This window comes from Kaistia dalseonensis (genome assembly GCF_030814715.1).
GTDB lineage: Bacteria > Pseudomonadota > Alphaproteobacteria > Rhizobiales > Kaistiaceae > Kaistia > Kaistia dalseonensis.
This window is the reverse complement of sequence record NZ_JAUSVO010000007.1, coordinates 56944-170376: the sequence shown is the minus strand read 5'-3', so window position 1 is coordinate 170376 and position 113433 is coordinate 56944. Positions and strand designations below refer to the sequence as shown.

At 65.4% G+C, this 113433-nt stretch carries 110 protein-coding genes and 1 riboswitch (2 of these 111 cut by a window edge); of the genes, 55 read left to right on the top strand and 55 right to left on the bottom strand.

Annotated features, from left to right (window positions below):
* The 3 genes in view from QO014_RS22545 to QO014_RS22535 are tightly spaced (each overlapping or abutting the next) and all read right to left on the bottom strand, a layout consistent with a single transcriptional unit that may run on beyond the window.
* A protein-coding gene (locus QO014_RS22545; protein WP_370877197.1) for a S49 family peptidase crosses the window boundary here: on the bottom strand, nt 1–453 show its 5' portion. Its footprint begins 414 nt before the window's first position; 453 of the gene's 867 nt are visible here — the first part of the coding sequence; it begins with the start codon at nt 451–453; its stop codon lies beyond the left edge, outside the window.
* A complete protein-coding gene (locus QO014_RS22540) occupies nt 450–1304 on the bottom strand; it encodes a tRNA1(Val) (adenine(37)-N6)-methyltransferase (RefSeq protein ID WP_266351012.1) in 855 nt (284 codons plus the stop codon). The genes QO014_RS22545 and QO014_RS22540 overlap by 4 nt, the downstream gene beginning before the upstream one ends.
* Nucleotides 1304–1537, bottom strand: a complete 234-nt coding sequence (locus tag QO014_RS22535) for a putative signal transducing protein (protein ID WP_266351011.1) — start codon at nt 1535–1537, stop codon at nt 1304–1306. The genes QO014_RS22540 and QO014_RS22535 overlap by 1 nt, the downstream gene beginning before the upstream one ends.
* 242 nt (nt 1538–1779) lie before the next feature.
* Here QO014_RS22535 and QO014_RS22530 point away from each other — a divergent pair, with 242 nt between their 5' ends.
* The 5 genes from QO014_RS22530 to moaB all read left to right on the top strand — a co-directional run bounded on the left by QO014_RS22530 (nt 1780) and on the right by moaB (nt 7191).
* The gene (locus QO014_RS22530; RefSeq protein WP_266351170.1) at nt 1780–2799 is read left to right on the top strand and encodes a polyprenyl synthetase family protein; all 1020 of its coding nucleotides are present in this window, start codon (nt 1780–1782) and stop codon (nt 2797–2799) included.
* Between the two features lie 119 nt (nt 2800–2918).
* Nucleotides 2919–4895, top strand: a complete 1977-nt coding sequence (locus QO014_RS22525) for a tetratricopeptide repeat protein (protein WP_266351010.1) — start codon at nt 2919–2921, stop codon at nt 4893–4895.
* Nucleotides 4892–5806, top strand: coding sequence for a 4-(cytidine 5'-diphospho)-2-C-methyl-D-erythritol kinase (locus tag QO014_RS22520; protein ID WP_266351009.1), 915 nt, complete (start codon nt 4892–4894; stop codon nt 5804–5806). The genes QO014_RS22525 and QO014_RS22520 overlap by 4 nt, the downstream gene beginning before the upstream one ends.
* Before the next feature lie 91 nt (nt 5807–5897).
* Nucleotides 5898–6575: a DUF930 domain-containing protein gene (locus tag QO014_RS22515; protein ID WP_266351008.1), complete on the top strand. Its 678-nt coding sequence runs from the start codon at nt 5898–5900 to the stop codon at nt 6573–6575.
* A 61-nt stretch (nt 6576–6636) separates the two neighbouring features.
* Complete coding sequence (gene moaB, locus QO014_RS22510; protein WP_266351007.1) at nt 6637–7191, top strand: molybdenum cofactor biosynthesis protein B; 555 nt, start codon at nt 6637–6639, stop codon at nt 7189–7191.
* Here moaB and QO014_RS22505 read toward each other — a convergent pair whose 3' ends face one another.
* Complete coding sequence (locus tag QO014_RS22505; RefSeq protein WP_266351006.1) at nt 7192–7881, bottom strand: glycosyltransferase; 690 nt, start codon at nt 7879–7881, stop codon at nt 7192–7194.
* Nucleotides 7882–7993: 112 nt separating this feature from the next.
* On the opposite strand from QO014_RS22505, the gene QO014_RS22500 reads away from it, so the two are divergent.
* From QO014_RS22500 to rnhB, 3 genes are all read left to right on the top strand, one after another.
* A complete protein-coding gene (locus tag QO014_RS22500) occupies nt 7994–9133 on the top strand; it encodes a PA0069 family radical SAM protein (RefSeq protein WP_266351005.1) in 1140 nt (379 codons plus the stop codon).
* A gap of 117 nt (nt 9134–9250) precedes the next feature.
* Nucleotides 9251–9604: a DUF1428 domain-containing protein gene (locus QO014_RS22495; RefSeq protein WP_266351004.1), complete on the top strand. Its 354-nt coding sequence runs from the start codon at nt 9251–9253 to the stop codon at nt 9602–9604.
* Between the two features lie 96 nt (nt 9605–9700).
* Nucleotides 9701–10453 (top strand): ribonuclease HII, encoded by a 753-nt coding sequence (gene rnhB / locus QO014_RS22490; protein ID WP_370877196.1) that lies wholly within the window; start codon nt 9701–9703, stop codon nt 10451–10453.
* Between the two features lie 13 nt (nt 10454–10466).
* Here the strand turns inward: rnhB and QO014_RS22485 are convergent, their stop codons facing one another.
* The 5 genes from QO014_RS22485 to QO014_RS22465 all read right to left on the bottom strand — a co-directional run bounded on the left by QO014_RS22485 (nt 10467) and on the right by QO014_RS22465 (nt 13248).
* The gene (locus QO014_RS22485; protein WP_266351003.1) at nt 10467–10952 is read right to left on the bottom strand and encodes a F0F1 ATP synthase subunit B; all 486 of its coding nucleotides are present in this window, start codon (nt 10950–10952) and stop codon (nt 10467–10469) included.
* A gap of 15 nt (nt 10953–10967) precedes the next feature.
* Nucleotides 10968–11630, bottom strand: coding sequence for a F0F1 ATP synthase subunit B (locus tag QO014_RS22480; protein WP_266351002.1), 663 nt, complete (start codon nt 11628–11630; stop codon nt 10968–10970).
* A 101-nt stretch (nt 11631–11731) separates the two neighbouring features.
* Nucleotides 11732–11959 (bottom strand): F0F1 ATP synthase subunit C, encoded by a 228-nt coding sequence (locus QO014_RS22475; protein ID WP_183398234.1) that lies wholly within the window; start codon nt 11957–11959, stop codon nt 11732–11734.
* Nucleotides 11960–12024: 65 nt separating this feature from the next.
* Nucleotides 12025–12777, bottom strand: coding sequence for a F0F1 ATP synthase subunit A (locus tag QO014_RS22470; RefSeq protein ID WP_266351001.1), 753 nt, complete (start codon nt 12775–12777; stop codon nt 12025–12027).
* 78 nt (nt 12778–12855) lie between these two features.
* Nucleotides 12856–13248 (bottom strand): AtpZ/AtpI family protein, encoded by a 393-nt coding sequence (locus QO014_RS22465; protein WP_266351000.1) that lies wholly within the window; start codon nt 13246–13248, stop codon nt 12856–12858.
* A 230-nt stretch (nt 13249–13478) separates the two neighbouring features.
* On the opposite strand from QO014_RS22465, the gene QO014_RS22460 reads away from it, so the two are divergent.
* From QO014_RS22460 to QO014_RS22435, 6 genes are all read left to right on the top strand, one after another.
* Nucleotides 13479–13985, top strand: coding sequence for a DUF721 domain-containing protein (locus QO014_RS22460; protein WP_266350999.1), 507 nt, complete (start codon nt 13479–13481; stop codon nt 13983–13985).
* A gap of 130 nt (nt 13986–14115) precedes the next feature.
* Nucleotides 14116–14751: a DsbA family protein gene (locus QO014_RS22455; RefSeq protein WP_266350998.1), complete on the top strand. Its 636-nt coding sequence runs from the start codon at nt 14116–14118 to the stop codon at nt 14749–14751.
* A gap of 66 nt (nt 14752–14817) precedes the next feature.
* Complete coding sequence (smc, locus tag QO014_RS22450) at nt 14818–18279, top strand: chromosome segregation protein SMC (protein ID WP_266350997.1); 3462 nt, start codon at nt 14818–14820, stop codon at nt 18277–18279.
* Nucleotides 18280–18424: 145 nt separating this feature from the next.
* On the top strand, nt 18425–20128 hold the full coding sequence (locus tag QO014_RS22445; protein ID WP_266350996.1) for a hypothetical protein: 1704 nt from the start codon (nt 18425–18427) through the stop codon (nt 20126–20128).
* Between the two features lie 317 nt (nt 20129–20445).
* Nucleotides 20446–20817, top strand: a complete 372-nt coding sequence (locus QO014_RS22440; protein WP_266350995.1) for a YciI family protein — start codon at nt 20446–20448, stop codon at nt 20815–20817.
* A gap of 119 nt (nt 20818–20936) precedes the next feature.
* Nucleotides 20937–21959 carry an LLM class flavin-dependent oxidoreductase gene (locus tag QO014_RS22435; RefSeq protein WP_266350994.1) on the top strand — a complete coding sequence of 341 codons (1023 nt, stop codon included), beginning with the start codon at nt 20937–20939 and terminating at the stop codon, nt 21957–21959.
* Nucleotides 21960–22074: 115 nt separating this feature from the next.
* Here the strand turns inward: QO014_RS22435 and ppk2 are convergent, their stop codons facing one another.
* Nucleotides 22075–22980, bottom strand: coding sequence for a polyphosphate kinase 2 (ppk2, locus tag QO014_RS22430; RefSeq protein WP_266350993.1), 906 nt, complete (start codon nt 22978–22980; stop codon nt 22075–22077).
* A gap of 132 nt (nt 22981–23112) precedes the next feature.
* On the bottom strand, nt 23113–23829 hold the full coding sequence (locus QO014_RS22425) for an SDR family oxidoreductase (RefSeq protein ID WP_266350992.1): 717 nt from the start codon (nt 23827–23829) through the stop codon (nt 23113–23115).
* 113 nt (nt 23830–23942) lie between these two features.
* Between QO014_RS22425 and QO014_RS22420 the strand changes: the two genes are divergently transcribed.
* Complete coding sequence (locus QO014_RS22420) at nt 23943–24881, top strand: LysR family transcriptional regulator (RefSeq protein ID WP_266350991.1); 939 nt, start codon at nt 23943–23945, stop codon at nt 24879–24881.
* Between the two features lie 18 nt (nt 24882–24899).
* Here the strand turns inward: QO014_RS22420 and QO014_RS22415 are convergent, their stop codons facing one another.
* Complete coding sequence (locus tag QO014_RS22415; RefSeq protein WP_266350990.1) at nt 24900–26375, bottom strand: pyruvate kinase; 1476 nt, start codon at nt 26373–26375, stop codon at nt 24900–24902.
* A 325-nt stretch (nt 26376–26700) separates the two neighbouring features.
* Here QO014_RS22415 and mutY point away from each other — a divergent pair, with 325 nt between their 5' ends.
* Nucleotides 26701–27777, top strand: a complete 1077-nt coding sequence (gene mutY, locus QO014_RS22410) for an A/G-specific adenine glycosylase (protein ID WP_266350989.1) — start codon at nt 26701–26703, stop codon at nt 27775–27777.
* A 34-nt stretch (nt 27778–27811) separates the two neighbouring features.
* On the opposite strand, the gene QO014_RS22405 is transcribed toward mutY, so the two are convergent.
* Nucleotides 27812–30412, bottom strand: coding sequence for an NHL repeat-containing protein (locus tag QO014_RS22405; RefSeq protein WP_266350988.1), 2601 nt, complete (start codon nt 30410–30412; stop codon nt 27812–27814).
* 289 nt (nt 30413–30701) lie between these two features.
* Here QO014_RS22405 and QO014_RS22400 point away from each other — a divergent pair, with 289 nt between their 5' ends.
* The gene (locus QO014_RS22400) at nt 30702–31316 is read left to right on the top strand and encodes an HAD family hydrolase (protein WP_266350987.1); all 615 of its coding nucleotides are present in this window, start codon (nt 30702–30704) and stop codon (nt 31314–31316) included.
* Nucleotides 31317–31411: 95 nt separating this feature from the next.
* Here the strand turns inward: QO014_RS22400 and QO014_RS22395 are convergent, their stop codons facing one another.
* Complete coding sequence (locus QO014_RS22395) at nt 31412–32458, bottom strand: glutamine synthetase beta-grasp domain-containing protein (protein ID WP_266350986.1); 1047 nt, start codon at nt 32456–32458, stop codon at nt 31412–31414.
* 509 nt (nt 32459–32967) lie between these two features.
* On the opposite strand from QO014_RS22395, the gene QO014_RS22390 reads away from it, so the two are divergent.
* Complete coding sequence (locus QO014_RS22390; protein WP_266350985.1) at nt 32968–33165, top strand: DUF2735 domain-containing protein; 198 nt, start codon at nt 32968–32970, stop codon at nt 33163–33165.
* A gap of 180 nt (nt 33166–33345) precedes the next feature.
* On the opposite strand, the gene QO014_RS22385 is transcribed toward QO014_RS22390, so the two are convergent.
* Nucleotides 33346–34470: a site-specific DNA-methyltransferase gene (locus QO014_RS22385; RefSeq protein ID WP_266350984.1), complete on the bottom strand. Its 1125-nt coding sequence runs from the start codon at nt 34468–34470 to the stop codon at nt 33346–33348.
* A gap of 205 nt (nt 34471–34675) precedes the next feature.
* On the opposite strand from QO014_RS22385, the gene QO014_RS22380 reads away from it, so the two are divergent.
* From QO014_RS22380 to QO014_RS22370, 3 genes are all read left to right on the top strand, one after another.
* Nucleotides 34676–36121 (top strand): VWA domain-containing protein, encoded by a 1446-nt coding sequence (locus QO014_RS22380; RefSeq protein WP_266350983.1) that lies wholly within the window; start codon nt 34676–34678, stop codon nt 36119–36121.
* Between the two features lie 107 nt (nt 36122–36228).
* Nucleotides 36229–36909, top strand: coding sequence for an HAD family hydrolase (locus QO014_RS22375; protein ID WP_266350982.1), 681 nt, complete (start codon nt 36229–36231; stop codon nt 36907–36909).
* A gap of 16 nt (nt 36910–36925) precedes the next feature.
* The gene (locus QO014_RS22370) at nt 36926–37351 is read left to right on the top strand and encodes a DUF1284 domain-containing protein (protein ID WP_266350981.1); all 426 of its coding nucleotides are present in this window, start codon (nt 36926–36928) and stop codon (nt 37349–37351) included.
* 205 nt (nt 37352–37556) lie between these two features.
* On the opposite strand, the gene gcvPB is transcribed toward QO014_RS22370, so the two are convergent.
* The 5 genes from gcvPB to QO014_RS22345 form a co-directional block, all read right to left on the bottom strand.
* The gene (gene gcvPB, locus QO014_RS22365; protein WP_370877195.1) at nt 37557–39128 is read right to left on the bottom strand and encodes an aminomethyl-transferring glycine dehydrogenase subunit GcvPB; all 1572 of its coding nucleotides are present in this window, start codon (nt 39126–39128) and stop codon (nt 37557–37559) included.
* The gene (gene gcvPA, locus QO014_RS22360) at nt 39128–40468 is read right to left on the bottom strand and encodes an aminomethyl-transferring glycine dehydrogenase subunit GcvPA (protein ID WP_266350980.1); all 1341 of its coding nucleotides are present in this window, start codon (nt 40466–40468) and stop codon (nt 39128–39130) included. The genes gcvPB and gcvPA overlap by 1 nt, the downstream gene beginning before the upstream one ends.
* A 187-nt stretch (nt 40469–40655) precedes the next feature.
* Nucleotides 40656–41027, bottom strand: a complete 372-nt coding sequence (gcvH, locus tag QO014_RS22355) for a glycine cleavage system protein GcvH (RefSeq protein WP_266350979.1) — start codon at nt 41025–41027, stop codon at nt 40656–40658.
* A 32-nt stretch (nt 41028–41059) separates the two neighbouring features.
* Entirely contained in the window at nt 41060–42211 is a 1152-nt protein-coding gene (gcvT, locus tag QO014_RS22350) for a glycine cleavage system aminomethyltransferase GcvT (protein WP_266350978.1), read from the bottom strand.
* A gap of 55 nt (nt 42212–42266) precedes the next feature.
* A riboswitch (glycine riboswitch) is annotated at nt 42267–42376 on the bottom strand.
* 203 nt (nt 42377–42579) lie between these two features.
* Nucleotides 42580–43218, bottom strand: a complete 639-nt coding sequence (locus tag QO014_RS22345) for a hypothetical protein (RefSeq protein WP_266350977.1) — start codon at nt 43216–43218, stop codon at nt 42580–42582.
* Between the two features lie 162 nt (nt 43219–43380).
* Between QO014_RS22345 and thrC the strand changes: the two genes are divergently transcribed.
* The 7 genes from thrC to rnhA all read left to right on the top strand — a co-directional run bounded on the left by thrC (nt 43381) and on the right by rnhA (nt 52236).
* A complete protein-coding gene (gene thrC, locus QO014_RS22340) occupies nt 43381–44793 on the top strand; it encodes a threonine synthase (protein ID WP_266350976.1) in 1413 nt (470 codons plus the stop codon).
* 25 nt (nt 44794–44818) lie between these two features.
* Nucleotides 44819–46093, top strand: a complete 1275-nt coding sequence (locus QO014_RS22335; protein WP_266350975.1) for a M16 family metallopeptidase — start codon at nt 44819–44821, stop codon at nt 46091–46093.
* 27 nt (nt 46094–46120) lie between these two features.
* Nucleotides 46121–46708 carry a GNAT family N-acetyltransferase gene (locus QO014_RS22330; RefSeq protein ID WP_266350974.1) on the top strand — a complete coding sequence of 196 codons (588 nt, stop codon included), beginning with the start codon at nt 46121–46123 and terminating at the stop codon, nt 46706–46708.
* A gap of 127 nt (nt 46709–46835) precedes the next feature.
* A complete protein-coding gene (locus QO014_RS22325) occupies nt 46836–49724 on the top strand; it encodes an EAL domain-containing protein (RefSeq protein WP_266350973.1) in 2889 nt (962 codons plus the stop codon).
* A gap of 100 nt (nt 49725–49824) precedes the next feature.
* Nucleotides 49825–50793 carry a 4-hydroxy-3-methylbut-2-enyl diphosphate reductase gene (ispH, locus tag QO014_RS22320; RefSeq protein WP_266350972.1) on the top strand — a complete coding sequence of 323 codons (969 nt, stop codon included), beginning with the start codon at nt 49825–49827 and terminating at the stop codon, nt 50791–50793.
* 10 nt (nt 50794–50803) lie between these two features.
* The gene (locus tag QO014_RS22315) at nt 50804–51769 is read left to right on the top strand and encodes a homoserine kinase (protein ID WP_266350971.1); all 966 of its coding nucleotides are present in this window, start codon (nt 50804–50806) and stop codon (nt 51767–51769) included.
* Nucleotides 51766–52236 carry a ribonuclease HI gene (rnhA, locus tag QO014_RS22310; RefSeq protein WP_266350970.1) on the top strand — a complete coding sequence of 157 codons (471 nt, stop codon included), beginning with the start codon at nt 51766–51768 and terminating at the stop codon, nt 52234–52236. The genes QO014_RS22315 and rnhA overlap by 4 nt, the downstream gene beginning before the upstream one ends.
* A 71-nt stretch (nt 52237–52307) precedes the next feature.
* On the opposite strand, the gene QO014_RS22305 is transcribed toward rnhA, so the two are convergent.
* Both QO014_RS22305 and QO014_RS22300 read right to left on the bottom strand, forming a co-directional pair.
* Entirely contained in the window at nt 52308–52793 is a 486-nt protein-coding gene (locus QO014_RS22305; RefSeq protein WP_266351167.1) for a peroxiredoxin, read from the bottom strand.
* 58 nt (nt 52794–52851) lie between these two features.
* A complete protein-coding gene (locus QO014_RS22300; protein ID WP_266350969.1) occupies nt 52852–53697 on the bottom strand; it encodes a protein-disulfide reductase DsbD domain-containing protein in 846 nt (281 codons plus the stop codon).
* A gap of 116 nt (nt 53698–53813) precedes the next feature.
* On the opposite strand from QO014_RS22300, the gene QO014_RS22295 reads away from it, so the two are divergent.
* Nucleotides 53814–54425, top strand: coding sequence for a YqgE/AlgH family protein (locus tag QO014_RS22295; protein WP_266350968.1), 612 nt, complete (start codon nt 53814–53816; stop codon nt 54423–54425).
* A gap of 21 nt (nt 54426–54446) precedes the next feature.
* On the opposite strand, the gene QO014_RS22290 is transcribed toward QO014_RS22295, so the two are convergent.
* The 9 genes from QO014_RS22290 to coxB form a co-directional block, all read right to left on the bottom strand.
* Nucleotides 54447–55574, bottom strand: coding sequence for an esterase-like activity of phytase family protein (locus QO014_RS22290; RefSeq protein ID WP_266350967.1), 1128 nt, complete (start codon nt 55572–55574; stop codon nt 54447–54449).
* Between the two features lie 86 nt (nt 55575–55660).
* Complete coding sequence (locus QO014_RS22285) at nt 55661–56422, bottom strand: SURF1 family protein (protein WP_266350966.1); 762 nt, start codon at nt 56420–56422, stop codon at nt 55661–55663.
* A gap of 4 nt (nt 56423–56426) precedes the next feature.
* The gene (locus QO014_RS22280) at nt 56427–56864 is read right to left on the bottom strand and encodes a DUF983 domain-containing protein (RefSeq protein ID WP_266351166.1); all 438 of its coding nucleotides are present in this window, start codon (nt 56862–56864) and stop codon (nt 56427–56429) included.
* Between the two features lie 98 nt (nt 56865–56962).
* Nucleotides 56963–57805 carry a cytochrome c oxidase subunit 3 gene (locus QO014_RS22275; protein WP_266350965.1) on the bottom strand — a complete coding sequence of 281 codons (843 nt, stop codon included), beginning with the start codon at nt 57803–57805 and terminating at the stop codon, nt 56963–56965.
* Nucleotides 57806–57826: 21 nt separating this feature from the next.
* The gene (locus QO014_RS22270; RefSeq protein ID WP_266350964.1) at nt 57827–58411 is read right to left on the bottom strand and encodes a cytochrome c oxidase assembly protein; all 585 of its coding nucleotides are present in this window, start codon (nt 58409–58411) and stop codon (nt 57827–57829) included.
* 7 nt (nt 58412–58418) lie between these two features.
* A complete protein-coding gene (locus QO014_RS22265) occupies nt 58419–58583 on the bottom strand; it encodes a cytochrome c oxidase system small membrane protein (RefSeq protein ID WP_503128679.1) in 165 nt (54 codons plus the stop codon).
* Nucleotides 58584–58587: 4 nt separating this feature from the next.
* Nucleotides 58588–59520, bottom strand: coding sequence for a heme o synthase (locus QO014_RS22260; RefSeq protein ID WP_266350963.1), 933 nt, complete (start codon nt 59518–59520; stop codon nt 58588–58590).
* A gap of 57 nt (nt 59521–59577) precedes the next feature.
* Nucleotides 59578–61197: a cytochrome c oxidase subunit I gene (gene ctaD / locus QO014_RS22255; RefSeq protein ID WP_266350962.1), complete on the bottom strand. Its 1620-nt coding sequence runs from the start codon at nt 61195–61197 to the stop codon at nt 59578–59580.
* A 78-nt stretch (nt 61198–61275) separates the two neighbouring features.
* Nucleotides 61276–62178 (bottom strand): cytochrome c oxidase subunit II, encoded by a 903-nt coding sequence (gene coxB / locus QO014_RS22250; RefSeq protein WP_266351165.1) that lies wholly within the window; start codon nt 62176–62178, stop codon nt 61276–61278.
* Nucleotides 62179–62564: 386 nt separating this feature from the next.
* On the opposite strand from coxB, the gene QO014_RS22245 reads away from it, so the two are divergent.
* From QO014_RS22245 to tldD, 3 genes are all read left to right on the top strand, one after another.
* Nucleotides 62565–63041: an invasion associated locus B family protein gene (locus QO014_RS22245; protein WP_266350961.1), complete on the top strand. Its 477-nt coding sequence runs from the start codon at nt 62565–62567 to the stop codon at nt 63039–63041.
* Nucleotides 63042–63065: 24 nt separating this feature from the next.
* On the top strand, nt 63066–63677 hold the full coding sequence (locus tag QO014_RS22240) for a pyridoxamine 5'-phosphate oxidase family protein (RefSeq protein WP_266350960.1): 612 nt from the start codon (nt 63066–63068) through the stop codon (nt 63675–63677).
* 119 nt (nt 63678–63796) lie between these two features.
* Nucleotides 63797–65221 (top strand): metalloprotease TldD, encoded by a 1425-nt coding sequence (gene tldD, locus QO014_RS22235; RefSeq protein ID WP_266350959.1) that lies wholly within the window; start codon nt 63797–63799, stop codon nt 65219–65221.
* Between the two features lie 45 nt (nt 65222–65266).
* Here the strand turns inward: tldD and QO014_RS22230 are convergent, their stop codons facing one another.
* Nucleotides 65267–66166: an AraC family transcriptional regulator gene (locus QO014_RS22230; protein ID WP_266350958.1), complete on the bottom strand. Its 900-nt coding sequence runs from the start codon at nt 66164–66166 to the stop codon at nt 65267–65269.
* 158 nt (nt 66167–66324) lie between these two features.
* Here QO014_RS22230 and QO014_RS22225 point away from each other — a divergent pair, with 158 nt between their 5' ends.
* Nucleotides 66325–66912 (top strand): DUF308 domain-containing protein, encoded by a 588-nt coding sequence (locus tag QO014_RS22225; protein WP_266350957.1) that lies wholly within the window; start codon nt 66325–66327, stop codon nt 66910–66912.
* Here the strand turns inward: QO014_RS22225 and pdxH are convergent.
* A complete protein-coding gene (pdxH, locus tag QO014_RS22220; protein ID WP_266350956.1) occupies nt 66903–67505 on the bottom strand; it encodes a pyridoxamine 5'-phosphate oxidase in 603 nt (200 codons plus the stop codon). The two genes, QO014_RS22225 and pdxH, sit on opposite strands and share 10 nt — an antisense overlap.
* 111 nt (nt 67506–67616) lie before the next feature.
* Here pdxH and QO014_RS22215 point away from each other — a divergent pair, with 111 nt between their 5' ends.
* The 3 genes from QO014_RS22215 (at nt 67617) to QO014_RS22205 (ending at nt 70472) form a co-directional block, all read left to right on the top strand.
* Nucleotides 67617–68069 carry an RT0821/Lpp0805 family surface protein gene (locus QO014_RS22215; RefSeq protein ID WP_266350955.1) on the top strand — a complete coding sequence of 151 codons (453 nt, stop codon included), beginning with the start codon at nt 67617–67619 and terminating at the stop codon, nt 68067–68069.
* Nucleotides 68070–68180: 111 nt separating this feature from the next.
* Nucleotides 68181–69161, top strand: coding sequence for a DnaJ C-terminal domain-containing protein (locus tag QO014_RS22210; RefSeq protein ID WP_266350954.1), 981 nt, complete (start codon nt 68181–68183; stop codon nt 69159–69161).
* 213 nt (nt 69162–69374) lie between these two features.
* Nucleotides 69375–70472 carry a choloylglycine hydrolase family protein gene (locus QO014_RS22205; protein ID WP_266350953.1) on the top strand — a complete coding sequence of 366 codons (1098 nt, stop codon included), beginning with the start codon at nt 69375–69377 and terminating at the stop codon, nt 70470–70472.
* 35 nt (nt 70473–70507) lie between these two features.
* Here QO014_RS22205 and QO014_RS22200 read toward each other — a convergent pair whose 3' ends face one another.
* Nucleotides 70508–71494 carry an L-threonylcarbamoyladenylate synthase gene (locus tag QO014_RS22200; RefSeq protein WP_266350952.1) on the bottom strand — a complete coding sequence of 329 codons (987 nt, stop codon included), beginning with the start codon at nt 71492–71494 and terminating at the stop codon, nt 70508–70510.
* Nucleotides 71495–71689: 195 nt separating this feature from the next.
* Here QO014_RS22200 and QO014_RS22195 point away from each other — a divergent pair, with 195 nt between their 5' ends.
* The 5 genes from QO014_RS22195 (at nt 71690) to QO014_RS22175 (ending at nt 75995) form a co-directional block, all read left to right on the top strand.
* Nucleotides 71690–72439 carry an enoyl-CoA hydratase-related protein gene (locus QO014_RS22195; protein ID WP_266350951.1) on the top strand — a complete coding sequence of 250 codons (750 nt, stop codon included), beginning with the start codon at nt 71690–71692 and terminating at the stop codon, nt 72437–72439.
* Between the two features lie 64 nt (nt 72440–72503).
* Nucleotides 72504–73433, top strand: coding sequence for a histone deacetylase family protein (locus tag QO014_RS22190; protein WP_266350950.1), 930 nt, complete (start codon nt 72504–72506; stop codon nt 73431–73433).
* Nucleotides 73434–73493: 60 nt separating this feature from the next.
* Complete coding sequence (locus tag QO014_RS22185; RefSeq protein WP_266350949.1) at nt 73494–73745, top strand: exodeoxyribonuclease VII small subunit; 252 nt, start codon at nt 73494–73496, stop codon at nt 73743–73745.
* 109 nt (nt 73746–73854) lie between these two features.
* Nucleotides 73855–74778, top strand: coding sequence for a pirin family protein (locus QO014_RS22180; protein ID WP_266350948.1), 924 nt, complete (start codon nt 73855–73857; stop codon nt 74776–74778).
* A 140-nt stretch (nt 74779–74918) separates the two neighbouring features.
* Nucleotides 74919–75995 (top strand): aromatic ring-hydroxylating dioxygenase subunit alpha, encoded by a 1077-nt coding sequence (locus QO014_RS22175; RefSeq protein WP_266350947.1) that lies wholly within the window; start codon nt 74919–74921, stop codon nt 75993–75995.
* A 66-nt stretch (nt 75996–76061) separates the two neighbouring features.
* Here the strand turns inward: QO014_RS22175 and QO014_RS22170 are convergent, their stop codons facing one another.
* From QO014_RS22170 to QO014_RS22160, 3 genes are all read right to left on the bottom strand, one after another.
* Nucleotides 76062–76670: an N-acetylmuramoyl-L-alanine amidase gene (locus tag QO014_RS22170; RefSeq protein WP_266350946.1), complete on the bottom strand. Its 609-nt coding sequence runs from the start codon at nt 76668–76670 to the stop codon at nt 76062–76064.
* Between the two features lie 68 nt (nt 76671–76738).
* Nucleotides 76739–78031: a chloride channel protein gene (locus QO014_RS22165; RefSeq protein WP_266350945.1), complete on the bottom strand. Its 1293-nt coding sequence runs from the start codon at nt 78029–78031 to the stop codon at nt 76739–76741.
* Nucleotides 78032–78079: 48 nt separating this feature from the next.
* Complete coding sequence (locus QO014_RS22160) at nt 78080–78370, bottom strand: Dabb family protein (protein WP_266350944.1); 291 nt, start codon at nt 78368–78370, stop codon at nt 78080–78082.
* Nucleotides 78371–78536: 166 nt separating this feature from the next.
* Here QO014_RS22160 and dxs point away from each other — a divergent pair, with 166 nt between their 5' ends.
* Nucleotides 78537–80459 carry a 1-deoxy-D-xylulose-5-phosphate synthase gene (gene dxs / locus QO014_RS22155; RefSeq protein WP_266350943.1) on the top strand — a complete coding sequence of 641 codons (1923 nt, stop codon included), beginning with the start codon at nt 78537–78539 and terminating at the stop codon, nt 80457–80459.
* 75 nt (nt 80460–80534) lie between these two features.
* Here the strand turns inward: dxs and QO014_RS22150 are convergent, their stop codons facing one another.
* Together QO014_RS22150 and QO014_RS22145 are read right to left on the bottom strand one after the other, a co-directional pair.
* A complete protein-coding gene (locus tag QO014_RS22150) occupies nt 80535–81074 on the bottom strand; it encodes an HD domain-containing protein (RefSeq protein ID WP_266350942.1) in 540 nt (179 codons plus the stop codon).
* 69 nt (nt 81075–81143) lie between these two features.
* The gene (locus QO014_RS22145; protein ID WP_266350941.1) at nt 81144–81968 is read right to left on the bottom strand and encodes an alpha/beta hydrolase; all 825 of its coding nucleotides are present in this window, start codon (nt 81966–81968) and stop codon (nt 81144–81146) included.
* Nucleotides 81969–82223: 255 nt separating this feature from the next.
* Here QO014_RS22145 and QO014_RS22140 point away from each other — a divergent pair, with 255 nt between their 5' ends.
* Nucleotides 82224–82829 carry an SCO family protein gene (locus tag QO014_RS22140; protein ID WP_266350940.1) on the top strand — a complete coding sequence of 202 codons (606 nt, stop codon included), beginning with the start codon at nt 82224–82226 and terminating at the stop codon, nt 82827–82829.
* Nucleotides 82830–82962: 133 nt separating this feature from the next.
* On the top strand, nt 82963–83637 hold the full coding sequence (locus tag QO014_RS22135; protein WP_307258998.1) for a YoaK family protein: 675 nt from the start codon (nt 82963–82965) through the stop codon (nt 83635–83637).
* A 30-nt stretch (nt 83638–83667) separates the two neighbouring features.
* Here the strand turns inward: QO014_RS22135 and QO014_RS22130 are convergent, their stop codons facing one another.
* The 9 genes from QO014_RS22130 to QO014_RS22090 form a co-directional block, all read right to left on the bottom strand.
* Entirely contained in the window at nt 83668–84438 is a 771-nt protein-coding gene (locus tag QO014_RS22130; RefSeq protein ID WP_266350938.1) for an enoyl-CoA hydratase/isomerase family protein, read from the bottom strand.
* 3 nt (nt 84439–84441) lie between these two features.
* The gene (locus QO014_RS22125) at nt 84442–85635 is read right to left on the bottom strand and encodes a CaiB/BaiF CoA transferase family protein (protein WP_266350937.1); all 1194 of its coding nucleotides are present in this window, start codon (nt 85633–85635) and stop codon (nt 84442–84444) included.
* 193 nt (nt 85636–85828) lie between these two features.
* On the bottom strand, nt 85829–86581 hold the full coding sequence (locus QO014_RS22120; protein ID WP_266350936.1) for an SDR family NAD(P)-dependent oxidoreductase: 753 nt from the start codon (nt 86579–86581) through the stop codon (nt 85829–85831).
* A gap of 16 nt (nt 86582–86597) precedes the next feature.
* Complete coding sequence (locus tag QO014_RS22115; RefSeq protein WP_266350935.1) at nt 86598–87779, bottom strand: aldose 1-epimerase family protein; 1182 nt, start codon at nt 87777–87779, stop codon at nt 86598–86600.
* Nucleotides 87780–87977: 198 nt separating this feature from the next.
* Nucleotides 87978–89780, bottom strand: a complete 1803-nt coding sequence (locus QO014_RS22110) for an adenine deaminase (protein ID WP_266350934.1) — start codon at nt 89778–89780, stop codon at nt 87978–87980.
* A gap of 209 nt (nt 89781–89989) precedes the next feature.
* Nucleotides 89990–90619 (bottom strand): glutathione S-transferase family protein, encoded by a 630-nt coding sequence (locus tag QO014_RS22105; protein WP_266350933.1) that lies wholly within the window; start codon nt 90617–90619, stop codon nt 89990–89992.
* The gene (locus QO014_RS22100; protein ID WP_266350932.1) at nt 90616–91311 is read right to left on the bottom strand and encodes a Rieske 2Fe-2S domain-containing protein; all 696 of its coding nucleotides are present in this window, start codon (nt 91309–91311) and stop codon (nt 90616–90618) included. Before QO014_RS22100 ends, QO014_RS22105 begins: the two co-directional genes overlap by 4 nt.
* 46 nt (nt 91312–91357) lie before the next feature.
* A complete protein-coding gene (locus QO014_RS22095) occupies nt 91358–91600 on the bottom strand; it encodes a hypothetical protein (protein WP_266350931.1) in 243 nt (80 codons plus the stop codon).
* The gene (locus QO014_RS22090; RefSeq protein ID WP_266350930.1) at nt 91597–92562 is read right to left on the bottom strand and encodes a helix-turn-helix domain-containing protein; all 966 of its coding nucleotides are present in this window, start codon (nt 92560–92562) and stop codon (nt 91597–91599) included. Before QO014_RS22090 ends, QO014_RS22095 begins: the two co-directional genes overlap by 4 nt.
* Before the next feature lie 264 nt (nt 92563–92826).
* Here QO014_RS22090 and add point away from each other — a divergent pair, with 264 nt between their 5' ends.
* The 8 genes from add (at nt 92827) to guaD (ending at nt 102584) form a co-directional block, all read left to right on the top strand.
* The gene (add, locus tag QO014_RS22085; RefSeq protein ID WP_266350929.1) at nt 92827–93873 is read left to right on the top strand and encodes an adenosine deaminase; all 1047 of its coding nucleotides are present in this window, start codon (nt 92827–92829) and stop codon (nt 93871–93873) included.
* A 26-nt stretch (nt 93874–93899) separates the two neighbouring features.
* Nucleotides 93900–95021 (top strand): BMP family ABC transporter substrate-binding protein, encoded by a 1122-nt coding sequence (locus tag QO014_RS22080; RefSeq protein WP_266350928.1) that lies wholly within the window; start codon nt 93900–93902, stop codon nt 95019–95021.
* A gap of 170 nt (nt 95022–95191) precedes the next feature.
* Nucleotides 95192–96763 carry an ABC transporter ATP-binding protein gene (locus QO014_RS22075; RefSeq protein WP_266350927.1) on the top strand — a complete coding sequence of 524 codons (1572 nt, stop codon included), beginning with the start codon at nt 95192–95194 and terminating at the stop codon, nt 96761–96763.
* Nucleotides 96763–97815 carry an ABC transporter permease gene (locus QO014_RS22070; RefSeq protein ID WP_266350926.1) on the top strand — a complete coding sequence of 351 codons (1053 nt, stop codon included), beginning with the start codon at nt 96763–96765 and terminating at the stop codon, nt 97813–97815. The genes QO014_RS22075 and QO014_RS22070 overlap by 1 nt, the downstream gene beginning before the upstream one ends.
* Nucleotides 97816–97825: 10 nt before the next feature.
* Nucleotides 97826–98761 carry an ABC transporter permease gene (locus QO014_RS22065; RefSeq protein ID WP_266350925.1) on the top strand — a complete coding sequence of 312 codons (936 nt, stop codon included), beginning with the start codon at nt 97826–97828 and terminating at the stop codon, nt 98759–98761.
* Nucleotides 98762–98795: 34 nt separating this feature from the next.
* Nucleotides 98796–99665 (top strand): aromatic ring-hydroxylating oxygenase subunit alpha, encoded by an 870-nt coding sequence (locus QO014_RS22060; protein ID WP_266350924.1) that lies wholly within the window; start codon nt 98796–98798, stop codon nt 99663–99665.
* An 87-nt stretch (nt 99666–99752) separates the two neighbouring features.
* A complete protein-coding gene (locus QO014_RS22055; protein ID WP_266350923.1) occupies nt 99753–101081 on the top strand; it encodes an amidohydrolase family protein in 1329 nt (442 codons plus the stop codon).
* Between the two features lie 132 nt (nt 101082–101213).
* On the top strand, nt 101214–102584 hold the full coding sequence (gene guaD, locus QO014_RS22050; RefSeq protein WP_266350922.1) for a guanine deaminase: 1371 nt from the start codon (nt 101214–101216) through the stop codon (nt 102582–102584).
* A gap of 6 nt (nt 102585–102590) precedes the next feature.
* On the opposite strand, the gene QO014_RS22045 is transcribed toward guaD, so the two are convergent.
* Both QO014_RS22045 and QO014_RS22040 read right to left on the bottom strand, forming a co-directional pair.
* On the bottom strand, nt 102591–103883 hold the full coding sequence (locus QO014_RS22045; RefSeq protein ID WP_266350921.1) for an ATP-binding protein: 1293 nt from the start codon (nt 103881–103883) through the stop codon (nt 102591–102593).
* On the bottom strand, nt 103880–104602 hold the full coding sequence (locus QO014_RS22040; protein ID WP_266350920.1) for a response regulator: 723 nt from the start codon (nt 104600–104602) through the stop codon (nt 103880–103882). Before QO014_RS22040 ends, QO014_RS22045 begins: the two co-directional genes overlap by 4 nt.
* Nucleotides 104603–104827: 225 nt before the next feature.
* On the opposite strand from QO014_RS22040, the gene QO014_RS22035 reads away from it, so the two are divergent.
* Nucleotides 104828–105619, top strand: coding sequence for a hypothetical protein (locus QO014_RS22035; protein WP_266350919.1), 792 nt, complete (start codon nt 104828–104830; stop codon nt 105617–105619).
* 78 nt (nt 105620–105697) lie between these two features.
* Here the strand turns inward: QO014_RS22035 and QO014_RS22030 are convergent, their stop codons facing one another.
* From QO014_RS22030 to QO014_RS22015, 4 genes are all read right to left on the bottom strand, one after another.
* Complete coding sequence (locus tag QO014_RS22030; RefSeq protein WP_266350918.1) at nt 105698–106204, bottom strand: DUF1993 domain-containing protein; 507 nt, start codon at nt 106202–106204, stop codon at nt 105698–105700.
* Nucleotides 106205–106321: 117 nt separating this feature from the next.
* Nucleotides 106322–106744, bottom strand: coding sequence for a potassium channel family protein (locus QO014_RS22025; RefSeq protein ID WP_266350917.1), 423 nt, complete (start codon nt 106742–106744; stop codon nt 106322–106324).
* 108 nt (nt 106745–106852) lie between these two features.
* On the bottom strand, nt 106853–107836 hold the full coding sequence (locus tag QO014_RS22020; protein ID WP_266350916.1) for a zinc-dependent alcohol dehydrogenase family protein: 984 nt from the start codon (nt 107834–107836) through the stop codon (nt 106853–106855).
* Between the two features lie 46 nt (nt 107837–107882).
* Entirely contained in the window at nt 107883–109139 is a 1257-nt protein-coding gene (locus QO014_RS22015) for an MgtC/SapB family protein (RefSeq protein ID WP_266350915.1), read from the bottom strand.
* A gap of 136 nt (nt 109140–109275) precedes the next feature.
* Here QO014_RS22015 and QO014_RS22010 point away from each other — a divergent pair, with 136 nt between their 5' ends.
* Nucleotides 109276–109968, top strand: a complete 693-nt coding sequence (locus QO014_RS22010) for a CBS domain-containing protein (protein ID WP_266350914.1) — start codon at nt 109276–109278, stop codon at nt 109966–109968.
* Nucleotides 109969–109975: 7 nt separating this feature from the next.
* On the opposite strand, the gene sthA is transcribed toward QO014_RS22010, so the two are convergent.
* The gene (sthA, locus tag QO014_RS22005; RefSeq protein WP_266350913.1) at nt 109976–111370 is read right to left on the bottom strand and encodes a Si-specific NAD(P)(+) transhydrogenase; all 1395 of its coding nucleotides are present in this window, start codon (nt 111368–111370) and stop codon (nt 109976–109978) included.
* A gap of 547 nt (nt 111371–111917) precedes the next feature.
* Between sthA and QO014_RS22000 the strand changes: the two genes are divergently transcribed.
* A protein-coding gene (locus QO014_RS22000; protein ID WP_266350912.1) for an autotransporter assembly complex protein TamA crosses the window boundary here: on the top strand, nt 111918–113433 show its 5' portion. 389 nt of this gene lie beyond the right edge of the window; the window shows 1516 of its 1905 coding nt (coding positions 1–1516); it begins with the start codon at nt 111918–111920; its stop codon lies beyond the right edge, outside the window.

The following is a 113433-nucleotide window of genomic DNA, read 5'->3' as shown; positions in this document are numbered from 1 at the left end:
GACGCGGCGCTCGATGCCCAGCTTTTCGAGCAGCTTGGGAAAGCCGAAACCGGCCGAGACGACGCCGATCGAGCCCACGATCGAGCTCTGGTCGACGATGATCTCGTCGCCCGCAAGCGCGATCATGTAGCCGCCCGATGCCGCGACATCCTCGACGGCGACGATGACTTCCTTCTTGTTCTCCTCGGCGAGCGCGCGAATGCGCTTGAAGACGAGATGCGACTGGACCGGCGAGCCGCCGGGCGAATTGATGATGATGGCGACCATGGGCGCCTTCTTGATCGAGAAGGCGCGCTTCAGCTGGCCCGAGACGGCGGCGAGCGTGATGCCCTGCCTGAGCGGCGAGATTTGCCCGATCACGCCGGAAAGGCGCACGACCGGCACGACCACGCGCGCCTTGCGGAAGCGCTCGGGCATGTAGCGCAGAATGGAATCGGGAAGGCGGATGCTCACGAGATGGGTTCTCTCTGGGATGTCGTTGTAGAGGGGGCGGCGTCGCCCCAGGCTGGATCGGACCAGGATGGATGGATGTCGCCGATCGCCGCGCCGTTGCGCAGGATCGATGCGATGCCGGGCAGGAAGGCGGACCCTTCCGCGCCATGCAGCACGAGGCCGGGCAGCAGGCGCGACGGCGCCCGGCTGCCCTTGACGCCACGGGCCAGCACGCGGAGCGCCGGTTCCTCCGGCCGCGCGTGGACCGGCAGCAGCGCCAGCCCGCCGAAGCGACCCTCGCAGGCCGCCAGCAACGCGCCGAGCCTGTCGGCCGGGAGAATCACGGCGAGCGTGCCGCGCGGCCGGACCAGCGCCGCGGCGGCGCGGAACCAGCCATCGAGACCGCTCTCATCAAGAACATGCGCGCGGGCGCGCGCGTCGTTCGGCGAGGCACGGACGCTGCCACCATCATGAAAGGGCGGGTTCATGATCGCATGGTCGAACGCGCCGGTAAGCAGGCCGCCACTGCGGCGCGCTTCATCGCGCAATATATCCGCAATGGAAACGCTGACGCGGGCTGCAAAAGCCGCATTGGCCGCGCGCGCCAGCGCGGCATCGGCGCAAGCCGCGAGGCTCGGCTCGCGCTCGGCCAGGACGACGGATGCGAGCGGCGCCCTTGCCGCGAGCGTCATGCCGGCGACGCCCGCCCCGGCACCGAGATCGACGACACGTCCCCTCGTCCCGGCTCCGAGGCCGGCCGCGAGCAGCACGGCGTCGAGCCCGGAGCGATGATGGCCCTGCGCGGGCTGCACCGCCTCGACGGCGCCGCCGAGAAACGCATCGATCGTGGTGGGTTCGGCCGTCGCCAGCATCAGGCCTTGGGCTCCGGCCGCAATTCGCCGGCAATGCCGGCATCGGTCAAGAGCTGGCGGGCGGCCGCCAGATCATCCGACGGCACCAGGATGCGGCGGGGCAGAACGCCCAGGGATCCCTCCATCACGCTCATGTTCTGATCGACCAGCATGTGCTCGATTCCGGCGTCCTTGAGCAGCGCATCGACGAAGGAGATGAGCACCATGTCGTTCGTGCGGATGAGTTCGTCCATTTTCCCTCGTCGTTTCCGGCCGCGGACGCTGCGGCCGGGCACCTCACAAACGTAGGTCGTGCGTGCCGGCGGGGCAACCTGTCGCGCGCAGCGCCTGTTTTCGAACGCTGATTTCCGATTTTGAACGACACCGCGACACCAATGCACCCGCATGGCGGGCGGCGTGCCAACCTGTCCCTTGTTCCCGTGGCATCCGCCCCCTATTGTCGCCCCGAATTGAATAGGAACCGGGAGCATTGCCCGTGGGATTGGTTGCGCCACTCGGCGAGAGCAAGAAAAAAGGTTCGGCACGGATCGAACCGCTCGTCGCGCTTGTGCTGGCGGATATGGAGCGCGTGAATGCGCTGATCCTGTCCAAGGCCGGCTCCGACGTGGCGATGATACCCGAGGTCGCCAACCACCTGATTTCCTCGGGCGGCAAGCGCCTGCGGCCGATGCTGACGCTCGCTGCCGCTCGCATGTCGGGCCATCACGATGACGGCCACGTCAAGCTCGCGGCCAGCGTCGAGTTCATGCATACGGCGACGCTGCTGCATGACGATGTGGTCGACGAGAGCGAGTTGCGACGCGGCAAGCTCGCGGCGCGCATGCTCTGGGGCAACCAGGCGAGCGTGCTCGTCGGCGATTTCCTGCTCGGCCAGGCCTTCCGCATGATGGTCGAAGTCGGCTCCTTCGATGCGCTCGACGTGCTTTCCGCTGCCGCCACCATCATCGCCGAGGGCGAGGTGATGCAGCTCTCGGCCGCCAAGAACATGGCGACGACCGAGGATGACTATCTCGCCGTCATCGGCGCCAAGACCGCAGCGCTCTTCGCCGCCGCCGCCGAAGTCGGGCCGATCATCGCCGGCCGTGGCCGCGCCGAGCGCACCGCCTTCCGTGCCTATGGCGACAATCTCGGCCTGGCCTTCCAGCTGATCGACGACGCGCTCGACTATGGCGGCTCGTCGGCCGATCTCGGCAAGCAGGTCGGCGACGATTTCCGCGAGGGCAAGATCACGCTTCCGGTCATCCTCGCCTATCGACGCGGCTCCGAGCTTGAGCGCGCGTTCTGGCAGCGTGCGCTGGAAAAGGGCGAGATCGTCGATGGCGACCTCGACCGGGCGATCGGCTATCTGCGCACACACAACGCAATCGAGGACACGATCGAGCGCGCACGCCAGTTCGGAGACCTCTCCCGCGACGCGCTCGGCATCTTCCCCGACAGCGCCTACAAGGCGGCGTTGCTGGAAGTCGTCGATTTCTGCATCGAACGCGCCTACTGACCCTGACCGGCAGCCTTGCGGCACGAAGCGCGGCGCTTGCTTGCGAGAAGGCCGCAAAAGGGCCATCCTTCTCAACCAACCTCGCCTTTGAGGTCCTCGATCGGATATCGGTGCATCGCATGCTGAAATCGCGCGCCCGCTCGCTTCGTTATGCGGCGGTCTGCCTCGCCCTCGTCTCCGCGACGGGCCTGGTCATGACGAGTCTGCCCGCCAGGGCAGAAACGACCATTTCCGACCTGTTGCCGGACGACGTCAACACGACGCTTTCGGGCAGCTATCTCGCGGCCCTGAGCGCGACGCGCGCGAACGACATCGACGCGGCGACGATCTTCTTCGAAGACGCGCTGAGCCAGGACCCGGACAATGCGCTCCTGATCGACCGGACCTTCACGCTGCTGCTCGTCTCGGGCCGCATCGACGAAGCGTTTCCGCTGGCGGAACGGCTGATCCAGGCCGCCCCCACGAATCGGATGGGCCAGATCGTCCTCGCGCTCAAGGCGCTGAAGGCGAAGGACTACAAGGAAACGGCCCAGCGCCTCGACAAGGGCGATCGTGGACCGCTCGCCAATCTCTCGGCCGGCCTGCTTTCAGCCTGGGCCGCGCAGGGACAGGGCGAGACCGACGGAGCCATCAAGATCGTCGAGACCTTGCAGGGCCCCGACTGGTACGGCGTGTTCAAGGATTTCAACGTCGCGCTCATTCTCGACGTGGCGGGACGCCATGACGAGGCGATGAAGGCGATCGAGCGCGCCTACAAGACGGACGCGTCGTCGATGCGGATCGTCGAGGCGTTCGCCCGCATGGCGGCGCGCAATGGCCGCGTCGATGATGCGAAGCGCGCCCTGCTCGATTTCAGCAAGACGAGCGCCGGACAGCCAATCATTCGTGGCCTGCTCAGCGAGATCGAATCGGGCAAGACGCCGGCACCGCTGGTCTCCACCGTGCAGCAGGGCGCCGCCGAAGTGCTCTATGGCCTCGGCTCGGCGCTCGGCACCGAGAAGGGCGGCGCCGATCTCGGCATCGTCTATCTGCGGCTCGCGCTCTATCTGGAGCCGCGCTCCGACCTGATGATCATGGCGCTCGGCGACATGACGCAGAACGACCAGCAGTTCGAGCGCTCGATCCCGATCTTCGAGAGCGTGCCGAAATCGTCGCCGCTGCGTCGCAATGCCGATCTCCAGATCGCGCTCAGCCTCGATGCCCTCGGCCGCTCGCCCGAGGCGATCAAGCGCCTGAGCAAGCTCGTCGCGGCCAATCCGCGCGATTTCGAGGCGCTGACCACGCTCGGCACGATCTATCGCAGCAACAAGCGCTTCACCGAAGCAACCGATGTCTACACGAAGGCGATCGGCGCCATCGGCAAGCAGGACCCGCGCAACTGGCTGCTGCTCTATTATCGCGGCGTTGCCGAGGAGCAGAACAAGCAGTGGCCGAAGGCCGAGGCGGATTTCCTCGCCGGGCTGGCGCTGGCCCCGAACGAGCCGCAGCTCCTCAACTATCTCGGCTATTCCTATGTCGATCGCGGCATCAATCTCGACCGCGCCATGGACATGATCAAGCAGGCCGTCGATCTGAAGCCGAATGACGGCTACATCGTCGACAGCCTCGGCTGGGCCTATTACCGCACCGGCAAATATGACGAGGCGGTCGGCCAGCTTGAGCGCGCGATTTCGCTGAAGCCGGACGATTCGACGATCAACGACCATCTCGGCGACGCGTATTGGAAGGTCGGGCGCAAGCTCGAGGCGACGTTCCAGTGGGCGCATGCCCGCGACCTCGATCCCGAGCCGGACGCCAAGGCCAGGATCCTGGAGAAGCTCGCCAAGGGCCTCGACAAGGTCGAGGAAACGCAGGTTGCAGCCGCCGCGACGACCACGGCAACCGATGCAACCGCGCCGGCCGCCAAGACTGAGGCGAAGCCCGCCACCTACACGATCGGCAAGGGCGACAGCTTCTGGTCGATCGCGGTCAAGGTCTATGGCGACGGACACCAGTTCCAGCGCCTGATCGACGCCAATCGCGACAAGATCAAGAATCCGAACAGCCTTCCGGCCGGGCTCGTCATCGACGTGCCGCCGCTCGTCAAGGCGCCGTGATTCGCGACGATCGGGAGGCGGCTGGGCAACTCGGTTCCGCCTTCGCCCCGGCCAAGCTCAATCTGGCGCTGCATGTCGTCGGCCAGCGGGCCGACGGCTATCATCTGCTCGACAGCCTCGTGGTCTTTGCCGACATCGGCGACCGGATCGAGGCTTTCGCCTGCCGTTCGGGCGACGGCCCCACGCTGGAGATCGCCGGGCCCTTCGCCGGCCAGTTGTCGGCCGATTCCGACAATCTCGTCCTCAAGGCATGGCGGGCGCTGCACGACGCGGCCGAACTGCCGGACTGTCGACTGCGCCTCACCAAGAACCTCCCGATTGCCTCGGGCATAGGTGGCGGATCGGCCGATGCCGCCGCGACGCTCCGCTTGCTCGCGGCGCTCGCCTCTGTGGCCCCTCCCCCGTCGCTGATGGCCGAAATCGCGGGGCGGCTCGGCGCCGATGTGCCGATGTGCTTGCAAGGCGTGGCTCTGCGCGCCCGTGGCATCGGGGCTGATATCGAGCCGCTCGGTGGTCTGCCGAGCCTGCCAATGGTACTGCTCAACCCCGGCGTCGCGGTTCCAACGCCAGCCGTATTCCGTCGGCTCGCGCGCCGAACCAATCCGCCGATTGCCGCGACATTGCCCGGCTTCGCCGATGTGGATGAACTGGCGGCCTGGCTCGCCACCCAAACCCGCAACGATCTGGAAATGCCCGCCATGGAGGAGGCGCCGATCATTCGGCAAGCGCTCGATGCTGTCTCCGGAACGGCACAATGCCGGCTCGCACGCATGTCCGGCTCGGGCGCGACGGTCTTCGGCATCTATCCGGATAGCGCGGCGGCCGCCAAGGCCGCGCGGGAGCTCGCGAGGGCTCATCCAGATTGGTGGGTCGTCGCGACGACCGCCAATCCGCAGCACGCCCCAGCCTGAGCCGCATGCCGGCCGCCGGGCTGCATTCGATATTCACGATCTCGTCCTATTGCGCCGGCAAGGTCGGGGCCTTCAAACCTCCGGTCCGATCGTGCAGCCCTTCCCGCGCGCCGCGCCCCAGCCAACCGATGATCCAACCGACACCGCCGATCGGCTGCGCTGGTCGATCGCGGCCGCGCTCTGCCTGCACGCGCTGCTCATTGTCGTGCTCGCCCTGCTGCCGGCCGAGCGGCCGCCGCCATCCTTGCCTGAAGGCAGCGTCGCCGTGTCGATCGTGACGCCGGGAGAGTTCGATTCGCTGGTCCCGCCACGCCTGAAGGCGACAGAGACACAGCCTCCGGCCGACAACGCTGCGCAGCCATCCGATGCGATGAAACCCGCGACGCAGCTCTATTCCGACCAGATGCTGGCCGATCCGCGCAGCCGGCAGGCCCGCGAGGCGCTGCCGCATCTGGCGCCGGACGAGCGGATCATCCAGCTCTGCAACATTGAGGCGCTGGCGCAGATCCACTCGGCCGACGCGGCGCGGTTTCAGCCCGATATCGTCGTCGCCTATGCCATGGCGGAATTGAAGCTCTCCGACCATGCCATGGAGGCCGATGGCGGCGCGTTCCGCAGCAAGCGCCAATGGTACGCCATCGGCTATCGCTGCGCCGTGACACCGGATCTGGCCAAGGTCGTCTCCTTCGCGCTCCATATCGGCAAGCCGATCCCGAGGCGTGAATGGGCCAGCCACGAGCTGACGATCGACGACGAGCCGGCCGATTGACCCCCGCCTCGCGCCGGCCGGCGAACTATGGAAGAATGACGCGCTGATTCAAGGAGTTCGCATGGCCCGGATCGACGAGACCCTTCCCTTCATCCCCGTCCGCTTCGCGGTGCTGGCCGTTTCCGACACACGCTCGATCGAGACCGACAAATCCGGCCTGACCCTCGCCGAGCGCATCGAGGGTGCGGGCCACACGCTGGTCGAGCGCGCGATCGTTCACGACGATATTGATGAGATCCGCGCGGTCGTATCGCGCTGGATCGCCGATCCCGCCATCGACGCGGTGATCACCACCGGCGGCACCGGCTTCACCGGCCGCGATGTGACGCCCGAGGCGATCGAGCCACTGTTCGAAAAGCGGATGGACGGCTTTTCCGCCGTCTTCCACCGCATCAGCTATGACAAGATCGGCACCTCGACGGTGCAATCGCGCGCCACGGCCGGCCTCGCCAATTCGACGTTCATCTTCGTCATTCCCGGTTCGACCGGCGCCTGCAAGGATGCGTGGGACGGGATCATCTCGGTCCAGTTCGACTATCGCAGCCAGCCCTGCAATTTCGTCGAGATCATGCCGCGCCTGGACGAGCACCTGAAGCGCGGCAAGCTGCGCGGCTGATCAGGCGGCGATCCGTCCGATCACGCCGGCAGGGACGCGCAGCACGAAGAGCGTGAGGCAAGCGGTATTGCGCAGGCCGCGCGCAAAGCCCGGCCGCGCTGCCGCATCGCCGCGCAGGACGGCCCGCGCGCGCAGGAAGACGAGCCGGCCGCGCCCGATGCGCCGCGCGAGTTCGACCTCGACCATTCCGGGCAATGCGCGATGGCCGCCAATCTCGCGATAGAGGCGCGCTGAGATGAGCAGCCCCTCCTCCGCATAAGGCGCCGCGAAGAGACGCGAGCGCAGGATCGCGCCGAACTCCGCCAAGCGGGCCCGAAAGCCGAAGCTCGCGCGGGCATGTCGGAAAGCAGCGGCGCGCTGCGTGCCCGCGCCGGCCATCGCGGTTCGGTCCATGAACTCCTGGACTTCGCGCTGCCAGCCGGGCTCGAGCATGACGTTCGGGGAAAGGAAGAGCAGCCATTCCGACCGCGCCACGGCCGCGCCGGCCGCCAGATCCTCGCCGAGAACGCCGGTTCCCCTGACGATACGGCAACCTGCCGCATCGGCGACCATGACCGTGCCATCCTCGGACCCGGCGTCGACAATGATCACTTCGCGTACGATGCCATCGGCCGCGGCCGGCACAAGCGCGGCGAGCGCATGGGCCAATGCCATTTCGTCGTTCATTGTTGGCAAAATCACGCTGATCATTGCGTCATTCTTAACGCCAATTTTCAGCAATCGCGAGGCGCTTCGCTCAGTTTTGAATCATCCTAGGTTAATGTTCTTGCTTTGTTCAAATTCATGATCTAGGAATATTGTCATGTCACTCGCTCGCCCCCTCGATCCGCACTTCGATCCGCTGGTCCTGCCCGCGGACAAGGCTCTTTCGGCCCCGATCGACCCGGAGCGCCGGCGCGGCCGGGGCGCGCAAACCAATGCCTCTGGCCGCTTCGAGCGATTCCAGTCGATGCCCATGGACGATGGATGGCAGACGCTGGACGAGCTGCCGGCCTTCAAGACGGAGGTGCAGCCCGAAAAGGCCAAGGCGATCATTACGCGGAACGATTCGCCGGATCTCGGCTTCGACCGCTCGATCAATCCCTATCGCGGCTGTGAGCATGGTTGCTCCTACTGCTTCGCCCGCCCGAGCCATGCCTATATGGGGCTTTCGCCCGGCCTCGATTTCGAGACCAAGCTCTTCTACAAGCCCGACGCCGCCAAACTGCTCGAGAAGGAACTTTCGCATCCCGACTACAAGCCGAAGACGATCGCGATCGGCACCAATACCGACCCCTATCAGCCGATCGAGCGCCAGCATCGGATGATGCGCGACATCCTCGAAGTGCTGGACCGGTTCAATCACCCCGTCGGCATCGTGACGAAATCGGCGCTGGTGCTGCGCGACGTCGATATTCTCGGGCGGATGGCCGAGCGGGGCCTCGCCAAGGTCGCGCTTTCCATCACCACGCTCGACCGCACCATGGCGCGCTCGATGGAGCCGCGCGCGGCGACGCCGGGCCGCCGGCTCGAAGCGATCCGCGGCCTGGCCGAGGCCGGCGTACCGGTAGGCGTGCTGACGGCACCGATCATTCCCGCGCTGAACGATGCCGAGATCGAGCGCATCCTCGATGCGGCGGCGGCCGCCGGCGCGACCGAGGCCGGCTATGTGCTGCTGCGCCTGCCGCTCGAGGTCTCCGACATCTTCAAGGAATGGCTGCTGCGGCATTATCCCGAGCGCTACCGCCATGTGATCTCGCTGCTGCGCTCGATGCGGGGCGGCAAGGATTATGATGCGACCTATGGCAAGCGGCAGAAGGGCGAAGGCCCCTATGCCTGGCAGATCGGCCGCCGCTTCGAGATCGCCACCGGCCGGCTCGGCATGAACCGGCGCCATCTGAAGCTGCGCACCGATCTCTTCTCCCCGCCCCGCCAATTGCCGGCGCAATTGAGCCTGTTCTGAGCGATTGGGAGCCGCGGCGCCGCTCCCCGGGCAGCCACAATGCAGAATCGACGCGGCCTCTGTCGGATTCCGCCTCGCTCGATCGTTCCTGTGGCGTCACCAGCGGAGGAGGATCCCATGAGCTATGTCGACGGTTTCGTAATTGCCGTGCCCAAGGCGAATGTCGAGGCCTATCGCGAGATCGCGCGCAAGGCCGGCGCGGTCTGGAAGGAATATGGCGCGCTGGCCTATGTCGAGACGCTGGCCGACGACGTGCCCTATGGCGAGCGGACGTCATTCCCGCGCGCCGTCCAGGCCACCGAAGACGAGACCGTCATTTTTTCCTGGATCGTCTATGAATCGCGCGCCAAGCGCGACGCGGTCAACGCCAAGGTCATGGCCGATCCGCGCGTCATGGCGGGCTTCGAGAACATGCCCTTCGATACCAAGCGCATGATTTTCGGCGGCTTCGAGACGATCATCGAGATGTAGTCGCCGGGTCCAGCCGGCCAATCGTGTCTCGTGTCGTTCGAGCCTTTGCCACATTCAAGCCTTGCCTCGGCCGTCGTTGATCGCGACAGTCGCGGCATGGCAAAGCGCCCGACCGAATCAACACCTGCCCTCTTCGACCTGCCGCCCGCCCCGACCGACATGATCGAGCGGCGCCTGAGGCGGCGCGGCTTTCGCGCCGTGGCGGGCGTCGACGAAGCCGGCCGTGGCCCGCTCGCCGGCCCTGTCGTCGCGGCGGCCGTGATCCTCGATCAGCGCAAGATTCCCGACGGTCTCGACGATTCGAAGAAACTGAGCATGGCCGAGCGCGAGGCACTGTTCGAGACCATCATGTCCACGGCCATCGTGTCGGTCGCCGCCGGCTCCGTGGCGCGCATCGAGCAGACCGATATCCGCAAGGCGACGCTCTGGGCGATGGCCCGCGCCGTCGGCTGCCTGCCGCATGCTCCCGATCACGCCATCATTGACGGCATCGACGTGCCGCCCGGCCTCCCCTGCCCGGGCGAAGCCTTCGTGAAGGGTGATTCCCGCTCGGTCTCGATCGCGGCGGCCTCGATCGTCGCCAAGGTGACGCGGGATCGCATGATGATGCGGGCGGCGCGCCATTTTCCCGATTACGGCTTCGAGCGGCATATGGGCTATGGCACGGCGGCGCATCTGGCGGCGCTCGGCACGCTCGGCGCCTGCGCGCTGCACCGGGCGACCTTTGCACCCGTGCGCATGGCGATTGAAAAGCAAAACGCCGCCGGGCGTGCCGGCGGCGTGGATCTGTCGATCGAGATGGGCCTGCTCTTCGCAGAGAACCTCACCGAAACTGAATTGGCCGACTGAGTCGACCAGCCGTTCAGTTCAGCCGGTTCTTGACGTCGGCGATCGAAGACGCGACCAGATCGCTGCCGGCCTGCCCCTTGAGGCGGGCGGAGAGGATCTTCTCGGCTGCCGCGATGGAAATGTCGGCCGAAAGCGCCTTCACTTCCTGGATTGCCTGGTGCTCGGCCTGGGCGATCTTGTCCTCGGCCATCTTGGTGCGCCGCGTGACATAATCTTCCATGCGCGTCTTGGCCTCGTCGGCCAGAGCAGCCGCCTCGCGCCGCGCCTGATCGACGATGGTCTGCGCCTCGACCTCGGCGTCGCGGGCCTTCTTCTTGTATTCGGCGAGAACCGCGCCGGCTTCCTCGCGAAGCCGCTTGGCCTCGTCGAGTTCCTTCGCGATTGCGCTGGCGCGCCCGTCGAGCGCCTTGCCCAGCATCTTGTGCACGCCGAGATAGCCGAGCAGCACGAAGAAGAGGATCAGGCCGACGAGCGCGTAGAATGTGGCATCATATTCCATCGAACCGCCCTCGCCTTACTTCGCCGTCACCGACGAGACGGCGGATGCCACCTCGTCCGAGCTCGGCTCCTGGCCGATCAGTGCATGGACGACAGCGCTCGCCGTTTCATGGGCGATCGCGCCCACATCGGCCAGAGCCGTCTTCTTGATCTCGCCGATCCGGGCCTCGGCGGCCTCGAGCTTGGCGCTGAGGGCGGCTTCGACATCGTGCTGCTTGGCAGCGGCCGCGGTCTTGGCCTCGTCCGTCGCCGTCTGGGCGATGGCCTGGGCGGAGGCGCGAGCCTGGGCCAGCGCCTTCTCATAGGCAGCCAGCGCATCGTCCGACTGGGCGCGAAGGCGCTGTGCCTCGTCGATATCGCCGGCGATCTTCGCGGCACGGCCGTCGACGATCGCGCCGATCCGCGGAACGATCACGCGCTTCATCAGCAGATAGAGCGCGCCGAAACAGATGACGAACCAGAAGATCTGCGACGCGAAGGTATGCGTGTCGAAGGGCGGGAACGGTCCCTTGTGCCCTTCTGGCGCGCCAACCGCGCTATGGGTTGCCGCAGGCGTTGCAGCATGCGCGTCCGCTGCTGGCGTTGCCGCTGCCGGCGCGGCCGGAGCCGGTTCAGCCGCAGGCGCTGCCGGAGCCGGCGTGGCCTCTTGCGCATTGGCAGACGTGACGAACCAAGTCATCGAAGACCCCGGATCGAGAAAAATGCGTCATGCGACGGCTGACGCCGCCGCATGGGATTCTCCTGAAGGACCGCCGCGCGAGCGGCGGGCCCGTTCGTGGATCAGACCACGAAGAGGAGCAGAAGGGCTACGAGCAGCGAGAAGATGCCCAGAGCTTCCGTCACGGCGAAGCCGAGGATGAGGCGGCCGAACTGGCCATCGGCAGCCGACGGATTACGCAGGGCGCCCGACAGGAAGTTGCCGAAAATGTTGCCGAGGCCCAGAGCTGCACCGGCCATGCCGAAGCAAGCGAGACCAGCACCGATGAACTTCGCGGCTTCCGCTTCCATTTCAATTCTCCTTCAGGGGGTAATCGTGATCGCGTTTTGGGTTGGTAACTTCTTCGATCCGTCGCTCAATGGCCCGGATGCAGGGCGTCATTGAGATACATGCAGGTCAGGATCGTGAAGACATAGGCTTGCAGGAAAGCCACGAGGAATTCGAGCGCGGTCAGCGCCACGGTCATCAGAAGCGGCACGATGGCGCCGCCGACGCCGATGGCGCCGAGACCCGCCAGGCTGACGACGAAGCCCGCAAACACCTTCAGGGTGATGTGGCCGGCCAGCATGTTGGCGAAAAGACGAACAGAGAGGCTGATCGGCCGCGAGAGGAACGAGATCACCTCGATCGCGGAGACGAGCGGCACGACCGGCCCGGGCACGCCATGCGGCACGAACAGGCCGAGGAAGCCGAGGCCGTGACGGTAGAAGCCATAGCCCACCACCGTCAGCATCACCGTCATGGCGAGCGCGAAGGTGATGATGATCTGGGCCGTCGCCGTCAGGAAATAGGGGAACATCCCGAAGATGTTGGCGGTCAGGATGAACATGAAGAGCGAGAAGACGAGCGGGAAGAAGCGCATGCCTTCCTTGCCGGCGCTCGATTTCAGCGTCGAGGCGACAAACTCATAGGCCATCTCGGCAACCGACTGCACGCGGCCGGGAACGAGGCTCTTCTTGGCCGTCGCAAAATAGAGGAAGCCGGTCACGATCGCGACATTGGCGATCATCGAGACCGCGGAGTTCGTGAAATGGAACTCCAGGCCACCAAACTGGCCGAGCGGGAAATATTCGTGGATCTGAAACTGATGGATCGGATCGTTCGCCACCGAGCCCGCCTCTTCCGCCTGTGTCCCGCCACGGCCCATGCCGCAACGCTTAACTACGACCAGTCAATATTGACTTGCCTATTCACGCCCGGTCTTGCGCAGCTTCTGCCGCGCTTCGGGCTGAGCAACCTTGCCGACTGCGCGCAAGACGTTCAAGACGCCCGCGACGAAACCCAGCAACAAAAGCACGATCAGCCCCCAGGGGGACGTTCCGAGCCATTTGTCGACGAGCCAGCCGAGGCCGGCGCCGACAAGCACGCCCGAGGCGAACTCGCTCGCCACGCGGACCGCGAGGCCCATGCCCTGCATACCTGCAGAAGACGGCTCCCCGGCCTGCGCCTGCTGCTTCGCATCGGCCTGGGCCTTGTCCAGCCTGGAACCGAGCGCACGCAGCCTTTCGGACAACGCAGCTTCGTCTTCGGCTAATCTTCCGTGCTTCTTCCCGTCGCCCTGCGAACCCATGTCGCTCATCGCGTCACCCTCGCCAAGCGTCGGGAAAACCCCAAGAAGCTTTCGCTTTCCCCCGAAACCGCGCGCACAATAGTTTCGCCTCCCTGCCATGTCAAGGCGACATAGCTACAGTATAACTAATTGAATTTCCTTAACTTTATTCTCGCCGAGACAGGCCGTTGCGGAGCGGGCGGCGAATCCCCCGCGCCGCGCTCTTCCTCTTGTGACGGCTCCCGTGCGAGAAGACAGGCATGAGTGAAGCCTCCGACCGGAAATCCAATCGCGGCCCGAACCTCATCGGCGCCTATATCAATGCCGTGATCGAGCCCGTCTGCGCCAAGCGCGGCTTCGCGACCGCGGACCTGATCGCGGCCTGGGCCGATATTGTCGGCCCACGCTATGCCGAGGCGACGCAGCCGGAGAAGCTCGCCTGGCCGCGACGCGATCACGCCAACGCCGCCAAGGGCGCCACGCTGGTCATCCGCGTCGATGCCGGCATGGCAATCTATCTCCAGCACGAGACGGCGCTGATCCTGGAGCGCGTCAACGGCTTTCTCGGCTTCGGCGCCGTGGCGAAGCTCAAGATCGTGCAGGGCCCGGTCGCGGCACCGAAGCCGCGCCAGCCGGCGCCCCGCCCGATCTCGCGCGCGGCCGAGGCCGCCATCAATCATGCGACGGCGACGGTGGAGAGCGACGGCCTGCGCGCCGCGCTCGAGCGGCTCGGGCGCGGTGTTTACGCAGAGGTCGAGCGATCGTGATCCCGGCTCATTGCGAAAACGCCGCATTTCCTCTGGTAACATCAGCGTAAAGCGTGCCAATCGTTCCCCTCGACATGGGCATGGCGAGGATGCCTGCCCGGCGCAGTTCGACCGAAGGAGATCAGGGATCGTGCAGTTCAATCGCAGACAGTTTCTGGGCCGGGCCGGGGCCACATCTCTGGCCGTCGGCGCGCTCACCATGCTGCCGCGCGGCGCCTCGGCTGAGACCAAGGTCGACATGGCGGAGCTGCTCAAGCCCGGTCCGCTCGGCGACCAGATCCTCGGCAAGGACGACGCGCCGAACGTGATCGTCGAATATGCCTCGCTGACCTGCACGCATTGCAAGCACTTCCACGACACGACCTGGAAGCCGCTCAAGGAGCAATATATCGACACGGGCAAGGTGAAGTTCATCCTGCGCGATTTCCCGCTCGATCCGCTCGCGACGGCTGGCTTCATGCTCGCCCATGCCGCGCCGAACAACTCCTTCTATCCGATGGTCGACCTGCTGTTCGACACGCAGGAAAAATGGGCCTTCGTCGATGATCCGGTCACGGCGCTGCTCGGAATCGCCAAGCAGGTCGGTTTTACACAGGAGACTTTCGAGCTGACCTTGAAAAACCAGGCGCTGCTCGATGGAGTGAACGCCGTCAAGGATCGCGGCGCGAAGGAATTCGGCGTCGACGCGACGCCCACATTCTTCATCAACGGGGTCAAGGCACCGGGTGCGCTCTCGCTCGAGGAAGTGCAGAAGCTGCTGGTCTAGCGGCATAACCTTCTCGCGATCGCTTTCGCGCATGCCTCGCCATGCGCCGACCAGCGGGGCCGCCGCATGAAGTTCACGCGGCTCCGCGTTCACGGCTTCAAGTCCTTCGTCGAGGGCACCGATTTCCTGATCGAGCCGGGCCTGACCGGCGTGGTCGGCCCGAATGGCTGCGGAAAATCGAACCTCGTCGAGGCGCTGCGCTGGGTCATGGGCGAGAGCTCATACAAGAACATGCGCGCGTCCGGCATGGACGACGTCATCTTCTCCGGCAGCGGCAACAGGCCGGCGCGCAACACGGCCGAGGTCACGCTCGTCGTCGACAATGCCGAGCGCAAGGCGCCCGCCGCCTTCAACGATGCCGATATCCTCGAGGTCACGCGCCGGATCGAGCGCGAGGCCGGCTCGGTCTACAAGATCAACGGCAAGGATGTCCGCGCGCGCGACGTGCAGTTGCTCTTTGCCGATGCCTCCACCGGCGCCCGCTCGCCGGCCATGGTCGGACAGGGCCGCATCGGCGAGCTGATCGCCGCCAAGCCGCAGGCCCGCCGCGCCGTGCTCGAAGAGGCGGCCGGCATTTCCGGCCTCTATTCGCGCCGCAACGAGGCCGAGATGCGGCTGAAGGCGGCCGAGACCAATCTCGAACGGCTCGAGGACGTGCTCACCGAGATCGAGAGCCAGCTCGAGGCGCTGAGGCGGCAGGCGCGGCAGGCGAACCGCTACCGCAACCTTTCCGGCGATATCCGCAAGGCCGAGGCGACCGTCTTCTATCTCCGCCTGCTCGCGGCCGGCGCGCAGGTGCTCGATTCGCAGAAGGCGCTGGAGGCGGCCGGGCAGGCCGTCGTCGCGCGGAGTGACGCGCAGAGCGGTGCGGCGCGCGACCAGGCTGTCGCCGCGAGCGGCCTGCCGGCGCTGCGCGAGGCCGAGGCCGCCGCCGCCGCCGCGCTGCAGCGGATCACGCTCGCCCGCGACGCGCTCGACGCCGATGAACGGCGCATGAAGGAGCGCATCGCCGATCTCGACCGCCGCCTCGCCCAGCTCGTGCTCGATATAGAGCGCGAACAGCACATGGTGCGCGAGAATGCCGAGATATTGGGCCGGCTCGACGCGGAGGAGGCAAGCCTGCGCGACGAGGAGGCGAAGGCCGGCGCGCTGCAGGAAACCGCCAATGAAAAGCGCGCCCGAGCCGAGGCGAAACTCGCTGAATCGGAAAAGTCACTCGCCGAGGCGACCGCCGCCCATGCCGCGATCGCCGCGCGCCGGACCGAGTTGGAGCGGGCCAATCGCGAGGCGGTCGACCGGCTCAATCGCGCGCGCAACCAGCTCGCCGATGTCGACCGCGAACTGACAGCGCTACTGCGCCAGATCGCCGAATTGCCCGGCGTCGCCCCGGCGCAGGAGGCGGTCTCGGCCGGCGAGGCTTCCGTTCAGGCGGCGGACGCCCGCGCCATTGCCGCCGAACGCGCCTCGACCGAGGCCCGCGAGGCGGAGGCCGCCGCCCGCGCGCCGCTCGCCGAGGCGGAGCGCACGCTATCGGGCATCGAGACCGAGGCACGCACGCTCGCCAAGATCCTCGGCTCCGGTGCGCCCGCCGGCAAGCGCCCGCCCCTGCTCGATGCGCTCTCGGTCGCCAAGGGGTTCGAGGCCGCGCTCGCGGCCGCCTTCGGCGACGATCTCGATGCTTCCGACGACAGCGCCGCCGCCGCCCATTGGCGCGCGGTCGCCGCTCTCGGCGACGACCCGGCTTTGCCCGAGGGCGCGGAGCCGCTGGCCGCCAAGGTGACGGCGCCGGATGTGCTTGCCCGCGCGCTGGCGCAGACCGGCATTGTCGGCCGCGCCGATGGCCCGCGCCTCCAGCCGCGCCTCAAGACCGGCCAGCGCCTCGTCTCGCGCCAGGGCGATCTCTGGCGCTGGGATGGCTATGTCGCCACCGCCGATGCGCCGACCGCCGCCGCGCTCCGCCTCGCCAACCGCAACCGCCTCGCCGAATTGCAGGACGAGATGACCGGCGCGCGCGCCCGCGTTTCCGATTGCCGCGCGGCGCTCGAAACGGCCGCGACCCGCACGCGCGCGGCGCAGGAGCAGGAGCGCGCCGCCCGCGACGCCGCCCGCGCGGCGCAGCGCGGGCTCGACGAGGCGCGCGCCCGCTTGGCCAGCGCAGAGCGCGAAGCCGGCCGGCTGACGGCCCGGCGCGGCGCGGTCGAGGAGCAGCGCGGCCGCGTCGTGCTCTCCGTCGACGAGGCGGAGGCGCAGCGCGGGGCGGCCGAAAGCGCGCTGGCCGGCGCCGCCGACCCGCTCGCCGCGCAACAGCAGGTGATGCTTCTCCGCGCGACCGTGGCGGAGGAGCGCGGCGCGCTCTCCGAGGCCCGCGCAAGCGCCGACGCGCTGACGCGCGAAACCGAACTGCGCCGCCGCCGGCTCGCCGCGATCGGCGAGGAGCGCAAGAACTGGCAGAGCCGCGCGGCGAACGCCGACAGCCAGATCGCGACGCTTTCGAGCCGCAAGGCGGAGATCGACGCCGAGCGCGCGGCCCTTTCCGATGCGCCGGCCGAGATCGAGGCGAAGCGCCGCGCGCTCGTCGCCGAGATCGGCAAGGCCGAGGCCGGACGGCGCGAGGCGGCCGAACGGCTCGCCACCGCCGAACGCGCGCTCGCCGCCGCTGACAAGGCCGCGCAGGATGCGCTCGGCGCGCTCTCGGAGGCGCGCGAGCAGCGCGGCCGCGCCGAGGAGAGGCTGAACGCCGCGCAGGAGCGCAAGCGCGAAATCGAGGCGCGCATCATCGAACTGCTCGATTGCGCGCCGCATGAGGTGGTGAAGCTCGCCGAGCTCGATCCCGCCGCCCCCCTCCCCGATCTCGGCCAGCTCGAAACCCGGCTCGAACGGCTGCGCCAGGAGCGCGAGAAGCTCGGCGGCGTAAACTTGCGCGCCGAGGACGAGGCCGTCGAGATCACCACGCGGCGCGACGCGCTGATCAAGGATCGTGACGACCTGATCGAGGCGATCCGCCGCCTGCGCCAGGGCATTGCCAGCCTCAATCGCGAAGGGCGCGAAAGGCTGCTCGCCGCCTTCGATGTCGTGAATGCGCATTTCCAGCGCCTGTTCACCCATCTCTTCGGCGGCGGCACGGCCGAGCTTCAATTGACCGAATCCGACGATCCGCTGGAAGCCGGCCTCGAAATCCTCGCCCGCCCGCCCGGCAAGAAGCCGCAGACCATGACGCTGCTCTCCGGCGGCGAGCAGGCGCTGACCGCCATGGCGCTGATCTTCGCCGTGTTCCTGACCAACCCGGCGCCGATCTGCGTCCTCGACGAGGTCGACGCGCCGCTCGACGACCACAATGTCGAGCGCTTCTGCAACCTGCTCGACGAAATGGCCCGCGCGACCGACACACGCTTCGTCACCATCACCCACAACCCGATCACCATGGCCCGCATGAACCGCCTGTTCGGCGTGACCATGGCGGAGCGGGGGGTGAGCCAGTTGGTGTCGGTGGATCTGGAGACGGCGGAAAGGTTTTTGGAGGCGGTTTAGGGGCTGCTGCTTGTGCCTCAGCGGACGTTTGCCTGCTGACGCACGCGTACATGCCAGCGTAATCGCGCTGTTTCGTTGTATTGTTCCGACAAACCTACCTGAACTGATTAGGTTATTGAGTTATTGGTATCTGGGTGGATTCACAATGACAAGCTACGAGCATGGCAAGATAGCCAAAACCATCTTGGAGATCGATACCCCTCCCGAAGACTCGACGGCGTTCGGTCATTGGATAAGAGCCGAGGCACACCTCGATCTTCTTGAAAGAAACGCCAAATCGTCCGAGCGCATCATATACGCCTCGGGCCCCTATACATTCATTCATTCGATCGCCGTACCATTCGATGCACTTGCCGCTGATACTCCTGAGAGCCTGCTGGGATGGAACGACAATCCGTTCACCAGCATCGCCAGCTATGTTTCTGGCGGCGGCCGCGAGACTTTGCGGGTAGAACGTGGCGACCGAGCGAGGGGCTCGCCCGCCCTCAACGCCGGAACCGATCTCCTTTTTGTTCGCGAATTCGAGGGGTGGTCCGGCCCAGATCGCGTCTATGCGGAATTGAACCAAGAGTACGCACATCTCGCCGACATTCATTGGCGCTCCGAGCGCAATGCCTACTGTCGTTATGATCGGAACGGGGACTTAGTTGATATCGTCTCGGTGACGATACCCAAGCCGGTGAATGGCGTGGCCCTTGTTTCATTTTCCTGGCCTGAGCTTGAGGAATACCTCTCAATCGCGCGTATGGCGCTTGTTCGCATGTTCGACTTCACGCTGCTTCGTTATGGTCAATTTTCTGGCTGGGATGAAGGCCCAGACGACGTCGTTCGACGGTCCGACGACCTTATCTATCGTCAAAAGATATCAGGCAATTCCGCTTACACCCGAGGTGTGCAGATCATTCGTCCGCGCGACGCACGGAAGGTAGGCGGCGAAATCTCCGGCCGATGGAGCGGGGGGGTCAAACACGAACATGTTACGTTCACCGTTCAGGACTGGCGTCATGAATGTCAGATCGCCGATATTTCCACTGACCCCGCTTCTACAACCAACTACTTTGAAGCTGAGAACAACGATCTACCCTACGAGATGTCGCCAGCGTTCTTTCGGCCGGAAGTGCTATCAAAATACAAAACAGACCGGGAAAAATACACGGTTGGCGACAGGGATATTTCATGCCGTGCCGCTTGGACGCTCCGCGCCTACGACGTCAACGAGGCGGGCCAAGTATTTGCTTACCTAGTGTACTTGAGGGCTCTCCCGTACGAAGAGCAACTTCACTGGAAATCCTTCAACCAACCGCCAAGGGCAGGCATCTCGGAGCGGGCCTTCATCAACGATTTCAAAGGCGAGTTCGTCCATTTCCAGCATCCCAGAAGCGAGATTCTGTCGATCCTTCAGCGATGGCGGGCCCTCGAAATCAGTTGGTGGAAGCTACGAGATGAAGGATTGTTGAATCGCGCAAACCCTCCGATTTCGTCGAGCAAGGACGAGTGGGCCGACGCTATCATGGACTTGACGCAGTTGGTGGTTGAAGGCTTCGAGACTAAGGCTCTACGTGCGATTTTGAAGAAACTCGGCGTCCCGTATACTGACGAGAAGACGATCGCACTCCTTGAGAAGATCGTCTCAGCGAAGAACCCCGTCGGCGGACCCGTGCAGCTAGAGGGCCTTCGCACTGCACAGCATATTCGTTCGAAGGTGAAGGGCCACGCAGGCAGCACCGAAGGGCTGTCACTCGCGCGAAACGCCCTTGCAGGCTACGGCACATACGCCGATCACTTTAAGCATCTTTGCTCGCTCATCGCGTCAGATCTTGAACAAATAGAGGTCACACTGGGACGATGAATCCAAAGCGCAACAACATCCCGCTCGGAGCCACCCCGCCAGCACCCCCGCCGTTCCAGCGGATGCTCCCACCAAATACGAGAGGTGAGCCGGACGGACAAGCGTCCGCACCCGGGTTCTCAGTGCGCTAAGGAAACAGCATAAGGCGGTCATCATTGGCACTTCTTGACCCGGCCTCACGCTTAGGGCAGGCCGCTTGGGCTCCCTTCCGCTCGAAGTGCTCCCAGAAAAATCCCCCACCAATGTCCGAACCCACCCCCCTCATTCGTCGTTCCAATACCCGGCCCAATCTGCCGGCCCAACCACGGAGCGAAACAATGCGGGTCATGGTGTTGGTGAAGGCGACCGAGGAGAGCGAGCGGGTGGGGTATGTCGCCACGCCCGAGACCTTGGCGATGATGGAGGCGATGGGGCGGTTCAATGAGGCGTTGAAGGCGGCGGGCATCTGGCGCGCCGCCGACGGGCTGAAGCCGTCTTCTGAGGGCAAGCGCGTGCAGTTCGACGGGCCCTCGCGCACGGTCGTCGACGGGCCGTTCGCGCATCCCCGCGAACTGGTCGCGGGGTTCTGGCTCTGGGAGGTGCGCGACATGGACGAGGCGGTGAACTGGGCGAAGCGCTGTCCCAACCCGATGGCGGGGCCGAGCGAGATCGAGATCCGCCCGCTTTATGAACTGGCCGATCTGGCCTGAGGCCGCAGGCCGGCGGCGCGGTCGCCACCTGGAGGCGGCGGCCGTTGCTCTTTCCCTGCACGCACCGTCAACCATCGGCGCACCTTTCCCCGCGCGCCGAAGGCCCTTATCTTTGAGCCATGAAAAACATCGGCTTTCTCTCCTTCGGGCATTGGTCCCCCTCCCCGCAATCGGGCACGCGCTCGGCGGCGGATACGCTTCTGCAATCCATCGATCTCGCCGTCGCGGCCGAGGAACTGGGCGCGGACGGCGCCTATTTCCGCGTGCACCATTTCGCGCGCCAGCTCGCCTCGCCCTTCCCGCTGCTCGCGGCGGTCGGCGCGAAGACGAGCCGCATCGAGATCGGCACGGCCGTGATCGACATGCGCTATGAAAACCCGCTCTACATGGCGGAGGATTCCGGCTCGGCCGATCTGATCGCCGGCGGGCGCCTGCAGCTCGGCATCAGCCGCGGCTCGCCCGAGCAGGTGATCGAGGGCTGGCGCTATTTCGGCTATGGGCCGGCCGAGGGCGAGACCGACGCCGACATGGCGCGGCGCCACACCAGCGTCTATCTCGAAATCCTGCGCGGCAAGGGCTTTGCCGAGCCGAACCCGCGGCCGATGTTCCCCAATCCGCCCGGCCTGCTCCGCGTCGAGCCGCATTCGCCGGGCCTGCGCGATCGCATCTGGTGGGGTGCGGCGACGGACGCCACCGCCGTTTGGGCGGCGCAGCAGGGCATGAATCTGCAGAGCTCGACGCTCAAATTCGACGAGAGCGGCAAGCCCTTCTCCGTGCAACAGGCCGAGCAGATCCGCGCCTATCGGGCGGCCTGGAAGGAAGCGGGCCATGAGCGCACGCCGCGCGTTTCCGTCAGCCGCTCGATCTTCGCGCTGATGGATGATCGCGACCGCGCCTATTTCGGCGGCAATGGCGAGAGCAAGGACCAGTTCGGCTATATCGAGCAGGATGTGCGCGCCGTCTTCGGGCGCAGCTATGCGGCCGAGCCGGATAAGCTGATCGAGCAATTGAAGACTGACGAGGCGATCGCCGAGGCCGATACGCTGCTCTTGACCGTGCCGAACCAGCTCGGCGTCGATTACAACGCCCACGTCATCGAGGCGATCCTGAAGCACGTGGCGCCCGGGCTCGGCTGGCGCTGAGGCGCGGCGGCCCGGCTGGGCTTCGCGCTCCCCTGAACCCGCCCCCTTTGAGGGACGGGTTCGAGGAGGAACGCGCGTGGGATCAGCCAATGATCGCGGCTCGGCGGGCCGAGCCTCAGAAGATCTCCGGCACGTAGAGCTCCGCCGGGACGGGCGTGCGGACATAATCATCATGCCGCACGCGGCTCGGCAGCTCGATCTCCGGCTTCGGCACGTCGCCATAGGGGATCTGGGCCAGCAGATGGGCGATGCAGTTCAGCCGCGCCTTCTTCTTGTCCACCGCCTGCACCACCCACCAGGGCGCGTCGGCCGTGTGGGTGCGGGCCAGCATCTCTTCCTTGGCCTTGGTGTAATCCTCCCAATGGACACGGCTCTCCATGTCCATCGGCGAGAGCTTCCACTGCTTCAGCGGATCATGGATGCGCATCTTGAAGCGGAATTCCTGCTCTTCATCGGTGATGGAGAACCAGTACTTGATCAGGATGATGCCGGAGCGCACGAGCATGCGCTCGAATTCGGGCACCGAACGGAAAAACTCGTCGAGTTCCTCCTTGGTGCAGAAGCCCATCACGCGCTCGACGCCGGCGCGATTGTACCAGCTGCGATCGAACAGGACCATTTCGCCGCCGGTCGGCAGATGGGGCACGTAGCGCTGGAAATACCACTGGCTGCGCTCGCGCTCGGTCGGCGCCGGCAGGGCGACGGTGCGGCAGACGCGGGGATTGAGCCGCTGGGTGACGCGCTTGATCGCGCCGCCCTTGCCGGCGGAATCGCGGCCCTCGAAGATCACGACCACCTTGAGCTTCTGATACTGCACCCAATCCTGCAGGCGGACGAGCTCGTGCTGGAGGCGGAACAGCTCGCGGAAATAGATCTTCCGGTCGAGGCTCGGCTCCGTCATGCCCTCGGCGACCAGCTCGTCGAGCCGGTCTTCTTCCAGCTGCATTTCCAGCTCTTCGTCGAAGCTGTCGGCAATTTCAGCCTTGATCCGGCTAAGCTGATCCTGGTCGGTCTCGGACATCGGCGTCATCCCCTGTGGCGGCTTCGACAGGAGGAGCAGGGTTTCGCTACAAGGATGTGACAGTACGCGCTTCGCATGCCGTTAGCCGGCTTCAGCCGATCCATGCGATGGGGCGCGGCCGCCCTCCCCGCCTCACCGCAGCGCGTAGCCACCATCGGGATAGAGCGTCGAGCCCGTCATGTAGCTGTTCTGCATCAGGAACAGCACGGTGTCGGCCACCTCGTCCTCCGTGCCCGGCCGGCCGAGCGCAGCGAGCTGGCTATAGAGCGCGAAGGCCGGCTCGCGGACCGAATCCGGCCGGCTGCGCCAGAGATCGCCATCGATCGTGCCGGGCGAGACGGTGTTGACGCGGATCGGCGCGAGCTCCAGCGCGAGCGCGCGGCCGAGCCCTTCGATCGCGCTGTTGGCGGCGGCATAGGCGGCTGCGCCCTTGATCGGCCGCGCGCCGGCAGCCCCCGCCATCAGAACGATCGAGCCATCGGGCGCGAAACGTGGCAGCGCCGCTTTGATCGCGTGATACTGACCCCAGAACTTGGTGCGGAACGGGCTCTCCGCATCCGCGTCGGAAAGCGTGTCGATCGGTCCGACCTTATAGGTCGCGGCCGGGACGAAGAGATGGTCGACCCTCTCGATCACCTCGAAGAATGCCGCGATCGATGCCTTCTGCTCGATATCGACGGTTTGCGCGCGCGCCCTCGGCCCGAGACGTGCCACGGCATCCAGCAGCCTGGCCTCGGAACGGCCACCGAGCACGACATGGCCGCCAGCGGCAATGATTCGCGTCGCCACGCGAAAGCCGAAGCCCGAGCCACCGCCGATGATCGCGACTGTTCTGTTCTCGAATGACATGGGATGGGCCTTCTCTCGTCGAGGATGGCGCCGATCCTAATCGGTCGTGAGTGGATCGTATCGCGCGATCTCGGCGCTTTACACGGGACTGAGTTTCTCCAATCATCGACGCCATGATCAATCGAGAGCGGTTCGAGGGCATCGCCGCCTTCGTCGAGACGGCCGAGGCCGGCAGCTTCACGCGGGCGGCGGCGCGGCTCGGCCTGACGCGTTCGGCCGTCGGCAAGAGCATTGCGCGGCTGGAAGCGCGGCTCGCCGTTCGCCTGTTCAACCGGACCACGCGCAGCCTGAGCCTGACGGATGAAGGCGCGCGCTTTCGCGAAAGCTGCCTGCGCATCCTCGCGGAGCTCGATGCCGCCGAGGATTCGCTCGCAGCGCGACGCGCCGAGCCGGCGGGGCTGGTCCGGATCGACCTGCCGGTCCTGTTCGGCCGACAATGGGTCGTGCCCCTGCTGCTCGAATTGTCGGCGCAACATCCTGGCCTCGAATTCGACGTGAATTTCTCGAACCGCGTCGCCGATCTGACGGCGGAAGGCATCGATCTCGGCGTTCGGATCGGCGCGCTCGATGATGCGGCCGGGCTGATCGCGCGGCGGCTCGGCACGCAGACCACCATCCTCTGTGCCGCCCGGACCTATCTCGACCGGCATGGCCGACCCGGGGGAATCGAGGATCTGGCCGGCCATGCCTTCATCCTGGAGCGGGCGCGCGGCGGGTCCGCCCCCTGGCGGCTGACCGATACGAGCGGAAAGGCACGGAATGTCACGGTTCGCGGGCGTCTCGCCTTCGACCGGAGCGATGCGATCGCTGATGCGGTGCTCGCCGGGCACGGCATCGGCCGATTGCCCGGATGGCTCGTCGCCACCGCCTTGCGCGCGGGTACGATCGAAACTGTCCTGCCGGGTTTTTCCAGCGACGAGATGCCGATCCACGCGCTCTGGCCGGCGCCGCGAGCCTTACCGCTCAAGGTCCGCGTCGTCGTCGACGCGCTGGTCGCGCGCTTCCAGCCCGTGGCGCCCTGGGATGACCCGGGCATGCATCACGGACCATGATCGGCCCGATCGTGCGTGCTACCAGCTCGTCAGCCGGCGCAGGCGCGGCGCCTTCTTGTATTGGTTTTCGCTCATGCGCGAGAGCAGCGTGTCGAGTTCGGTGATGGCGGCGAAGAGGTTCGGCCCCTTGTTCAGCATCACGCATTCGGCCCGCGCGCTCATGGCGGCATCGGTCATCTCGCCACGGAGCGGGACACCCTTCTTGATCAGATGCTCGAGCACCTGCGTCGCCCAGATCACGGGGACCTGCGCCGCCTCGCCGATCCAGAGCAGTTCCTCCTGCATCTCGGCAAGACGGCTGAAACCGATTTCGACGGCGAGATCGCCACGCGCGATCATGATCGCGGTCGGCTGGCGTCCGGCCGCGCGGGCGAGAATATCCGGCAGGTTGCCGAGGGCCCGCGTCGTCTCGATCTTGAGAATGAGGGAGAGTTTGCGCCAGTCGGGACGGATGCGCTCCAGCGCGCGGTGCAGCGCGGCGACATCCTCTTCCGACTGGACAAAGGAGAACTCGATGCCGTCGGCATGTTCCGCGATGAAGGCGAGATCGACGATGTCTTTCTCGGTCAAGGCCGGGATCGAGAAATGCGTGTCGGGGAAATTGACGCCCTTCTCTTCCTTGAGCTTGTAGCCATCCTCGTCCGGCGAGGTCGTGACACGAACCGTCACGCCCCAGGGCGACACGCTTTCGACGACCGTCGCGAGCTTGCCATCGTCGACGAAGATGCGCTCGCCGGGCTTGGCCGCCATCAGCGCCTGCGGCAGCGTGCATTCCACGGCGATCAGCCCCTCATCGGCCTTGTCGAGCTGGCCGGGAATGGCGATCGCGAACAGATCGTCCACGCCCACGCGGCGGTGGCCGTCCACGGGCCTGATCAGGCCGGTGCGGATCTTGGGGCCGGCGAGATCCATCAGGATCTTGATCGGACGCCCCGTCGCAGCACTCGCTTCCCTGGCATAGCCGATCATCCGGCCCCAGGCTGCGGCGTCGTCATGGGCGCAGTTGATGCGCACGGCCTCGACGCCCATGCGCGCCAGACGGCGCATGAATTCCGGCCCCTCGGCCGCTTCCGGCGGACAGGTGATCAGGAGATGAACGGCGCGGGTCTGCGAGACAGGGCCGAGAATTTCCGTCGTCCGCTCAGCGAGCCTGTGCTCACCATCGAAGAACTCGGCTTCGGACGGCAGCGGGCGGCGCGGCGCGGCGTCGGTGAAGGCGTCGAGTGCCGCCAGCACCGCATTGAGGGTCGGCTGCACGCGGCTCTCCAGGCGCCCGAGAGAGGAGAGGCCATGCGCCATCAACCGGCGCTGCAAGGGCCGGATGTCGCGGCGGCGGAGGGCCAGATAGTCCGCGAGATTGGCGGCGCTCGCCTTGAATTCGGGGCGCTCGATCCATGGTGCCCAGGCCGCCGCAATGGTCTCGCCTTCGGCGCGCACCGTGGCGGCCAGCGTCTCTACATCCGCTTTGAGCTCGATCAGATTGTGCTCAGTCATGCCCGCCTCACGCTTGATGCCCCTGACACATAGGCCAGCCGCGTTGCATCTGAATGACGCTGGCCCCCGACGCCATGCGCTGGATCAATTGGAGGGCGCCAGCGGATCGACGATCACGGCCGTCGCGACGAAGGCTTGTCGGCGGGCCGGTCTTCCAACGCTGCACGGTGTTGATTGGGAAAGACCGGGCTGGCCAAATCGTGACAATGCGGTCTTTTGACGATCATGCCCGTGATCCATTCACAGCCCGACTTCGCGCTGCCATATCTCGCTTCTCGCCCGAGCGATTCCGTTCATTCGGCCAGCGACCTTCGGAGCCCGATCATTGTCACCCTCTGCTGATTTGTTGCTCGACTGGTATGATCGCCACGCGCGGCGACTGCCATGGCGTGTCGGGCCGGCCGAGCGGCGGGCGGGCATCCGGCCCGATCCCTATCGCGTCTGGTTGTCCGAGGTCATGCTGCAGCAGACCACGGTCACGGCGGTGAAGCCCTATTTCGAGGCCTTCCTGTCTCTCTGGCCTACCGTCGCCGATCTCGCGGCGGCGCCGGTCGAGGATGTCATGAAGGCCTGGGCCGGACTGGGCTATTATTCGCGCGCGCGCAATCTGAAGGCCTGCGCCGATGCGGTGATGCGCGATCATGGCGGGCGCTTTCCGGGTAGCGCCGCTGCGCTGCGCGATCTGCCCGGCATTGGCGACTATACGGCCGCAGCCATCGCCGCCATCGCCTATGACGAGCCGGCAGCCGTGGTCGACGGCAATGTCGAGCGTGTGCTGGCGCGCGTCTTCAAGGTCGAGACACCCCTGCCGGCGGCCAAGAAGGAGATACGCGTCCTTCAGGCAAGGCTTACACCGGCGAAACGCGCGGGCGACTATGCGCAGGCCATGATGGATCTCGGCGCGACGATCTGCACGCCGAAGCGACCGGCCTGTTCGCTCTGCCCCTGGGATCAATCCTGCGCAGCCCACGCCTCAGGTGTCGAGGAAGCCTATCCCCGTCGCGGTGAAAAGGCCGATCGGCCCGAGCGCGGCGGCGCGGCCTTTGTGGCGATCCGCGCGGATGGCGCCATCTTGATGCAGCGCCGGCCCGAGCGCGGCTTGCTCGGCGGCATGACCGAGGTGCCGGGCACAGCATGGTCGCCCGGCTTCGATCGCGACCGCATCCTCGCCGATGCGCCTTTCCAGGCCGATTGGCGCCGCGTCACCGATCCCGTGATCCACGTCTTCACCCATTTTCGCCTGACGCTCGACATCTGGCTGGCGGATCTGCCGGCCGCCCATCCGGCGCCCGCGGGAAGCTGGTGGGCGGCGCCGGACGACGTGCCGCATGAGGCATTGCCGAGCGTGATGAAGAAGGCGATCGAGGCTGCCCGGCCCGGCGCGACACGCAAGCGAAAATGACGGCCGGTTGCCCGGCCGCCATTTCGTCTACGCCCTATTGCTGGTCCTGCTGCGGAGCCTCGCGCATCTGCGGCATGATCTTCATGGGATTCGGCACCTGCAACTGGATGTTCGGCCGAACCGGCTGATCGTTCTGCTCCTCCTGGATGCGGATCGGTACACAGCGTCCGTTCTGCATCACGAAGCCCTTGCGGCACGCCTGCGGCTCGGGCTTCGGCCTCACCTGGACCTCGACGCACTGTCCGCGCACGAGCCGTTCGCCTTCCCGGCATTGCGGCCGAACGGGGCGATCCGGCTGGTCAATGGCAACAGGAACGCAACGCCCGTTTACCAGCCGTTCGCCCTGATCGCAGCGCGGGCGCACGGGCCGATCAGGCTGCTCAATGACGATGGGAACGCAGCGCCCTCCCCGCTCGACGAAACCGGGCTTGCAGTCGATCACGACCGGCGGGCGGCAGCGGCCCTTGGTCATGTTCATGCCCTCGGGGCAGACGCAGCGGCCCTTATTGTCGCGGATCAGCGGCGGATTGCAGGCGCGCGGCGGCGGAACGCAGCGACCGTTCTGCATCGTCTGGTTCGACGGACAGACACAACGGCCATTGTCATCCCGGATCAGCGGACGCCGGCATTGCTGCGGCGGCGGTACGCAGCGACCATTCTGCATCGCCATGTTGGACGGGCAGACACAGCGCCCCCGATTATCCTGCACAAAGGGACGATCGCAATGCCGGGGCGGCGGAATGCAGCGGCCGGCACGATCGCGAATGAAGGATTCCGGGCAAGACGGCGGCAAGCAGCGACCATCGCGGGTCTGGACCATGTCCGGCGGGCACGGGCGTGGCGGGACGCAGCGGCCGCGGAGGTAGATTTCGTTGCGCGGGCAGCCACAATAGCCGTCCGGCGTCCGCACCATGTCGCGCGGACAAGCCCAGGGCACGCAGCGACCGTTGACGAAGGTCTCGTATCGGTCGCAGAGGCGCGGCGGCGGAACGCAGGCGCCACGCTCACGGATCATGTTCGGTGGGCAACCGACCGCCACGCAGTAGCCGTCGCGGAAACGCGTTCCGGACGGGCAGCGCGGGGGCAGCAGGCACGCCCCATTGATCAACATCGTGCCGACGGGGCAAGCGACGACCGGCGGCGGCATCATGACGGGCGGCGGAGGCGGCGTTTCGGTGCGGAGGCCAGGCCCACACGGGACCGTCGCCAGCGCGCCCATATGGCCGGAGAAGGCGGGATCGCCGGGGCGGTCGTCATAGTCGACGAACCAGCTCTGCATGGGTGGGGTATTGGCCGGAACGACAAGGCGAATCGCGTTGCCCTGCAGGCCGTCGATCGGATCGATCCCAGGCCCGTCGCCGAGCAGGCGCTCGCCGGTCGACCAGACCGTTGCAGCGCAGGCATCCGGCCGAAGCCGGCCCTGATTGTCGTAGCCATAGCCGAGAGCAACACCACCATCGGCATTATGGAGGTCCGGCGTCAGGCCGATCGCGTATTGATCGGGCTCCGGCACCCAAAGACCCGGATTTGCATCGGGACGGGTTTTCGGACGGAAGCGCAGGACGCGACTGTCGCCGCCCTCGGTCAGGCTCTTGAAATCATAGGCGCCTGTAGGCGGCGCGCGCTCGGCCGCGTAGAGCAGCCCCTGGCCGTCAAAGGCGATCGACGCGATCTCGATGCCGGATCGCAGCGTCGGCACCTCGACTTCGAGGCGCGGGTCACCTGCAAAGGCGCCATCGGCTCCGATCCCGATCGACCAGATCTCCGGCCCGGCGGCGACCGCGTAATAGAGGCGCTCTTGATGGACAGCGAGCCCGAAGATCAGCCGTTCGGGATCGGCATAGCCCCATGATGCAGGCTGCTCGGTGTCGAAGGCCGGGTCCTCGATATTGATCGCGATCGGCGACAGCGGAACGGGCGGCAGACCGGCGGCGGCCCGACCTTCCGTACCATGGTCGAAGGTGCCGCGGTCGGTCCCATCGAGGCTGAAGCGATGGATCAGGCCGCTCGCCCGGTCCGCGGCGAAGAGCTGGCGGCTCCTCCCGTCGAAGGCGAGTCCGCCCAGCGCCGAGACAGAGGCGTCGCTTATATTGGCGAAGAGCGAAATCCGCCCCGTCGTCCCGTCGACGCGCCAGATCGAGCCTGGCCCGCCGCCCTGCTCCACGGGCCCGAACAAGCCGGGAAGGAAGCGGGCACCGACAGCGCCGACATGCTCGCGCTTGATCGCGCCACCGGCATCGACCGTGCCGATTGCCAGCCCGTAAGCCGAACTCGCGGCGAGATAGATCGTCGGGGCGGGCGCGTCGTCGAGCGCGACGCCGAAGACCTGGCCCACCTCGGCGGCGGTCGCGGTGAAGGTCTTCGGAGCGTTCGAAAGCGTGCCGAACGCACCCAGCGCGGAGAGATCGACGATGCGCGCCGATGGCCCGTCCGGCGCGATGGCGAGATAATCGAGCGGGTCAGCTCCCTCCGGCGCCGGACCTTGGAGAAAGCCGGAAAAGCCCGTCACCACCGCCGAACGCGATCCGACAATGGCTTGTTGCGCCGAGGCCCCGCCTGCCGCGACCAGCAGGCCGAAAATCGAGGCCAGGGCGAGACGCGCCGACCACCACCACCGAAATCGTGACAGAAGCATCCCTCGCGGCGTCTCGTCCGCGACGATTTGAGCCTGCATCATCATCCCTCCCGGATCGTCGTCCAGGGCGAGGGTCGCGGCCACTTGTCCAAAGGGGCCGCTCACCAAGGCACGAGGCGACCATTCTACCCATCGCGGCCGGACGATCCGGTTCGAGGGTCGGGAGACTATGGGCCTGACGCGCGGCCCCATCAGTGACTGTCATCACAAATTGAAAGAACCGTGCAAGTGCATGCGAGAGCCGATAAAACGGCCCTTCATCCTCCCTGAAAAACCAAGGAAACACGCCATGGCCGAAATCCGGCACATCGTCTTCGATATCGGCAACGTGCTGATCCGCTGGCAGCCGGAACTGCTCTACACGCGTCTCATCCCCGACGAGGCGGCCCGCAAAGCCTTCCTCGCCAACGTGCTGACGCATGAATGGAACCTGGAGCAGGACCGCGGCCGCAGCTGGGAAGAGGCAGAGGCCGAGGCGATCGCGGCCCATCCCGAGCACGAGACACTGATCCGAGCCTGGCGCAAGGATTGGCACGACATGATCCCCGGGCCGATCGACGAGACCGTCATCGTGCTCGATCAGCTGATCGAGAACGGCCATGATGTAACCGCTCTCACCAATTTCGCCGAAGACACCTTTGCCGAAGCGGTGGCGCGATTCCCCTATCTCGATACGTTCCGGGGTGTGACCGTGTCTGCCCGCATCAAGCTCGTGAAGCCGGATATCGCGATCTACGATCATCACGCCCGGTCGTTCGATCTCGACCCGGCGGCAACGCTGTTCTTCGATGACATGCCGGTCAATATCGAGGCTGCGCGCAAGGCCGGCTGGAACGCGGAGCAATTCGTCGACGCCGAAACGATGCGCGCGGATCTCGCGCGCTATGGCGTGAAGCTCGGCTAGTCAGCATCGGCTGACGTGCGACCGGCAGGATGATCTGCCAACGAAAACGGCGCGGACCTTGCGGTCCGCGCCGTAATCATTTCAACCGAACTGGATCAGGCGACGGCCTTGGCCGTCTCCTCGCCGCTCAGCGGCACTTCCGAGATCGTCTTCAGGATCTGCGAAGCGATCTGGTAGGGGTCGCCTTGCGAATTCGGGCGGCGATCCTCGAGATAGCCCTTGTAGTCGTTCTTGATGAACGAGTGCGGGACGCGGATCGAGGCACCACGGTCAGCCACGCCGTAGCTGAACTTGTTCCACGGTGCGGTCTCGTGCTTGCCGGTCAGGCGCTTGTCGTTGTCCGGGCCATAGACGGCGATATGGTCGAGCAGGTTCTTGTCGAACGCCGCCATCAGGGCCTCGAAATACGCCTTGCCGCCGACTTCGCGCATGTACTTGGTCGAGAAATTGGCGTGCATGCCCGAGCCGTTCCAGTCCGTGTCGCCGAGCGGCTTGCAGTGGAACTCGATGTCGATGCCATACTTCTCGGTCAGGCGCTGCAGCAGGTAGCGGGCCATCCAGATCTCGTCGGCCGCCTTCTTGGAGCCCTTGCCGAAAATCTGGAATTCCCACTGGCCCTTCGCGACTTCCGCGTTGATGCCTTCATGGTTGATGCCGGCCTCGAGGCAAAGCTCAAGGTGCTTCTCGACGATCTCGCGGGCGACGTCGCCAACGTTGGAATAGCCGACGCCGGTGTAGTACGGACCCTGCGGCGCGGGATAGCCCGACGACGGGAAGCCGAGCGGACGGCCATCCTTGTAGAAGAAATACTCCTGCTCGAAGCCGAACCAGGTGCCCTCGTCGTCGAGGATCGTCGCGCGCTTGTTGGACGGGTGCGGCGTGACGCCATCGGGCATCATGACTTCGCACATGACGAGCGCGCCGTTGATGCGGGCAGGGTCGGGATAGACGGCGACCGGCTTCAGGACGCAATCCGAGCTACGGCCCTCGGCCTGCATGGTCGAGCTTCCGTCGAAGCCCCAGAGCGGCAGCTGGTCGAGCGTCGGAAATTCGGCAAATTCCTTGATCTGCGTCTTGCCACGCAGATTGGGGACGGGCGTGTATCCGTCGAGCCAAATGTACTCGAGCTTATACTTGGTCATAGAAGGTCTCTCATGGGCTGATGACGCAAGGCGTGAGAAGGTCCTGGGTCTGTTAATGCCGCCAACGGCTGACGTCCAACAAGCACGTAGCATGCCAATCCGGACGACCGGTCGGCGCCGACGCGGGCCTGAGATGCGGGATGCCGTGCCGGCGCCAAGCACGCCACGAGATGCGCCGTGAGCGTTTGGCGAGCGCGGTTCGAGGCGGATATCGTGGAAATCCCGCTGCCGCCTCACCAATATCGGCTTATGCCAGGTGCTCGGTGGCGCGACCGAGGCGCCTCATTTTTTGGCAAGAGCGCGATGACGCCACGCGGGCGTGCAGAAATCGTCGCAGGCACCAAATTGCCCGCTCTGGTCGTGTCAGACGCGGCCACAAAAGCGCGTCTGCACATAGTATAGTCAATTGCTGCTTTTTTAGTAGGCGACTCGTTCAAAGCGTGCGCTTCACATGCTATATGATTGTTCCACCTGACGCGTTTCTGCGCGTCAAAACACGGAGCAAAACCATGAACACGAACCACCAGAGGGAGTCGGCCAAGATCTACGAATTTCCTCGCGTTCGCACGATCGGCGGCCGCCGCTCGGCGGACACCCGGCTGGCCGCGAACCTCGATCTCGAGCTGCCCTACGCGTCCTATGCCGACTTCGGAAGCTGGTATCACGAAGAAGCCGTCCAGCAGGACGCCAAGCCCGTCAAGAGCTGAAGCTCTCAGGCATCCAACGCTGCTGCTGATCCGCGCTGCGGGTTATGCGACCTGACGACCATCCGTCCCTCAAGGCGACGGGTGTGCCACAAGCAGGATCCGGCCACGATCAGCGACATTGATCGCCGTGCAGCCGGATCGATGGCGGCGCCTCGTTAAGCGCACGCTTTGTGATGAGGGCTAGCCGCCGGCAGCCGCCAGTTCGTCACGAACAATCTTCCTCAGATCATCGATCGACGTCAGCTTGCCATTGTGATGGACGTGCCAGAACGTCCAGCCATTGCAGGCATCGAAGCCCTGCACCAGCGCACCGACGCGGTGAATCGATCCGACGAGATTGCCGGCCTCGAGCGAGGCGTCGGCCCGCACGCGCGCCTGATGGCGGCCGCGGGCATCGGTCAGGACGGCGCCGGGAACGATCAGCCCCATCTCCAGCAAGGTGCCGAAGGGAATGCGCGGTTCGGCACGCTTGCCCTTCAGGAGTTCGAGCGCGGCCGCTGGCGCGGTCTCGACCGCGGCGATCCGTGCGGTCGCAGCATCGATATAGGCCTGCTCCCGCTCGACGCCGACGAAATGACGGCCGAGCCGCTTGGCGACGGCACCGGTCGTGCCGGACCCGAAGAAGGGATCGAGGATCACGTCGCCTGGCTTCGACGAAGCGAGCATGACGCGGGCGAGCAGCGCCTCCGGCTTCTGCGTCGGATGGATCTTGTGCCCGTCGCCATCCTTCAGCCTTTCGCCGCCTGTGCAGATCGGCAGCAGCCAGTCGGACCGCATCTGGACGTCGTCGTTGAACGCCTTCATCGCCTCGTAATTGAAGGTGTAGCGGGAGTTCTGGTTACGCGAAGCCCAGATCATGGTCTCGTGCGCATTGGTGAAGCGCTTGCCACGAAAATTCGGCATCGGGTTCGTCTTGCGCCAGACGATGTCGTTCAGGAGCCAGAAGCCGAGATCCTGCAGCATCGTGCCGACGCGGAAGATGTTGTGATAGGAGCCGATCACCCAGAGGGCGCCATCGGGCTTGAGCACACGGCGCACCGCCAGCAGCCAGGCCCGCGTGAAGGCGTCATAGGCCTCGAAGCTCGCAAACTTGTCCCATGCATCGTCGACCGCATCGACGACCGACTGATCCGGACGGGTGAGCCCACCTTCGAGCTGCAGATTATAGGGCGGATCGGCGAAGACGAGATCAACGGACGCCGAAGGAAGCCGCTCCAGCGCAGCAACACAGTCGCCCTTGATGATCGTGTCGAGCCAGATCGCCCGCTCGTCGAGCGCGACCTTATCCCGTGCGACTGACTTCATTCCCCGAACTCCCCAACGCGATACGCTTTCATCGCTATGGTTAGCGAACAGGGTGAAGACCGCGTTAGGAAGCATGGTTAATCAAACCTTGCCGCCCAACACGGCTTGTAGGCAGAGGTCTCCAAAGACATCGTTTCGCCGAATCTCTTCCGCTATTGTCCGATTCGAAATGGCCCGCGGCCGGGCCCCGTCCCTTGAGGCCCGTATGATCTCCCGTCTGCTTACGCCCGTTCTCGCCGCCTTCATCGGCCTCGCCATCGCCGCGCCCGCCATGGCCGATGACGCGATGCTGGTTCTCGACGCTTCCGCCTCGATGGGCGGCAAGCTCGGACGCGATCGCAAGATCGACCTCGTGTCCGATGCGGTGCTGGCGGCTGTCGCTGATTTCCCGACTGAAGCGCGGATCGGCCTGCTCGCCTTCGGCAACAAGAGCAAGACAAGCTGTTCAGATGCGGAAGTCCTGGTCAGGCCCCAGCAGAACGGCAATGACCTCGTCGCCGCAGCCGCCGCTTCGCTGCAGCCACGCGGCAAGGCGCCGCTCGCCGTCGCTCTCGAACGGGCCGCCAACGCGCTCGACTATCAGAAGGAGCGCGCAACGATCGTGCTCTTCGTCGACAAGGTGGAGGCCTGCGACGCCGATCCGTGCGTTTTGGCGCAGTCGCTGAAGAGCCGGGCGCGCGACCTCACGATCGAGGTGATGGGCCTCGGTCTCGATGACAGCGAGATTCCCGCTGTCGCCTGCATCGCCGAGAAGACCGGCGGCAAATTCGTCAACGTCAAGGACAGTACCGACCTCGCCGGCGGTCTCGCCGCGGCATTGGCGAGCGCCAAGGCGCCACCGCCCAACCTGCCATCCGCATCGATCGATGCCCCCGCGACCGTCACGCAGTCGACCGTGTTCGAGGTTGGCTATGATGGCCCGAAGTCGAAGGGTGACCGGATCCAGATCGTCTGGCCCGGCCTGCCGGCCGGATCGGAGATCCGTAGCGTGCTGGTCGCCAAGGACGGCAAGCACCGCCAGCTCATTTCGCCGTCCGAAGCGGGAACCTATGAGATCCGCTATTATCATCCCGAACTGAACGCCGTGCTGTCCTCGCGCACCCTGGAGGTGACGACGAAGCCGGTGAGCGTCATGGCCCCCGACCATATCGCGGCCGGCGCGCCGCTCTCCGTCAGTTGGTCGGGTCCGGCGGCGCCTTTCGACGAATTGCAGATCGTTCCTGTCGATGGCCTCGGAACGACCAAGATCGCGTCTGCAACCGTGAACAAGAGCGGCCAGCCGATCCTGTTCGATGCGCCGATCCAGGCCGGCACTTACGAAATCCGCTATCATCAGGCGGCCGACGACCAGATCGGCGCCAGCGCACGCATCACCGTCGATCCGCCATCCGCCACACTCAGGGCGCCCGCGACGGCAACCGCCGGAAGCCGCATCGCGGTCGAATGGACTGGCCCCGCCGCCCGGTTCGACGACATTGCCGTGGCGAAGGCCGGCTCGGCGCCGGCGGATTGGCTCACCAATGCGCGCGTTCGTCCTGATCGCGGCCAGGTCAGTATCGCCGTCCCGCAGCAGCCCGGCCAATATGAGCTGCGCTATATCGCAGGTGATGGCGCCGCGATCTTTGCCGCCATACCGCTGACGGTCCAGTGACACCGGCAGGCGGCCCCGAATGCGGAGCTGCCTTGCATGATCCAGCCAAGACAGGCCCGGATCGATCTGCTAGATAGCGCCAAAATCAACACGACCGGACCTTTCCAATGCTCGTCATCTTCGACTGCGACGGTGTGCTCGTCGATTCCGAAATTCTGGCTTCGCGCGTCGACAGCGAGCGTCTCTCCGCGATCGGCTACGACATTTCGATCGAAGAGATGTCGCATCGCTTCGCCGGGCTGACCTGGGATCGGATCGCCAAGCTGATCGAAGCCGATATGGGCCGCTCGCTGCCGGAGAACTTTCACACCGAGACCGACAAGGAACTCGACCGCCGCCTCGGCACCGAGCTCAACATCATTCCCGGTGTCCAGGAGATGCTCGACCGGCTCGACTATCCGCGCTGCATCTGCTCGAACTCTTCCCCCGAGCGGCTCAGGATCTCCCTGACGCATACGAAGCTCTATGACCGGTTTCGCCCCTATGTCTTCTCGGCGGTGGCCGTGCGCGACAAGCGGCCGAAGCCGGCACCCGACGTGTTCCTGCACGGTGCGGCAGAATTCGACGTCGATCCGCGCCAATGCGTCGTGATCGAGGATTCGACGCATGGCATTCACGGCGCCAAGGCGGCCGGCATGCGCGTTGTCGGCTTCACCGGCGGCTCCCACTCCTGGCCCGGCCATGCCGACGCGCTGACCGCCGCCGGCGCGGAAACGGTCATCAACCGCATGTCTGACCTTCCCGCCGTGATCGAGGCGCTCGCAGCCTGGGACGGGGTCGACATCTGACGCGGGGACTGCGCTCGTGACGGTCCGTCTTCGCGCGCATCACCTGCTCTGCATGCTGACTTATGTCGGCAAGGGCTACACCGCCGATTTCTGCACCAATTATGACGCCATCGCCCTTCGCCTCGGCGCAGGCGAGGACATCGTCATGGTCGATGGGCCGGACGATATCTGCCAGCCGGTCGTCGACGCCGCCGATACGCATTGCCACAATGAGAGCGTGATCGAACGGGATGCGGCAGCGGCGACCGTAATATCCCGCCTGCTGCATCAAACGCTATCGGCCGGGGCAAGCCTCTCGCTTGACATTGCACTACTCAAGCGGATGCGCGACGCCTTCGCAGCCGGCACGACGCGGACAGGATGCGGCGGCTGCCAATGGATCACGCTCTGCGACAGGATCGCGGATGGTGGCTTCGAGGGCGTGCGGCTGACGGCGAAATGACCATCATGGTTATCAGCCTGGAACGCGACAACCCTACCCACACCCATTTCCGTCATCCCGGGCGAAGCGAAGCTGAGACCCGGGATCCATGCAGCCGTGACGTGAATAGCTCGCAAAGTTGTGCTGAATGGATCCCCGCTTTCGCGGGGATGACGGATGTGAAACGGAGACGCCGAACCTGAAAAGCGGCCGAACGCGCGCTCCCCTACTCCGCCGCTTCCGACCAGGGCTCCGGCTTCTCCCATTTGAGCTTCGGCGAACGCGCGGCCCGCGTCTCGTCCAGCCTCCGGCGCGGCGCATAGAGCGGAGCCTGATGGAAGCGCTCGACGTCGCCCGACTTCGCCTTCATCACGAGATCGCGCAGCGTCGCCACGAAGAGGTCGAGCGAGGCCTTCGATTCCGATTCCGTCGGCTCGATCAGCATCGCGCCGTGGACGACGAGCGGGAAATACATCGTCATCGGATGATAGCCCTCGTCGATCATCGCCTTGGCGAAATCGAGCGTCGTCACGCCCGTCCCATCGAGGAACGTATCGTCGAACAGCACCTCATGCATGCAGGTGCGGTCGCCCGAGGGCTGGCTCATCAGGTCGCGCAGGCCGGCACGGACATAGTTCGCATTCAGCACGGCGTCTTCCGAGGCCTGCTGGAGCCCGTCGGCGCCATGCGACAGCATGTAGGAGAGCGCGCGGACGAACATGCCCATCTGGCCGTGGAAAGCGACCATGCGGCCGAACGGTGTCTCGCCGGCCTGAAGCTCGCTTTCATTCTCGACCAGCACGGGACCATCGGCCTCGACACGGATGAAAGGCAGCGGTGCAAAGGCCGAAAGCCGCTCGGAGAACACCACCGGACCGGCGCCGGGTCCACCGCCGCCATGCGGGGTCGAGAAGGTCTTGTGCAGGTTGATATGCATCGCGTCGACGCCGAGCTCGCCGACCTTGGCCTTGCCGACGATCGCGTTGAAATTGGCGCCATCGCAGTAGAAGAAAGCGCCGGCCGCATGCACGGCTGCCGCGATCTCGACCACGTCGCGCTCGAACAGGCCGCACGTATTCGGATTGGTCAGCATGATCGCCGCGACTTCGGGCGAGAGCAGAGCCTTGACCGCCTCGGGATCGACCGTGCCATCGGGGCGCGCGGGAACGGTGACAACCTTGAAGCCGATCGCCGCCGCCGTCGCCGGATTAGTGCCATGCGCCGATTCCGGCACCAGCACGATGTTGCGGTTCTCGCCCTTGGCGCGGACGGCGGCCTTGATCGCCATCATGCCGCAGAGCTCGCCATGCGCACCGGCCTTGGGCGAGAGCGCCACCGAGGTCATGCCAGTCATTTCGAGCAGCCAGCGGCCAAGCTCGGCCATCAGCTCGACGGCGCCCTGCACGGTCGAAAGCGGCTGCAGCGGATGAATGTCGCCGAGGCCGGGCAAGCGCGCCATCTTCTCGTTGATGCGCGGATTGTGCTTCATCGTGCAGGAGCCGAGCGGATAGAGCCCGCTGTCGATCGAATAGTTCTTCTGGCTCAAGCGCACATAATGGCGCATCGCCTCCGGCTCGGAGAGGCCCGGCAGATCGATCGAGCTCTTGCGCGCATGCTTGCCGAGGCGCTCGGTGAACGGCGCCGGATCGTCGAAATCGACGCCGGTCACATCGTTCCGCCCGATCTCGAACAGCAGCGCCTCCTCGATCTGAAGCGCGCGGTTACCCGTGAAGGTCTCGGGAGCCGAGGTCTCGGGCGTGGTGGGCGCCGTCGGGCGGCCTTGGGTGTTCATGGCCATCACAGCACCTCCCTCAGCGCCGCGACCAGGGCGGCGCGGTCTTCATCCGTGTTCACTTCGGTCGAGGCGACGATGAGCAGATTGGCGAGTTCCGGCTTGCCCGGTTCGAGCCGGGAGACAGGAACACCGGCGAGAACGCCCTTGGCCGCCAGTCCCTCGACGATCGCCGCCGCATCGCCCGGTAGGCGCAGCGTGAACTCGTTGAAGAACGAGTCATTCAACAGGCTTACGCCCGGAAGCTCGGAGAGTGAATCAGCCAGCCTCACGGCATTCGCATGGTTGATGCGCGCCAGCCGGACCAGGCCAGCCTCGCCCAGGAGCGTCATATGAATGGTGAAGGCGAGCGCGCAGAGGCCTGAATTGGTGCAGATGTTCGACGTCGCCTTGTCGCGACGGATGTGCTGCTCGCGGGTCGAGAGGGTCAGCACGAAGCCACGGCGGCCCTCGGCGTCGACGGTCTCGCCACAGAGGCGGCCCGGCATCTGGCGGACATATTTCTGGCGGGTCGCAAACAGGCCGACATAGGGGCCGCCGAAGGTCAGCGGATTGCCGATCGACTGGCCTTCGCCGACGACGATGTCGGCCCCTTGCGCGCCGGGCGATTCGACGAGGCCGAGCGAGACGATTTCCGTGACAACGGCCACGAGCAGCGCACCGACCTCATGCGCCTTGGCGGCGATCGGCGCCAGGTCGATGAGATGGCCATAGACGGACGGGCTCTGCACAACGACACAGGATGTGTCCTTGTCGATGGTGGCGAGGATGTCTTCCGTCGAGGTCGGATCGGCCGGCAGTGCGGCGACGACATCGCCCGCCATGTCCGAGAGCGATTCCACCACAGCGCGATAATGGGGATGCAGGCCGCCGGAGAGGATCGCCTTCTTCCGCTTGGTGACGCGATGCGCCATCAGCACGGCCTCGGCCGTCGCGGTCGAGCCGTCATACATGGAGGCGTTGGCGACATCCATGCCCGTCAGATGCGCCACCTGCGTCTGGAACTCGAACAGGACCTGCAGCGTGCCCTGGGTGATTTCCGGCTGATAGGGCGTGTAGGAGGTCAGGAATTCCGAACGCTGGATCAGATGATCGACCGTGGCGGGCACATGATGCTTGTAGGCCCCGGCGCCGACGAAGAACGGCACCGATGAGGCGGGCATGTTCCTGGCCGCAAGCCGCCCCAGCGTCCGCTCGACGGAAATCTCGCTCGCAGCCTTGGGCAGGTCGAGACCATGGACACGAAGGTCGGCCGGAATGTCGGTGAAGAGATCATCGACCGAGGCAACGCCGATGCTCGCCAGCATCGCCTGCCTGTCAGTATCGGAATGGGGGAGGAAGCGCATTGATTGGTCCTTGGTCCGGTGTCGGCGTTCCAACCGGTTCGTCATGGCCGGGTTTGTCCCGGCCGTCCGCGCCCTGCTTCAAGCGCCCGGCCTGTGCGGCCAAGCGCGAGAAAGACGAAGATTGCCCGAGACAAGCCCCGGGCATGACGCTCTCGAGTTGGTTGGAGCGCGAGATGGGTCAGCCCGCCTACAGCGCCTCGACGAACGCCTTGTAAGCCGCTTCGTCGAACAGCTCGGCAAGTTCGCCGCTGTCGCTGAGCACGATCTTGAAGAACCAGCCGTCGCTCTCGGGCGCCTCGTTGATCTTGGCCGGCTCGTCGGTCAGCGCCGCGTTCACCTCCTGCACCACGCCGGAAACCGGCGAGAAGACGTCGCTCGCCGCCTTGACGGATTCGACGACGGCCGCTTCGCCGCCCTTGGTCAGCGTCGCGCCCACCTCGGGCAGCTCGCAATAGACGACGTCGCCGAGCTGCGACTGCGCGTAGTCGGTTATGCCGACGGTCGCGAGATCGCCGTCGATGCGGATCCACTCATGATCCTTGGTGAAATAGGTGGTCATGTCAGGTTTTTCCCGAAGGCAATGGTTGAGGGTCAGGATGCAGATTTGCGGAAATAGCGGTGCGGCACGAACGGCAGGGGCTGAACCGTCGCAGCTAGATCCTTGCCGCGGACGACGAGCGTAACGGCGGTTCCAGGGAGAGCCGAATCGGCGGCCACATAGCCCATGGCTATCGGACCACCCACAGTCGGGCCGAAGCCGCCGGAGGTGATGATGCCAATCGTCACGCCGGCGGCATCGCGGATCGCGGTGCCCTCGCGGGCCGGCGCCTTGCCGTCAGGGCGAATGCCGACGCGAAGACGCGGGGCACCATCGGCGAATTCGGCCAGGATGCGATCGGCACCGGGGAAGCCGCCCTCGGTCCGGCGGCGCTTCGCGACGGCAAAGCCCAGATCGGCTTCGGCCGGCGTCGTCGCCTCGTCAATGTCATGGCCATAAAGGCAGAGGCCTGCTTCCAGACGGAGCGAATCGCGGGCGCCGAGACCGATCGGCGCGACCTCGGGCTCGGCGAGCAGCGCGCGCACCAATGCCTCGGCATGATCCGCCTTCACGGAAATCTCGTAGCCATCCTCGCCCGTATAGCCGGAGCGGCTGATCGCGCAGTCGATCGCGTCGAACGCGGCATTCGTCGCCGTCATGAAGCCCATGCCGGCGGCCATCGGGCAATGCCGCGCCATGACCGCCGCCGCCTCCGGCCCCTGCAGCGCGACCAGCGCGCGATCATCGGCGATTTCGAGACGCACGCCTGCGGGCAGGTTCGCCGCAATGTGAGCATAGTCGATCGTCTTGCGACCGGCATTGACGACCAGATAGAGCGTGCCGTCCTCGGCGGGATCGAGCGGGCGCGTCACCATCAGGTCGTCGATGATGCCGCCTTCCGGCGTGGTCAGCAGCGTGTAGCGGACGCGGCCGAGCCCGAGCGATTGGAAATCGCCCGGCGTCAATGCCTCGAGCGCCCGCGCGGTCGTGGCGTGATCGGGGCCGATGAGAAAGGCCTGCCCCATATGCGAGACATCGAAGAGGCCGGCATGCTCGCGGGTCCAGTTGTGCTCGGCCAGGATGCCTGTGGGATACTGGACCGGCATGGAATAGCCCGCAAAGGGCACCATGCGCGCACCAAGCTCGCGATGCAGCGCCGCAAGCGGCGTCTCGAGCAGAATTTCCGAATCGGGGGCGTCAGCCATGCACCGGTTCCTCGTCAGGGGTTACAAAGCACGGCGAGGCCGAAACCGGCCTTTCCGCGCCCCCTCTGTCCGAGAACCTGAGAGATTTCCCATGCCTGTCTCAACGACACGCATGGCTGCTCCTTCGGTGAGCCCACTGAAGGGCTGCTTTCCAGAGCGTCGCCGACCGTCCGGTCCATGAGCCTGAGAGTTTCCGGGGCGGTTGCTCCTTCGGCGCCGTCGAGGCTCATCACCTCGCCGATCTCTCCCGGCGGTCGTTCAGCCTGCGGTTTGAAGCCGCCGACTCGATCGGATCGCGACGATGATCCGATCTGAAATCACTGTAAGGACGGCATCGGCCGAGTCAATCGCCCGGACGATGCGGCGCTTTAGCCCTTCTTGCTGTCGTCGAAGCCGATATAGATGCGGAAATCGGTATTGCCGGGCGAAACCGGCACCTCGATCCCGTCATCGACCTTGATGAAATCGCCACTGAAATCAGGCGCCTGCAGGTTGACCGCAACCTTGTTCAGCTCCGACTTCAACACCTTGTCGGTGCCCTGCATCACGACCACGCGCAGCGGCAGGTTGATCGTGCCGGCCTTGGCCGCCGGGCCGCCGACAACGCGGCCCTGCACGCCGACCTTGACGATGACGCCATTGGTGCCCTGCCGGCATTCGCGCGCCGTATTGACGATCGACGCCTGGTAGATGACCGCCGGCTGCGTGCCGGTTGCCTGATCCGTCCGTTGCGGCGCCTGATGCACGACCAGAGCCTCGGTGCCGGGACGGATCATCAGGGGCGGACAGTCGACGTCGGCAACCTTGCCGAAATTCTGCGCGTTCAGGATGATGGAACCGTCCTTGGTGGTCTGGAGCCCATCTGGCGCGGTGACGGTTGCCGCGGGAGACGTGTTTTCACCGCCCATGCCCATGCAGGCAGAAAGCAGCGCGGACAAGCCCGCGACGGACACAAAAATCGTAAGGCGGCGGAGCTGAGCCACGCCACGGGCAGTCGAACGAAGCATCCCGATAATCCTCGACGCTGGAGCGCGTTCTCTATAACAGTCCATTCGATCTTTGGCGACTTAGTGGCCGAGCACCCTGCTTGCCCACCGAAGCGCGCGAAGATAGGGTATGATTTAGATGGCTTGCCACAGGAAAGCCGTCATGTGGAGGGCGTCTCTTCCGTGAAATATGTGAGCACGCGCGGCCTAGCTCCTGCGCTCGGCTTCTCCGATGTTCTCCTGGCCGGACTGGCGCGCGACGGCGGTCTCTACGTGCCGGAGACATGGCCATCCTTTTCGCCGACCGATCTATCCGCATTGGCTGGCAAGCCCTATGACGAGATTGCCTTTACGGTGATCCGCCCCTTCGTGGACGGCGAGATCGCGGATGCCGATCTCGCCCGGATGTGTTCGGAGGCTTATGCCACCTTCCGGCATCCGGCCGTGGCGCCGCTCGTGCAGACCGGTCCGAACGCCTTCATCCTCGAACTCTTCCACGGCCCGACGCTCGCGTTCAAGGATGTCGCGATGCAGTTGCTCGCGCGGCTGATGGACCATGTGCTGTCGAAGCATGGCCGGCGCGCGACGATTGTCGGTGCCACGTCGGGCGATACGGGCGGCGCGGCGATCGAAGCCTTTCGCGGCCGCGCTTCGACCGATGTCTTCATTCTCTTCCCCAAGGGCCGCGTCTCGCCGGTGCAGCAGCGGCAGATGACGACCGCTGCCGACGCAAACGTCCATGCCGTGGCCGTCGAAGGCACATTCGACGACTGCCAGGCGATCGTGAAGGGACTTTTCAACGATCATCGGTTCCGCGACCGGGTGGCGCTTTCCGGCGTCAACTCGATCAATTGGGCGCGGATCGTCGCACAGGTCGTCTATTACGTGAGCGCGGCGCTTTCGCTCGGCGCTCCGGCGCGCAAGATTTCGTTCACGGTGCCGACCGGCAATTTCGGCGATGTGTTCGCCGGCTATGTCGCCAAGAAGATCGGCCTGCCGATCGACAAGCTGATCATCGCCACCAACACCAACGACATCCTGGCGCGCGCACTCGAAAGCGGCCGCTATGAGACGACAGGCGTCGTCCCGACGCAGTCGCCGTCGATGGACATCCAAGTCTCCTCGAACTTCGAGCGGCTGCTCTTCGACGCGACCGGACGGGATGGTGAGGCGATCCGCCGCCTGATGGACGGGCTCGGCCAATCCGGTGCGTTCACGATTCCGGCGGCAGCCCTCGGCGCAATCCGGGAGGAATTTGCGGCCGGCCGGACCAGCGAGGCGGAGACGGCCGAGACCATGCGGCAGATGCTGGCAGAGGCCGGCTATCTGGCCGATCCGCATACGGCCGTAGCGCTGTCCGTTGCGGCGCGCCAAGGCGACTCGGCGACGCCGATGGTGACGCTTTCGACGGCGCACCCCGCGAAATTCCCGGCCGCCGTCGAGGCGGCAACTGGTGTTCGGCCCGCCCTGCCCGTCTGGCTCGGCGATCTCATGGCGAAGGAGGAGCGTTTTTCGGTCCTCCCCAATGATATCGGCGCCATCGCCCGCTTCGTCGAAGCGCGCGCCCGTGCCGTCGGTGAAAGGGTGGAGACATGATGGTCCATTGCGCGGTTGCACGGGCATGACAGTTCAGGTGACGACGCTACCGTCGGGCCTTACGGTCGCGACCCACGAGATGGCTCATCTCGAGAGCGCCGCGCTCGGTATCTGGGTCGGTGCAGGCTCACGGCTTGAACAGCCCGAGGAGCACGGCATCTCGCATCTGCTCGAGCATATGGCGTTCAAGGGGACCGCCCGACGCTCGGCGACCGACATTGCCGAGGAGATCGAGGCCGTCGGTGGTGAAGTCAATGCCGCGACCAGCGTCGAGACGACGTCCTATTATGCGCGAATCCTCAAGAATGACGCGGAACTCGCCGTCGATATTCTGGGCGATATCCTGTGCAATTCGGCCTTCGATGCCGAGGAGCTGGCGCGCGAGCAGCATGTGATCGTGCAGGAAATCGGCGCCTCACTCGACACGCCCGAAGATCGCGTCTTCGACTTCTTCGTCGAGAGCGCCTTCCCGGAACAGGCCCTCGGCCGCACCATCCTCGGCACGGCAGAGACCGTGCGCCGGACGAGTTCGGCGAACCTCTCCTCCTATCTGGATCGCCATTATCACGGGCCGTCGATGGTCTTGTCGGCCGCTGGCGCCGTCGACCATCAGGCGATCGTGCGCTATGCCGAGGAGCATTTCGCGAGCCTGCCCTCCAGCCCACTGCCGGAGCCCGCCAAGGCGCTCTATCGCGGCGGCGACATGCGCGAAAAGCGCAAGCTGATGGAGGCGCAGATTCTGCTGGGCTTCGAGGGGCTCCCCTACGCCTCCGAGGACTTCCATGCCGTGCAGATCCTCGCCTCGCTGCTCGGCGGCGGCATGTCATCGCGTCTCTTCCAGGAAGTGCGGGAAAAGCGCGGGCTCTGCTACTCGATCTATGCCTTCCACTGGAGCTTCGCCGATACCGGCATTTTCGGCATCCATGCGGCGACCGGCGCGGATGACATCGACAAGCTGATGCCGGTTCTGCTCGGGGAGCTCGAGCGGTCCAGCCAGGACCTCACCGAGGCCGAGCTCGGGCGCGCCCGGGCGCAGATGCGGGCCAGCCTGCTCATGAGTCTCGAAAGCCCCGCCGCACGCGCGGGCCAACTCGCGCGGCAGATGCTCTTGTTTGGCCGGCCGATTCCGGTCGACGAACTCGTCGCCCGCATCGACGACGTCAGTGTCGAGCGCGTCCGCAACCTCGCCCAAACCCTGTTCACGGGAAGCGCACCGACCGTCGCGGCCATCGGGCCGATCGACAAGCTGGCCAGCCGAGACCGCATCGCCGCGCGGCTCGGATCTCCGGTCGAGGCCTGACGATTGGATACGGGGCTGGGCGCGACGATGGAATTCCTGAGATCGGTCGTGCCCTTCCACCCGGCACCGATCATTGCCGGCGAAAAGGTCATCCTGCGCGCGCCGACCATGGCCGACTATCCGGCCTGGTCCAGCCTGCGCGAGGAGAGCCGGAATTTCCTGATGCCCTGGGAGCCGATCTGGCCGTCCGATGACCTGACGCGCCCCGCTTACAGGCGTCGTCTCCGGCGCTATCAGCGTGAAATGCACGAGGCGACGGGCTATCCCTTCCTCGTCTTCAAGGCTGAGGGGCTGACGCTGGTCGGCGGCTTGACGCTCTCCCACATCGTGCGCGGCGTCACGCAATCCTGCTCGCTCGGCTATTGGATGGGCGCGCCTTATGCCGGCCAGGGCCTGATGGGCGCGGCCGTCAAAGCGATCATGCCGTTCGTGTTCGAGACGTTGCGGCTGCACCGACTGGAAGCGGCCTGCCTGCCGCACAACGCCGCTTCCATCCGCCTTCTCGAAAAAGCCGGATTTACACGCGAGGGCTATGCTCGTCGTTATCTCTGCATCGAGGGACGCTGGCAGGATCACCTGCTCTTCGCCATCGTCAGCGACGATCCACGGCCCTGAAGCGAGATATACGATTTCCACGGCCCGCCAATTGCCGCGCGGGCGATCACACTCATTACCGGGGCGAAAAACCCTTGGACTGGCATGCCGTTGAATAGTAACTCTCAACGGCCTGTAGGAGGTTTGTTTGTCGCTTAACCGTATCGTCGCAGCGATCGGTATCGTGCTTTTTGCGCTCGCGGGATCCGCATCTCGTGTCGAAGCGCTGGACGCACTGACCGTGCCGCTCGACGGCAAGACCCTCGATCTGACCAACGCTGTCGACTTCGCGTCGCGCGACCCCTCCGATCGTGTCCAGGTTTCGACCGCGCCCGGCGCGGACGGCATTGTGCGCCGAATCGAAGTGCGCGCGAACGGAGCCGGTGGAACCTCCTACTGGGCCTATTTCGCGCTCACCAATAATGGCGACGAACAGATCGATCGTCTGCTGGTCGCGCCGCATTTCCGATTGGCCAATTCCGGCCTGCTCATTCCCGATCTAGGTGCTTCGCGCATCGCCACGGTGACCCCGAGCCAGGGGTTCGCGCCGGAGCGACAGCAGAGCCAGGAAGCCGACGTCTTCCGCATAACGCTCGACCCCGGCGCCATCGTGACCTTCGTGATCGAGCTCAGGACGCCGGTCCTGCCGCAGCTCTATCTCTGGGATCCCGACAACTACAAGGACGCGATCAACAGCTACACGCTGTATCACGGCATCGTCCTCGGCATTTCCGGCCTGCTGGCGCTGTTCCTCACCATCGTCTTCGTGGTGAAGGGCACGGCCATGTTCCCGGCGACAGCCGGTCTCGCCTGGTCGGTGCTGATCTATCTCGCGATCGATTTCGGCTTCTGGAACAAGGTGATCCAGATCGCGCCCGGCGACGACAAGATGTGGCGCGCCTTTGCGGAGGTGCTGCTTTCGGCGGCGCTGCTGATCTTCACCTACACCTATCTCAATCTGAACCGATGGCATGTGCGCTACAGCCACGCCACCATCGCCTGGCTCGTCGGCCTCGTGATCCTGCTCGGCGTCGCGGTGTTCGAGCCCGGCATCGCGGCGGGCGTCGCACGGCTTTCCTTCGGCCTGACCGTCACGCTCGGCTTCCTCGTCATCATCTATCTTTCGCTGCATCATTATGATCGCGCGATCATGCTGATCCCGACCTGGATTCTCCTGATCGTCTGGATCGCCGGCGCCTATCTGACCGTCACCGGCACGCTCGCGAATGACGTGATCCAGCCGGCGCTGAACGGCGGCCTGGTGCTGATCGTGCTGCTGATCGGGTTCACGGTGATGCAGCATGCGTTCGCCGGCGGAACCATCGCGCAAGGCGCCATCGGCGAGACGGAGCGGCGCGCCCTGGCGCTGACCGGCGCGGGCGACATCGTCTGGGACTGGGATGTCGCGCGCGACCGCATCTTCACCAGCGCCGAGGCCGAGGAGTTGCTGGGCCTCAAGCACGGCACGCTGGAAGGACCCGCGCGCGACTGGCTCGATGTGCTCCACCCCTCCGACCGCGACCGGTTCAAAGCCACCCTCGACGCCGTCATCGAACAGCGCCGTGGCCGCATCTCGCAGGATTTCCGCCTGCGCTCTGAAGATGGCCATTATCGCTGGTTCCATCTGCGCGCCCGGCCGGTGCTCGGCTCGGATGGTGAGGTTCTGCGCTGCGTCGGCACGCTGCTCGACGTCACCGAAGAGCGGACCTCGGAAGAGCGGCTGTTGCACGACGCCGTGCACGACAATCTGACGGGACTGCCCAATCGCGAGCTCTTCGTCGATCGCCTCGCCATGGCGATGACGCGGACGCAAACGGAAGGCGCGCCGCGCCCGTCCGTCTTCCTGCTCGACATAGATCGCTTCAAGCAGGTCAATGACGGTTTCGGCCTTTCAGTCGGCGATTCGATGCTGCTGACCGTTGCGCGCCGCCTCGCACGCCTGCTCAAGCCCCAGGACACGCTCGCCCGGCTCGCCGGCGACCAATTCGCCTTCCTTCTGATTTCGGAGAACGAGCCCGAACGGATCGCGGCCTTCGCCGATTCGGTCCGCCGGACGCTGCGCGCGCCGATCTCGTTCGGCGACAAGGAAATCTTCCTGACCGCCTCGATCGGCATCGCCATGTATGATGCCAAGCAGTCCGAAGCGATCGAGATGGTCAAGGATGCCGAGATCGGCATGTATTACGCCAAGCGCCTCGGCGGCGACCGCATCGAAGCCTTCCGGCCGGCGCTGCGCCAGCATGGGGCCGACACGCTGACGCTGGAAGCGGATCTTCGCCGCGCCATCGGCCGCGACGAAATCAAGGTTCTGTACCAGCCGGTAGTGCGCCTCGAAGACCGCACGATTTCGGGCTTCGAGGCTCAGGTGCGTTGGGATCACCCGAAGCATGGCCGCATTCCGTCGGCGGAGTTCATCCCGCTGGCCGAACGCAGCGGGCTGATCATTCCGCTCGGCCTCTTCGTGCTCGACCGGGCGGCGAAGCAGCTTTCCGACTGGCAGGAACAGCTCGGCCGCGACGTGCCGCTCTTCGTCTCGATCAATATTTCGAGCCGGCAATTGCTCCGTCACGACCTGATCAACGATGTGAAATCGGTGCTCTCGCGCTCGCCGCTGCAACGCGGCTCGCTGAAGCTGGAGCTCTCCGAAAGCCTCGTCATGGAGAACCCCGAATATGCCGCGCAAGTGCTGGCGCGCGTCCGGGAACTCGGCGCCGGCCTGTCGCTCGATGATTTCGGAACGGGCTATTCCTCGCTCTCCTACCTGCAGCGCTTCCCCTTCGACACGCTGAAGATCGACCAGAGCTTCGTGCGCGGCCCGGCGGCCAAGCAGAAGCGCGTCATCCTGCGTGCCATGATCGGCCTTGCCCACGAACTGCACATGGACGTGGTCGCCGAGGGCGCGGAGACGGAGGACGACGCGCTCGATCTCTACGATCATGGCTGCGAATTTGCGCAGGGCTTGCTGTTCGGCCAGCCGATGACGGCCGTCGATGCCGGCAAGCTGCTCTTCCGCGAGGAAGAGGCGCTGATCGCGTAGAGCGTCAGCCGGATTTGGCGGGGGTGTTCCGGGCGCCCCGCTTGACAGCGCCCTGCCCCGTCCCTCTATTCCCGGGCAGGCGATATTGATCGAAGCGACCATGACAGAAGCGACGAAGCCTCCGCTGGATATCCTGCTCTGCGCGCCGCGCGGCTTCTGCGCCGGTGTCGATCGTGCGATCCAGATCGTCGAGCTGGCGCTGAAGAAATTTGGCGCGCCGGTCTATGTCCGGCACGAAATCGTCCATAACCGCTATGTCGTCGACGGTCTCAGGGACAAGGGCGCGGTCTTCGTCGAGGAATTGACCGAGATCCCCGATGACGGACAGCCCGTCGTCTTCTCGGCCCATGGCGTCCCCAAATCCGTGCCGGAAAATGCGCGTTCCCGGCAGATGTTCTTTCTCGACGCCACCTGCCCGCTCGTCTCCAAGGTCCACAAGGAAGCGCAGATCCATTTCAAGCGCGAGCGCGAGATCGTGCTGATCGGCCATGCCGGCCATCCCGAGGTGATCGGCACGATGGGGCAGTTGCCCGAGGGCAGCGTCACGCTGCTGGAGACGGTCGAGGATGCGCTGGCCTTTACGCCGAAGGATCCGGAGCGGCTCGCCTTCATCACGCAGACAACACTTTCGATCGACGATACGGCGGCGATCGTGCGCGTCCTGACCGAGCGCTTTCCCTCGATCACGGCGCCGCACAAAGAAGATATCTGCTACGCGACGACCAATCGACAGGAAGCCGTGAAGCGGATCGCCGGCCAGGTCGACGCCATGATCGTCGTGGGCGCGCCGAACTCGTCCAATTCGCAGCGTCTGCGCGAAGTGGCCGAGCGCGAGGGATGCCCGGTCTCGATCCTGATTCAGCGCGCCTCGGATATAGACTGGTCGCGGCTTGACGGCATCCGCAGCGTCGGCGTGACGGCAGGCGCGTCCGCGCCGGAAATCCTCGTCGAGGAAGTGATCGACGCCTTCGCGGCGCGCTATGCCGTCAAGGTCGAGCTCGTCCAGAATGCGGAAGAGACCATAGCCTTCAATCTGCCGCGCGAATTGCGCCTTTCCGCAGCCGAGTAGCACCCGATCCATGGCCGTCTATACCGAGATCGCAGACGACGAACTCGACCGCTTCATCGCGGGTTACGACATCGGCGCAATTCTCTCCGTCAAGGGCATTGCCGAAGGCGTCGAGAACTCGAACTTCCTCATCGTGACCGAGGCCGGCCCACACATATTGACGCTCTATGAGAAGCGGGTCGATCCGAACGACCTCCCCTTCTTCATCGGCCTCATGGACCATCTCGCCGCCCGGGGACTGACCTGTCCGCAGCCTGTGCGCAACAGAGCGGGCGAGGCTCTCGGCCGGCTGGCAGGTCGTCCCGCCGCAATCGTGACCTTTCTGCAGGGCATGTGGATCAGGCGGCCGCGCGTCGAGCATTGCGCCGCCGTCGGCGAGGCCTTAGCGCGGTTTCACATTGCCGGCGAGGGTTTCGCGCTGACACGCCGCAATGCTCTTTCCGTCGATAGCTGGCGACCGCTCTTCGATCGATCCGCCGGTCGCGCCGACACGGTGCTGCCGGGGCTCGCGATCGATATTGCGAGAGAACTCGACCAGTTGGAGGCCGCCTGGCCGACGGATCTGCCCAAGGGCGTGATCCATGCGGATCTTTTTCCCGACAATGTCTTCTTCCTGCGCGACAGGCTTTCGGGACTGATCGACTTCTATTTCGCCTGCAACGATTTCCTCGCCTATGACGCGGCAATCTGCCTGAACGCATGGTGCTTCGAACCGGACGGGTCGCTGAACGTGACCAAGGCCAAGGCCCTGCTCGGCGCCTACGCCAAGGTGCGCCCCTTCACGGACGACGAGCTCCGCCTGTTGCCGATCCTGGCGCGCGGCTCGGCGCTGCGCTTCCTGCTCACCCGCCTCTATGACTGGCTGAACGTGCCGCCGGGAGCGCTGGTGGCGCCGAAGGATCCGCTCGAATATCTGAAGAAGCTGCGCTTTCACCGCACGGTGCAGGATGTCGGCGCATATGGATTGAACATTTGACCGAAGAAAACAGCGTGACGATCTGGACCGACGGGGCCTGTTCCGGCAATCCCGGCCCCGGCGGCTGGGGCGCGATCCTGATCTATGGCGAAAAGCGGATGGAACTGAAGGGCGGCGCGCCCGACACCACCAACAACCGCATGGAGCTCACCGCAGCGATCGAAGCGCTCGATGCGCTCAAGCGCCCGTGCACGGTCGATATCCACACCGATTCCCAATATGTGAAGGGCGGGATCACCGGCTGGATCCATGGCTGGAAGAAGAACGGCTGGAAGACGGCCGACAAGAAGCCGGTGAAGAATATCGACCTCTGGCAGCGCCTGGACGAAGCGCTGAAGCGCCACAAGGTGAACTGGCACTGGGTCAAGGGCCATGCCGGCAACGAGGCCAATGAGCGCGCCGACGAACTAGCCCGCGAGGGCATGGCGCCGTTCAAGCCGAAGAAGCGGACCGTCGCAGCAAGCTGATCGCACAGTCCTTCGCAACGAATGGCCAGCCAGGTAACCGGCCGACCATTCGTGCCATATCCGCTCGTCTATCAGAGCATTTCGAGCGCGGCGGCCGCGCCGGAAACCGTGACGCCGCCCGGCGCGTCCTCGATATTGAGGGCCGAGACGACGCCGTCATCGACGATCATCGAATAGCGCTTCGAGCGGAGGCCGAGCCCACCCGCCGTCAGGTCGATATCGAGTCCGATCGCCTTGGTGAAAAGGCCCGATCCGTCCGCCAGGAAGAGGATCTTGTCCTCGCCGCCCGAGGCCTTGGCCCAAGCGCCCATCACATGATGATCGTTCACCGAAACCACGGCGATCGTGTCGACGCCCTTGGCCTTGATCGCGGCAGCCTGCTCGATATAGCCCGGCAAATGGTTCTTGTGGCAGGTCGGCGTGAAAGCTCCCGGCACGGCGAAGAGCACCACCTTCTTGCCAGCAAAGACATCCGCCGTTGTCTTTTCCACGGCCCCGTCCGCCGTCATCACGCGGAACTTGGCCTCGGGCAGGCGATCGCCGACCGAAATCGTCATCATGTCACTCCGTCAATCTGTGCTGAGCGTGTTGGGAAGGGTCTGGTGAGAAGGAAGACTAGGGCGAAGCTACTGCGCCGTCGAGCTTGAAGGCGCGCGTTGTAGCGGCGCCACCTTCCGTCAAGGTGAGTGCGATCTGAGCGTCGTCAATCGGAGTGGTCGCGCTCTTGCGATCGACCGTAAAGCGGTAAGTCGTCCTGCCATCCTGGCTGCCTGTCGCCTTGGGCGGCGCGGGATACCAATCCGGCGGCGTCTCGACGAACAGTACCCCTTCGGCGCCGCTGCCGGTTGTGGCGACCACCTCGAATTCGGGCAACGCATCGGTGCCGCCGACCCGCTTCAACGCGTCGATCTCGAACGAACCCGGGCGCCCGGGCCCCGGCACAGCGGCGCGCGCCGCGGCGATCAGGTCCGCCGCTTCCGCGTCTTTCTCGCCTGATGGAACGTCGATGTTCGCGACCATCGAAACCGGCACGCACACCTCTTCACAGACGCCGAGATCGGCCTTGAGCACGAGGTTCAGTGCCTCGGCGGGATTGGCGCCTCGAAAGCGAACGGGCAGCACGACGCGGTTGTGATAGACATTGGTTGCGGCAAAGCCGTCATCGTCGCGCTCGGGAGCCGGGAAATCGACGGCCGGATCGGGCGCGTTGACCGAGCCGGCAAAATCAAGGCGCGGCGGGATGCCGGCATCGCCGGGCGAGCGCCAATAGGTCTTCCAGCCCGGATCGAGCACGATCTCGATCGCGGCATCGACCGTGCCATCAGGCGCGGGAGCCGAAGCGATCAGGCGCATGCGGGCATGATCGCCGTCAACCCAGTCGCCGATCGCGGCGGAGGCCAGCGGCGCACCTAACAGAAGCAGTGCGAAGGAAAGCGGAAGGCAGGATGAATGATGCAGCATGGGCGGCACGCTAGCCGCGTCGACGCGCAATCACCAGAGTTGCCGGCCCGGAGATGATCATTTGTTCGTGTCTGCACGGCCTTTCCTTTTCGTGGCGCCGTGCTACGCTTTTAACCATGAGCGAACGCAGACATGGCAAGACTGCCGACAGCAGCTATCTCGACGGGCAGTTCCTGATTGCCATGCCGAGCATGGAAGACGATCGCTTTGCCCGCTCCGTGGTCTATGTCTGCGCGCATTCCGACGAAGGCGCGATGGGCATCGTGATCAACCAGCGTGTCCCGCAGATCGACTTCGCCGATCTCCTGGTTCAGCTCGACATCATCCCGGAGGGGATCGAGATACGCCTGCCGGATGCCGCCAGTCGCATGATCGTTCAACGTGGCGGTCCCGTCGAAACCGGGCGTGGCTTCGTGCTCCACACGGCCGATTATTTTGTCGAGAACTCGACGCTGCCAATCGACGAGAACATCTCGCTGACCGCGACAATCGAGATCCTGAAGGCGATTGCGCTGGGTTCGGGTCCTGAAAGCGCCATGCTGGCGCTGGGCTATGCCGGCTGGGCGCCGGGCCAGCTCGAAAACGAGATCCAGGCCAATGGCTGGCTCCATTGCGATGCGCGGTCGGATCTGATCTTCGATTCCGATCTCGAAACCAAATATGTCCGTGCGCTGGCGCTGCTCGGCGTCGATCCGGCCATGCTGTCGGGAGAAGCCGGCCACGCTTGAGGCGGCCGGCTCCTCGCATCGCTACTCCTTGCCGGGCTCGGCTTCGAAGGCCAGAAACTGCGTGATCTGGCTGTCATTGAAATTGTTGTCCGAGACGAAGACGAGACTGCGATTGCCGTCGGGGAGCGTCGGGCCGAAGCTCATCCCCTCCAGATTGTCGACGTGGCCGAGTTCCGGCAGCTTGGAGAAATCGAGCACGAGGCGCTTCTTCATCGGCTGGTACGCGGCGCCCGCGAGCGCGTTGATACCCGATACATCGGTGGCGCCGGTCGTATCGGCTTCATAGAGGCGGATATACATCTTCCAGACGCCATCAGCGCCTTCGACCCCCGAACGCTCGAGCACGAGCAGCCGGTGGTCGTCCAGCGCCAGGATTTCGCTGACGCCATTGTCGCCGTTCTTGCCCGCGGGCTTGGCCTGGATCGGATCGACCGGATAGGCATATTCGGCAAGCATCTCGCCGGCCCGCCCGATATGAATGATGCGCGCCATCGTACCGGCCTCGACCGTCGCGATCGGGCCATCCTGGTAGAGGGCCGACTCCATGCCGACCCAGACCGACTTGGCATCCGGCGCGAAGCTCAAGCCTTCGAATGTGAGGTTGTGGCGGGCGCCGAGTTCCTGGTCCTTATGGACCTGGAACAGATCGGGCATCGGTACGCTCGCAACGGCCCGCCCCTCCGGCGTCACGATGTTCAGGAAGGGCGAAAGGCCGAGCTTGCGATCGCCCTCGCTGGTCCACCAGATATTGCCGGTTTCCGGATCGACCCGAAGCGCCTCCGGGTCTGGAACGACCCCGCCCGCCTTGGCATTCGGATAGGCCGTTCCGTCGCCCTGGCGGAAGGTTACGGCCTTCTTGAGGTCGATGGCAGTGAAAGCGTTGGAGCCATAGGTCAGTGCACCGACATAGAAGCGCGCGGGCGCCTTATCGGACTTGTCGTCGCTGATGATCGACCAGAGACCAGTCTTGGCATCGTAGTCGATGCCCGAGAGGCCGCCGACGAGCGTGCCGTCGACGGTGGCATCATTCGGCACCGTCACCGCTCCGATGAAGCGGAGCGCGCCGACATCCGTCGAATCGGCGGCCAGGGCAAGGCCCGGCGCAAGCGCCAGGGCGGCGACGCAGGCCAGATGGGTCAGTTTGATCATGATGGGAGCCTCCGATCGGTCCAAGGTGGCCGGATCAGACAATGGAGCCGTTACAGCGCTATGACGAAGCCGGCGCGCAGACCGATCTAGCGCCGACCGCGCAGAACACCGCGCGCATAGGCGATGAACACGGCGACCAAGGCGAAGGCGAGGCCGAACCAGGTCACCACATATTGCAGGTGATTGTTCGGGAAGATGATGGTCGTCTCGCCACCCTGCGGCAGGCCGCCAATATTGGGTGTCGCGTCCGCGTCAATCGAATAGGGCGCGACTTCGGCCGCCGGGAGGCCGGACGCGCGGGCGAACAAGGACGGCTCGCGCGCAAACCATTGATCGTCCCTGCTGATGCCATCGCCGAACCAGTGCGACGGCCTCTCGGGGCGCCGGAGCAGCCCCGTCACCGTAACATGCCCTTCGATCTGGCCTGCCAGACGCTTGGCCGGCAGGCGGTTCGCATCCGGCACGAAGCCGCGATTGACATAGACGATCCAGCCAGCATCGGTCCTAAACGGGGTGAATACCCACCACCCGACTCCGCCGACGGGCCCGCGCGGCTCCGACAGCGAACCGTAGAGATAGGCTTCCCTGTCGTTCAGGAAGCTTCCGGAGACGGAAACGGGCGTGTAGTCGAACGCCGCAAGATCGAGCTTCGGCCAGTCTGACGGACCGGGTGCTGCGACCGGAGCATCGTGGATGCGGCCGTTCACCTGCGCGATCAGCGCTTCCTTCCAGTGCAGGCGACGCCATTGCCATGCACCAAGCGAACAGAGAAGCGCGAAAACGATGATCGCCGCAATCGTCGGGGCGATCAGGCGCGATGCCGGAGAGCACACGCTGGGTGCCGGCATGGCCTCAGTTCCCCTCCAGGCGTCCCTGCTCAGCCTTGGTGCGATACTGGATTCCGACCATCAGCCCCTTGAGCGGCCGCAACATGCCCAGTGACAATCCCAGAATGAGCGGCAGCCAGAGGATGATGTGGACCCAGAATGGCGGCTGGAAGGTGAACTCCACATAGAGCGCCAGAAAGGCGACGATGAAGCCCACGATCAGGATGATGAAGACGGCCGGGCCGTCCCCCGAATCGATGAAAGCGAAATCGAGCCCGCAATTCTGGCAGCGCGGCTGCAGATCGAGAAAGCCCTTGAAAAGCCGACCCTGGCCGCAGCGCGGACAAAGCCCGCGCATACCGGTCGTGAGCGGAGACAGCGGCGGATAATGCGCCTTGTCACGATAGGCTGGCGCTGGTGTCGTTTCACCAGAGGCCGCGGTCTCGCTCGGGTCGGTCGTCATCACTCAGCCTTCCGGAAAGCTGTGACGGGCGTACCGGAGCACAGATCAGTTCACATGCGAGCCGACCCCGCATCAGCGGGGCCGGTCAGTTGACCGCCTCAGGCGGCGTGGATCGGCGCGCCCCATCCACCCCAAACATAGATGGCGAAGAACAGGAAGATCCAGACCACGTCGACGAAATGCCAGTACCAGGCCGCCGCCTCGAAGCCGAAATGCTCCTTCGGGGTGAACTGGCCAGCCAGAGCGCGCAGCAGGCAGACGATCAGGAAGATCGTGCCGATGATGACGTGGAAGCCGTGAAAGCCGGTCGCCATGAAGAAAGTGGCGCCGTAAATGTTGCCGCCGAACGAGAACGCCGCATGGGTGTACTCGACCGCCTGGACGCAGGAGAAGATCACGCCCAGCACGACGGTGCAGATCAGGCCCCATTTCAGGCCTTCCCGGTCATTGTGCAGCAGCGCATGGTGCGCCCAGGTGACCGTGGTGCCCGATGTGAGCAGGATCAGCGTGTTGAGAAGCGGCAGGTGCCAGGGATCGAAGACTTCGATGCCCTTCGGCGGCCAGTGACCGCCGGTGAAGTCGTAACGCGCCACATTCTGCGCTTCGCCCGCGAAGAGGCTCGCGTCGAAGAAGGCCCAGAACCAGGCGACGAAGAACATCACCTCGGAGGCGATGAAGAGGATCATGCCGTAGCGCAGGTGCAACTGCACCACGCGGGTGTGATAGCCCTCCTGGCCCTCCTTGATCACGTCGGTCCACCACGCTGCCATGGTGTAGAGGACGATCAGAAGGCCGGGCGCAAGCCAGAGCAAGGAAGCGCCGTGCATATAGGAAATGCCGCCGATCGCCATGGCGAAGGCACCGAACGAGGCGATGAACGGCCACGGACTCGGATTGACGAGGTGGTAGTCGTGGTGCTTGGCGGCGTGGGCTTCAGCCATCGAGATGCTCCCCGGTCCTTCTTAAAGCGGTTTTTGCGAGTTGGGCGACGTGTTGGCGGCGACGGGCGCCGAACTGGCCGTGGCACTCGGAAAGAACGTGTAGGACAGCGTTATGGTGTCCGTGAAACGATTGTCTGGATCATTGGCCATGGCCGGATCGACGAAGAACGTCACCGGCATCTCAACGCGTTCACCCGGCTTGAGCGTCTGCTCCGTGAAGCAGAAGCAGGCGATCTTGTTGAAGAACTGACCCGCCGATCCCGGCGTCACATTGAACGTCGCCTGTCCCGTCGCCACGCGGTTGGTACGGTTTTCAGCGACGAAGTTGACCTTCCGGATCTCGCCCAGACGGATCGTCACCTGACGCTCCTCGGGCCGGAACGCCCAGCCGATGCCATTGGCAACATTTGCGTCGAAGCGCACGACGACGGTGCGGTCGATCGCCTGGGCGGGCGGCGCCTCGGCCCTGCGCGTGGTACCGCCATAGCCGGTGACCTGGCAGAACATCTGGTAGAGGGGCACCGCCGCGAAGGCGGCGCCGAGCATCGCCGCGCCGAAGACGGCACAGGCTGCTGCGGTGACACCAAGCGTGCGCTTCGCGCTCATCCGGTCCTCACAAGGGTCGGTTGGCGATGACGCCGGGGCCCATCTTGACGATGGTCACGACGTAGAACAGGACGACGAGTGCGCCCAGAGCCAGCCCGATGGCGATCGAACGCGCACGCCGGCGACGCTTCTGGACTTCCGTCAGTCGGATGCCGTCTTCAGCCATGCTCATCTCCCTACACGGCCCAGCCGATGAGGCTGATGCAGCGCTCGACGAGAAGCATGGCAAACAGCAGGAACAGATAAAGGATCGAGAATGCGAACAGGCGCTTGGCCGGAAGCATGGCCTGGTCGCTATCCTTCATCCGGTAGACGCGGATCGCCAGGATAACGAAGGCGAGACCCAGGACCGACGCGGCCACGCCATAGGCGAAGGATGCAAAGCCGAGGATCGTCGGCAGCACGCCGATCGGCGCCAGGATCAGCGAATAAAGCAGGATCTGGCGGCGCGTTTCGGCGAGGCCCGAGACAACCGGCAGCATCGGGATGCCGGCGCGGCGATAATCGTCCGACTTGAACATCGCCAGCGCCCAGAAATGCGGCGGCGTCCACATGAAGATCATCAGGAAAAGGACGATGCTCTCGAAAGAGACCGAACCAGTCACCGACGCCCAGCCGACGACCGGCGGGAACGCGCCAGCCGCGCCGCCAATGACGATGTTCTGCGGCGTCCAGCGCTTCAGCCACATCGAATAGATCACGACATAGAAGAAGATCGTGAAGGCGAGCAGCAGGCCGGCAACGAGATTGACGAAAAGCGCGAGGAGCGTGACCGAAAAAGCCGCGAGCGTCAGCCCGAACGCGAGCGCCTCACCCTTCGTGACACGTCCCGACGGGATCGGGCGGCCGCTGGTGCGCTTCATGATCGCGTCGATATCGGCGTCGTACCACATGTTGAGCGCGCCCGACGCCCCTGCGCCGACCGCAATGCAGAGCAGCGCCGTGAAGCCGAGCACCGGATGAATGCCGCCCGGCGCCATCATCATCCCGACGAGAGCCGTGAACACGACGAGCGACATCACGCGCGGCTTCAGCAGCGCGATATAGTCGGACGGGCTGGCCAGATTGCCAGCCTCCGCATCGACACGGTCGAGATGAATATCAGACATTCAGCCTACCAGTTGTGAAGAGGGCCGGGTCGTCCCGGCCCCGTTCTCGTTGATTGCTCAGTGCTTGGTGTCGCCGATGCGCGGCAGCACTTCCCACTGATGGAAGGGCGGCGGCGACGAGAGCTGCCATTCGAGCGTCGTGGCGCCCTCACCCCAGGGATTATTCGGTGCCGGGACCTTCTTCAGGAAGGCGTCGATGACGCCATAGAGGAAGATCAGCACGCCGAGAGCGGAGATGTAGGAGCCGATCGACGAGACGAAGTTCCAGCCCCAGAGCGCATCCGGATAGTCCGCATAGCGGCGCGGCATGCCGTCCATGCCGAGGAAGTGCTGCGGGAAGAAGACCAGGTTCACGCCGATGAACATGACCCAGAAGTGCAGCTTGCCGATCGAGTCATTGTACATGTAGCCGAACATCTTCGGGAACCAGTAGTACCAGCCTGCGAAGATGGCGAACACGGCGCCGAGCGACAGCACGTAATGGAAGTGCGCGACGACGAAGTAGGTGTCCTGGTAGGAGCGGTCGAGGCCGGCATTGGCGAGCATGACGCCCGTGACGCCGCCGACCGTGAACAGGAAGATGAAGCCGATGGCCCAGAGCATCGGCGTCTTGAACTCGATCGAGCCGCCCCACATCGTGGCGATCCACGAGAAGATCTTCACGCCGGTCGGGACCGCGATCACCATGGTCGCCGCCACGAAATAGGCCTGGGTCTCGAAGGAGAGGCCGGTCGTGTACATGTGGTGCGCCCACACGATGAAGCCGACGACGCCGATCGCGACCATGGCGTAGGCCATGCCGATATAGCCGAAGATCGGCTTCTTCGAGAAGGTCGAGACGATGTGGCTGATGATGCCGAAGCCGGGCAGGATCAGGATGTAGACTTCCGGATGACCGAAGAACCAGAACAGGTGCTGGAACAGGATCGGATCGCCGCCGCCATCGGGCTTGAAGAAGGTGGTGCCGAAATTGCGGTCGGTCAGCAGCATGGTGATCGCACCGGCGAGAACCGGCAGCGACAGCAGCAGCAGGAAGGCCGTGACGAGCACCGACCAGGCGAAGAGCGGCATCTTGTGCAGCGTCATGCCCGGAGCGCGCATGTTGAAGATCGTGGTGATGAAGTTGATCGCGCCGAGGATAGACGACGCGCCCGAAATATGCAGCGCCAGGATCGCGAAATCGACGGCCGGACCCGGCTGGCCCTCAGGACCCGAACCCGAGAAGGGCGGATACATCGTCCAGCCGCCGCCGACACCGTGCTGGCCCGCCGCGCTCGGCATGAACAGCGAGATGACGAGCAGCAGGATCGAGGGCGGCAGCAGCCAGAACGAGATGTTGTTCATGCGCGGGAACGCCATGTCCGGCGCACCGATCATGATCGGGACGAACCAGTTGCCGAAGCCGCCGATCATCGCCGGCATGACCATGAAGAAGATCATGATCAGACCATGCGCGGTCGTGAACGTGTTAAAGACGTAGGGATTGCCGAAGATCTGCAGGCCAGGCTGCTGCAATTCCATGCGGATGGCGATTGAAAGCGCACCGCCGATGATGCCCGATATGATCGCGAAGATCAGGTACATCGTGCCGATGTCTTTGTGATTGGTCGAATAGACCCATCGACGCCAACCAGTCGGATGGTGGTCGTGCGCGGCGTGAGCAGCCTCTGCAGCCATGATCGGCTCCCTTCCCTATCGTAACGGCGTCACGATGCGCGCATCGGAGCCGGTCAATTCACGCTTGTCGAGCCGGGATTACCGGCTCGCGACGTCCACGGTCGTTGCCGCAGCGGCCGTCTTGGCCGCGTCCTCGTCGATGGCGGCCGCGAGCGTCTTGTAGGCACCCGGCAGATCGGTCTTCGCTGCCGTGACCCAGGCCTGGAACTGCTCGGGCTTCACGACGCGGATAGCGATCGGCATGAAGGCGTGGCTGATGCCGCAAAGCTCGGAGCACTGGCCGTAATACACGCCCTCGCGCTCGGCCTGGAACCAGGTCTCGTTCAAGCGGCCGGGGATCGCGTCGATCTTGATGCCGAAGGCCGGCAGCGCGAAGGAGTGGATCACGTCGGCGCCGATGACCTGCATGCGCACCACCGTGCCGACCGGGACGATCATCTCGTTGTCGACCGCCAGCAGGCGCGGCTGCTTGGCCGGATCGGTCCGCTCGCTGTCCTGCAGCATCGTCGAATCGAAGGCGACGCCGCCATTATCGGGATATTCGTAGTTCCAGTACCACTGCAGGCCGGTCGCCTTGACGGTCAGGACCTTGGCCGGATCGTAGTCCTTCAGGATGCGGCCCGGATCTTCCTGGGCGAAAAGCAGCGAGAAGGAGGGAACCGAGATCGCGATCAGGATCATGATCGGCGCGACCGTCCAGATCACCTCGATCAGCGTGTTGTGCGAGGTCTTGGACGGCACCGGGTTCGCCTTCGCATTGAAGCGAACCATGACATAGATCAAGAGCGCCAGCACAACGAGGACTACAGCTACCATCGCAATGACGATGCCGATGTTGAACCGGTTGATCATTTCCATGATCGGTGAAGCCGGCTCCTGCAGCCACATAGCCCAAGGCGTGGGCTGCGCAGCGCTGGCCGTGCCGGTCAGGCCAGCCAACATGGCTCCGCCAAGCGCCAGCCCCGATACGAGACGCGTCATAGCCTTCGTCACGTCCTCACTCCCCTTCCATCGTTCGCGGCACGAGCCTGTCACCATGAAACCGGCGCCTCAGCCTCCGTTGCGCCATTTTCCGCAACAGTATAGGCGGAAGAGGTTCCACTTCCACGCGGTGATTTCGGTCGCGGCCGAATATCGCCGAGTGAAACCACATGGCCCTTTGCCTCGCAACGGCGGATCGTGAGAAATGATGCGGCAAATCGCGCTCGATTGCGCCCGGGCCGCCGGTTTCCGCGATCCGTGGATTGCGGATCATGGGTATAGGATACGGTCGGCCGAGGCCGAGAAACCGAGGAGATGATCAGGTGAAGGCTCAATTGTTGTTCCATCGTGTCGCCGGCCCTGTCCGGCGATTCGCATGGGTAGCCATGGCCCTCTTCGCGCTTCTTCTGCCCGCCGCCGGACCGGCGGCGGCACAGGGTGTCTCGAAGGGCATGCATGGAGACTGGGAGACGCGCTGCGACAAGCCGCCGGGCGCCCAGGAAGAAATCTGCTCCATGATGCAGTTCGTCACCGCCGAGGACCGCGACAATGTCGGGCTTTCGGTGATCGTTCTGAAGACGGCGGACAAGAAATCCAAGGTGATGCGCGTGCTGGCGCCGCTCGGCGTGCTGCTTCCCTCGGGCCTCGGCCTCAAGATCGACCAGAACGAAATGGGCCGCGCCGGCTTCGTGCGCTGCCTGCCGGATGGCTGCCTCGCCGAGGTCATCCTCGACGACGACCTGCTCGGCAAGCTCAGGAACGGCAAGACCGCGACCTTCGTGATCTTCCAAACGCCTGAAGAGGGTATCGGCATCCCGATCTCGCTGAACGGCTTCGGGCCGGGCTTCGACGCCCTGCCCTGATCGAGCGAACGGAGAACGAGCAGCATGGCCCGCATCGAATCGATCCAGTCCCTGCGGGCCATCTATGGCGAGCCAATGGGCCGCTCGGTTGCCAAGCAACTCGACCATATCGACAAGCATTGCCGTCGATTCATTGAGCTTTCGCCGTTCCTGATCATTGCGACACAGGGCGTCGATGGCTATGGCGACGCGACGCCGCGCGGCGACCATCCGGGATTCGTGACGGTCTCCAATGATACGACGCTGATCATCCCCGATCGTCCGGGCAACCGCCGCCTCGATTCGCTCTCCAACATCGTCGAGCGGCCTGGCATCGGCCTGATCTTCCTGATTCCGGGCGTCGACGAGACGCTGCGCGTCAACGGCACCGCCATCATCGACGACGACCTCGCCTTGCGCGCGGCGCATAGGGCGGATGGCAAGGTGCCGGCGACGGTCCTCGTCGTCACCGTCAAGGAAGCCTATCTGCAATGCGCCAAGGCGCTGATGCGCTCGAAACTCTGGGCGGATGAAAGCCGGATCGATCGCGCAGCGCTTCCGACCATGGGCGAGATGCTCAAGGACCACACGCGCTCGAACGAGCCGCCGGAATCGCAGGACGCGATGGTCGAGCGCTACGCCCGGCAGCTCTATTGAGCCGGATCCGGAAGCGGGCGCGCTCTCGCCGATCATGATTTGCCGCCTGCCGGGGGTGCGAAACGGATTGCGCTTCCTTATCTTTCCTGTTGCGTTTCATTACCCCGGAGTTGCCTTTCATGGCCGAAGATCAACATTCCGTTCTCGCGCGCGCCGGCCTCGACCGTGACGAGGCTGAAGTCGTCGTCGCCGAGGCGCTGGCCGGTGCCGATGACGGCGAGCTCTATCTCGAATATGCGCAGTCGGAAGGCCTGGTCTTCGACAATGGCCGCCTCTCCGGCGCCAGCTACGATACGCGCCAGGGCTTCGGTCTCCGCGCCGTCTCGGGCGAGGCGGTCGGCTATGCGCATGCGGGCGAAATCTCGCTCGATGCGATCCGCCGCGCCGGCGAGGCCGTAGCCTCCGTGAAGGGCGGCCGCTCGGGCACGCTCGCGGCACCGCCGGCCGGCACCAACCGCGTGCTCTATACGGACGAAAACCCGCTCGGCAGTCCCTCCTTCGCCGAGAAGGTGACCCTGCTCGAGCAGATCGATGCCTATGCCCGCGCCAGGGACCCGCGCGTTCGACAGGTCAGCGCCTCGCTCGCCGGCTCGTGGCAGATCGTCGAGATCCTGCGCCCGGATGGCGTCTATCGCCGCGATATCCGCCCGATGGTCCGCGTCAGCGTCTCGATCGTCGTCGGCGATGGCGATCGGCAGGAGCAGGGTTCGTTCGGCATGGGCGGGCGCGAGGGCTTCGGCCAGTTCGTCGCCACGGATCGCTGGCACTATGCCGTGGACGAAGCGCTGCGCCAGGCGCTGGTGAACCTCGATGCCGTCCCCGCACCGGCCGGAACCTTCGATGTCGTGCTCGGCCCCGGCTGGCCCGGCGTCATGCTGCATGAAGCGGTCGGCCACGGCCTCGAGGGCGACTTCAACCGTCGCGGCGAGAGCGCCTTTGCCGGGCTGATGGGCCAGCAGGTTGCGGCCAAGGGCGTGACGGTCGTCGATGACGGCTCGATCATGGACCGCCGCGGCTCGCTCTCCTTCGACGACGAAGGCACGCCGACGCAATCGACCACGCTGATCGAGGACGGCATCCTCGTCGGCTACATGCAGGATCGGCAGAACGCGCGGCTGATGGGCATGAAGCCGACCGGCAATGGCCGGCGCCAGTCCTATGCCCATGTGCCGATGCCGCGCATGACCAACACGATCATGAAATCCGGCCATCACCAGCCGGACGAGATCATCGCCTCGGTCAAGGACGGCCTCTACATGGTCTCCTTCGGCGGCGGGCAGGTCGACATCACCTCGGGCAAGTTCGTCTTTTCCTGCACCGAAGGCTACCGGATCGAAAACGGCAAGATCGGCGCCCCGGTCAAGGGCGCGATGCTGATCGGCAACGGGCCCGAAGCGATGCGCCGCGTCTCGATGGTCGGCAACGACATGGCGCTCGACCTCGGCATCGGCACCTGCGGCAAGAGCGGCCAGGGCGTGCCGGTCGGCGTCGGCCAGCCGACGCTCCGGATCGACCAGATCACGGTCGGCGGCACGGCGACCTGAGCCGCCGGGGACGGCCTGCATGCAGAGCCCTTTGCGTGCAGGCCCCTATCCGGGTCCGGCACCGCCATGCAGCGCATATTCGACACGCGGCGCGTGGCCGAAGAGTTCCTTATAGGCGCGGCTGAAGGCCGCTTCGGAGACATAGCCGACGCGCAGGCCGATCTCGCCCACACGCGCATCGCGCCTCGACAGCATGTCGCGCGCCAGGCCCAGCCGCCATTCGTTCTGATAGCGCAGCGGGGAACGCCCGACGAGCGCGGTAAACCGCTCGCAGAAGCTCGAGCGGGACATGCCGGCGATGGTGGCCAGAACGGGAATGCTCCATCGCTGCATCGGCTTCTCATGGATCGCCTTCAAGGCGCGGGCGATGCGTGCATCGGAGAGCCCTCCCAACCACCCAGAGGAATGACCCTGCTGCACCCAGCTGCGTAGCGTGCGGATGACGACGAGGTCGATCAGCCGCGAAATCATCAGAGCCGCGCCCGGCTGAGCGTCGATCGTCTCGATCAGGAGGAAATGCGAGATCCCGTCGGTCCATCCGTCAGTTTCGGCGCGCCGGATATGGATGAGCGGAGGCAATGCCATGACCATGCCGCGAAGGCTCTCGGGATCGAACCAGAAGCGGCAGACGACGACCGTGGCCGGCTGATCGGCCGCCGAAACCCGAAACGCGCCGCAGCCCCGCGGAAACAGCAGCAGATCGCCGGTCGCGATCGTGACCGGCGGCTGGTCGTGGCCCTCCAGATACAGCGTGCCGGCCGTGACGACGGCGATATTTGCCTCGTCGGACGCGACATCCAGCGCATCCCCCGCCGCAACCTCCTGCGCCACGACGTGATCGCCGGTCAAACGTATCTGCGCCAGCACGTGGGACAGGAGGTCTCCGGACACGGCGCCTCGCGGCTCTTCCGGATGAATGATCAAGTTTTCCAGCGAATCCATCATGGCTGATCGGAGCCTTCAAGCGGTAAACAGTCGGCGAGGAAGCACGTAACTACCTGTTAATACGTAACTTCCTCAAGACAAAAAGCAATTGACCCGATCGCTCGGCGCGCCTCGGCAATTTACCGATCTTCCGCGCCCCTGGCCAAAAGGACATTCTGATGAACCGGCAGACTTCTCTGAAACCCACGGCTCTCGCCGCATCCCACTGGCTGAGGTCGTATTATTTCACCCGCGCGGGCGTCTCCATTGCATGGGTGGCGGCGGCGTTCACCGTCGGACGAACGATGCCACCGATCGCGGCGGCGCTGCTGGTCGCCTATCCGGCCTGGGATGCGGTCGCCAATCTGGTCGACGCGCGGCGCAGCGGCGGTTTGAAGGCCAATGCGAGCCAGGCGCTCAACGTCGCGATCAGCGGGCTCACCGCCGTCGCCGTTGCGGTCACCCTTGGGCAAAGCCTCAACGCGGTGCTCGCCGTCTTCGGCGTCTGGGCCATTCTCTCCGGCCTGTTCCAGCTGGCCACCGGCGTGCGGCGCTGGAGAGACGGTGGACAATGGGCGATGGTCCTGAGCGGCGCGCAGTCGGCGCTTGCCGGCGGCTTCTTCATCAAGCGCGCAACGGATGCCGGCATTCCGGGCACTGCGGATATCGCGCCCTATGCCGCGTTCGGAGCGTTCTACTTTCTCGTCTCGGCAGTTTGGCTGACGGTGAAGCTGGCGCGAAACCCAAATCCAAGCGCTCAGGGATAAAGGCGCTCGCGCTCCCACGAGCCCTGCCCCGGCTCGGCACGCCGGAAGACGACGCGGTCGTGCAGGCGGAAGGCGCCGTCCTTCCAGAACTCGATCTGGATCGGCCGGATGCGGAAGCCTGACCAGTGGGGCGGGCGGGGCACGTCACCGAGCGGATAGCGGGCGGCGACCACGGCCACCGCCTTCTCGAGGGCGAAGCGCGATTCGAGCGGGCGCGATTGCTGGGAAGCCCAGGCGCCGAGGCGGCTATGGCGCGGCCGGCTCGCGAAATAGGCATCGGCCTCCTGCGCGGTGACGAGTTCGACCGGACCGCGTATGCGAACCTGGCGGCGCAGGCTCTTCCAGTGGAACAGCACGGCGGCTTTTCGGCTCGCCAGGATCTCACGGCCCTTGGCGCTCTCATAATTGGTGTAGAAGACGAAGCCGTGCTCGTCGAAATCCTTCAGCAGCACCATGCGCACGTCGGGGAGCCCATCCTCGTCGACGGTGGCCAGTGCCATGGCGTTCGGATCGTTCGGTTCGGACTTCTCCGCCTCGAGCAGCCAGGCAGCCATCAAGCCGAACGGATCGGCAGATTCAGTGAAGTCACTCATCGTTAATCATCTTTTCCGATGCTGTCCCGAGGCTTCTGCCCAGGGACCACTCATGCCGCGACCGGACAGACATATATCGAGCGCGCGGCCCATGGCCAGACGGGGCATCGTATGATTCGGGTGCCGGCCGTCATCTTCTGCACGGCGATGCTCGCCGGATGCGGACTGACGCCCTCCGGCGCCGATCTCGACATGACCACGACCGGCTCGATCGCGCCTGCGGCCGCGCCGGAAAAGCCCTCCATGCCACCGACCCAGCCGAACGTCGTCGAGGCGGTGGCACCATCCGACTGGGAGCGCATTCGCCTCGTCGCGTCGACCAGCCTGGTCGGCCTCCCCAATGGCGGCGTGATCGACTGGACCAACCCCGATACCGGCTCCAACGGGACCATCTCTCCCCTGCTCGCGGCGCGGAACGAGCCCGACGGCCGCAATTGCCGTGCGTTCGCACTTACTGTCAGCGACATTCGTGGTATCAGGCGCTATCGCGGTGATGCCTGTCGCGCGACGGACGGCATGTGGCAGCTCTTCGACGTGACGCCGGAGGACAGCGCGCTGCTCTGAAACGCAGATTGAGTGTTCCGCATCTCTGGATTCTATTCCTAGGCGTACCTATTTGAGGATGAGTTCCGGGCTTTCGAGCCGGAATGAATCCTGCCCTTCGAGGGGGTTTTTATGCGCGATCCATATGAAGTGCTCGGCGTCAGTCGGACGGCGAGCGAGGCTGAGATCAAGAAGGCGTTTCGCCGTCTCGCCAAGAAACTGCATCCCGACAGCAACCAGAACGATCCGAAAGCTCAGGACAAGTTTGCCGAGCTGAACTCGGCTCATGAAATCATCGGCGACAAGGACAAGCGGGCGCAGTTCGACCGCGGCGAAATCGACGCCGAAGGCAAGCCGCGCTTTCAGGGCGGCGGCTTCGAGGGCTTCCAGGGCTTCGACCCGCGGACGGCCGGCGCGGGCGGCGGGCGCACATTCCGCTGGTCGTCCGGCGGCGGTGGCGCCGGCACGGACGACATATTGAACGATATTCTCGGCGGCTTTGCCGGCGGCCAATCCGGATTCAGCGGGTTTGGCGGCATGGGCGGAGGCCGGCAGGGCGGGGCCAGGCCACGCAGCCGCGGCGAGGATCTTTCGGCGACCGTCGCCGTGACGCTGGAGCAGATCTTCCGGCAGGAGAAGGTGCGCGTAGACCTGCCGACCGAGAAGACGGTGGAAATCGCCGTCCCGGCCGGCACGCGGTCGGGCCGTGTCATCCGCCTGCGCGGCCAGGGCTGGCCGAGCCCGGATGGCGGGCCTGCAGGCGACGCGCTGGTCACGATCGAGTTCGTTCCGCACCCGCTCTTCAAGGTCGAAGGCGACACGCTGCGGCTCGAGCTGCCGGTCACGCTCGACGAAGCCGTGCTCGGCGCGCGTGTCCGCGTTCCCACGCTCACCAGCGCCGTCACCATGACCATTCCCGCCGGTTCGAGCGGCGGCCGCGTCATGCGCCTCAAAGGCAAGGGCCTGCCGACGACGGTGGGCGGCCATGGCGACCTGCTCGTCGCGCTCAGGATCGTGCTGCCGGAAACGATCGATCCAGAACTCGAGACGCTGATGCGGCGTTGGCAGGAAGAGAAGCGCTATCAGGCGCGGGGACCCGAATTCGAGGTCTAGGGGATTTGAGCGAACATCCGTTCGCTCGAGATCGCCGCGCTCTTCGTTCCGATCGCCCTCTTCCCGCGAACCGCGACCCTGGCCGCCCGAGATGGTCTGGCGGCCAGCCTGACGCTGCTCTGGTTCTCCCGATGCGAGGCGGCTAATGATGGGCGTCGCGGAATGCTCGGTCCGCGTCATGCCCATAACGCCGGGCCTTGAGGGGAAACCACCATGCTGCGCGCGCTTCTGGCAACTGTCTCGATCATTGCGACCGTCAACGCATCCTATGCCTGCACGGCGGTCGATATCGTCGCGGCCGACAAGACCGTGATCGCGGGAAGGACCATGGAATGGGCCTTCGACATGCAGTGGACGCTGGTCAGCCAGCCGAAGGGCACCGAGATCGCCCTCAGCGCGCCGGCTGAACTGAAGCTGCCGACGATCACCGTCCCGACCAAATATGCGGTTGTCGGCGTCAGCGCCGCGATCATTCCCGGCGGCGCCCTGCTCGAGGGCCAGAACGCGGCGGGCCTCGGCATGAGCGGCAATTTCCTGCCGGGCTTCACCCAGTACCAGGCCGTTTCCAAGACGGACAAGAGCTATGTCTCGATCCTCGACTTCGGATCATGGGCGCTTGGAAATCACGCCAGCGTCGCCGACCTGCGCGCGGCGCTGCCGACGATCAAGGTCTGGTCGGACGATTCGCTCCCGAGCGGCCCGACGCCGCCGACCATCCATTTCGTCTTCACCGACCGGAGCGGCGACGGCATGGTCGTCGAATATGTCGGCGGCGAGCTGCAGATCCACGACAATGTCGCCCATGTCCTCACCAATGCGCCGACCTATGACTGGCACCTGCTCAACACGCGCAACTATCTGAACCTCACCACCATCGGCGTATCGAGCCGCGAGATCAGCACGGCCAATGTCACCGCGCTCGGCCAGGGCGGCGGCCTGATGGGCCTGCCGGGCGATTTCACGCCGCCATCGCGTTTCATCCGCGCCGCTTTCATGCGCCACAACATCACCCCGCCGGCCAATGCCGACGAGGCGGTGCAGGCGATCGGCCATATCCTGAACACGGTCGATATCCCGCTCGGCATCGCGCAGAGCACGGACGGCAAGGAAATCGTTTCCGACTATACGCAGTGGGTCGCGATCAAGGACCTGACGCACAACACGCTGAAGATCGCCGACTACGCCCACCGCACCACCTTCGTGACGCTCGATCTCAACACGATCTTCGCGCAGGAGAAGCCGAGCGCAGTGCTGGTCGAGAAGCTGCCCTATCCGGCGGCGGTAGACGGAACGTCGGCCTTGAAGAACTGATCGGCGCGCGGCAGGGCGGCCCGCGCCCTGCCCTCTCAGGTTCTGGGCGCAGCGGCGCGGCTCAGGCGATCGACGATCGCCTCGCCGAGCCCGACCGCCGGGATCGGCGCGACGGCGATGGTCGCGGCCTTGCCGTCGAGCTCGCGCAATGCCGAGAACAGCCTGGTCGCAGCCTCGACCAGGTCGCCGCGCGGGCTGAGGTTGACGATCGCCGCCGCCTGCTCCGCGCCCGCCGGCAGAGCCGGGCCGAAGGCGATCAGCGCTTCGCCCGGCAGGACCGCCATGGCATTGAGCCGAACGGCCGCATCCGGCGCATAATGAGAGGCGAGCTGGCCCGGTGCGACGGGGGCTTCCGGGTCGTCCAGCGCCGCGAAAGCGACGGGTTTGCCCACGACCCGCTCGATATCGGCCCGTGCGACGCCGCCTGCCCGTAACAGCACGACATCATCATCCGTGACCGCGAGGATCGTCGATTCGACCCCGACCGGGCTGGCGCCGGCGTCGAGCACGATGCCGACGGCGGCGCCGAGATCGTCGGCGACATGGGCGGCCGTGGTTGCGCTGACATGGCCGGAGCGATTGGCGCTCGGCGCCGCGAGCGCGCCGCCAAAGGCCCGCAGCAGCGCCTGCGCCGCCGGATGGGCCGGGATTCGGATGGCGAGCGTATCGAGGCCCGCCGTCACGAGATCGGAAACCGGCGCGTCCGCCCGCTTCGGCAGAACGAGCGTCAGGGGGCCGGGCCAGAATGCCATGGCGAGCCTGCGCGCCAGGGGCCCGAAATGGACCAGCCGCTCGGCGCTTTCAATATCGGCCACATGGGCGATCAGCGGATTGAAGCGCGGGCGTCCCTTGGCTGCATAGATGCGGGCGACCGCTTCGCTCCGTGCCGCGTCGGCCGCCAGTCCATAGACCGTCTCGGTCGGCATGCCGACGAGCCCGCCGGCGCGCAATATGGCCACGGCCTCGGACAGGGCGGCCGGATCGTTGGCCGGTCGGATGATCGCTTCGTCACGCTTCGTCAAGCGCGCCTCCTGATGCCTCCCGCAGGGAAAGCGCCAAAAGCGCCGGCAATCCCGCCACGTCAAGTCCGTCTGTGCGATGCTTTTTCAATTGGCCTTGAATTATCATTAACTTTGGACCAGCCTGCCGTCCCGTCAGGGTGGGGCATCGGAAGCAGAAAAAGGTCTGAGGATGCAGAGTCGGACGCGGGCGCCGTGATGAGCGCCCCGATCAATGTCGAAAGTCGCTCCGGCATCACGGTCATCCGCTTGGATCGCCCCGAAAGCGAAAATGCCCTGACGATCGAGATGCTGGCGGCGCTGGCGGATGCGCTCGTGCTGGGCGAGCGCGACGGCCGCGTGAAGGCCTTTGTGCTCGCGGGATCGCCGGGTTGTTTCTCGACGGGGAACGACCTGCGCGAACTGCTGAACTTCGCCGATAATGGCCGCATGGACGAAGGCATCGTGCGCTGCCTGAAGACGATTGCGACCGTCGAGAAGCCGATGATCGCGGCCGTGGACGGCATGGCGCTCGGCATTGGCGCGACGCTTCTGTTCCATTGCGATTATGTCGTCGCCAGCGAATGGTCGGTGTTCGAGGCGAACTTCAACGAGCTCGGCATGGTGCCCGACGCCGCGTCGACCCTGCTCGCCCCCCGCATCATGGGCCATCAGCGCGCCTTCGAATTCCTGGTGCTCGGCGAACGTTTCGATGCGGAGCGCGCCTATGAGGCCGGGCTGGTCAATCGCATCGCGCCCGCCGAAGAGGTCGAGGATATCGCGTTTGCCATCGCCAGGACGCTGGCCAGCCGTCCCATGGAGGCCGTTGGCCTCACAAGGCGGCTGATGCGCGGGGAACGCCGCGACGTGCTGACCCGGATCGACCAGGAGGCGGCGGCCAATGCCGATCGCCTGCGCTCCCCCCTCGCCCGCGACACGGTCGTGGCCTATATGCGCAAATCTCGCTGAGGAGGCCGCGCTCTGCTAATCAGGAGCGGACGGCGCTGTCCCCGGCGGGAAGCGAGGAGAACGCATGACCACGCTTCTGATCCATCATCCCGTCTTTGCCCAGCATCTGGTGCCCTTCGGCCATCCCGAGAGGCGGGAGCGGATCAAGGCGGTCGAGGCCGTGCTCGGTGAAAGCCGTTTCGACGGCCTGCTGCGCGAAGAAGCGCGCATGGCCGATGTCGAGATGATCCTGCTCTGCCATACCCAGGCGCATCTCGACGCCATGCGGCATGCGAGCCCGTCCGAAGGCCTCGGGCGGCTCGATCCCGATACCGTCATGTCGCCGAAGACGCTCGAGGCGGCGCTGGTCGCCGTCGGCGGCGCCTGCCAGGCGGTGGACGCCGTGCTCACGGGTGCCGCCCGCAATGCGTTTTGCGCGATGCGCCCGCCGGGCCACCACGCCGAGCCGGAGCGCGCCATGGGCTTCTGCTTCTTCAACCAGGCGGCGATCGCCGCGCGCCACGCACAGACGGTCCATGGCCTCTCCCGGGTCGCGATCGTCGATTGGGACGTCCATCACGGCAATGGCACGCAGGCGATTTTCTGGGATGATCCCTCCGTCCTCTATGCCTCGACCCACCAGATGCCGCTCTATCCCGGCACGGGGGCCGCATCGGAGACGGGCGCGGGCAACATCGTCAACGCGCCGCTGCCGCCCGGTGCCGATGGCGCGGCCTTCCGCGATGCCTTCGAGACGCGCATCCTGCCGGCGCTCGATCGCTTCGCGCCGGAACTCCTGATCATTTCGGCCGGGTTCGACGCGCATGAGCGCGATCCGCTCGGCGGGCTGGACCTTGTCGAGGCGGATTTCGCCTGGGCGACCGATGTGCTGATGGAGCGGGCCGAGCGCGATTTCGCCGGCCGGATCGTCAGCGTGCTCGAGGGCGGCTATGATCTCAAGGCGCTCGCCGCATCGACAGCCATCCACGTCGCCAGGCTGATGCAGGCCGGCTGAGCGCTTGCATCGCGCGGCGCGATCGCCGAAAAGGGGCGCCGGAAAATCGGAGAACGAACCATGTCCGACGCAGCCGCCGCGATTGCCGCCCTTTCGTTCGAAAAGGCGCTGGCCGAGCTTGAGACGATCGTCGGCCATCTCGAGCGCGGCGATGTTCCGCTCGAGGAATCGATCAAGATCTACGAGCGGGGCGAAGCGCTGAAGAAGCACTGCGAAGCGCTGCTGCGCCAGGCCGAGGCCAAGGTCGAGAAGATCCGCACCGGCGCGAACGGCCAGGCCACCGGCACCGAGCCGCTCGACGTCGAAGGCTGAAGCGCCCGTTGAACAGAGCGTCGCCAGGAGCGGCACTTTCCGAGAGGGGCCCTGCAGGTTCATATCGTGCGTCGATGACCGTGAGGATCTGGACGCGAGAGGACCTGCCATGACCAACCCCGCCGACAAGGACCCGATCTACGGCGACGCCGCATCGAGCGACGCTATCGAGCTCGTGGTGGTGCCGCGCACCGCCGATATTGGCGGCTTTGCCGTCCGCCGCGCATTGCCGACCGCGAAGCGCCGCATGGTCGGCCCGTTCGTGTTCATGGACCAGATGGGTCCGGACGAAATCCCCTTCGGCGAGGGGCTGGACGTGCGGCCGCATCCGCATATCGGCCTCGCCACGGTCACCTATCTCTTCGATGGCGAGATCATCCATCGCGATTCGACCGGCGTCGAGGCGACGATCCGACCGGGCGACGTCAACTGGATGACCGCCGGTCGCGGCATCGCCCATTCAGAACGTTCGAGCGCCGCCTTCCGCACGCGCTCCAACCACCGGACAGTGGCGGGTCTGCAGACCTGGGTCGCGCTGCCGAGGACGCATGAGGAGGTCGCGCCCTCCTTCCACCATCACGACGGCGCCGCGCTGCCGGAAATTGCGGGCGACGGGGCCACGGTCCGGCTCATCCTGGGCTCGGCCTATGGCGAGACATCGCCGGTCTCGACCTTCACCGACACGATCTATGCCGACGTCGTGCTGGCGGCCGGCGGCCGCTTTCCCGTCGACGCCGATCACGAGGAGCGCGCGCTCTATATCTTCGAAGGCGAGGTCGAGATCGCCGGCGACGTCTTCGAGGCCGGACGGCTGCTCGTGCTCCGCCCCGGCGATCCCCACACGGTCACGGCGCGCAAGCCCACCCGCCTGATGCTCGTCGGCGGCGCGCCGATGGACGGCCCGCGGCATATCTGGTGGAACTTCGTCGCCTCGTCGAAAGAGCGCATCGAAGAGGCCAAGGCCGACTGGAAGGCCGGCAGGTTCGGCAAGGTGTTCGGCGACGAGAATGAGTTCATGCCCCTGCCGGACTGAGGCGCTGCCCGAAAGTTGGCGTGGCTGACACTATTTGATGCTGTTCAGGCCGGCCTTTCCGCGCCAAGACTCGTGCATGCGCGAATTGGCGGGTCCGGTCTCGATCGATCCGCTGACGCCACCACCGTCGAGGATGTTCCATGCTCACCACCCGCCAGCCCGTCCTGCGCCGCTTCTGGTATGCGACCATGCGGCTTTCCGATCTTGCCGATGGGCCGAAGCCGTTCACGCTGCTCGGCGAGAAGATCGTGCTCTTCCTCGATTCGAAGGGCGAGCCTGCGGCGCTGATGGATCGCTGCTGCCACCGCACGGCCAAGCTCTCCAAGGGCTGGTGCAAGGGTGACCTGATCGTCTGCGGCTATCATGGCTGGGCCTATGACCGCACCGGCGCGCTGATCGAGGTGCCGCAATTCTCGCCCGAGCAGATCGTTCCGCGCATCGGCGTGCACGCGTTCCACTGCGTCGCCCGCTATGGCTATGCCTGGGTGTGCCTCGGCGAGCCGCTCTCGCCGATCCCGACCATTCCCGAAGACGAAAATCCCGGCTATCGGCGCATCCAGCAATTCCACGACGTCTGGAACACGGCACCGATCCGGCTGATGGAAAACTCGTTCGACAACGCGCATTTCTCCTTCGTCCACAAGGGCACGTTCGGCCAGCTCTCGCAGCCCGTGCCGGAGAAATACGAGATCAACGAGACGGATTACGGCTTCGAGGCCGAGACGATCGTCGAGATCAACAATCCACCGGCCGCCTATCGCATCACCGGCACCGACGAGCCCACGACCAAGCGCCACATGCGCAACAAATGGTTCATGCCGTTCTGCCGCCGGCTCGACATCGAGTATCCGTCGGGCCTGCGCCACATCATCTTCAACTGCGCGACGCCGGTGGATGACGGCACGATCAAGCTCGCGCAGATCCTCTATCGCAACGACAGCGAGGAGGATTGCCCGACCGACGCGCTGATCGCCTGGGATGCAGCGATCCTCGACGAGGACCGCGACATATTGGAAGCGACCGATTTCGACGCCACGATCGACATGAAGCGCAAGGTCGAGGCGCACATGCCCTCGGACCGGCCCGGCATGATCATGCGCCGCCGGATCCTCGAGCTCCTGCGCGCCCATGGCGAGGAGGAAGTCTCGGAGGCGAAACCCGCCGTCGCCGTACCCGATATGCCGGCCTTCATGATGAACAGCGAACTCGGCCGCTGATCGCGGCTCGCACATTCTCACGCGGACGATATCGCCGTGCGCGTGAGAATGCGGCCGCAACACGGCTCAGTGGCGGCCGAGGATCTTGCTCGCGACGCTCTGTAGCGGAAAGGCCGGCCCCGGATCGGTCTTCCGCGTCGGCGCGATATCCTCGTGGCCCAGCACGTCGGCGAAGGCGTAGCGCGCATTGAGGGCGATGCCGATCGCCGCGACGGCTTCAATCTGCTCGGTCGTGTAGGTGTGCCAGCCGGCGTCGCTCGCCTCGTTCTTGTGACGCGCGACGAGCACTTCCGCGGCCGGTACCGTGCGCCGGGTCCAATCCTGCCAGACGCCGCCCTCGGTGCGGACGAGCTTGCCGCGATTGACGATCTCGATGCCGATCGAGAAGGCGTTCAACCCATCGATCCCCTGCCATGTACTCTTGCCGGCGTGCCAGGCGATCCGGTTGAAGGGGACCATCTGGGTGGTTTCCCCGTCACGCCCGACGACGAGATGGGCAGACGCCTTCGCCTCGGGATTGGCGAACCAGTTGATCGCGCCATCCGCCGTCGCCCCTGCCGTGTAGTGGATGATGAGATAGACCGGCTTCACCGTGCCGCCCTGATTGGGCGTCGCGACGAAAAGAACCGCCTTGCCGTCCAGCACCAGTCGATGGCTGTCGATTGTATAGCCCATGCCTTCCCCCCCTGGTTGAAAGAGGGAGAATGACACGTTCACAGGTTGTTACAATTAGATTCTGCAATCTATAGATTGCGCCCCAGAAAGCTCTTGGCGAGCCCGTGATAGAGCGACTCGCGCGATATCAGCCGCGCCACGACATAGCCGAGCAGCGTCGTGCACATGACCGGCACCACGTCCTTCGTGTCGGCCGTCATCTCCAGGATGATCACGAAGGCGGTGATCGGCGCCTGCACGACGCCGGCGAAATAGCCGGCCATGCCGAGCAGCGCGGCCGGCGCCACGGCAGTGCCGAACAGGCCCGCAATCAGGCTGCCGAACCCGGTGCCGACCGCGAGCGAGGGCGCGAAGATGCCGCCCGGAATGCCCGAAACCGATGAGACGAGCGTCGCGACCAGCTTGGCCGGCCCAAAATACCAGGGCGTCGGCGTGCCCTGCATGGCCTGCTGCGCCAGATCATAGCCCGTGCCGAAGGTGACGCCGCCCGTGGCGAGGCCGATCAGGGCGACGGCGAGGCCGCAAAGGCCGGCAATGGCGAGGCCGCGCCAGAGCGGCACCGGGGCGATCCACGACCGGGCGCGGCGCACGCCGGCGAGCATGAGGTTTGAGAACAGCGCCCCGAACGCCCCACCCGCAACGCCGCAGACGATGACCATCAACCAGCCTTCCGGGCCGACGATGTTGCCGCTCGCCGTGCCGAAATAGCTGTAATTGCCGACAAGGGCGAGCGAGACCAGACCGGCGATGATGACCGCCGTCATCACGAGACCGCTGGTCCGCGTTTCGAAGGAGCGGGCCATTTCCTCGATCGCGAAGACGATGCCGGCGAGCGGCGTGTTGAACGCGGCCGATATGCCGGCGGCCGATCCGGCCAGGATCAGCGCCCGGGAACGGCCGAGACCACCGATCCGCCCGGCGGTGAGCATGATCGCGGCGCCGACCTGAACGGTCGGCCCCTCGCGGCCGATCGACGCGCCGCAGGCGAGGCCGAGCACGGTCAGCACGATCTTGCCGATGGCGACACGGATCGACAGCAATGCGTTCTGCCGTTCCGGATCGTCGATTTCCATGGCGGCGATCGCCTGCTGGATGCCGCTTCCCTGCGAATTGGGAAAGACCGTCCGTGCGAGATGAGCGGAGAGCATGAAGCCGAATGGCGTCAGCACCAGCGGCACCCACCAGCCGAATGACAGCGCATAGTCGAAGACACCACGGCTCCTGTCGGCCGCGAGCGCGAAAAGCACGCTGACGACGCCGATGGCGACGGCGCCGCCCCAGAACACCAGCCGTCGCCGCCAGAGCTGCCGCGACAACCAGAGCCGCCGCGGAATGAGCTTCAGATGCCGTCGCGGTCGCACGCCGAACTCCTTGCAAGAAAAGCCTGAAGGCAGGCGAGACCGGACGCGTCAGAGCGGCGCGTAATCGATCTCGAGGAAGGCCTGGACCTCCGGCACCCATCGGTCGCGCACGAAGGCGACATGGTCGGGATGAACGTTATAGGCGTCATAGGCCGCCTGATCGGCGAATTCCATCGAGAAGCCGAAATCGAACTCGTTTTTGTCGCTGAGCTGGCGCAGTTGTTCAAAGGCCTGGACGCCCGGTATGGCGGCGAGGATGCGCGCATCGGCCAGGAATTTCGCCTCCGCGGCGGAGCCCTTGGGATGGGCGAGACGGAAGACGACGGTGTGGCGGATCATGAATCGGTTCCTGAAGGTTGGCTGGAGATGGGGAACACAATAGGCGGCGTAGGGTGTGGCGCAAATTGTGCGGTGCGGGACGATTGTGAACGACATCACGCCGCCAACGTTGCCTCCATTGCGCCCCTCGTGTAACGCTGCACCTTTGAAAGCTCGCAGTATTCGTATGACAATCGCCTCGAAGACACCCCTGCTCGACACAGTTCATACGCCGTCCGATCTCCGAATGCTTCCGGAGACGGATCTCGTGCAACTGGCGGCGGAGCTCCGGGCCGAAACGATCGACGCGGTTTCCGTGACGGGCGGTCATCTCGGCGCCGGTCTCGGTGTGGTCGAGCTGACCGTGGCGCTGCATTACGTCTTCGATACGCCGCGCGACCGGATCATCTGGGATGTCGGCCATCAGGCCTATCCGCACAAGATCCTGACCGGCCGGCGCGATCGCATCCGCACGCTGCGGCAGGCGGGCGGGCTTTCCGGCTTCACCAAGCGGGCCGAGAGCGAATATGACCCGTTCGGCGCCGCCCATTCCTCGACCTCGATCTCCGCCGGCCTCGGCATGGCGGTGGCGCGCGATCTCTCGAATGGCGACAATGCCGTGGTCTGCGTCATCGGCGACGGCGCCATGTCGGCCGGCATGGCCTATGAGGCGATGAACAATGCCGGCGCGCTGCGCTCGCGCCTGATCGTGATCCTGAACGACAACGACATGTCGATCGCGCCGCCGGTCGGCGCCATGTCGGCCTATCTCGCCCGCCTCGTCTCCGGCCGCACCTATCGCTCGATCCGCGAGGTGGCGAAGCAGGTGGCGGGCAAATTGCCGCGCTTCTTCCAGGACAAGGCCAAGCGCACCGAGGAATATGCGCGCGGGTTCTTCACCGGCGGCACGCTGTTCGAGGAGTTGAGCTTCTACTATGTCGGCCCGATCGACGGCCACAATCTCGACCATCTGCTGCCGATCCTGCGCAATCTGCGCGACGCGCCGGAAGGCCCGATCCTGCTGCATGTCGTGACGCAGAAGGGCAAGGGCTATGGCCCGGCCGAGGCAGCACCCGACAAATATCACGGCGTCAACCGCTTCGACGTCATCACCGGCAAGCAGGCCAAGGCGACGCCGAACGCGCCGAGCTATACGCGCGTCTTCGCCGAGACGCTGATCAAGGAAGCGGCCGAGGACGACAAGATCGTAGCGGTCACAGCCGCCATGCCCTCCGGCACCGGGCTCGATCTCTTCGGCGAGGCGTTCCCCAAGCGCACCTTCGATGTCGGCATCGCCGAGCAGCACGCCGTCACCTTCGCCGCCGGCCTCGCATCCGAGGGCTACAAGCCCTTCTGCGCGATCTACTCGACCTTCCTGCAGCGTGGCTATGACCAGATCGTGCACGACGTCGCGATCCAGAAACTGCCCGTGCGCTTCGCCATCGACCGCGCCGGCTTCGTCGGCGCCGACGGCCCGACCCATGCCGGCTCGTTCGATACCGGCTTCCTGACGGCGCTGCCCGGCATGATCGTCATGGCGCCCTCCGACGAGGCCGAACTCGTCCATATGATAGCGACCTCGATCGCCATCGACGATGCACCCTCCTCCTTCCGCTATCCGCGCGGCGAGGGCATCGGCATCGACCTGCCGGAGCGGGGCAGCGTGCTGCCGATCGGCCGCGGCCGCATCGTGCGCGAGGGTTCGAAGATCGCGATCCTCTCCTTCGGCACGCGGCTCGCCGATGCGCTGAAGGCGGCCGAAGAACTGGAGACCTACGGCCTTTCCACGACGGTCGCCGATGCGCGCTTCGCCAAGCCGCTCGATACCGCGCTGATCCTCGATCTCGCCCGCCATCATGAGGTCGTCATCACGATCGAGGAAGGCGCGGTCGGCGGTTTCGGCACGCAGGTGCTCGCCTTCCTCGCCGGCGCCGGCGCCTTCGATCGCGGCCTCAAGATCCGCTCACTCGTCATGCCCGACAGCTTCGTCGACCAGGACAAGCCGGAGGCTATGCTGGCCGGCGGCGGCCTCGATGCGCGCGGCATCGTGGCGACCGTCTTCGAGACGTTGGGCCGCAACAGCGAGGCGGCCGCAATGCGGCGGGCCTGATAAGTCTCTTTGATTGATGATCGCGCCGCCCCGCCGCGAACCAACCGCCACTGTAGTTGAAAAATTCCTGCCGGTTCAGAGCCTGATCACGGGCAGCGGATTGAGCGGATACCGCGCGAGATGGCGGATTTCCAGGCGCACGAGCAAAGCGTGGAAGCCGGCATCCGGCCAGAGGGCGTAGAACTCGCGGATGAAGCGGCGCCTGTCGCCGGTCGCCGTTACGCCCCAGGTCACATCAGCCCAATCCGCGCGGCGGAACGGCTCGACCAGCCAGTCCGGGCGCCGGCGATAGGGCGTGATCTTGTGGTGCTCCAGGATCATCGCGCTGATTTCAGGCACCCAGGCAGACCGTCCCGTCGTTTCGAGAAACGTGGTCGCGAGCGTCACCGACGGCGCCAGGTAATCGAAGGTGTGCGCCGTCCAGATGCCCATATCGTGCAGGGCGGCGGCGATCGCGATCTTCTCGATCGCCTCGGCATCGTCATCGGCGCCTGCCGCCGCGACGCAGAGGTTCAGCACGCGATAGGCGTGGTTGCGATAGGCGACGAAATCGCCGGCGAGCGCCTCGCTATATCCGCCCAGCAATTCGTCCAGCAGCGCGACGCCGGTCAGCAACTCCGCTCCCCCTTGGTCGTTGTGACGATGGCGGCGGGTCCGGCCCGCCGCCCCGGTTGCCGCGAGCCTTCAGCCCAGACGCTCCTCCAGCCAGGCGGCGATATCCGCCATGACGATCTCCTTGCCCACATCATTCAGGAGATCGTGGTAGTGCCCCTCATAGAGCTCGAGCGTCTTGTCGCTGGAGCCAGCCGTGTCGAAGAAGAGCTGGCTGCCACTCGGCTTGGTCGCCTTGTCGGCCGTGCCGTGCAGGATCAGCACCGGCAGCGTGATCAGCGGAAACTCGACCTTCAGCCGTTCGTCGGCGCGCACCATTTCGGCGACCGTCTTGGTCGGCTGCGTCTCGTGCGCGATCAGCGGATCGGCGTCCATCGAGGCCACGACCGCCGGATCGCGCGAGAAATCGGCATTGTTGAGTTTCAGCACATGGGCATGCGGGGCGACATAGCTGAGCCCCTTCAACACGGCGAGCGCGAAATCGGGTGCCGGAACCTGATGGGCGAAGCTCTCGCAGATCAGGCCGGCAAGCTCCGCCTGGTGCTCGAGCGTGTAGATGCAGGCCACGACACCGCCCGCGCTGTGGCCGAGCATATAGACGGGCCGGCCGGGCTGCTCCGCCTTGACGATCGCCATGAGACCCTCGACATCGCTGACATAGTCCGCAAAGCTCTCGACATAGAAGCGCTCGCCGTCCGACTTGCCGCGGCCGCGCAGATCGACCGAATAGACGGCAAGGCCCAGCGCCGTCAGCTGCTCTGCAACCCAGAGGTATTGGCCGCTATGCGAATTGAAGCCGGGCACGATGACTACGACCGCGCGCGGCGACGTGCTCGGCTGCCATGCACGATAGGCTATGTTGAGGCCGCCGGCCCCCTGGAACAGACCTTCGATCATCTCATTCCCCTCCTGACGCCCCGGATCGACGGCCCCTTGGCCCGCCGGCCAGCGCACATGACGGCCTGGCCCAACCATACTCCGCATCCTGCGTGAAACTGCAACGACAGCGTGCAGAAATCGCCCGCCGAGGCGGCTTTTCATCATCGGGCTGCCGCGCTATCTCATAGGCATGACGCAAACGATCAGATCCGGCCGTCCCCTTCCGTCCCTGGAAGAGAACATGGCGGCCGCGCCTTGACGGAACGGCCCCCCTTGAAACCCTCATCCCGCCCGCTCCGCATCCTGCGCTACAGCCTCTGGGCCGTGGTCGCGCTGCTGGTCGCGGTAATCGCCATCTTCGCCTTCGACCGCCAGCAGGCCGACCGGATCACGTCGAGCGCCATAGGCGGCCCCTTCACGCTCGTCGACCAGACCGGCGCCACCGTCACCGAAGCGGCCCTGAAGGGCCATCCCTCGGCGATGTTCTTCGGCTACACCTTCTGCCCCGATGTCTGCCCGACGACGCTTTACGAGGCGACGCAATGGCTGAAGGCCCTCGGCCCCGATGGCGACCGGCTCAAGGTCTATTTCGTCACCGTGGATCCCGAGCGTGATACGCGCGAACAGATGGCCGCCTATCTCGGCGCCTTCGATCCCCGCATTGTCGGGCTGACCGGCACCCGACCGCAGATCGATGCGATGCTGAAGGAATTCCGTGTCTATTCGAAAAAGGTTGGCGACGGTCCCGATTATGCCATGGACCATACGGCTGCCGTCTATCTGCTCGACGCCAACGGGCAGATGGTTGGCACAGCCGACTATCAGGAAAAGCAGGAAACCGTCATGGCGAAGCTGAAGCGGCTCCTCGGCGGCGCCTGAAGCGGTCCGGAGGGCGCCCGCGCTTTGCCGGACACGGCGCCTGACGAGGCCGGGCGCGGCAGGACCCGACGGGCAGGATCCGGAACACGACAGGCACGATATGGCGCGGCGATTTGAACTTCCGATCTCGCTTTTGCTGAGCTTCAATGGCGGCTTTGTCGACACGGCCGGTTTTCTCGGCCTGCAGGGTCTGTTCACCGCCCATGTAACCGGGAATTTCGTGACGCTCGGCGCCTCGCTGGTGCTGGGAACCGGCGGCGCACTGACCAAGCTGCTGGCGCTGCCGGTGTTCATCATCACTGTGGCGCTCGCCCGCCTCGCCGGCAACCAGCTTACCGATCGCGGCAAGGCCGCGCTGCCGAAGCTGCTCTTCGCGAAGGTGATCCTGCTGTTCCTGTTCTTCCTGCTCGCCGTCACGCTCGGCCCCTTCGCCCATGGCGATGCGCCCGGCGCTATGCTGACGGGTCTCGTCGGCGTCTCGGCCATGGCGATCCAGAACGCGGCGCAGCGCGTTCATCTGGGCACTGAGCCGCCGTCGACGCTGATGACCGGCACGACGACGCAGATCGCCATTGACGGCATGGACCTCCTCACCGGCCGCCAGACCATGGCCACCGAGAAGGCGCGGGCGCGGTTCCGCCTGCTGCTGCGCACGCTCGCCGGCTTCGCCATCGGCTCGCTCACAGCGGCCGGCGCCTATCATCTGGCCGGCCTCTGGTGCCTCCTGATCGCCGTGCTCGTCGCGCTCTACGTCGCCCTCATCCGCGCCAACGACCCTCCGCCCGCCCCCGAGACAAAGCCGGCCTGAGGCACGGCGACGCGCAGGCGAGAGCGCCGCTCACCGCCGCCTGAATACGGGCGGGCGTTTTTCCCTAAAGGCGGCGCGGCCCTCTTTCGCGTCTTCCGTCGCAAAGCAGATGGTCTGCAGGTCGCGCTCATATTCGATGGCCTTGTCGAGAGGCATCGAGAACGCCGCTTGAAGGTTGAGCTTGGCCGTTTCGGCGGCGATCGGGGCGCGGCTCGCGATCGTTGCGGCGATCGCGCGGGCGCGCGGCAGAAGATCGGCCGACGGCACCACCTCGGAGACGAGGCCCCAACCCTCTGCGGTCGAAGCGGAAACCGGATCGCCTGTCATGATCATCAGCGCGGCGTTCGATGCGCCGATCGAATGGGCGAGGAAAGAGGCCATGCCGCCGCCGCCGATCCAGCCGAGCTTGATCTCCGGTGCGGCGAACTGCGCATTCTCCGAGGCGATGCGGATATCGCAGCTCATCGCCGTTTCGAGCCCGCCGCCAAAGGCATAGCCGTTCACCGCCGCGATGGTCGGCTTCAGGAGCTTGCGGATCGCATCGCAATAATCGTCGCGATTGCGGAACTGCCAGGGCGTCTCGTAGCTGTCGAGTTCCTTGATGTCGGAGCCGGCGCAGAAGGCGCGTTCGCCCGCACCGGTGACGATCACGACGCGGATCTCGTCGCTGTCATTGCAGGTCTTCACCGCCGCGACGATCGCCGCCGCCATGTCCGGTGTGACGGCGTTCAGCTTCTGCGGCCGGTTCAGCGTGATCGTCGCGACCGCGCCATCGATCTCGAACAGGACATCATCGGTCATCGCTCAATCCTCCGACTGCGCCACGGCGCCGGCCGCGATCAGCGCATCGATCTTCGCCGCATCATAGCCCGCCTCCGCCAGCACGGTCCGGCTGTGCTCGCCGGCGAGCGGCGCGCCGCGCTCGACCACGGAGGGCGTCCTGGAGAAGCGGATCGGGAAACCCGGCGTCTTCACATGGCCCTCGGTCGGGTGGTCATATTCGACGAAGGTGCCGTTATGCTTGATCTGCTCGTCCTCGACGAGATCGGCATAACCATAGACCGGGCCACACCAGATATCAGCGGCGCGCAGCAGCGCCAGCCATTCGGCCGAGGTCCTGGTCTTCAGCTTCTCGCGCGTCTTCGCGAAGATCTCGTCGCGCTTGGTCCAGCTGTCGACCTCGTCATCCATGGTGAGGAAGCTCTCCTCGCCGATCACCGCGCCGAGCGTCGCGAGCTTCGGGAAGGAGACGATGATGAAGCCGTCCGAGGTCGCAAAGGCGCCGTAGGGCGCGCGGATATAGACATGGGCATGCGGCTCGGCCGAACGGGTCTGCGGCTTGCCGGCGACAGTGAAGACGGAAAGCTCCTGCATCTGGATCGTGGTGATCGCGTCCAGCATGTTGACTTGAACGAGTTGGCCCTCGCCGGTCCGCTCGCGATGGAGAAGCGCCGCGAGCGCGCCCTCGAAGGCCGTGTAGGCGGTGATCGCGTCGACCAGATATTGCCCGGCGGCATTGGGCGGCTCGCCTTCGCGGCCGGCCGACAGCATCGCGCCCGACATGCCCTGAAGCACCAGATCCTGGCCCGGGCGGTCGCGATAGGGACCATCCTCGCCATAGCCCGAGATCGAGACATAGACGAGGCGCGGATTGATCTTCGACAGGCTCTCATAATCGACGCCGAGCCGCTTGGCGACGCCGGGGCGATAGTTCTGCAGGAAGACATCGGCCGTCTTCACGAGCTCGAGCAGGACCTCCTTGCCCTCGGGATTCTTGAGGTCGATCGCCAGCGAACGCTTGTTGCGGTTCAGCGACAGGAACGAGACGTTGACCTTGTTGCCACGCGCGCCCCCGGCCGCGACATGGCGCTGCCACTCGCCGGTCACCGGCTCGACCTTGACCACATCGGCGCCGAGATCGCCGAGGCGCTGCGCCGCAAACGGCCCCGCCATGGCGATCGAACAATCGAGCACCCGGTAGCCGGAGAGAATACCCATGGTTTCGTCCTCAATAGAACCGCATCGTTCGTCGGAACAGGATCGCTCGTCGTTCCCGCAGCATCCGCATCCCTGCCGCCTCCGTCATCCCCGCGAAAGCGGGGATCCATTCAGCCGAGGCCTTTCTCGGCTGAATGGATCCCGGGTCTTCGCTTCACTTCGCCCGGGATGACGGCGGAGCAGCGACCAAATGTCAGGTCATCCACCAGCCGCCATCGACATTGAGCGTCTGCCCGGTGATGAAACCGGCCTCGTCGGAGGCGAAGAACATCAGCGCATTGGCGATATCGGCCGCGCTGCCGCGGCGCTTCACGGCCTGGCGGTCGAGCACGAAGCGCGTATAGCCCTCAGGATCGGGATGGATCTTCTCGGCGTCGGTCGGGAAGGCGCCGGGCGCGATCGCATTGACCGTCACGCCATAGGCGCCGAACTCGCGCGCCCAGGCCCGCGTCAGGCCGATCAGCGCCCCCTTCGACTGAATATAGGGCGAGAGATTGGCCCAGCCGCCGGAGAGCGTCACGCTGGCGATGTTGATGATCCGCCCAAAGCCACGGGCGCGCATGCCGGGCAGCGCAGCCTGGACGCAGACGATACCCGCATCGACATTGACCCGCTGCACCGCCTGGTGCTCCTCGATCGTGTAATCCTCGAACGGCTTCGAGGGATAGATCGCGGCATTGTTGATGACGATGTCGAAGCCGCCCGTCTCGGCGGCGAGCGCATCGAGGCTCGCCCGCAGGCCCGCAAGGTCGGAGAGGTCGAGCGCCTTGACGGTGAGCCCGTCATGGCCGGCGGCGGCCGCCGCCTCGTTCAGCGCCGCCACCTTGACCGGATCGTAGTCGATCGCGACTACTCTGGCGCCGGCATCGAGGAAGGCGAGCGTAGCGGGCAGGCCGAGCCCGCCGGCGGCACCGGTATAGAGGATGGTTCTGTTGGCGATGGTCATGCCGGCATCCCGCCTCTCAGCGCCCGACGATGGGAACATGCCGGCCCGACGGCGCGGGATATTCGTCGGCCGGCTGGCGCGCGAGGCCGGCAATGCGCGTCTCCAGCGCATCGAGCGCCGCCTTGCCGTCATGGATGCGGAACACGGCGTCGTAGCGCCGCTCCTCGCCATGCTTCAGGCGGATCAACTCGCCCTTGTCGCGGGCATAGGCGTGGCCCAGCACATGGTTGGTCGCGGGCTCGAGGCCGATCGCATATTGGCCGGCCTGCAGGTTCTGCCATTCGAACTGGCAGGGGAACTGCTCCTTGCGGGTCTCGACCTCGAAGGCGAGGCCGAGGCGATCATTGACCAGCGCCACCGGCACGCGCCCTTCCGCATCGGCCGTCATCTCATGCTGCCAGACCTGTTCGTGGAAGCCGAATTGCGGCGCCGGCAGCGTGCGATAGCCGACGCCCTGCTTCTGATAATCCGCGCCGGCAGCATGCGCAGCCCAGACGACATCGGCGACCGGCGCCACATAGCGCGCGCCCTCCTCCAGAAGCGGCGCGCCGACATTGATGTGATAGCAGTACATATGCGGCGTCTCGTAGAAGCCGTGGTTCACGACCCGGTCCGAGAGGCTGATTTCGTTGCTGCCGACCTTCGCCTCGATGCGGCGGATCAGGTGGAGATCCTCGCCGAAGACGGTCGATTGCTGGACGATGCCCTCCGCCCAGAGCGTGCACGCATCCCCATCCCATGTCTCGCCATAGCCGGTGAGGCGCGCCGGAATATTGGCGATGCGGCCATGGATCGAATGGCTGACGGTCTTGCGCGGTGCATAGACGTAATGGTCGGCCGGCTCCTCATCCATGAACAGGATGTGATCGAGCCCGCAGGTGACGAGCAGGCCGGAGAAGGAACGCAGCCAGCCGAGACCGCCTTCGCCCTCATATTCGCTCAGGAACGCATTCTTGAAGCCGGCGGGCGAATGCCAGCCAATGGCGTTGCCCTTGTAGTCGAGCTCGGCAATGTCCATCGCGCGATCGACCAGGACGGTGAAGCGCAGGCCCGTGCCGGTGCGGAATTCCAGCATGCGGATACCGCGCTCGACGCCGTCGCCGAGCGTGACGAGCCGAACGCCGGCAAATTGCGACAGCATTCCGGTATGCGCGGCGACATCCCGGCGCGAATAGGTTCGGCCGAACAGCGAGACCATGGGCAATCCTCCTCCTGGTCGCTTCGAGTGTGGCGACCTCGGTATAGATGATTGGTTCCGATTGATTCTGATGTCAATCGGGAGGCGATATTTGATGGTTTTTGATGTGATTGCAGACATGCAGCTATGAACCCGCCCGTTTGGGCGGGTTCAGCCGACCGTGTGCAGCGCCAGGTCTGCGGCGGGGGCGCCCTCGGTCTATGCCGGCTCGAACAGCGGCTCGATCGTCATTTCGGGGACCAGGACGAGGCCCTTGTCGGTGATACGGATCTCGGGGATCACCGAAAGCGGGATCAGGTTGAAGCCCATATAGGGGATCGTGCAGCCGGCCTTTTCCCACTCGATCTTGAGCAGCTTCGTCTCCTCCGCGACTTCCGTCACGCGCTTGTCGGAGAGGAGGCCCGCGATCGGCAGCGGCACGCTCGCCAGCACCTTGCCATCCGCCACGACGCAGACGCCGCCCTGCGTCGCCGCCACCGTGTCGAGGGCGAGTTGCATGTCCGGCTCGTTCGTGCCGGCGACGATGATGTTGTGGCTGTCATGGCCGACGCTCGACGCGACCGCGCCGCGCAGCAGGCTGAAATTCGACAGGACGCCATGGGCGACATTGCCGTCCGACTTGCCGTGGCGCTCGACGACGGTCACGAAGCAGAGGCCGTGGCGCTCGAACAGCGTGCCCCAGTCATTGGCCGCCTCGATCGCGATGCGCTCGTGGCCGAGCACGATGCCCGGCAATTCGGTGCGGATCGCGTGCAGCGTGCCCGGCACGGTCGGCAGGGGCGGCGTCAGAGCCAGGTTCTTCGGCAGGTGGACCGTGTGATAGGCAGCATCGGGATAGCGGTAGCGGTTCGACAGCGTCTCATCGAGCAGTGGCGTGATCTTGCCGCCGTCGACGACGAGTTCGCCGCCATACCAGGTCGATTGCGGATCGAGATCATCGCCCATCAGCACCAGATCGGCGCGCCGGCCACCGCCCATGCCGCCGATCTCGCCCTCATGGCCGAAGCGTGTCGCGCCATGCAGCGAGCCCATCGCCCAGGCCTGTTCCGGGGTCATGCCGGCCTTCACCGCCTCGCGCACCACCCAGTCGAGGCCGAACAGCATCAGATCGTCGGCGTCGCGATCATCCGTGCAGACGGCGACGCGCTTGTGCGAGGAACCGAGCTCGGTGATCGTCTTGATCGCGAGCGGCAGCGAATGCCACGGCGTCGTCGGCGGGCCGCCGCGCAGGAACAGCCAGATGCCGGCCTCCAGCATGTCATCGGCGATCTCGCGGTCGATTGCCTCATGCGTGTCGCTGACGCCGCTCGCGGCATAGGCGGCGACGAACTCGCGGCCATAGACATGGCCCGAGACCGGGCGTCCGCGCGAGAGCGCCGCTGCGAGGATCGCATGGCTGCGCTCGTCGCCCATCGCGACCTGCACGAAATCCATCTTCTCGCCGAGCGCGACCGCTTCCGGCCATTTGTCGAACAGGGCCGCGATCTTGTCCGGCGTCAGGTCGCCACCGGCCGTCTCCAGCGCGGCGGAGGTGGCGGGAACGGTCGAGGGAACGGTCAGGAAGATCGAGAGCGGCGCCTCGCGCGCATCCTCCAGCATCGCCTCGACGCCGGCGACATCCATGACATTGCCGATCTCGTGGCTGTCGCAGAAGATCGTCGTGGTGCCGTTCAAGAGTGCCGCTTCTGCATAGGCGCAGGCCGTGACCATCGAGGATTCGATGTGGATATGCGGATCGACCAGGCCCGGCGCGATGATGCCGCCCTTGGCGTCATAGATCGTCCTGGCCCCGCCCTTATGCGTCCCCGACGGCTTCACCGCCGCAATGCGCCCGCCCGCGACCCAGACCTCCCGCTCCGGCAGGATGCGCTCGGAATAGGTCGAGAGCACGCGCGCGCCCTTGATGACGAGATCGGGCGCCGCACGGCCGGAGGCGACGTCGGCGAGGCGGCGCGTCATGGTGGAAAGCGGCGCGACGGAGAAGCGGGTGAGCTTGGTCATGGGATCCTCGATTGCGGATGATTTGGATCAGACAATATTGCCCTATCCAGCCGTCATGGCCGCGCTTGTTGCGGCCATCCACGTCTTATCTGCAGCAGCTAGGCGTGGATGCCCGGGACAAGCCCGGGCATGGCGGACGCGCGAGTAGGTCTGCCGGAAACACCAGACGCTGCCGATACGGCGTTGCCGACCCCCATGATTGACGATCCTCAATGATAGTCCGGAATGCCCGGCATGGTGATGAACCCCGGGATCGTCCGCACGCGCCGCATCCAGCGGCGAAGCGCCGGATATTCGTCATGGTCGATGCCGAAATCACGCGAAAGCGCGATGGCGGGGAAGAGCGCGATCTCGGCCAGCGTCGGATGATCGCCGACGAACCAGGACGCGCCGCCGAGTTCCCGCTTCGTCATGTGATCATCCATCACGCGGAAGGCGGCGCGCGACGCACGGCCGACCTCGACCGCATCGGCCGGGACTTCCAGCATGTGGTGCAGCCGCGCGAGATTGGCGGCGGCAAGATCGCGGCTCGCAAAGGCGAGCCAGATCATCACCTTGCCGAAGGCCGCGGGATCATCCGGCAGCCAGCTTTTGGCGGGATCATAGGCTTTGGCGAGATAGGCGATGATCGCCTCGGCCTCATAGAGCACCGTCTCGCCATCGACCAGGATCGGCAGCGTGCCGAGCGGGTTCAGCTTCAGATAGCTGGGCGAGCGCTGCTCCTGGCCGGGATGAACATTCACCGCTACCTTCTGATAGGCGATCGACAGCACGGACAGCAGCAGGCGAACCTTGTAGCTCTCCGAATCGAGCTCGTAATCGTGCAGGACGATACTCATGACGCGAACCTCTCCGCCAGCAGCGCATCGCCGGACGAGATCGGGCGGACCGTCTCCAGCACCGCGCGCAATTCCTCGGCCCAGACCGCGATCTTGGCCGGTGCGATGTCGCCGCTCGTGATCACGATATGCAGCGCCGTCCGGTCATCGGTGAAGGGCTGCAGCGCGACCAGCAATTCGGCGCCCTCGACATTGGTGGCGAACAGGCTGTCCGACAGAATCTCGAACGGTCCGGCGCCGCCATTCTCGATGATGAAGCCGACAGTCGCCGGATCGCGTTCGAGATAGAGGCTGCGCACGGGCGTCGCGGCACCATCCTCGGGCGCTGGCACGGGCGCCTCGGCGACCATCTCCGAATAGACCCAGATCAGCCCTTTCGCCTCGACCGAGGGATAGCGCGCGACCTTGATCGTATCGGGCACGTCGAGCTTGGGGTGGGCAGGGATGTAGCGGCACTGCCCGGCCTCGTCGAACTGCCAGCCATGATAGAGGCAGGCGATGTGATTGCCGCGCACGAAGCCGAAGGAAAGCCGCATGCCGCGATGCGGGCAGCGATCCTCCCAGGCGTGGCTGGCGCCGTCCTTGTCGCGCCAGATCACCAGTTCCTTGTCGAAAAGCCGCGTCCCGGCCGAGGTGCCCGGTTCCAGGCCTCCGGCGATGGCGACAGCATACCAGCCGGCCGAAAAACTCATGGCCGCGCCTCCTCTTTGCTTGCGTGTGGTGTCGAATGGGTCGGGATCACCTGAGCTGTGCCTCCCGATAGATGTCGAGCACGAGGCAATCGATCGGCCCCAGGCTGCAGGCCATCTCGAACATGTCGATCAGGTCCTCGTCGCCGCCGACTTCGACCTCGATCCGCTCGGGCCCGATCGTGCCGAAACTGGCTTCGAGCGACAGCCGCGCCGCGCGATGGCGCATGAATTCCGCAAAGCTCTCCGGCACGAAACGGCCGAGAAAGACCATCGTCGTGGTGTCTCTCATGACAGGCGGGCATCCACATGGAAGCCGAGCTGCTGGCGGCGATATTCGCGCGGCGCGATGCCGAAGCGCGTCTTGAAGGCGCGGCGGAAATGCGCGTCGCTGTTGAAACCGGAGCGCATGCCGATCTCGTTGACGGTCAGCGCCCGAAGCTCGGCGCTTTCGAGGCTCTTGCGGCTTTGGTCGAGCCGGCGCTCGCGAATCCAGTCGGTCACGCTCTGGCCATCGCCCTGAAAGAGGTGATGCAGATAGCGGACGGAGATGTTGTTGGCGTGGGCGATGCGATCGGGATTGAGCCCGCTATCGGCGAGTTCGGCATCGATGAACGCCTTGACCATGTTGAGCCGGCGCCGCTTCACCACCGAATTGCGATTGTCCTGCATCTCCGAGAGCAGCGCGCCGAGGGCGCCGACGCTCGCCACCATGCCCTCGGCAAAGGCCTCCTTGGCCCGCTCCGACGAGATCATGTGGATCTCCGGCACGGCGCGGGCGCTGCCGAGCAGGGTTGCGAGGATGCGGTCGCTGGCCTCGATCCGGATCGCGCAGATATCCTCGAGGCAGGAAACATAGAGGCCGACGCGGCTCGACGGCACCTGGACGAGGACGACGGCGCCCTCCTCCTGCTGCACATATTCGAGCGGGCTCGTCGTCATGTGGAAGGCGGCCTGCCCCGGCTCCAGCGTCACGCTGCGGCCGAACTGGGAGAAGCTGCAGCGCCCTTCGAGCGGGATGGTCAGCACCAGGCGCTGGCGTTGCGCCTTGTGGATTTCCTGCGGCGACTGCACGGCGACATAGCGCGGCGCGCGAAAGAGGCGCAGCCCGATATGGCCGAGATCCCAATGGTTGAGGCTGGCGCGAAAGCCGGCGCCATCGCTCGGGCGGACCGTCATCGGGCTGCAGGTCTGCCACATGACGCGCTCCCACTCGACATGGTCGAGCAGTCTTCTGGCGCTGGGTGAAAGCATCTCTTCGCGACTCCGGACCGGGTGCCGAACGGCATCGCCTAACATTCAGGCATGTCTATCGCCTGAGCAAGGCGACATCAATGCACAGGCTGCCGATCTGGTGCCGCGAACCGCTCACGGAGCGCAAGACGAACGGCGATTGCGCGCAACGCGTGCCTGCCCGTTTGCAGAAACCGCTCCGGCCGCCGCTTGATCGCGCCGCCGGCATCCGACGCCGATTTGCGCTGGCCTAAACATTGCTTCGAAACGTCCGAGGAGCCCACGGTGGATATCGAGACCTTCGCGCGAAAAATACCCAAGATCGAGCTGCATCTTCATCTCGAAGGCGCGGTTCGCCCCGGCACATTCGTCGACCTCGCACGCCGCAACGGCGTCGCGCTGCCGGCCTTCGACGACGTCACCGAACTCTACAACTATGACAATCTTCCGGATTTCCTGAAGATCTACGACCTGGTCAGCCGGTCGATCGTCACGGCCGACGACTTCCACCGCATCACCTATGAAATGCTGGAAAGCTGCGCGGAAAGCGGCGCGCGCCACGTCGAGTTCTTCTTTTCCGCCCATGCGCACCAGGCTCATGGCGTCACCTACCCGACCATGCTCTCCGGCATCCTGGCCGCGATGCACGATATTGAGGCAGATAAGGACCTGTCTTCGCGCCTCATCCCGGCCCATAGCCGCGAACTGGGCTTGAAGCGCGGCCTCGATTTCCTCGACATGGTACTGGAGCACCGAACTGATGAAATCATAGGCATCGGCCTCGACTATAATGAGGCGCCATTTCCGCCCGCGCCGTTCCAGGTGCTCTTCGAGCGCGCCGCGGAGGCGGGGCTGCACCGCACCGCTCACGCCGGTGAAGGTGGCCCGGCCGAGAATGTGCGTGATTCCCTCGCCATCCTCGGAGTAGAGCGCATCGATCACGGCTATCACATCGTTGACGATCCCGAGCTCGTCGCGGCCTGCCGGGAACAGGGCACGTTCTTCACCTGCTGCCCGAGCACGACGACGGGCACGACCATCTGGCGCGACCTTTCGGCGCCCGATCACGCGATCCGGCAGATGATCGATGCCGGGCTGAACGTCACGATCAATTCCGACGATCCGCCGATGTTCCTGACCGACCTCGCCAATGAATTCGTGCTCTGCGCGACGCGGATGAAGCTCGATGCAGACCAATTGAAGACCTGCGCGCTCAATTCCATCGATGCCTCATGGCTCGACGACGGCGTGAAGCGCGACTGGAAACGGAGCTGGACCACGGAGATCGACGGGATGATCGCCGAGCTTGAGCCGGCCCCATCCGCGCACTGACCAGAAACAACGACAGAGGAACAAGAATGATCGACTTCAAGAATATGGACCGGCGCCGCTTCATGGGCCTGGCCGGCATGACGGCCGCCGCCTCGATGATGCCGCGCATGATCGGCTCGGCCCGCGCCGCGGCCCCGCTTGCTGCCGTCAAGGAAGAAGACGCCGTGATCGGCTTCGGCCATGTCGGCCCGATCTCGGACGAAGGCTGGACCTATAGCCACCATCAGGGCCTGCTCGCGGTCAAGGAAGCCTTCCCGAAGGCCAAATATCTCGAAGTCGAGAACATTCCGTTCTCCGCCGACGTGACGCGCATCTATCGCCAGATGGTGTCCGACGGCGCCAACATGATCTTCTCGACCTCGAACTACGGCGATTTGCTGTACGAGGTCTCCGACCGCACCCCCGATGTCGGCTGGTTCGAATGCGACGGCCGCCGCCCGGCCGACAATCTCTCGGGCTATTACATCCAGCATTGGTATCCGACCTATGTCGTCGGTGTCGCCGCTGGCCTGCTCTCCAAGACCGGCAAGCTCGGCTACGTCGCCTCCTTCCCGGTCCCCTCGGTCTTCTCCGGCACCAACGCCTTCCTGATGGGCGCGCGCACGGTCAACCCGAATGCGACGCTGCAGGCGGTCGTGATCAACAGCTGGTTCGATCCGCAGGGCGCCAAGCAGGCCGGCACCGCGCTGATCGACAATGGCGCCGACTTCCTCTTCGGCATCATGGACGAGGCAGCCTATCTGCAGGTCGCCGAGGAGCGCGGCGTCTGGGCGGCGATGTGGAACACGGATATCCGCCGCTACGGCCCGAAGTCCTATGTGTCGTCGATCGTGCTCGACTGGCGCGAATTCTATGTCGAGCAGGTCAAGAAGCGCCTGGCCGGCGAGTGGACGGGCGGCGAGGAGATCCTGCTGCCGATGGGCAAGGGCATTGACCGCGACGCCTGGGGCGAGCGCGTGCCGGCCGATGTCGCCGCCAAGGCCGATGCCGTCCGCGACAAGATCATGAAGGAGGGCTGGAGCCCGTTCGAAGGCGAGATCAAGGATTCGGAAGGCACCGTCCGCGTGCCGGCCGGCCACCGCATGACCGAGGACGAGCTCTACAACTGGGACTGGTCGATCGAGGGCGTGTCGGGCCTGAAGGTCTGACGCATTTCTAACCCTCCCCTTGAGGGAGGGTCAAAACTGCGCAGCAGTTTTGGGGAGGGGGAGCCTGTGCTGCAGGACGCTATGGCCTTGCCGAAGCTGTCCCCTCCCGAAATCGCTTCGCAATTTCGACCTCCCCTCCAGGGGAGGTCAAAGATCCGAGACACCCGCCCATGACCGACCAAGCCGCTCCACCCACTACCGACCGCCCTGTCATCGCCCTGCGGGGCATCGGCAAGGTGTTTCCCGGCGTCATCGCCAATGCCGATGTCGATTTCGACCTTCGTGCCGGCGAGATTCATGCGCTGCTCGGCGAAAACGGCGCCGGCAAGTCGACGCTGATGAACATATTGACCGGGATCTATCGGCCGGATTCCGGCCAGATCCTGATGGATGGCGCGGCGAAGACCTTCGCTTCGCCGGTCGAGGCGATCGCCGCCGGCATCGGCATGGTGCATCAGCACTTCAAGCTGGTGCGCGCCTTCAGCGTGGCGGAAAACGTCCATCTCGGCTGGAAGGACACGCCCCGCCTCGCCTCCAAATCCGTGCTCGAAGCCCGCACGCGCGCACTTGCGGAGCGCTATGGCCTCGCAGTGCGCCCCGAGGCGCGGATCGACGAGCTTTCCGCCGGCGAGCAGCAGCGGGTCGAGATCCTGCGCGTCTTAGCGCGGCAGGCGCGCGTGCTCATCCTCGACGAGCCCACCGCCGTGCTGACGCCGGCCGAAGCGCGCACGCTCTTCACGGCGCTCCGTGCCTTCAAGGCGGCGGGCAATTCCGTGATCTTCATCAGCCACAAGCTGGATGAAGTGCTCGAAATCTCCGACCGCGTCACCGTGCTGCGCGGCGGCCGCAAGGTCGTGACCGAGCCGACAGCCAACTGCACGACGACGAAACTCGCGCAACTGATGGTTGGCCGCGAAATGGTGCTGGGCGGCCTGCGCGAGGCGATGAAGCCGCGCACGGAGCCCGGCCGCGTCGTGCTGGCGCTGCAGAAGGTTTCGGCGACCGACGATCGCGGTCGCGCCGGTCTGATCGATGCCGACCTGCCGGTGCGTGCCGGCGAAATCCTCGGCATTGCCGGCGTCGCGGGCAATGGCCAGCGCGAGCTTTCCGAGATCCTGACCGGCATCCGCAAGCCGACCTCCGGCAAGGTGCTGATCGAGGGCGTGCCGGTCGACAACCCCTCGCCCGACATCTTCATCGAGGTGGGCGTCGGTCATATTCCGGAAGACCGCATCAAGAGCGGTATCGCGCCGGCCCTGTCGATCAGCGACAATGCCGTGCTGCGCGCCTATGCCGAGCCGCCGATCGCGCAAGGGGTGCTGTTCAAGCCCGGCGCCGCCGACAAGCTTGCGCAGCAGATCGCCGATGACGCCGAAGTCACGATCCCGTCGCTCAGCACTCCGATGCGCAATCTCTCGGGCGGCAATCAGCAGCGCCTCGTCGCCCGGCGCGAAATGCGCATCGCCAAGCTCGCCATCATCGCCGCCTATCCGAGCCGCGGGCTCGATGTCGGCGCCATCTCGACGCTGCTTCATTATCTGATCGACCTGCGCAATTCGGGCGTCGCGGTCGTCCTGATCTCCGAGGAACTCTCCGAATTGTTCGATGTCACCGATCGCATCGCCGTCATGTTCAAGGGCCGGGTCATGGGTCTATATGAGACCAAGGACGCCGACCTTGAGACGATCGGCCTCCTGATGGGCGGCCAGACCAAGGCCACCAGCGCGAGCGAGGCCGCCTGATGGCGATCCGTTTCGTCAGGACTCCCATCGTATCGAGCCAGCGCGCGCTGACGGCGCGCATCATCGGCTTCGTGCTGGCGCTCGCGATCGGCGCGATCGTGCTCGGCATCGCCGGCTTCGATCCGCTGCATCTGGGCACGCAGATCATCGTGAAGAGCCTCGGCTCGCGCTTCGGCCTCGAGGATCTGGGCCTGCTCTATACGCCGCTGCTCCTGACCGGCCTCGCGGTCACGGTCATGGCCAAGATGGGCCTCTGGAACATCGGCGCCGACGGGCAGTTCTATCTCGGCGCCTTCGTGACGACGGCGATCGGCCTGTTCATCAAGGGCCCCGAGCCCTTCATGCTGATCCTCTGCTTCTTCGCGGGTGCTGCCGGCGGCGCGCTCTGGATCCTGGTGCCGACGCTCGCCCGCGCCTATGCCAAGGTCGACGAGATCATCACGACGTTGCTGCTCAACTTCGTCGCGCTGCTTCTCGTCTATTATGTAGCGACCGGACCCTGGCGCGACCGCGTCTCCGGCACCACCGCCTCGACCGGCCGCGTGCCCTACAAGATGCCGGAATTCTTCGGCTCGCTGCATTGGGGCTTCGTCATCGCGCTCGTGGCGCCGATCCTGTTTGGCCTCGCACTGCGCTACACCAGATGGGGCTATGAGGTCCGTCTCTCCGGCTCGAACCCCGACGCGGCGCACTATGCCGGCATTCCCGTCCGTCGCCGCATGATCTCGATCATGCTGCTTTCCGGCGCGATCGCGGGCGTCGCCGGCATGCTGGAAGTCGCCGGCACCGTGCACCGCCTGCAGGGCGGCATCTCCAACAATTACGGCTATCTCGGCGTCATGGTCGCCGTGCTGGCGCGTGGCTCGCCCATCGGCGTCATCGCCGGCGCCTTCCTGATGGCGCTGATCCTCAATGCCGGCATCATCCTGCAGACGCAGGGGCTGACGACCAGCGCCGTGCTGGCGCTGACGGGCCTGATGATGCTGTTCACGGCGGTTGCCGACCAGTTCGCGCATTACCGCATCGTCCGCACCCAAGCGGCAACGAGCTAGGAGGCCAGTCATGGATATCATCACCGGCATCCTGACCACCGCGGTTCTCGCGGGCGGCGTGCTGGCGCTGGCAGCGCTCGGAGAAGTGCTGGCCGAGCGCGTGGGCGTTTTCAATCTCGGCGTCGAGGGGCTGATGGCGCTCGGCGGCGTCTCCGCGATCATCGCGGTGACGATCGTGCCGAACCCATTCTTCGGTTTCGCGGCCGCGCTCGTGGTCGGGCTCGTCTTCGGCGCGCTCTTCGCGCTCGCCACCGTCACCTTCCGCGCCAACCAGGTGCTTTGCGGCCTCGCGCTCACCATGCTCGGCTCCGGCCTCGCGGTGACGGTCGGCAAGCCCTATTCGGGCATGCCCGCCAAGGCGCAGTTCGACAAGGTGATCGTGCCCTATCTCTCTGACCTGCCTATTCTCGGCCGGGCGCTCTTCTCACAAAACATCCTCGTCTACCTGATCTATCTGATCATCCCGGCGATCATGGCCTTCGTGCTCTTCCGTACGCGCCACGGCATGAATGTGCGCGCGGTCGGCGAGAACCCGGCCGCCGCCGATTCCGCCGGCATTCCGGTGACGCTGATCCGCTTCGTCTATGTCACGATCGGCGCCGCACTCGGCGCCGGCGCCGGCGCCTATCTGACGCTCGCCTTCGTGCCGTCCTGGTCGGACGGCGTGGTGGCGGGGCGCGGCTGGATCGCGGTCGCACTCGTCATATTCGCCGGCTATCGCCCGTTCGGCGCCGTGTTCGGCGCCCTGCTCTTCGGCGTCATCACCGCGCTCGGCTTCGTCGGCCAGGCGCGCAACTGGCCGATCGCGCCGCCCTTCCTGTCCATGCTGCCCTATCTCGGCACGATCGCGGCCATGATCCTGCCGGTCTTCGTCTGGAAGCGGCTGCGCCTCGGCTTCGTCGCCCCGGCCGGACTCGGCATTCCCTATTTCCGCGATGAGCGCTAAGAGCCTGAGCCAAGCAAATATGAGGAGAGACCCCATGGCCCGTCCCGCTGAAAAGGCGTCCCTCGACCAGTGGTATGTGATCGACGCCGAGGCCGATATTCCGGCCGAACCGCGTCCGAACCGGCTGCTCGGCCGCGACCTGATCGTGGCCCGCGACGCCGACGGCACCGTCATCGTCCGCGAAAAGCGCGACGATGGCGCGCTCGGAGAGCCGCTGCCGACCATTGTGCGCTGGGGCTATATCTGGACGACGCTGGGCAAGCCCGAGCGCGGCCTGTTCGAACTGCCCGAGGCCGACGAGCCCGACCGCCGCCATGTCGTCTGCGGCGCCGTCGCGGTGAACGCATCGGGGCTGCGCATTATCGAGAACTTCCTCGACATGGCGCATTTCCCTTTCGTCCACACGGATATTCTCGGCGCCGAGCCGAACACCGAGGTGCATCACTACACGACCGAGATCCGGCGCGATGTCGACGAGGTCTGGGCGACGAATTGCGAATTCTTCCAGCCGCAGGCGGCGCTCTCCGCCGAGGGCGGGATCATGACGCAGTACATGTACCGCGTGATGGCGCCCTTCCAGACGCTGCTCTACAAGACCTGTCCGGCCGCCGCTAATCGCTGGGACGTGATCTGCCTGTTCGTCCAGCCGCTCGACCATGACCGCTGCCGCGCCCATCCGGTAATGTTCATCATCGACGATGAAAGCACGCTGACCAGCATGGTGCATTTCCAGCAGCTCATCTTCCTGCAGGACCGCATCATCCTGGAAAACCAGCGCCCCCGCCTGCTGCCGCTGGAACCGCGCGCCGAAATCCCGACCCGCGCCGACATCTCCTCGGTCGCCTATCGCCGCTGGCTCAAGGAAAAGGGCGTGACGTTCGGCACGGCGGAACGCGCCGCCTGAGCCACGCTCCCCTTCCGCCGTCGCGCCGGTCAGCCGGATGATGGCGGCTGCCTGCCAAACCCGCATGCTCCCGAGGCCGAACGCTCCATGACCATCGATATCGCCATCATCAACGGCACCGTGCTTCCGATGGGCGGCGGCAAGCCGATCGAGAACGGTGTCGTCACCATCACCGGCGGCACCATCGCCGCCGTCGGCCCGGCCGATCAGGTCGATATCAGCGGCGCGCGCAAGGTCGTCGATGCCTCGCTGTCCGCCGTCATGCCGGGCTTCTGCGACAGCCACACCCACGTCGCCTCCAACATGCTGCTGCGCGGGCTGCTGGAGGACGTGAAGCTGTTCGAATGGCTCTCGACCATGTGGCAGCTGAAGCGCAACTTCGATCCGGAGACGCTCTATTGGGCGAGCCTGACCGGCCTCGTCGAAATGGTGAAATCCGGCATCACCACCTTCAACGAGCACTTCGACGCCTATGCCGTCGAGCCCGAGATCGAGGCGCTGAAGAAGATCCCACTGCGGGCGACGCTCGGCTATGGCTTCGCCGATCGCGGCCTCTATGCGCCGATCACCGACTGGTCCTGGAAGACGCTGAACAATTTCGGCGATCTCGTCGCCAAGCATCACAAGACCCGCGACGGCCTGCTGCAGATCGGCCTGTCACCACATGCGCCCTATTCCTGCGGCGAGGAGATGTACCGGCTGACGCGCGAAGTGGCTGACGCCTACAGCGTGCCGATCCACACCCATCTCGCCGAGGGTACGCAGGAAATGGCCTATATGGCCGAAAACTACGGCACCTCGCCGGTGCGCTGGCTGGAATCGCTGGGCTTCCTGAAGGGCGACATCACGGCGGCGCATTGCACGCAGTTGGACCAGGAGGACATGCGGATCCTGGCGGCGCATGACGTCAAGATCGGCCATTGCCCCTGCTGCAATGCCAAGCTCAACTCCGGCACCATGCCGCTCAAATGCGTGCTGGAGCACGGCATCACGGTTGGCCTCGCCACCGACGGCCCGGCCAGCCACAACACGCTCGACATGTTCCAGGAGATGAAATTCGCCGGGCTGATCCACAAGGACAAGACCAACGACGTCGAGTTCCTGAAGACAGCGGAGATCCTGGAGCTCGCGACCGCGCAGGGCGCCAAGGCTATGAACCGGCCGGAGACCGGCCAGCTGGTGCCGGGCATGGCGGCCGATGTCATCGTGGTCGATCTCGACAAGGCGCACAGCCTGCCCGTCTATGACACAGCGGCCGCCCTCGTCTATTCGAGCAGAGCGGATGACGTCACCCACACGATCGTCAACGGCAAGATGCTGATGGAAAACCGCATCGTCGCCGGCATAGACGAGGTGGAAATCCGCCGCGAGTTCCGCACGCGCGCTCATGCGCTGCGGCAGCGCAGCCTCGGCTGAGACCAGGGGTCTTTCAACGTGTCAAGGAACCGCTGAAAGGCTATCGGGTCTTGTCAGGTCTCGTTTTTCCTGCGCGAACCGGTATCTACTTCGCTCGACAACGTCCTTCAGACGCACGACAGGATTCAACCCTTGACTGACCTTCGCGGCAAGACGATCGCCGGCACCTTCTTCCATGCGCCGCATCCAGGCTCGATCGAGATCCTGGCGGATGCGCTGATCACGCTGGATGCGCGGGGCGACATTGCCGATGTCTCGCGCTGGCCCGATGCCGGCCATGCCGAGAAGCGCAAGGCGGCCGAGGATGCGGGGACGCTGGTCACCATGCCGGCCGGCACCTACGTCCTGCCCGGCTTCGTCGATCTCCATATTCATGCGCCGCAATATCCCCAGCTCGGCAAGGCGCTGAACGTGCCGCTCGAGGTGTGGCTGCACCGCTATACCTTCCCGCTCGAAGCGCGCTATGCCGACATCGCCTTCGCGCGGCACCATTACGACATGCTGGTCGGCGACCTGATCGCCAACGGCACCACGACGGCGCTCTATTTCGCGACCGTCCACCAGGAGGCGACCCGCCTCCTCGTCGATATCTGCATCGAGAAGGGACAGCGCGCCTTGGTCGGCAAGGTCGCGATGGACGATCCCGAGCAATGCCCGGACTATTATCGCGACGCCTCGTCCGAGGCCGGCATCGCCGATACCCGCGCCTTGATCGACTATGTCGCGGCCCATCCCGAAAACCACGGCCTCGTCCATCCCGTGATCACGCCGCGCTTCGTGCCCTCCTGCACCGATCCGCTGCTCGAAGGGCTCGGCGCGCTGGCGCAGGAATGCGGCTGCCATGTGCAGACCCATTGCTCGGAGAGCGATTGGGCGCATGGCTATGTGCTGTCGCGCTTCGGCAAGACGGATACGGAGACGCTGGACGGCTTCGGCCTGCTGACGCGGCGGACCGTGCTGGCGCATTCGAACTTCCTGACCGAAGACGACATGGACCGTGTCGCGGCGCGCGGCGCCGGCGTTGCACATTGCCCGCTTTCGAACGCCTATTTCGCCAATTCCGTCTTTCCGCTCCGCGCGGCGCTCGCCAAGGGTGTCCGCGTCGGGCTCGGAACGGACATATCCGGCGGACCGAGCGCCTCGATGATCGAGGCGCAGCGCATGGCGATCGCCGCCTCGCGCATGCTGGAAACCGGGGTCGATCCCGACATCGCGCAGGAAAAGCGCGGCCGGCCGGGATCACGCATCGATTTCGACCTTGCGTTCCATCTTGCGACCGCCGCGGGCGGCGATGCGCTCGACCTGCCCGTCGGCCAGTTCAAGCCGGGCTATCATTTTGACGCCATACTGGTCGATCCGAGCGCGCCCGGTTCGACGCTGCGCGTCTCCGAGGAACTCGATACCGACGAGGACGTGTTGCAGAAGATCGTCTATACGGCCTCGCGCGCCAATCTCACGCAGGTCTGGATCGCGGGACGCAGCGTGTCGGGCGGAACCGCCTGAGCCTCCTCAGGCGGTGGCGGGAACCGCGAGCGGCAACCAGATTTCCTGGATCAGGCCGCCCTCCTTCGCGTTGCGGACGCTGATGCGGCCGCCGCTGCGCTCCACGATCTCCTTGGTGATGGCGAGGCCGAGGCCGGCGCCGGGCACGGACTGGCGCCGGGCGGGATCGACACGGAAGAACGGCTCGAACACGCGCTCCAGCAGCGCTTCGGGAATGCCGGGACCGGAATCGGAAATCGCGATCACCGCGAAATCGTCCTCGACGCGCACGGCCGCCACGCCGCCGCCGCCATGGGTCGCGGAATTGATCAGCACGTTGCGCAGCGCGCGGGTCAGCGCCAGCGGCGAGACGCGAACACAGGCCGGAACCGTCGATCCGAGGCGGACGGCATAGCGCTGCGCGCTGAGTTCATCGATCAGCGACGGCAGCAGACCGTCGAGATTGACATCCTGCAGCTCCGTCGCCTCGACCTCCTCGCGCACGAGGCGAATGGCGCTGTCGGCGATCCGGTCGAGTTCTTCCAGATCCTTGAGCCAGAGCGCACGCTCCTCTTCATCCTCCAGGAATTCCGCCCGCAGTCGCATGCGGGTCATCGGCGTGCGCAAGTCGTGCCCGGCGGCGGCAACGAGGCGCATACGGCTTTCCATCGCCGTCTTGAGGCGGGCCGAAAGCCGATTGAGCGCCATGGCGGTGGCCTTGATCTCGCCGGACCCGGTCTCGGGCAAGGGCGGCAGCACGCCATCCGGCCCAATCGAGGCAATGGCAGCCTCCAGCAGTTGCAGCGGGCGGATCAGCCGATTGGCGATCACCACGGCGATGACGCCCGTGCCGAAGATGATGGCCATCATCCAGCCGAACAGCACGCCCCAGCCGTTCTTCGGCGGTGGCTGGCTGCCCGAGAGCGGCATCACGATCCAGCCATGGCCGGGGATCGGCAGGGATACATTGGGCGGGGCGCCGCGATGGAGCGCCTGGGTGATGATGACATCGCGTTCATTGCCCGTGCCCGCGAGAATGGTGCGCATGGCCTCGGTCAGCCGAACGTCCTCGAGCCCGCCCGCCGGCTGCGGCACCAGCATGATGCCGTCATTGTTGTCGTCATTCGGCCCGTCGTCGAAATTCTTGGGGTTGTTCTCGACGAGGCGGGCGACCAGGTTGATGCGAAGCGCGGCATCGCTGAGGATGCGCTCGGGTCCCGGCCGGCCGATCACGCCGATGGCGACGACGGTCGCGAGCCCGACCACCGCGACGATGGCGCCGACGATCAGCAGGGCCACGCGGATGCGGAGTGACTTCACTCGGTCGCCCCCGCCGTGTCGACGCGCACGGCGAGCTGATAGCCGCCATTGCGGACCGTCTTGAAGATCTGGAAATTGCCGCCGTCACCCAGCTTGCGCCGGAGGCGGCTCATCAGCACGTCGATCGAGCGATCGAGCGGATCGAATTCGCGGCCCTGAGTCAGGTCGAGCAACTGGTCGCGCGAGAGCACGCGGCCGGGCCGGTCGAGAAAGACATGCAGCAGGTCGAATTCGGCGCCGGTCAGCACGATCGCCTTGCCGTCCGGCCCGATGACGCTGCGCGTCTCCGGCGTCGCGACGAAGCCCGCAAAGCGATAGGCGGCGACCTGCGAGGGCTCGGCCAGATCGGTGATGCGCCTGAGCACGGCGCGGATACGGGCCACCAGCTCGCGCGGATTGAACGGCTTGCCGAGATAGTCATCGGCGCCGATCTCGAGCCCGATGATCCGGTCGACCTCCTCCTTGAGCGCGGTGAGCAGGATCACGGGGATATGCGGCCGCCGATCGCGCAACTGGCGACAGATGTCGAGGCCGGAGCCGTCGGGCAGCATGACATCGAGCACGATCAGGTCGATCTGCTGCGTCATCAGCTTCTCCTCGAGTTCGCGGCGATCGGCCGCCAGGGCAACCCGCAGGCCCTGCGCGTCGAGGTAGCGTCCGAGAAGCTTGCGGATTTCGGGATCGTCATCGACGACCAGTATATGGGGCGTTGTCTGCATCTATTCCGAGCCATGAGCCGGTGTGGCCGGCCTCCTCAGCGGGAGCAATAGCCGCTTTGTCCGCAGCCCCGACCGGATTTTGGTAACGCAAGATCGCTCAGGCGGCCCCAGCAACCTTTCGAAACAAGAATCTTCTCCCCCATAATGCTCGGCAATGCAAAGACGAAGGCACGAAACGACGGCTCTGTAGCTTGGCCCTGCATTCAACAAATCAGGGAGCTTTTGATGAAACGCAGTTGGAAGGCATCCGTGGCCGCGCTCGGTCTCGTCACGGCGACGAGTATCGCTGCCCTGACGGCGTCGGCGGCCGATTCCACAGGATGCGCCCATGGCCGGCCCGCGCTGCCCGCGCCCACGGTCATCGCCCAGGCCGACCAGGGCCCGGCGCCGGGACGTCCCGGCCGCTCCGAATGGCCGCGCATGGAGCGTCCCCGCCCCGCACCGGGCATGATGCTGGCCCGCCAGCTCGCCGCTGCGGAAACGCTGGTCGGCATCCGGTCGGAACAACTCGACGCGTGGCGCGACTATACGGACGCGCTGCTCGCCCTGCTCCAGCCGCCGCCTCCGCCGGAAAACCCGGCGCCCGGTGCCGAGGCAAAGGCGTTCGCGCGCGAGCGGCAGCTCATCAACGCCGTCAACGACCGCGCGGCAAAGGCCGCGACGCTCGGCAAGGCGATCGAGGCATTGCAGGCCAAGCTCTCGCCCGACCAGCTCGCCCGCCTCGCCACGGTCGATCTGAGAATGGGTCCGCCGCATGGTCGCGGGCCGGGTTTCGGTCCGGGCCGGCCGGGACCCGGTGGCCCCGGCTTCGATCGGCCCGGGCCGGATGGTCCGGAATGGCGCGGCCCGGGACCCGACGGTGCGTTTGCAGCGCCGGACGGTGACGATCAGCCGGCCGATGACGATCAGGGCGTGTTCGAGCCCGGCGGCCCAGGCCATGAGCCGGCCGGCGGACCGCCTGCCCCCCAAATTCCTGATGAAGGCGTTCAGCCCGGTTCCGCCCCACGGCCCGGTTGATCTCGTCAGGAATCGAGCGGCCCCGTCTCATCGAGACGGGGCCGCTTCCCTATTCAGGCCGCTTCTGGCGGGTGCGCTTCAGCGTGGGCCGAGATAATCGGCCTTGCCGATCGGTACGCCCTTCTGACGCAGAATCGCGTAGGCGGTCGTGACGTGGAAGAAGAAGTTCGGCAGCGCATGCTGCAACAGATAGGTCTTGCCTTCGAAGGTGTGGGAGGTCGTGCGCGAGCCCATGACCACCGGTCGCGTCTCGCTGCCTTCGAAGGCTTCGGCGGGCACCGAATTCAGGAACTCGACCGTCCTGGCGATGCGCGCCTTCAGATCGGCGAAGGTGGCCTCGTTATCCTCCATCGCCGGCGCCGCAATGCCGGAAAGGCGCGACGCGCAGCCCTTGGCGGTGTCGCTGGCGCGCTGGATCTGCGCCGCGAGCGGATGCATGTCGTCGATCAGCCGCGTCTGGACCAGCTCCGCCGGATCGATCCCCTGCTCTTCGGCAAAGGCGAGCCCCTTGTCGAGGATCGCGGAGAGATTGCCGAAGGCCCGGATGAACACGGGCACGGACGCCTCATACATGGTGAGCGGCATGGAGAGTTCCTCTTGGAAGGGACGATTGTGAAGCTACCCGGCGCGTGGCGTCCGGCAAGTTGAAGGCGCTGCGGAACTAGGTGCGCCGGCGCCCGCTTTCAAGCAGACGAGATGACGTCACTTGGTGGCATAGGTGTCGGGCAAGGCGATGCGCAGGACCTGCATGATCACGGCGGTCGACCAGCCAAAGAGCAGGATGCCGCTTGCCGCCGTCATGGGGCCGAGCAACTGCCAGGCGGGAACTGGCAGGATATCGCCATACCCGAGTGTCGTATAATTCACGAAGGCGAAATAGAGATCGCTCTTTCCCGCCGGCGTTACGCCGACGACGGCATAGGTCACCGACCAGATGAAGATCTCGACGAAATGGGCCATCATCAGCACGGCGACGACGCCGACCATGATATAGACGCGGCCACGGAAATGGCGGATCCGCTCGGCCTGCCAATGCGCGACATGGTGAACCAGAACCGTCCAAACGGAGTGGACGGCGATGGTCAGGAGGATGATCGCCGTTCCGATCGCGATCTGAGCCAACATGCCGGCGCCGCCCCTCAATGCGTGAACGCCGCATCCCGCACGGGGTCGGCGCAGTCGCCATAGAGGCCGGAGGCGCCGACGGTCAAGGGGGCTTCGATGGCCCGGTGTCTAGGGCAGTAGCACGGCCGCGCCTTCGAGGCGGCCGGAGCGCAGGTCGGCAAGCGCCTCATTGGCTCGTTCGAGCGGATAAGGCGTCGTCTGCGTCACGATCTTCGTCCGCCCGGCCAGCGCCATGAAGTCGAGCCCGTCCTGCCGCGTCAGATTGGCGACCGACATGATCTGCCGCTCCTCCCACAGGATCTCATAGGGAAAGGCCGGAATGTCGCTCATATGGATGCCTGCGCAGACGACACGGCCGCCCTTGCGCAGCACACGCAACGCCGCCGGCACCAGCGCGCCGACCGGCGCGAAGATGATCGCCGCATCGAGCAGTTCCGGCGGCACCTCGGTGGAGCCGCCGGCCCAGACTGCGCCGAAGCGGCGGGCGAATTCCTGCGCCTCGACATCGCCGGGCGAGGTGAAGGCGTAGATCTCCCGGCCTTCCGCGACCGCCACCTGCGCGATGATGTGGGCTGCGGCGCCAAAGCCGTAGAGGCCGAGGCGCCTGCCGGGGCCGGCCATCCGGAACGAGCGATAGCCGATCAGGCCGGCGCAGAGCAGCGGCGCCGCCTCGACGTCTGAATATTGCCCGGGCAGGTGGAAGCAGTAGTCCGCCTCGGCCCGTGCGAACTCAGCATAACCGCCATCGATGTCGTAGCCAGTGAAGCCCGGCGTATCGCAGAGGTTTTCCCTGCCCTCGCGGCAATAGGCGCAGTGGCCGCAGACATGGCCGAGCCAGGGAATGCCGACACGCTCGCCTATGGCGAAGCCACTGACACCGGCGCCGATCGTCTCGACACGCCCCACCACCTCGTGACCCGGAACGAGCGGCAGCTTCGGATGTTTCAGATCGCCGTCGACGACGTGCAGATCGGTGCGGCAGACGCCGCAGGCGAGCACGCGCACCACGATCTGCCCCGGACCTGCGACCGGCTTTGCGATCTCACTCAGAACGAGCGGCGCCTGCTGATGCTCGAGAATCATGGCTTTCATGGCCGCTTTACCCCGGATGTTCGCTGGAAGATCATGGCATGGCCCATCACGATGTCACCCACAGCACAAGACCGGCCAAGGCAAGCGCGCCGATCGTGCCCGATGCGACGCGCAGGCTGAAGGCAGGCGGGCCGAAGACCCCGGCATAGGCTGTCCGCGCCAGCGCGTTGACGCCCAGCGCGAGCAGGACGCCGGTCGTCGCGACCGCCATCGCGATCGAGCCACCGGCGAGCCGCGCCATGTTCAGCACCGCTATGTCGACGTCGGCAAGGCTCACCGTCGCGGTCGTCAGATAGAGCCCGCCGGTGCCGAAGCGGCCGGCAAGCAGCGCCGTGACGGCGGATACAAGCGCAAAGGACGCGGCGAAGAGGAGCAGCGGGCCGAGATCGAACGGGTTGCGTGTCGCCGGCGGCGTTCCCTGGTCGCTGCCTGCATCGGTCCGCGCGATCAGCAGGAACGCGCCGAGCCCGAGCGCGAGCGCCAATGTGCCGGCCGCCGGCAGCACCGCCAGCGCCAGCGCGGGCTTGACGATGGTCAGGATCACCAGCGTGCGCATCGCGGAGATCATGCCGGCCATCAGGGCGGCGCCGGCGAGGCGCGCCACCGCAGCTTCCTGCTGCGCCCGCCGGGCGAGCACCAGCGTCACCGCCGTGGAGGATACGATCGCGCCGGCCGCGACGCTGACGAGGAGCCCCTTGGTCTCGCCCAGAATTCGCGTTGCGACGTGGCCGAAGAACGACACGCTCGCGGTCAGCACCATGAAGAGCCAGATCTCGTAGGGATTGATGGCGCCGAGCGGGTCGATCGCCCGGTTGGGCAGGATCGGCAGCACGATGACGCTCATGCCGAGCAGGAGCAGCGCCGAGCGCAGCTCCGGCCAGGTGATCCGCGTCAGCATCGCATGGAGCACGGTGCGGCTTGCGAGCAGGCCGGCGGTCGCCACGCCGGCTGCCGCCGCGATACGGGGATCGAACAGGACGGCCATGGCGCCGAGCACGAAGACCAGCAGCGCCGCGATCACGCCGGTGACGCTGAACGTGCCGTCGTTCATGTCCTCGCGATATTTGAAAGCGGCGAAGATGACGGCGTAAAGCGCGAAGATGGTGGCGAGCAGCGCCATGCTGTCGACTGTCCGGGCCAGCAAGGCCGCGGCGGCGCCGAGAAAGGCGGAAAGACCATAGGTGCGGATGCCCGCCGTCCGGCTGCCGGAGGGCGCGTCGCGCTCCTGCCATCCGCGCTCCAGCCCGACGATCAGGCCGATCGCCAATGCGGTCGCGAGCCGGAAGAGAAGTTCAATATCCATCGCCGCGCCGATCAAGATCCGGGCATCATCCATAGATGATCATACCGGCCGACCCTTGACCCAAATCAAGGAGCTATCCCGACGATACGCTACGACAAGATCAGACGGAACAATCTGCGATCCCGGAGGAAGCACGATGCAAGCGCGCGACATCATGAGCCATCCGCTCATCACGGTAAGCCCGACGACCAGTGTTCTCGAGATCGCCGAACTGCTGCTGCAAAAGAAGATCAGCGCCGTCGCGGTGGTCGACGACAAGGGGCGGCTGGTCGGCATCGTCAGCGAAGCAAACCTGATGCCCCGCGCCGAGCCGATCGACGACAAGCCGGATCCGTGGTGGCTGCGCTGGTTCGTCTCCAAGGAGCAGCTCGCCGACGATTATGCGCGCCGCCACGGCCAGACCGCCGCCGACATCATGACGCGCTATGTCGTGCGCATCCGCCCGGAAGCGACCGTGCCCGAGATCGTCGCGCAACTGACAGGCTGGGGCATCAAGCGCGCGATCGTCTGCGAAGGCGAAAAGCCAGTCGGCATCGTAAGCCGCGCCGACATACTGCGCGCGCTCGTCGCCAGCGAATCCGGCCGCAAGGCGAACGAAACCGACCGCGAAATCCGCGCCCGCCTCGTCGAGGAGCTCAAGGACCAGCCATGGTTCTCGATCGGCGAGTACAATGTCGTCGTGATCGAGGGCGTGGTGCATTACTGGGGACCGGTCGGGTCGGAAGCCGAGCGCAACGCGCTCAAGATCGCGGCCATGAACGTGCCCGGCGTGGTCTCGGTCGAGGACCACACCCACGCCAAGGAGCCCTTCGAAGCGCTGGTCGACTGAGCGGGCCTCAGTTCCTGACCATTCGATTCCAGGCGTCGAGGCCGGCGATCTTGTAGGCCTCGGCGAGGGTCGGATAGTTGAACGTGTTCTCGATGAAATAATCGATCGTACCCTTCAGATTGAGCACGGCCTGGCCGATATGGATCAGCTCCGTCGCGCCTTCGCCCACGATGTGCACGCCCAGCAGGCGGCGTGTACGGGTCGAAAAGATCATTTTCATCATGCCGTTATTGAGGCCCATGATGTGGCCGCGCGACGTCTCGCGGAAGCGGGCAATACCGCATTCATAGGGGATCTCGCGTTTGCGGACCTCTTCCTCCGTCATGCCCACGGTCGAAATCTCCGGCACGGAATAGATGCCATAGGGAAAGAATTCCGGCGGCGGCGGCGGCGCGAGGCCGAAGGCGTGGCAGGCGGCGACGCGGCCCTGCTCCATCGATGTCGAGGCGAGGCTCGGAAAGCCGATCACGTCGCCGGCGGCGTAGATGTGCGGGACCGAGGTCTGCAACGTGTTCGGCTCGACGACGATGCGGCCGCGATGGTCTGTGGCGAGCCCGACCGCCTCCAGATTGAGCCGGTCGGTAGCGCCGACGCGGCCGGCGGCGAAGAGCAGCATCTCGCTGGAAACGACGCGACCGTCGGCGAGCTTGGTGATCGCACGGCCACCTTCGCCGAGTTCGATCGAATTGACCGCGGCGCCCAGGCGAAGCGCGACGTTGCGATCGCGCAGTTCATGCACGAATTCCTCGATCAGTTCCTTGTCGATGAAATCGAGGAAGCTGTTGCGCGGCTCGATCAGCGTGACCGCCACGTCGAGCGCCGAGAAGATCGTGGCATATTCAACGCCGATGACGCCCGCGCCGATGACGGTCAGGCTGCGCGGAAGGTGCGGCAGCTCGATGATCTCGTCGCTGTCGAACACGGATGTTCCGTTGAAGGGCACGTAATCGGGCCTGAACGGCCGCGTGCCGCAGGCGATCAGCACATGGGCGGCGCGATAGACCCGCTTCTCGTCCTTGTCGGAGGTGACTTCGATCTCGTGCGGCCCGACGAACCGCGCCTCGCCGATCGCGGTCTTGACCGCGTTGCGGCTGAACTGGTGCTCCAGCACCTCGACCTCGTGATCGAGCGTCTTGTGCAGACGGGCGAGCAGGTCGGACGCCTGGATGTCCTGCTTGACGCGATAGGAGCGGCCATAAAAGCCGCGCTCGCGCCAGCCCGAGAGGTTGAGTACCGTCTCGCGCAGCGTCTTGGACGGAATGGTGCCGGTGTGCACCGAGACGCCGCCGACCCGCCTGCCCTTCTCGACCACCAGCACGGACTTGCCGAGCTTGGCCGACTGCACCGCCGCGCGGCGCCCGGAAGGCCCGCTGCCAATGACGATCATGTCGAAGTCGGTCATGGCGTCGGATCTCCAGAATGTCGCATGAGGTTCAGCCGGCGGGACGGTTCGGGGCGATCATCGGCGCGAATGTGGTCGGGTCTGATGACAAGACGGTGAAAGACCTTTTCACCCGCTGGAGGATGCATGTTGAGTGCCAGCGCAGACCGCGCGCGAATGTGCCGCCGCCTCACAAATCCGGAAGACAATTGCCGCGAAATGAGGCAGTCCAGCGCCTGTGATCGCAGCGCGGAGGGCATCTCGATTCGCCCCGGATCGATCCGAGATCGACGCCGTTGAGCGTTGAGGCGCGTGGGACGAGGCGACAAGGATTGCGACGGACCGACAAATCAAAGGCCCGGCGGAGCATGAATTCCGGCGCTACGGGAGTTGAAATTACCGTCGGACAGTTGCTGCAAACGCAATTTTAACCGCAAGGTCACACGAAACTGTCTTGTATGGTGAAGGCAAGTCTAATTTCGTCGGTGCATGTGTGAGCGTTCGGTTGAAAGAAGCGGCGACGAGACCTTGCGGCAGGAAGCGTCGTGCGGGGCTGCGGCGAAGCGCGGTGCTGGCGCTGATGCTCGCCACGGCTGGTCCGACTCTGGCCTTCGCCGATGATGGCGGCTTCTTCCAGAGTATTCGCAATCTCTTCGGCGGCTCCAAGCAGGAGCCTGTCCTCGACGCTGTTCCCTACAAGGTGACGATCAACGTCGCCGATGCGCCGCGCTCGGTGCGCCGCTCGGTCATCGCCGCGTCCAACCTGCAATCGCTCCGCCGCTCGCCGCCCTCCGGCGCTGCCGGCCTGTTGCGGCGCGCCCGCTCCGATATCGACCAGATCACCGCCGCTCTCTATGCGGCCGGCTATTATGGTGGATCGATCGTCATCACGGTCGCCGGCCGCGCGGTCGAATCGCCCGACGCACTCGCCACGATCGAGGCGGCCCGTGTCGCAGGCCCGGTCCTGGTGCAGGTCGATGTCGCGCCCGGCCCGCTGTTCCATTTCGGCGACGTGAAGATCCTCTATGCCGATAGCGGCAAGCCGGTCGCCATGGCGCCGACGCTGAAGAGCCTCGGCCTGATCACAGGCGACCCCGCGCTCTCCAACACGATCGTCGCGGCCGAGAGCCGCATCACGGATTTCTATCGCGACCAGGGCCACGCCTTCGCGAAGATCGAGGACAAGGACGTGACAGCCGATCACGCGACCAACACGGTCGACGTGATCTATTACGTGCAGATCGGGCCGGCGGTCGAATTCGGGCCGGTCACGGTCTCCGGCACGGACAAGCTGCGGCGTTCCTTCGTCGAGGAACGCGTTCGGATCATACCGGGCGAGATGTTCTCGCCGAAACGGCTCGCCGATACCCGCCGCTCGCTGCTCAAATATGAAGCCATATCGGGCGTGCGCATCGTCGAGGGGGAGAAGGTCGATGCCAGCGGCCGCCTGCCGATCGCGATCGACGTCACCGAGCGCAAGCCGCGCTATGTCGGCTTTGGTGCGAAATACGATACGACGGACGGCGCGTCGATCAACGGCTTCTGGGGCCATCGCAACCTGTTCGGCGGCGCCGAGACGCTGCGTCTCGACGCCCAGGTCTCCTGGGCGACCACGCTCCCGAACTTCATGCCCGATGCCGATCCGTTCGGCTATCGCTTCAGCGCGACCTTCGGCAAGCCGGGCATCCTGACCCCGATCGATGATCTCGTTGCGCAGGCCTCCGTCTTCCGCGAGATCACCAGCGCCTATATCCGCGAGGCGGCGACCTTCCAGGCGGGCATCAAGCGCAATTTCAACGAACAGCTCTGGGGCCAGATCGGCCTCGACCTCGAAGCCTCCAAGGTCTGGAGCAGCACGGGCGAGGATGATTATCCGATCATCGGCGTTCCGATCGAGGTCAATTACGACACGACCGACAATGTCTTCGATCCCTCCAAGGGCATCCGCGCCAATGGCGTGTTCGAGCCCTTCGCGGAGCTCGGCCAGGCCGGCGCGGGCGCCATGATGTTCAAGGGCTCGCTCTCGGCCTATCGCGCCTTCGACGAGGACAAGCGCTATATCTTCGCCGCACGCGTCCAGGCCG

Coding starts and splice junctions, on each gene's coding strand:
- QO014_RS22540 (WP_266351012.1), bottom strand. CDS start 1,304: ATGCTGGCGACGGCCGAACCCACCACGATCGATGCGTTTCTCGGCGGC.
- QO014_RS22535 (WP_266351011.1), bottom strand. CDS start 1,537: ATGGACGAACTCATCCGCACGAACGACATGGTGCTCATCTCCTTCGTC.
- QO014_RS22525 (WP_266351010.1), top strand. CDS start 2,919: ATGCTGAAATCGCGCGCCCGCTCGCTTCGTTATGCGGCGGTCTGCCTC.
- moaB (WP_266351007.1), top strand. CDS start 6,637: ATGGCCCGGATCGACGAGACCCTTCCCTTCATCCCCGTCCGCTTCGCG.
- QO014_RS22505 (WP_266351006.1), bottom strand. CDS start 7,881: ATGATCAGCGTGATTTTGCCAACAATGAACGACGAAATGGCATTGGCC.
- QO014_RS22500 (WP_266351005.1), top strand. CDS start 7,994: ATGTCACTCGCTCGCCCCCTCGATCCGCACTTCGATCCGCTGGTCCTG.
- QO014_RS22495 (WP_266351004.1), top strand. CDS start 9,251: ATGAGCTATGTCGACGGTTTCGTAATTGCCGTGCCCAAGGCGAATGTC.
- rnhB (WP_370877196.1), top strand. CDS start 9,701: ATGGCAAAGCGCCCGACCGAATCAACACCTGCCCTCTTCGACCTGCCG.
- QO014_RS22485 (WP_266351003.1), bottom strand. CDS start 10,952: ATGGAATATGATGCCACATTCTACGCGCTCGTCGGCCTGATCCTCTTC.
- QO014_RS22480 (WP_266351002.1), bottom strand. CDS start 11,630: ATGACTTGGTTCGTCACGTCTGCCAATGCGCAAGAGGCCACGCCGGCT.
- QO014_RS22475 (WP_183398234.1), bottom strand. CDS start 11,959: ATGGAAGCGGAAGCCGCGAAGTTCATCGGTGCTGGTCTCGCTTGCTTC.
- QO014_RS22465 (WP_266351000.1), bottom strand. CDS start 13,248: ATGAGCGACATGGGTTCGCAGGGCGACGGGAAGAAGCACGGAAGATTA.
- QO014_RS22460 (WP_266350999.1), top strand. CDS start 13,479: ATGAGTGAAGCCTCCGACCGGAAATCCAATCGCGGCCCGAACCTCATC.
- smc (WP_266350997.1), top strand. CDS start 14,818: ATGAAGTTCACGCGGCTCCGCGTTCACGGCTTCAAGTCCTTCGTCGAG.
- QO014_RS22445 (WP_266350996.1), top strand. CDS start 18,425: ATGACAAGCTACGAGCATGGCAAGATAGCCAAAACCATCTTGGAGATC.
- QO014_RS22440 (WP_266350995.1), top strand. CDS start 20,446: ATGCGGGTCATGGTGTTGGTGAAGGCGACCGAGGAGAGCGAGCGGGTG.
- QO014_RS22435 (WP_266350994.1), top strand. CDS start 20,937: ATGAAAAACATCGGCTTTCTCTCCTTCGGGCATTGGTCCCCCTCCCCG.
- ppk2 (WP_266350993.1), bottom strand. CDS start 22,980: ATGTCCGAGACCGACCAGGATCAGCTTAGCCGGATCAAGGCTGAAATT.
- QO014_RS22425 (WP_266350992.1), bottom strand. CDS start 23,829: ATGTCATTCGAGAACAGAACAGTCGCGATCATCGGCGGTGGCTCGGGC.
- QO014_RS22420 (WP_266350991.1), top strand. CDS start 23,943: ATGATCAATCGAGAGCGGTTCGAGGGCATCGCCGCCTTCGTCGAGACG.
- QO014_RS22415 (WP_266350990.1), bottom strand. CDS start 26,375: ATGACTGAGCACAATCTGATCGAGCTCAAAGCGGATGTAGAGACGCTG.
- QO014_RS22405 (WP_266350988.1), bottom strand. CDS start 30,412: ATGCTTCTGTCACGATTTCGGTGGTGGTGGTCGGCGCGTCTCGCCCTG.
- QO014_RS22400 (WP_266350987.1), top strand. CDS start 30,702: ATGGCCGAAATCCGGCACATCGTCTTCGATATCGGCAACGTGCTGATC.
- QO014_RS22395 (WP_266350986.1), bottom strand. CDS start 32,458: ATGACCAAGTATAAGCTCGAGTACATTTGGCTCGACGGATACACGCCC.
- QO014_RS22390 (WP_266350985.1), top strand. CDS start 32,968: ATGAACACGAACCACCAGAGGGAGTCGGCCAAGATCTACGAATTTCCT.
- QO014_RS22385 (WP_266350984.1), bottom strand. CDS start 34,470: ATGAAGTCAGTCGCACGGGATAAGGTCGCGCTCGACGAGCGGGCGATC.
- QO014_RS22380 (WP_266350983.1), top strand. CDS start 34,676: ATGATCTCCCGTCTGCTTACGCCCGTTCTCGCCGCCTTCATCGGCCTC.
- QO014_RS22375 (WP_266350982.1), top strand. CDS start 36,229: ATGCTCGTCATCTTCGACTGCGACGGTGTGCTCGTCGATTCCGAAATT.
- gcvPB (WP_370877195.1), bottom strand. CDS start 39,128: ATGGCCATGAACACCCAAGGCCGCCCGACGGCGCCCACCACGCCCGAG.
- gcvPA (WP_266350980.1), bottom strand. CDS start 40,468: ATGCGCTTCCTCCCCCATTCCGATACTGACAGGCAGGCGATGCTGGCG.
- gcvH (WP_266350979.1), bottom strand. CDS start 41,027: ATGACCACCTATTTCACCAAGGATCATGAGTGGATCCGCATCGACGGC.
- gcvT (WP_266350978.1), bottom strand. CDS start 42,211: ATGGCTGACGCCCCCGATTCGGAAATTCTGCTCGAGACGCCGCTTGCG.
- QO014_RS22345 (WP_266350977.1), bottom strand. CDS start 43,218: ATGCTTCGTTCGACTGCCCGTGGCGTGGCTCAGCTCCGCCGCCTTACG.
- QO014_RS22335 (WP_266350975.1), top strand. CDS start 44,819: ATGACAGTTCAGGTGACGACGCTACCGTCGGGCCTTACGGTCGCGACC.
- QO014_RS22330 (WP_266350974.1), top strand. CDS start 46,121: ATGGAATTCCTGAGATCGGTCGTGCCCTTCCACCCGGCACCGATCATT.
- ispH (WP_266350972.1), top strand. CDS start 49,825: ATGACAGAAGCGACGAAGCCTCCGCTGGATATCCTGCTCTGCGCGCCG.
- QO014_RS22315 (WP_266350971.1), top strand. CDS start 50,804: ATGGCCGTCTATACCGAGATCGCAGACGACGAACTCGACCGCTTCATC.
- QO014_RS22305 (WP_266351167.1), bottom strand. CDS start 52,793: ATGACGATTTCGGTCGGCGATCGCCTGCCCGAGGCCAAGTTCCGCGTG.
- QO014_RS22300 (WP_266350969.1), bottom strand. CDS start 53,697: ATGCTGCATCATTCATCCTGCCTTCCGCTTTCCTTCGCACTGCTTCTG.
- QO014_RS22295 (WP_266350968.1), top strand. CDS start 53,814: ATGAGCGAACGCAGACATGGCAAGACTGCCGACAGCAGCTATCTCGAC.
- QO014_RS22290 (WP_266350967.1), bottom strand. CDS start 55,574: ATGATCAAACTGACCCATCTGGCCTGCGTCGCCGCCCTGGCGCTTGCG.
- QO014_RS22285 (WP_266350966.1), bottom strand. CDS start 56,422: ATGCCGGCACCCAGCGTGTGCTCTCCGGCATCGCGCCTGATCGCCCCG.
- QO014_RS22280 (WP_266351166.1), bottom strand. CDS start 56,864: ATGACGACCGACCCGAGCGAGACCGCGGCCTCTGGTGAAACGACACCA.
- QO014_RS22275 (WP_266350965.1), bottom strand. CDS start 57,805: ATGGCTGAAGCCCACGCCGCCAAGCACCACGACTACCACCTCGTCAAT.
- QO014_RS22270 (WP_266350964.1), bottom strand. CDS start 58,411: ATGAGCGCGAAGCGCACGCTTGGTGTCACCGCAGCAGCCTGTGCCGTC.
- QO014_RS22265 (WP_503128679.1), bottom strand. CDS start 58,583: ATGAGCATGGCTGAAGACGGCATCCGACTGACGGAAGTCCAGAAGCGT.
- QO014_RS22260 (WP_266350963.1), bottom strand. CDS start 59,520: ATGTCTGATATTCATCTCGACCGTGTCGATGCGGAGGCTGGCAATCTG.
- ctaD (WP_266350962.1), bottom strand. CDS start 61,197: ATGGCTGCAGAGGCTGCTCACGCCGCGCACGACCACCATCCGACTGGT.
- coxB (WP_266351165.1), bottom strand. CDS start 62,178: ATGACGCGTCTCGTATCGGGGCTGGCGCTTGGCGGAGCCATGTTGGCT.
- QO014_RS22245 (WP_266350961.1), top strand. CDS start 62,565: ATGGCCCTCTTCGCGCTTCTTCTGCCCGCCGCCGGACCGGCGGCGGCA.
- QO014_RS22240 (WP_266350960.1), top strand. CDS start 63,066: ATGGCCCGCATCGAATCGATCCAGTCCCTGCGGGCCATCTATGGCGAG.
- tldD (WP_266350959.1), top strand. CDS start 63,797: ATGGCCGAAGATCAACATTCCGTTCTCGCGCGCGCCGGCCTCGACCGT.
- QO014_RS22230 (WP_266350958.1), bottom strand. CDS start 66,166: ATGATGGATTCGCTGGAAAACTTGATCATTCATCCGGAAGAGCCGCGA.
- QO014_RS22225 (WP_266350957.1), top strand. CDS start 66,325: ATGAACCGGCAGACTTCTCTGAAACCCACGGCTCTCGCCGCATCCCAC.
- pdxH (WP_266350956.1), bottom strand. CDS start 67,505: ATGAGTGACTTCACTGAATCTGCCGATCCGTTCGGCTTGATGGCTGCC.
- QO014_RS22215 (WP_266350955.1), top strand. CDS start 67,617: ATGATTCGGGTGCCGGCCGTCATCTTCTGCACGGCGATGCTCGCCGGA.
- QO014_RS22210 (WP_266350954.1), top strand. CDS start 68,181: ATGCGCGATCCATATGAAGTGCTCGGCGTCAGTCGGACGGCGAGCGAG.
- QO014_RS22205 (WP_266350953.1), top strand. CDS start 69,375: ATGCTGCGCGCGCTTCTGGCAACTGTCTCGATCATTGCGACCGTCAAC.
- QO014_RS22195 (WP_266350951.1), top strand. CDS start 71,690: ATGAGCGCCCCGATCAATGTCGAAAGTCGCTCCGGCATCACGGTCATC.
- QO014_RS22190 (WP_266350950.1), top strand. CDS start 72,504: ATGACCACGCTTCTGATCCATCATCCCGTCTTTGCCCAGCATCTGGTG.
- QO014_RS22185 (WP_266350949.1), top strand. CDS start 73,494: ATGTCCGACGCAGCCGCCGCGATTGCCGCCCTTTCGTTCGAAAAGGCG.
- QO014_RS22180 (WP_266350948.1), top strand. CDS start 73,855: ATGACCAACCCCGCCGACAAGGACCCGATCTACGGCGACGCCGCATCG.
- QO014_RS22175 (WP_266350947.1), top strand. CDS start 74,919: ATGCTCACCACCCGCCAGCCCGTCCTGCGCCGCTTCTGGTATGCGACC.
- QO014_RS22170 (WP_266350946.1), bottom strand. CDS start 76,670: ATGGGCTATACAATCGACAGCCATCGACTGGTGCTGGACGGCAAGGCG.
- QO014_RS22160 (WP_266350944.1), bottom strand. CDS start 78,370: ATGATCCGCCACACCGTCGTCTTCCGTCTCGCCCATCCCAAGGGCTCC.
- dxs (WP_266350943.1), top strand. CDS start 78,537: ATGACAATCGCCTCGAAGACACCCCTGCTCGACACAGTTCATACGCCG.
- QO014_RS22145 (WP_266350941.1), bottom strand. CDS start 81,968: ATGATCGAAGGTCTGTTCCAGGGGGCCGGCGGCCTCAACATAGCCTAT.
- QO014_RS22130 (WP_266350938.1), bottom strand. CDS start 84,438: ATGACCGATGATGTCCTGTTCGAGATCGATGGCGCGGTCGCGACGATC.
- QO014_RS22125 (WP_266350937.1), bottom strand. CDS start 85,635: ATGGGTATTCTCTCCGGCTACCGGGTGCTCGATTGTTCGATCGCCATG.
- QO014_RS22120 (WP_266350936.1), bottom strand. CDS start 86,581: ATGACCATCGCCAACAGAACCATCCTCTATACCGGTGCCGCCGGCGGG.
- QO014_RS22115 (WP_266350935.1), bottom strand. CDS start 87,779: ATGGTCTCGCTGTTCGGCCGAACCTATTCGCGCCGGGATGTCGCCGCG.
- QO014_RS22110 (WP_266350934.1), bottom strand. CDS start 89,780: ATGACCAAGCTCACCCGCTTCTCCGTCGCGCCGCTTTCCACCATGACG.
- QO014_RS22105 (WP_266350933.1), bottom strand. CDS start 90,619: ATGAGTATCGTCCTGCACGATTACGAGCTCGATTCGGAGAGCTACAAG.
- QO014_RS22100 (WP_266350932.1), bottom strand. CDS start 91,311: ATGAGTTTTTCGGCCGGCTGGTATGCTGTCGCCATCGCCGGAGGCCTG.
- QO014_RS22095 (WP_266350931.1), bottom strand. CDS start 91,600: ATGAGAGACACCACGACGATGGTCTTTCTCGGCCGTTTCGTGCCGGAG.
- QO014_RS22090 (WP_266350930.1), bottom strand. CDS start 92,562: ATGCTTTCACCCAGCGCCAGAAGACTGCTCGACCATGTCGAGTGGGAG.
- QO014_RS22080 (WP_266350928.1), top strand. CDS start 93,900: ATGATCGACTTCAAGAATATGGACCGGCGCCGCTTCATGGGCCTGGCC.
- QO014_RS22075 (WP_266350927.1), top strand. CDS start 95,192: ATGACCGACCAAGCCGCTCCACCCACTACCGACCGCCCTGTCATCGCC.
- QO014_RS22070 (WP_266350926.1), top strand. CDS start 96,763: ATGGCGATCCGTTTCGTCAGGACTCCCATCGTATCGAGCCAGCGCGCG.
- QO014_RS22065 (WP_266350925.1), top strand. CDS start 97,826: ATGGATATCATCACCGGCATCCTGACCACCGCGGTTCTCGCGGGCGGC.
- QO014_RS22060 (WP_266350924.1), top strand. CDS start 98,796: ATGGCCCGTCCCGCTGAAAAGGCGTCCCTCGACCAGTGGTATGTGATC.
- QO014_RS22055 (WP_266350923.1), top strand. CDS start 99,753: ATGACCATCGATATCGCCATCATCAACGGCACCGTGCTTCCGATGGGC.
- QO014_RS22040 (WP_266350920.1), bottom strand. CDS start 104,602: ATGCAGACAACGCCCCATATACTGGTCGTCGATGACGATCCCGAAATC.
- QO014_RS22035 (WP_266350919.1), top strand. CDS start 104,828: ATGAAACGCAGTTGGAAGGCATCCGTGGCCGCGCTCGGTCTCGTCACG.
- QO014_RS22030 (WP_266350918.1), bottom strand. CDS start 106,204: ATGCCGCTCACCATGTATGAGGCGTCCGTGCCCGTGTTCATCCGGGCC.
- QO014_RS22025 (WP_266350917.1), bottom strand. CDS start 106,744: ATGTTGGCTCAGATCGCGATCGGAACGGCGATCATCCTCCTGACCATC.
- QO014_RS22020 (WP_266350916.1), bottom strand. CDS start 107,836: ATGAAAGCCATGATTCTCGAGCATCAGCAGGCGCCGCTCGTTCTGAGT.
- QO014_RS22015 (WP_266350915.1), bottom strand. CDS start 109,139: ATGGATATTGAACTTCTCTTCCGGCTCGCGACCGCATTGGCGATCGGC.
- QO014_RS22010 (WP_266350914.1), top strand. CDS start 109,276: ATGCAAGCGCGCGACATCATGAGCCATCCGCTCATCACGGTAAGCCCG.
- sthA (WP_266350913.1), bottom strand. CDS start 111,370: ATGACCGACTTCGACATGATCGTCATTGGCAGCGGGCCTTCCGGGCGC.